Source organism: Actinosynnema sp. NPDC091369, from assembly GCF_044757065.1.
Classification (GTDB): domain Bacteria; phylum Actinomycetota; class Actinomycetes; order Mycobacteriales; family Pseudonocardiaceae; genus Actinosynnema.
Genome location: NZ_JBIVUG010000003.1, coordinates 731208 through 843837 on the forward strand (window position 1 = coordinate 731208; position 112630 = coordinate 843837).

109 protein-coding genes, 1 tRNA gene and 2 riboswitches (2 of these 112 only partly in view) are annotated in these 112630 nt (G+C 71.8%); of the genes, 71 read left to right on the forward strand and 39 right to left on the reverse strand.

Annotation, left to right across the window (positions count from 1 at the left end; genetic code table 11):
• The 4 genes from ACIQMJ_RS16070 to ACIQMJ_RS16085 all read left to right on the forward strand — a co-directional run.
• Positions 1-420 carry the 3' portion of a histidinol-phosphate transaminase gene (locus tag ACIQMJ_RS16070; RefSeq protein WP_499761720.1) on the forward strand. It extends 684 nt beyond the left edge of the window, so only the last 420 of its 1104 coding nucleotides appear in the window; its start codon lies off the left edge, out of view; its stop codon occupies positions 418-420.
• Positions 417-1016 carry an imidazoleglycerol-phosphate dehydratase HisB gene (gene hisB, locus ACIQMJ_RS16075; RefSeq protein WP_499761721.1) on the forward strand — a complete coding sequence of 200 codons (600 nt, stop codon included), beginning with the start codon at positions 417-419 and terminating at the stop codon, positions 1014-1016. Before ACIQMJ_RS16070 ends, hisB begins: the two co-directional genes overlap by 4 nt.
• On the forward strand, positions 1017-1172 hold the full coding sequence (locus tag ACIQMJ_RS16080; RefSeq protein ID WP_499761722.1) for a CG2302 family histidine operon protein: 156 nt from the start codon (positions 1017-1019) through the stop codon (positions 1170-1172). It abuts the gene before it with no gap.
• 209 nt (positions 1173-1381) lie between these two features.
• Positions 1382-1972: a TetR/AcrR family transcriptional regulator gene (locus ACIQMJ_RS16085; protein WP_499761723.1), complete on the forward strand. Its 591-nt coding sequence runs from the start codon at positions 1382-1384 to the stop codon at positions 1970-1972.
• On the opposite strand, the gene ACIQMJ_RS16090 is transcribed toward ACIQMJ_RS16085, so the two are convergent.
• A complete protein-coding gene (locus tag ACIQMJ_RS16090; protein WP_499761836.1) occupies positions 1944-2459 on the reverse strand; it encodes an RNA 2'-phosphotransferase in 516 nt (171 codons plus the stop codon). The two genes, ACIQMJ_RS16085 and ACIQMJ_RS16090, sit on opposite strands and share 29 nt — an antisense overlap.
• Positions 2460-2518: 59 nt before the next feature.
• The gene (soxR, locus tag ACIQMJ_RS16095) at positions 2519-2980 is read right to left on the reverse strand and encodes a redox-sensitive transcriptional activator SoxR (RefSeq protein ID WP_499761724.1); all 462 of its coding nucleotides are present in this window, start codon (positions 2978-2980) and stop codon (positions 2519-2521) included.
• 53 nt (positions 2981-3033) lie between these two features.
• Between soxR and ACIQMJ_RS16100 the strand changes: the two genes are divergently transcribed.
• The 5 genes from ACIQMJ_RS16100 to priA are packed head-to-tail and all read left to right on the forward strand — an operon-like array spanning position 3034 to position 6522.
• Positions 3034-3729 (forward strand): thiamine pyrophosphate-binding protein, encoded by a 696-nt coding sequence (locus ACIQMJ_RS16100; protein WP_499761725.1) that lies wholly within the window; start codon positions 3034-3036, stop codon positions 3727-3729.
• The gene (locus ACIQMJ_RS16105) at positions 3726-4625 is read left to right on the forward strand and encodes a transketolase family protein (protein ID WP_499761726.1); all 900 of its coding nucleotides are present in this window, start codon (positions 3726-3728) and stop codon (positions 4623-4625) included. Before ACIQMJ_RS16100 ends, ACIQMJ_RS16105 begins: the two co-directional genes overlap by 4 nt.
• A gap of 9 nt (positions 4626-4634) precedes the next feature.
• On the forward strand, positions 4635-5105 hold the full coding sequence (locus tag ACIQMJ_RS16110; protein WP_499761727.1) for a hypothetical protein: 471 nt from the start codon (positions 4635-4637) through the stop codon (positions 5103-5105).
• A gap of 37 nt (positions 5106-5142) precedes the next feature.
• Positions 5143-5778 carry an imidazole glycerol phosphate synthase subunit HisH gene (gene hisH, locus ACIQMJ_RS16115; protein ID WP_499761728.1) on the forward strand — a complete coding sequence of 212 codons (636 nt, stop codon included), beginning with the start codon at positions 5143-5145 and terminating at the stop codon, positions 5776-5778.
• Between the two features lie 9 nt (positions 5779-5787).
• Positions 5788-6522, forward strand: a complete 735-nt coding sequence (priA, locus tag ACIQMJ_RS16120) for a bifunctional 1-(5-phosphoribosyl)-5-((5-phosphoribosylamino)methylideneamino)imidazole-4-carboxamide isomerase/phosphoribosylanthranilate isomerase PriA (RefSeq protein ID WP_499761729.1) — start codon at positions 5788-5790, stop codon at positions 6520-6522.
• Here the strand turns inward: priA and ACIQMJ_RS16125 are convergent.
• The 3 genes from ACIQMJ_RS16125 to ACIQMJ_RS16135 form a co-directional block, all read right to left on the reverse strand.
• Positions 6485-7210, reverse strand: coding sequence for a Clp protease N-terminal domain-containing protein (locus ACIQMJ_RS16125; RefSeq protein ID WP_499761730.1), 726 nt, complete (start codon positions 7208-7210; stop codon positions 6485-6487). The two genes, priA and ACIQMJ_RS16125, sit on opposite strands and share 38 nt — an antisense overlap.
• A 49-nt stretch (positions 7211-7259) precedes the next feature.
• Entirely contained in the window at positions 7260-7625 is a 366-nt protein-coding gene (locus ACIQMJ_RS16130; RefSeq protein WP_499761731.1) for a PPOX class F420-dependent oxidoreductase, read from the reverse strand.
• Between the two features lie 79 nt (positions 7626-7704).
• Positions 7705-7908 carry a cold-shock protein gene (locus ACIQMJ_RS16135; protein ID WP_033437808.1) on the reverse strand — a complete coding sequence of 68 codons (204 nt, stop codon included), beginning with the start codon at positions 7906-7908 and terminating at the stop codon, positions 7705-7707.
• A gap of 331 nt (positions 7909-8239) precedes the next feature.
• Between ACIQMJ_RS16135 and hisF the strand changes: the two genes are divergently transcribed.
• From hisF to hisI, 3 genes are read left to right on the forward strand one after another with little or no spacing between them, the layout of a single operon-like run.
• Positions 8240-9013, forward strand: a complete 774-nt coding sequence (gene hisF, locus ACIQMJ_RS16140; RefSeq protein WP_499761732.1) for an imidazole glycerol phosphate synthase subunit HisF — start codon at positions 8240-8242, stop codon at positions 9011-9013.
• Positions 9013-9390: a hypothetical protein gene (locus tag ACIQMJ_RS16145; RefSeq protein ID WP_499761733.1), complete on the forward strand. Its 378-nt coding sequence runs from the start codon at positions 9013-9015 to the stop codon at positions 9388-9390. Before hisF ends, ACIQMJ_RS16145 begins: the two co-directional genes overlap by 1 nt.
• Positions 9387-9755, forward strand: coding sequence for a phosphoribosyl-AMP cyclohydrolase (gene hisI, locus ACIQMJ_RS16150; protein WP_499761734.1), 369 nt, complete (start codon positions 9387-9389; stop codon positions 9753-9755). The genes ACIQMJ_RS16145 and hisI overlap by 4 nt, the downstream gene beginning before the upstream one ends.
• Before the next feature lie 4 nt (positions 9756-9759).
• Here the strand turns inward: hisI and ACIQMJ_RS16155 are convergent, their stop codons facing one another.
• Complete coding sequence (locus ACIQMJ_RS16155) at positions 9760-10374, reverse strand: TetR/AcrR family transcriptional regulator (protein ID WP_499761735.1); 615 nt, start codon at positions 10372-10374, stop codon at positions 9760-9762.
• Positions 10375-10469: 95 nt separating this feature from the next.
• Between ACIQMJ_RS16155 and ACIQMJ_RS16160 the strand changes: the two genes are divergently transcribed.
• The 8 genes from ACIQMJ_RS16160 to ACIQMJ_RS16195 all read left to right on the forward strand — a co-directional run bounded on the left by ACIQMJ_RS16160 (position 10470) and on the right by ACIQMJ_RS16195 (position 17957).
• A complete protein-coding gene (locus tag ACIQMJ_RS16160; RefSeq protein ID WP_499761736.1) occupies positions 10470-12011 on the forward strand; it encodes an anthranilate synthase component I in 1542 nt (513 codons plus the stop codon).
• A complete protein-coding gene (locus tag ACIQMJ_RS16165; RefSeq protein ID WP_499761737.1) occupies positions 12004-12483 on the forward strand; it encodes a Trp biosynthesis-associated membrane protein in 480 nt (159 codons plus the stop codon). Before ACIQMJ_RS16160 ends, ACIQMJ_RS16165 begins: the two co-directional genes overlap by 8 nt.
• A 209-nt stretch (positions 12484-12692) precedes the next feature.
• Positions 12693-13502, forward strand: a complete 810-nt coding sequence (gene trpC / locus ACIQMJ_RS16170) for an indole-3-glycerol phosphate synthase TrpC (protein ID WP_499761738.1) — start codon at positions 12693-12695, stop codon at positions 13500-13502.
• An 18-nt stretch (positions 13503-13520) separates the two neighbouring features.
• Entirely contained in the window at positions 13521-14744 is a 1224-nt protein-coding gene (gene trpB, locus ACIQMJ_RS16175) for a tryptophan synthase subunit beta (RefSeq protein WP_499761739.1), read from the forward strand.
• Positions 14741-15526 carry a tryptophan synthase subunit alpha gene (gene trpA, locus ACIQMJ_RS16180; RefSeq protein WP_499761740.1) on the forward strand — a complete coding sequence of 262 codons (786 nt, stop codon included), beginning with the start codon at positions 14741-14743 and terminating at the stop codon, positions 15524-15526. Before trpB ends, trpA begins: the two co-directional genes overlap by 4 nt.
• A gap of 150 nt (positions 15527-15676) precedes the next feature.
• Positions 15677-16252 carry a Uma2 family endonuclease gene (locus ACIQMJ_RS16185; RefSeq protein ID WP_499761741.1) on the forward strand — a complete coding sequence of 192 codons (576 nt, stop codon included), beginning with the start codon at positions 15677-15679 and terminating at the stop codon, positions 16250-16252.
• A gap of 35 nt (positions 16253-16287) precedes the next feature.
• Positions 16288-17286, forward strand: coding sequence for a prolipoprotein diacylglyceryl transferase (gene lgt / locus ACIQMJ_RS16190; RefSeq protein ID WP_499761742.1), 999 nt, complete (start codon positions 16288-16290; stop codon positions 17284-17286).
• A gap of 5 nt (positions 17287-17291) precedes the next feature.
• Entirely contained in the window at positions 17292-17957 is a 666-nt protein-coding gene (locus tag ACIQMJ_RS16195) for a response regulator transcription factor (protein WP_499761743.1), read from the forward strand.
• 7 nt (positions 17958-17964) lie between these two features.
• Here ACIQMJ_RS16195 and ACIQMJ_RS16200 read toward each other — a convergent pair whose 3' ends face one another.
• Complete coding sequence (locus ACIQMJ_RS16200; RefSeq protein ID WP_499761744.1) at positions 17965-18495, reverse strand: AMIN-like domain-containing (lipo)protein; 531 nt, start codon at positions 18493-18495, stop codon at positions 17965-17967.
• 76 nt (positions 18496-18571) lie between these two features.
• Here ACIQMJ_RS16200 and ACIQMJ_RS16205 point away from each other — a divergent pair, with 76 nt between their 5' ends.
• Positions 18572-19927: a sensor histidine kinase gene (locus ACIQMJ_RS16205; protein WP_499761745.1), complete on the forward strand. Its 1356-nt coding sequence runs from the start codon at positions 18572-18574 to the stop codon at positions 19925-19927.
• 406 nt (positions 19928-20333) lie between these two features.
• Here the strand turns inward: ACIQMJ_RS16205 and ACIQMJ_RS16210 are convergent, their stop codons facing one another.
• Positions 20334-21281 carry a TAXI family TRAP transporter solute-binding subunit gene (locus tag ACIQMJ_RS16210; RefSeq protein ID WP_499761746.1) on the reverse strand — a complete coding sequence of 316 codons (948 nt, stop codon included), beginning with the start codon at positions 21279-21281 and terminating at the stop codon, positions 20334-20336.
• Between the two features lie 142 nt (positions 21282-21423).
• Here ACIQMJ_RS16210 and dctA point away from each other — a divergent pair, with 142 nt between their 5' ends.
• The 5 genes from dctA (at position 21424) to ACIQMJ_RS16235 (ending at position 30838) form a co-directional block, all read left to right on the forward strand.
• Entirely contained in the window at positions 21424-22794 is a 1371-nt protein-coding gene (gene dctA / locus ACIQMJ_RS16215; RefSeq protein ID WP_499761747.1) for a C4-dicarboxylate transporter DctA, read from the forward strand.
• Positions 22795-23155: 361 nt separating this feature from the next.
• Positions 23156-27694 (forward strand): glutamate synthase large subunit, encoded by a 4539-nt coding sequence (gene gltB / locus ACIQMJ_RS16220; RefSeq protein WP_499761748.1) that lies wholly within the window; start codon positions 23156-23158, stop codon positions 27692-27694.
• A complete protein-coding gene (locus ACIQMJ_RS16225) occupies positions 27687-29192 on the forward strand; it encodes a glutamate synthase subunit beta (RefSeq protein ID WP_499761749.1) in 1506 nt (501 codons plus the stop codon). Before gltB ends, ACIQMJ_RS16225 begins: the two co-directional genes overlap by 8 nt.
• Before the next feature lie 269 nt (positions 29193-29461).
• Positions 29462-30391 (forward strand): trypsin-like serine peptidase, encoded by a 930-nt coding sequence (locus tag ACIQMJ_RS16230; protein ID WP_499761750.1) that lies wholly within the window; start codon positions 29462-29464, stop codon positions 30389-30391.
• Positions 30392-30472: 81 nt separating this feature from the next.
• Entirely contained in the window at positions 30473-30838 is a 366-nt protein-coding gene (locus ACIQMJ_RS16235) for a carboxypeptidase-like regulatory domain-containing protein (RefSeq protein WP_499761751.1), read from the forward strand.
• Between the two features lie 45 nt (positions 30839-30883).
• Here ACIQMJ_RS16235 and ACIQMJ_RS16240 read toward each other — a convergent pair whose 3' ends face one another.
• Positions 30884-32845: a helicase-associated domain-containing protein gene (locus tag ACIQMJ_RS16240; RefSeq protein WP_499761752.1), complete on the reverse strand. Its 1962-nt coding sequence runs from the start codon at positions 32843-32845 to the stop codon at positions 30884-30886.
• Positions 32846-32938: 93 nt separating this feature from the next.
• Between ACIQMJ_RS16240 and ACIQMJ_RS16245 the strand changes: the two genes are divergently transcribed.
• Positions 32939-33595, forward strand: a complete 657-nt coding sequence (locus ACIQMJ_RS16245; protein WP_499761753.1) for a DUF2461 domain-containing protein — start codon at positions 32939-32941, stop codon at positions 33593-33595.
• Positions 33596-33617: 22 nt separating this feature from the next.
• Here the strand turns inward: ACIQMJ_RS16245 and ACIQMJ_RS16250 are convergent, their stop codons facing one another.
• A complete protein-coding gene (locus ACIQMJ_RS16250) occupies positions 33618-33965 on the reverse strand; it encodes a VanZ family protein (RefSeq protein ID WP_499761754.1) in 348 nt (115 codons plus the stop codon).
• Positions 33966-34047: 82 nt separating this feature from the next.
• On the opposite strand from ACIQMJ_RS16250, the gene pyk reads away from it, so the two are divergent.
• The 3 genes from pyk to ACIQMJ_RS16265 are packed head-to-tail and all read left to right on the forward strand — an operon-like array spanning position 34048 to position 37016.
• On the forward strand, positions 34048-35472 hold the full coding sequence (gene pyk / locus ACIQMJ_RS16255; protein WP_499761755.1) for a pyruvate kinase: 1425 nt from the start codon (positions 34048-34050) through the stop codon (positions 35470-35472).
• 8 nt (positions 35473-35480) lie between these two features.
• Entirely contained in the window at positions 35481-36404 is a 924-nt protein-coding gene (gene tesB / locus ACIQMJ_RS16260) for an acyl-CoA thioesterase II (RefSeq protein ID WP_499761756.1), read from the forward strand.
• A 51-nt stretch (positions 36405-36455) separates the two neighbouring features.
• A complete protein-coding gene (locus ACIQMJ_RS16265; protein WP_499761757.1) occupies positions 36456-37016 on the forward strand; it encodes a Uma2 family endonuclease in 561 nt (186 codons plus the stop codon).
• Here the strand turns inward: ACIQMJ_RS16265 and ACIQMJ_RS16270 are convergent.
• Positions 37006-38391 (reverse strand): pyridoxal phosphate-dependent decarboxylase family protein, encoded by a 1386-nt coding sequence (locus ACIQMJ_RS16270; protein WP_499761758.1) that lies wholly within the window; start codon positions 38389-38391, stop codon positions 37006-37008. The two genes, ACIQMJ_RS16265 and ACIQMJ_RS16270, sit on opposite strands and share 11 nt — an antisense overlap.
• Before the next feature lie 10 nt (positions 38392-38401).
• The gene (locus tag ACIQMJ_RS16275) at positions 38402-38908 is read right to left on the reverse strand and encodes an Lrp/AsnC family transcriptional regulator (protein ID WP_499761759.1); all 507 of its coding nucleotides are present in this window, start codon (positions 38906-38908) and stop codon (positions 38402-38404) included.
• 41 nt (positions 38909-38949) lie between these two features.
• Between ACIQMJ_RS16275 and ACIQMJ_RS16280 the strand changes: the two genes are divergently transcribed.
• The gene (locus ACIQMJ_RS16280; RefSeq protein ID WP_499761760.1) at positions 38950-39570 is read left to right on the forward strand and encodes a LysE family translocator; all 621 of its coding nucleotides are present in this window, start codon (positions 38950-38952) and stop codon (positions 39568-39570) included.
• A 68-nt stretch (positions 39571-39638) separates the two neighbouring features.
• Complete coding sequence (locus tag ACIQMJ_RS16285) at positions 39639-41411, forward strand: sigma-70 family RNA polymerase sigma factor (protein WP_499761761.1); 1773 nt, start codon at positions 39639-39641, stop codon at positions 41409-41411.
• Between the two features lie 86 nt (positions 41412-41497).
• On the opposite strand, the gene ACIQMJ_RS16290 is transcribed toward ACIQMJ_RS16285, so the two are convergent.
• The 3 genes from ACIQMJ_RS16290 to ACIQMJ_RS16300 form a co-directional block, all read right to left on the reverse strand.
• A complete protein-coding gene (locus ACIQMJ_RS16290) occupies positions 41498-42883 on the reverse strand; it encodes a hypothetical protein (protein ID WP_499761762.1) in 1386 nt (461 codons plus the stop codon).
• Between the two features lie 90 nt (positions 42884-42973).
• Positions 42974-44851, reverse strand: a complete 1878-nt coding sequence (locus ACIQMJ_RS16295) for a ricin-type beta-trefoil lectin domain protein (protein WP_499761763.1) — start codon at positions 44849-44851, stop codon at positions 42974-42976.
• A 165-nt stretch (positions 44852-45016) separates the two neighbouring features.
• On the reverse strand, positions 45017-46024 hold the full coding sequence (locus ACIQMJ_RS16300) for a LacI family DNA-binding transcriptional regulator (protein WP_499761764.1): 1008 nt from the start codon (positions 46022-46024) through the stop codon (positions 45017-45019).
• Positions 46025-46147: 123 nt separating this feature from the next.
• On the opposite strand from ACIQMJ_RS16300, the gene gnd reads away from it, so the two are divergent.
• The 3 genes from gnd (at position 46148) to ACIQMJ_RS16315 (ending at position 50747) form a co-directional block, all read left to right on the forward strand.
• On the forward strand, positions 46148-47587 hold the full coding sequence (gene gnd, locus ACIQMJ_RS16305; protein WP_499761765.1) for an NADP-dependent phosphogluconate dehydrogenase: 1440 nt from the start codon (positions 46148-46150) through the stop codon (positions 47585-47587).
• A 24-nt stretch (positions 47588-47611) separates the two neighbouring features.
• Entirely contained in the window at positions 47612-48229 is a 618-nt protein-coding gene (locus ACIQMJ_RS16310; RefSeq protein WP_499761766.1) for a rhomboid-like protein, read from the forward strand.
• 313 nt (positions 48230-48542) lie between these two features.
• A complete protein-coding gene (locus ACIQMJ_RS16315; protein ID WP_499761767.1) occupies positions 48543-50747 on the forward strand; it encodes a SulP family inorganic anion transporter in 2205 nt (734 codons plus the stop codon).
• Positions 50748-51083: 336 nt separating this feature from the next.
• Here ACIQMJ_RS16315 and ACIQMJ_RS16320 read toward each other — a convergent pair whose 3' ends face one another.
• Positions 51084-51407, reverse strand: a complete 324-nt coding sequence (locus tag ACIQMJ_RS16320; protein WP_499761768.1) for a hypothetical protein — start codon at positions 51405-51407, stop codon at positions 51084-51086.
• 169 nt (positions 51408-51576) lie between these two features.
• On the opposite strand from ACIQMJ_RS16320, the gene ACIQMJ_RS16325 reads away from it, so the two are divergent.
• The 9 genes from ACIQMJ_RS16325 to ACIQMJ_RS16365 all read left to right on the forward strand — a co-directional run bounded on the left by ACIQMJ_RS16325 (position 51577) and on the right by ACIQMJ_RS16365 (position 66130).
• On the forward strand, positions 51577-52425 hold the full coding sequence (locus tag ACIQMJ_RS16325; protein WP_499761769.1) for a helix-turn-helix domain-containing protein: 849 nt from the start codon (positions 51577-51579) through the stop codon (positions 52423-52425).
• Between the two features lie 17 nt (positions 52426-52442).
• A complete protein-coding gene (locus ACIQMJ_RS16330; RefSeq protein WP_499761770.1) occupies positions 52443-52634 on the forward strand; it encodes a DUF397 domain-containing protein in 192 nt (63 codons plus the stop codon).
• A gap of 183 nt (positions 52635-52817) precedes the next feature.
• A complete protein-coding gene (locus tag ACIQMJ_RS16335; protein WP_499761771.1) occupies positions 52818-53468 on the forward strand; it encodes a DedA family protein in 651 nt (216 codons plus the stop codon).
• Positions 53469-53838: 370 nt separating this feature from the next.
• Positions 53839-56694: an AfsR/SARP family transcriptional regulator gene (locus tag ACIQMJ_RS16340; RefSeq protein WP_499761772.1), complete on the forward strand. Its 2856-nt coding sequence runs from the start codon at positions 53839-53841 to the stop codon at positions 56692-56694.
• Between the two features lie 107 nt (positions 56695-56801).
• The gene (locus ACIQMJ_RS16345) at positions 56802-59162 is read left to right on the forward strand and encodes a chitinase C-terminal domain-containing protein (RefSeq protein WP_499761773.1); all 2361 of its coding nucleotides are present in this window, start codon (positions 56802-56804) and stop codon (positions 59160-59162) included.
• 185 nt (positions 59163-59347) lie between these two features.
• Positions 59348-59536 carry a hypothetical protein gene (locus ACIQMJ_RS16350; RefSeq protein ID WP_499761774.1) on the forward strand — a complete coding sequence of 63 codons (189 nt, stop codon included), beginning with the start codon at positions 59348-59350 and terminating at the stop codon, positions 59534-59536.
• An 11-nt stretch (positions 59537-59547) separates the two neighbouring features.
• Positions 59548-62541, forward strand: coding sequence for a helix-turn-helix transcriptional regulator (locus tag ACIQMJ_RS16355; protein ID WP_499761775.1), 2994 nt, complete (start codon positions 59548-59550; stop codon positions 62539-62541).
• A gap of 312 nt (positions 62542-62853) precedes the next feature.
• Positions 62854-63606 (forward strand): ABC transporter ATP-binding protein, encoded by a 753-nt coding sequence (locus ACIQMJ_RS16360; RefSeq protein WP_141981607.1) that lies wholly within the window; start codon positions 62854-62856, stop codon positions 63604-63606.
• Between the two features lie 4 nt (positions 63607-63610).
• A complete protein-coding gene (locus ACIQMJ_RS16365; protein ID WP_499761776.1) occupies positions 63611-66130 on the forward strand; it encodes an ABC transporter permease in 2520 nt (839 codons plus the stop codon).
• Between the two features lie 51 nt (positions 66131-66181).
• On the opposite strand, the gene ACIQMJ_RS16370 is transcribed toward ACIQMJ_RS16365, so the two are convergent.
• Positions 66182-66433: a hypothetical protein gene (locus ACIQMJ_RS16370; protein WP_499761777.1), complete on the reverse strand. Its 252-nt coding sequence runs from the start codon at positions 66431-66433 to the stop codon at positions 66182-66184.
• Between the two features lie 313 nt (positions 66434-66746).
• On the opposite strand from ACIQMJ_RS16370, the gene ACIQMJ_RS16375 reads away from it, so the two are divergent.
• From ACIQMJ_RS16375 to ACIQMJ_RS16390, 4 genes are all read left to right on the forward strand, one after another.
• On the forward strand, positions 66747-68030 hold the full coding sequence (locus tag ACIQMJ_RS16375; RefSeq protein WP_499761778.1) for an extracellular solute-binding protein: 1284 nt from the start codon (positions 66747-66749) through the stop codon (positions 68028-68030).
• 65 nt (positions 68031-68095) lie between these two features.
• Entirely contained in the window at positions 68096-69010 is a 915-nt protein-coding gene (locus ACIQMJ_RS16380; protein WP_499761837.1) for a carbohydrate ABC transporter permease, read from the forward strand.
• A 5-nt stretch (positions 69011-69015) separates the two neighbouring features.
• Positions 69016-69849 carry a carbohydrate ABC transporter permease gene (locus ACIQMJ_RS16385; protein WP_499761779.1) on the forward strand — a complete coding sequence of 278 codons (834 nt, stop codon included), beginning with the start codon at positions 69016-69018 and terminating at the stop codon, positions 69847-69849.
• Between the two features lie 8 nt (positions 69850-69857).
• Positions 69858-71279: a GH1 family beta-glucosidase gene (locus ACIQMJ_RS16390; protein ID WP_499761780.1), complete on the forward strand. Its 1422-nt coding sequence runs from the start codon at positions 69858-69860 to the stop codon at positions 71277-71279.
• Between the two features lie 109 nt (positions 71280-71388).
• Here the strand turns inward: ACIQMJ_RS16390 and ACIQMJ_RS16395 are convergent, their stop codons facing one another.
• From ACIQMJ_RS16395 to ACIQMJ_RS16415, 5 genes are all read right to left on the reverse strand, one after another.
• The gene (locus tag ACIQMJ_RS16395) at positions 71389-72375 is read right to left on the reverse strand and encodes a LacI family DNA-binding transcriptional regulator (protein ID WP_499761781.1); all 987 of its coding nucleotides are present in this window, start codon (positions 72373-72375) and stop codon (positions 71389-71391) included.
• A gap of 82 nt (positions 72376-72457) precedes the next feature.
• Positions 72458-73552 carry a GNAT family N-acetyltransferase gene (locus tag ACIQMJ_RS16400; protein ID WP_499761782.1) on the reverse strand — a complete coding sequence of 365 codons (1095 nt, stop codon included), beginning with the start codon at positions 73550-73552 and terminating at the stop codon, positions 72458-72460.
• 108 nt (positions 73553-73660) lie between these two features.
• The gene (locus ACIQMJ_RS16405) at positions 73661-74041 is read right to left on the reverse strand and encodes a hypothetical protein (protein WP_499761783.1); all 381 of its coding nucleotides are present in this window, start codon (positions 74039-74041) and stop codon (positions 73661-73663) included.
• Positions 74042-74114: 73 nt separating this feature from the next.
• A complete protein-coding gene (locus ACIQMJ_RS16410; protein ID WP_499761784.1) occupies positions 74115-75215 on the reverse strand; it encodes a winged helix DNA-binding domain-containing protein in 1101 nt (366 codons plus the stop codon).
• Positions 75212-75607 carry a hypothetical protein gene (locus ACIQMJ_RS16415; protein ID WP_499761785.1) on the reverse strand — a complete coding sequence of 132 codons (396 nt, stop codon included), beginning with the start codon at positions 75605-75607 and terminating at the stop codon, positions 75212-75214. Before ACIQMJ_RS16415 ends, ACIQMJ_RS16410 begins: the two co-directional genes overlap by 4 nt.
• Before the next feature lie 121 nt (positions 75608-75728).
• Here ACIQMJ_RS16415 and ACIQMJ_RS16420 point away from each other — a divergent pair, with 121 nt between their 5' ends.
• Together ACIQMJ_RS16420 and ACIQMJ_RS16425 are read left to right on the forward strand one after the other, a co-directional pair.
• Positions 75729-76280 (forward strand): DM13 domain-containing protein, encoded by a 552-nt coding sequence (locus tag ACIQMJ_RS16420; RefSeq protein WP_499761786.1) that lies wholly within the window; start codon positions 75729-75731, stop codon positions 76278-76280.
• A 249-nt stretch (positions 76281-76529) separates the two neighbouring features.
• Positions 76530-77522 carry an AraC family transcriptional regulator gene (locus ACIQMJ_RS16425; protein WP_499761787.1) on the forward strand — a complete coding sequence of 331 codons (993 nt, stop codon included), beginning with the start codon at positions 76530-76532 and terminating at the stop codon, positions 77520-77522.
• Positions 77523-77649: 127 nt separating this feature from the next.
• Here the strand turns inward: ACIQMJ_RS16425 and ACIQMJ_RS16430 are convergent, their stop codons facing one another.
• Genes ACIQMJ_RS16430 through ACIQMJ_RS16440 form a run of 3 tightly spaced genes read right to left on the reverse strand, consistent with a single transcriptional unit; the run spans position 77650 to position 81424 of the window.
• Positions 77650-79713, reverse strand: a complete 2064-nt coding sequence (locus ACIQMJ_RS16430) for a 3-hydroxyacyl-CoA dehydrogenase NAD-binding domain-containing protein (protein WP_499761788.1) — start codon at positions 79711-79713, stop codon at positions 77650-77652.
• Positions 79713-80915: an acetyl-CoA C-acetyltransferase gene (locus ACIQMJ_RS16435; protein ID WP_499761789.1), complete on the reverse strand. Its 1203-nt coding sequence runs from the start codon at positions 80913-80915 to the stop codon at positions 79713-79715. Before ACIQMJ_RS16435 ends, ACIQMJ_RS16430 begins: the two co-directional genes overlap by 1 nt.
• Positions 80916-80971: 56 nt before the next feature.
• Positions 80972-81424: a GNAT family N-acetyltransferase gene (locus ACIQMJ_RS16440; RefSeq protein ID WP_499761790.1), complete on the reverse strand. Its 453-nt coding sequence runs from the start codon at positions 81422-81424 to the stop codon at positions 80972-80974.
• A gap of 127 nt (positions 81425-81551) precedes the next feature.
• On the opposite strand from ACIQMJ_RS16440, the gene ACIQMJ_RS16445 reads away from it, so the two are divergent.
• The 9 genes from ACIQMJ_RS16445 to ACIQMJ_RS16485 all read left to right on the forward strand — a co-directional run bounded on the left by ACIQMJ_RS16445 (position 81552) and on the right by ACIQMJ_RS16485 (position 89349).
• Positions 81552-82676 carry an acyl-CoA dehydrogenase family protein gene (locus tag ACIQMJ_RS16445; RefSeq protein ID WP_499761791.1) on the forward strand — a complete coding sequence of 375 codons (1125 nt, stop codon included), beginning with the start codon at positions 81552-81554 and terminating at the stop codon, positions 82674-82676.
• On the forward strand, positions 82676-83815 hold the full coding sequence (locus ACIQMJ_RS16450; protein WP_499761792.1) for a CaiB/BaiF CoA transferase family protein: 1140 nt from the start codon (positions 82676-82678) through the stop codon (positions 83813-83815). Before ACIQMJ_RS16445 ends, ACIQMJ_RS16450 begins: the two co-directional genes overlap by 1 nt.
• A 415-nt stretch (positions 83816-84230) precedes the next feature.
• Positions 84231-84392: a hypothetical protein gene (locus ACIQMJ_RS16455; RefSeq protein ID WP_499761793.1), complete on the forward strand. Its 162-nt coding sequence runs from the start codon at positions 84231-84233 to the stop codon at positions 84390-84392.
• Positions 84393-84593: 201 nt separating this feature from the next.
• Entirely contained in the window at positions 84594-85082 is a 489-nt protein-coding gene (locus ACIQMJ_RS16460) for a helix-turn-helix transcriptional regulator (protein ID WP_499761794.1), read from the forward strand.
• A gap of 111 nt (positions 85083-85193) precedes the next feature.
• A complete protein-coding gene (locus tag ACIQMJ_RS16465) occupies positions 85194-85592 on the forward strand; it encodes a hypothetical protein (protein WP_499761795.1) in 399 nt (132 codons plus the stop codon).
• A 15-nt stretch (positions 85593-85607) separates the two neighbouring features.
• Positions 85608-85910 carry a DUF3817 domain-containing protein gene (locus ACIQMJ_RS16470; protein ID WP_387495133.1) on the forward strand — a complete coding sequence of 101 codons (303 nt, stop codon included), beginning with the start codon at positions 85608-85610 and terminating at the stop codon, positions 85908-85910.
• 63 nt (positions 85911-85973) lie between these two features.
• Positions 85974-86061: riboswitch (glycine riboswitch) on the forward strand.
• Between the two features lies 1 nt (position 86062).
• Positions 86063-86157, forward strand: a riboswitch (glycine riboswitch).
• A 128-nt stretch (positions 86158-86285) separates the two neighbouring features.
• Positions 86286-87386 carry a glycine cleavage system aminomethyltransferase GcvT gene (gcvT, locus tag ACIQMJ_RS16475; protein WP_499761796.1) on the forward strand — a complete coding sequence of 367 codons (1101 nt, stop codon included), beginning with the start codon at positions 86286-86288 and terminating at the stop codon, positions 87384-87386.
• A 14-nt stretch (positions 87387-87400) separates the two neighbouring features.
• A complete protein-coding gene (glyA, locus tag ACIQMJ_RS16480; protein ID WP_499761797.1) occupies positions 87401-88666 on the forward strand; it encodes a serine hydroxymethyltransferase in 1266 nt (421 codons plus the stop codon).
• 77 nt (positions 88667-88743) lie between these two features.
• On the forward strand, positions 88744-89349 hold the full coding sequence (locus ACIQMJ_RS16485) for a malonic semialdehyde reductase (RefSeq protein WP_499761798.1): 606 nt from the start codon (positions 88744-88746) through the stop codon (positions 89347-89349).
• An 81-nt stretch (positions 89350-89430) separates the two neighbouring features.
• Here the strand turns inward: ACIQMJ_RS16485 and ACIQMJ_RS16490 are convergent, their stop codons facing one another.
• Together ACIQMJ_RS16490 and ACIQMJ_RS16495 are read right to left on the reverse strand one after the other, a co-directional pair.
• Complete coding sequence (locus ACIQMJ_RS16490) at positions 89431-90081, reverse strand: COG4315 family predicted lipoprotein (protein WP_499761799.1); 651 nt, start codon at positions 90079-90081, stop codon at positions 89431-89433.
• Between the two features lie 92 nt (positions 90082-90173).
• Positions 90174-91613: an RICIN domain-containing protein gene (locus tag ACIQMJ_RS16495; protein ID WP_499761800.1), complete on the reverse strand. Its 1440-nt coding sequence runs from the start codon at positions 91611-91613 to the stop codon at positions 90174-90176.
• A gap of 200 nt (positions 91614-91813) precedes the next feature.
• Between ACIQMJ_RS16495 and ACIQMJ_RS16500 the strand changes: the two genes are divergently transcribed.
• Entirely contained in the window at positions 91814-93874 is a 2061-nt protein-coding gene (locus ACIQMJ_RS16500) for a S9 family peptidase (protein ID WP_499761801.1), read from the forward strand.
• Positions 93875-93928: 54 nt separating this feature from the next.
• Here ACIQMJ_RS16500 and ACIQMJ_RS16505 read toward each other — a convergent pair whose 3' ends face one another.
• From ACIQMJ_RS16505 to ACIQMJ_RS16520, 4 genes are all read right to left on the reverse strand, one after another.
• A complete protein-coding gene (locus ACIQMJ_RS16505; RefSeq protein ID WP_499761802.1) occupies positions 93929-94771 on the reverse strand; it encodes a spermidine synthase in 843 nt (280 codons plus the stop codon).
• On the reverse strand, positions 94768-95181 hold the full coding sequence (gene speD / locus ACIQMJ_RS16510; RefSeq protein WP_233813098.1) for an adenosylmethionine decarboxylase: 414 nt from the start codon (positions 95179-95181) through the stop codon (positions 94768-94770). Before speD ends, ACIQMJ_RS16505 begins: the two co-directional genes overlap by 4 nt.
• A 56-nt stretch (positions 95182-95237) precedes the next feature.
• Entirely contained in the window at positions 95238-96407 is a 1170-nt protein-coding gene (locus ACIQMJ_RS16515; RefSeq protein ID WP_499761803.1) for a type III PLP-dependent enzyme, read from the reverse strand.
• Between the two features lie 95 nt (positions 96408-96502).
• Entirely contained in the window at positions 96503-97720 is a 1218-nt protein-coding gene (locus ACIQMJ_RS16520) for a metallophosphoesterase (protein WP_499761804.1), read from the reverse strand.
• Between the two features lie 114 nt (positions 97721-97834).
• Between ACIQMJ_RS16520 and ACIQMJ_RS16525 the strand changes: the two genes are divergently transcribed.
• The 3 genes from ACIQMJ_RS16525 to pabB all read left to right on the forward strand — a co-directional run bounded on the left by ACIQMJ_RS16525 (position 97835) and on the right by pabB (position 101475).
• Positions 97835-98338 carry a SigE family RNA polymerase sigma factor gene (locus ACIQMJ_RS16525; protein WP_499761805.1) on the forward strand — a complete coding sequence of 168 codons (504 nt, stop codon included), beginning with the start codon at positions 97835-97837 and terminating at the stop codon, positions 98336-98338.
• Positions 98335-99285, forward strand: coding sequence for a hypothetical protein (locus ACIQMJ_RS16530; protein WP_499761806.1), 951 nt, complete (start codon positions 98335-98337; stop codon positions 99283-99285). The genes ACIQMJ_RS16525 and ACIQMJ_RS16530 overlap by 4 nt, the downstream gene beginning before the upstream one ends.
• 168 nt (positions 99286-99453) lie before the next feature.
• Positions 99454-101475: an aminodeoxychorismate synthase component I gene (gene pabB / locus ACIQMJ_RS16535; protein ID WP_499761807.1), complete on the forward strand. Its 2022-nt coding sequence runs from the start codon at positions 99454-99456 to the stop codon at positions 101473-101475.
• A gap of 62 nt (positions 101476-101537) precedes the next feature.
• On the opposite strand, the gene ACIQMJ_RS16540 is transcribed toward pabB, so the two are convergent.
• Positions 101538-101879 (reverse strand): histone-like nucleoid-structuring protein Lsr2, encoded by a 342-nt coding sequence (locus ACIQMJ_RS16540; RefSeq protein WP_015104119.1) that lies wholly within the window; start codon positions 101877-101879, stop codon positions 101538-101540.
• A 274-nt stretch (positions 101880-102153) separates the two neighbouring features.
• Here ACIQMJ_RS16540 and ACIQMJ_RS16545 point away from each other — a divergent pair, with 274 nt between their 5' ends.
• The 3 genes from ACIQMJ_RS16545 (at position 102154) to ACIQMJ_RS16555 (ending at position 103920) form a co-directional block, all read left to right on the forward strand.
• Complete coding sequence (locus tag ACIQMJ_RS16545) at positions 102154-102435, forward strand: metal-sensitive transcriptional regulator (protein WP_053722042.1); 282 nt, start codon at positions 102154-102156, stop codon at positions 102433-102435.
• Between the two features lie 68 nt (positions 102436-102503).
• Positions 102504-102577: transfer RNA gene (locus ACIQMJ_RS16550), tRNA-Leu, on the forward strand.
• A gap of 86 nt (positions 102578-102663) precedes the next feature.
• Positions 102664-103920 carry a site-specific integrase gene (locus tag ACIQMJ_RS16555; protein ID WP_499761808.1) on the forward strand — a complete coding sequence of 419 codons (1257 nt, stop codon included), beginning with the start codon at positions 102664-102666 and terminating at the stop codon, positions 103918-103920.
• A gap of 2 nt (positions 103921-103922) precedes the next feature.
• Here ACIQMJ_RS16555 and ACIQMJ_RS16560 read toward each other — a convergent pair whose 3' ends face one another.
• Complete coding sequence (locus ACIQMJ_RS16560) at positions 103923-105077, reverse strand: NsdA family TPR-like regulatory protein (protein ID WP_499761809.1); 1155 nt, start codon at positions 105075-105077, stop codon at positions 103923-103925.
• Between the two features lie 135 nt (positions 105078-105212).
• Between ACIQMJ_RS16560 and ACIQMJ_RS16565 the strand changes: the two genes are divergently transcribed.
• From ACIQMJ_RS16565 to ACIQMJ_RS16575, 3 genes are read left to right on the forward strand one after another with little or no spacing between them, the layout of a single operon-like run.
• Positions 105213-105431 carry a hypothetical protein gene (locus ACIQMJ_RS16565; RefSeq protein ID WP_499761810.1) on the forward strand — a complete coding sequence of 73 codons (219 nt, stop codon included), beginning with the start codon at positions 105213-105215 and terminating at the stop codon, positions 105429-105431.
• Positions 105409-105726, forward strand: coding sequence for a hypothetical protein (locus ACIQMJ_RS16570; RefSeq protein WP_499761811.1), 318 nt, complete (start codon positions 105409-105411; stop codon positions 105724-105726). The genes ACIQMJ_RS16565 and ACIQMJ_RS16570 overlap by 23 nt, the downstream gene beginning before the upstream one ends.
• A gap of 50 nt (positions 105727-105776) precedes the next feature.
• Positions 105777-106274: a hypothetical protein gene (locus ACIQMJ_RS16575; protein ID WP_499761812.1), complete on the forward strand. Its 498-nt coding sequence runs from the start codon at positions 105777-105779 to the stop codon at positions 106272-106274.
• 243 nt (positions 106275-106517) lie between these two features.
• Here ACIQMJ_RS16575 and ACIQMJ_RS16580 read toward each other — a convergent pair whose 3' ends face one another.
• From ACIQMJ_RS16580 to ACIQMJ_RS16600, 5 genes are read right to left on the reverse strand one after another with little or no spacing between them, the layout of a single operon-like run.
• Complete coding sequence (locus ACIQMJ_RS16580; RefSeq protein ID WP_499761813.1) at positions 106518-108635, reverse strand: cell division protein FtsK; 2118 nt, start codon at positions 108633-108635, stop codon at positions 106518-106520.
• Positions 108625-109404 (reverse strand): hypothetical protein, encoded by a 780-nt coding sequence (locus ACIQMJ_RS16585; protein ID WP_499761838.1) that lies wholly within the window; start codon positions 109402-109404, stop codon positions 108625-108627. Before ACIQMJ_RS16585 ends, ACIQMJ_RS16580 begins: the two co-directional genes overlap by 11 nt.
• Before the next feature lie 14 nt (positions 109405-109418).
• Positions 109419-109748 (reverse strand): hypothetical protein, encoded by a 330-nt coding sequence (locus ACIQMJ_RS16590; protein ID WP_499761814.1) that lies wholly within the window; start codon positions 109746-109748, stop codon positions 109419-109421.
• A complete protein-coding gene (locus tag ACIQMJ_RS16595; RefSeq protein WP_499761815.1) occupies positions 109745-110089 on the reverse strand; it encodes a WhiB family transcriptional regulator in 345 nt (114 codons plus the stop codon). The genes ACIQMJ_RS16590 and ACIQMJ_RS16595 overlap by 4 nt, the downstream gene beginning before the upstream one ends.
• A complete protein-coding gene (locus ACIQMJ_RS16600) occupies positions 110086-110349 on the reverse strand; it encodes a helix-turn-helix domain-containing protein (RefSeq protein ID WP_499761816.1) in 264 nt (87 codons plus the stop codon). Before ACIQMJ_RS16600 ends, ACIQMJ_RS16595 begins: the two co-directional genes overlap by 4 nt.
• A 169-nt stretch (positions 110350-110518) precedes the next feature.
• On the opposite strand from ACIQMJ_RS16600, the gene ACIQMJ_RS16605 reads away from it, so the two are divergent.
• Together ACIQMJ_RS16605 and ACIQMJ_RS16610 are read left to right on the forward strand one after the other, a co-directional pair.
• Positions 110519-110893: a helix-turn-helix domain-containing protein gene (locus ACIQMJ_RS16605; RefSeq protein WP_499761817.1), complete on the forward strand. Its 375-nt coding sequence runs from the start codon at positions 110519-110521 to the stop codon at positions 110891-110893.
• Positions 110894-111196: 303 nt separating this feature from the next.
• Positions 111197-112201 (forward strand): NsdA family TPR-like regulatory protein, encoded by a 1005-nt coding sequence (locus ACIQMJ_RS16610; RefSeq protein WP_499761818.1) that lies wholly within the window; start codon positions 111197-111199, stop codon positions 112199-112201.
• On the opposite strand, the gene ACIQMJ_RS16615 is transcribed toward ACIQMJ_RS16610, so the two are convergent.
• Positions 112184-112630: the 3' portion of an NUDIX hydrolase gene (locus ACIQMJ_RS16615; RefSeq protein ID WP_499761819.1), read on the reverse strand. Its footprint extends 126 nt past the window's final position; 447 of the gene's 573 nt are visible here — the last part of the coding sequence; its start codon lies off the right edge, out of view; its stop codon occupies positions 112184-112186. The two genes, ACIQMJ_RS16610 and ACIQMJ_RS16615, sit on opposite strands and share 18 nt — an antisense overlap.

Consider the following 112630-nt stretch of genomic DNA (forward strand, 5'->3'; position numbering starts at 1 on the left):
ACCATGAGCAAGGCGTTCGCGTTCGCGGGCGGTCGGCTGGGCTACCTCGCCGCCGCGCCCGCCGTGGTGGACGCGTTGCAGCTCGTGCGGCTGCCGTACCACCTGTCGGCGTTGACGCAGGCGGCGGCGCGGGCGTCGCTGCGGCACGCGGCGGAGACGCTCGGGTCGGTGGCGAAGCTGGCGGCCGAGCGGGACCGGGTGGTGGACTCGCTCGCGGGCCTGGGCTTCTCGGTGGTGCCGAGCGACGCGAACTTCGTGCTGTTCGGGTGGTTCGAGGACGCGCACGCCACGTGGCGGTCGTATTTGGAACGCGGTGTGCTGATCAGGGACGTCGGCATCGCCGGACATCTGCGGGTGACGGTCGGTACTCCGGAGGAGAACGACGCGTTCCTCGCGGCGAGCAAGGAGGTTGGCCGGTGAGCCGGGTCGGCAAGGTGGAGCGGACCACCAGGGAGTCGTCGGTGTACGTCGAGGTCGACCTCGACGGCACCGGGCAGGTCGAGATCGCGACGGGGGTGCCGTTCTACGACCACATGCTGACCGCGCTGGGCGTGCACGGGTCGTTCGACCTGGTCGTCCGGGCGACCGGTGACGTGGAGATCGACGCGCACCACACCGTGGAGGACGTGGCGATCGTGCTCGGGCAGGCGCTGCGGGAGGCGTTGGGGGACAAGGCGGGCATCCGCCGGTTCGGCGACGCGTGGATCCCGATGGACGAGACGCTGGCGCACGCCGCGGTGGACGTGTCGGGGCGGCCGTACTGCGTGCACGTGGGCGAGCCGGAGCAGTTCAACACCTTCACGATCGGCGGCAACTACCCGTTCGTGCTGAACCGGCACGTGTTCGACTCGCTGGCGTTCCACGCGGGCATCGCGCTGCACGTGCGGGTGGAGTACGGGCGCGACCCGCACCACATCACCGAGGCGCAGTTCAAGGCGATCGCCCGGGCGCTGCGCGCGGCCGTCGAGCCGGACCCGCGCGTAGGTGGCGTGCCGTCGACCAAGGGCGTCCTGTAGATGCCCAAGGAGTACGTGGTCATCGGCTTGATCGCGCTGGCCGGTTTCCTCGGTGGCGGCGTCTACAGCACGTGGAAGACGGCCCGGGGCCTGGCGATCGTCCTGCTGGTCCTGACCGTCGTCGCCGTGGGCGCCGCCCTCGCCTGGCTGCTCTGAGCGTTCACCTCGCCTGCCCCGAACGTAGGACACGCGCGTTCCGAACGTAGGACTCTCGCGCGAGTCCTACGTTCGGCACGCGTGAGTCGAACGCTCAGGTCCCGCGTGTCGAACGCTCAGGTCCCGCGTGTCGAACGCTCAGGTCCCGTGAGTTCGACGTTCGGGGCGGTGTGCGCGGGCGGTTTGGCGCTCTGCGTATGGTTGGTCACATGTCGTCACCGGCTCAGGCCGCCACCATCGTCGGTCGCCGTCGGGAACGGGCCGACGCCGCCCGCAACCGGGCCCGGGTGCTCGCCGCCGCGGAAGGGGTGTTCGCCGCGGCCGGTGGGGCGGTCGGCGTGACGATGGAGGACATCGCCCGGGCCGCGGGCGTGGGTCGGGCGACGCTGTACCGGCGCTACCCGGACACGACGTCGATCGCGCAGGCCCTGCTGGACGAGCACGAGGCCGACATCCAGGACCGCATCCTCACCGGTCCGCCGCCGCTGGGTCCGGGCGCGCCGCCGGACGAGCGGCTGGCCGCGTTCTACCGGACCATGGTCGGCCTGCTGGAACGGCACCTGCACCTGGTGCTCGGCGCCGAGACGGGCCGGGCGCGGTTCCGGGCGGGCGCCTACGGCTTCTGGCGGCGTCACGTCGCCGCGCTGGTGGACGGCGCGCCCACCGCCGTCGTGGACGCCCTGATGGCGCCGCTGGCACCCGAGGTCTACCAGTACCAAAGACAGGTGCGCGGCCTCGGCCCGGACGAGGTCGTCGCGGGCCTCGACTGGCTCACGAGACGTGTTCTCGCAGGTAGCTAGCGGGCACGGCGGGCACCAGCCACACGCCGTTGGCGCTGACCCGGAACTCGTGGCCGTCGGCGACCATCGCCGCGGCGTCGACGACCAGCACCACCGGTTTGCCCCGGCGCGACCCGACCCGCACGGCCGTCTCGACGGTCGCGGACAGGTGCACGTCGTGCCGCGCCATCGGCCGCAGCCCGTCGCGGAAGATGTCGGGCAGGAACCGGCCCACCGTCCCGTGGTACAGCTCGGCCGGCGGCTCGGCCACCGGCAGCTCCAACGACACCTCGACGGTGTGCCCCTGGTTGGCGCGGATGCGCCCGTCCTCGATCGCGAACCGCTGCTTGTCGTTGTCCGCCACGACCTCCAGCACCTGCGCCTTGCTCACGCCCAGGGCCCGGACGAACTCGTCGAGGTCCACCCAGCCCGCGGGGTCCAGGGTCAGGCCGAGCCGTTGCGGCTCGTGGCGGAGCGTCTTCGCCATCCGCTTCGACAAGCGGACCATCTGCTTCTTCTCTTGCACGACCTCCAGTGCACCACGGGCCACAACCGCATTTCAGGATCTCAGGTGCCGCCCTCCAGCGCGGGCTTGAGCTTGGGCGCGCCCGGTCCGTCGGCGGCCTGCTCGTCGTCGAAGTTGTGCAGGGTGCAGCTGCGCAGCGACAGGCACCCGCACCCGATGCACGACGTCAGCCGGTCGCGCAGCCGCCGCAGCGCGTCGATCCGGGCGTCCAGCTCCAGCTGCCAGCTCGCCGACAGCCTGCTCCAGTCGGACTTGGTCGGCGTGCGGTTGTCCGGCAGGGTCGCCAGCGCGGCGTGCACGTCCTCCAGCGACAGCCCCACCCGCTGCGCGGTGCGGATGAACGCCAGCCGCCGCAGCACGTGCCGCGGGTACCGGCGCTGGTTGCCCGCGGTGCGCTCGGACGTGATCAGCCCGCGTTCCTCGTAGAACCTCAGCGCGGTGTGCGGCACCCCGCTGCGCTCGGCGACCTGGCCGATGGTCAACATGTCCGGCAACTTGCTCACGATCCGATGGTAGTGCTTGACCTCGACTTAAGTCGAAGTTGTTTCGTGGGGTCATGGCAGTCGAGGAGAAGTCGGGCTTCGCGGAGATCCCCGCGCTGTTCCGGCGGATGACAGGGGACGAGAAGCACGAGTGGGCGGCGGCGTCCACGCTGGACGTGCTGTGGGTGCTCTACGACCGGGTGCTGGACGTCTCGCCGGACCGGGTGGACGACCCGGACCGCGACCGGTTCCTGCTGTCCAAGGGGCACGGCCCGATGGCGTACTACGCCGTGCTGGCCGCGAAGGGCTACCTCGATCCATCCACTTTGGACAACTGGACGGCGTGGGACTCGCCGCTGGGTCAGCACCCGGACCGCGTGCTGGTCAACGGGGTGGAGATCAGCAGCGGCTCGCTGGGCCACGGCCTGCCGATCGCCGTCGGCACCGCGCTCGGTCTGCGCCTCCAGGGCCGGACCGCGCGGACGTTCGTGCTGGTCGGCGACGCGGAGCTGGACGAGGGCAGCAACCACGAGGCCATCGCGCTGGCCGGACGGCTCGGCCTGGACCGGTTGGTGGCGGTGGTCGTGGACAACGCCTCCGGCACGCACGGCTGGCCCGGCGGGGTGGCGAAGCGGTTCGAGGTCGAGGGCTGGCAGTCCTCCACAGTGGACGGACGGGACCACGAGGCGCTGCACGCCGCTTTCACGCAGGAGCACCCCGGCCGGCCGTTGGTCGTGGTGGCGGAGATCGGTGAGGGGGAGCGACGATGACGTCGATGCGGCAGGTCTTCGTGGACACCGTCGAGGACGTGATGCGGCACGACCCGCGGGTCGCGGTCGTGCTGGCGGAGATCTCGCGGGATGCGTTCGCACCGCACGAGCGGGTGATCAACGTCGGCATCCGCGAGCAGGCCATGGTCGGCGTGGGCGCGGGGCTCGCGCTGAGCGGGCTGCGGCCCGTCGTGCACACCTACGCGCCGTTCCTGGTCGAGCGGCCGTTCGAGCAGGTCAAGCTGGACTTCGGGCACCAGGACCTGGGCGGCGTGCTGGTCAGCATCGGCGGCTCGTACGACGACCCGGTGTGGGGCCGCACGCACCAGGCGCCCGGCGACGTGGCGCTGTTCGACACGCTGCCGGGGTGGACGGTCCGCGTGCCGGGCCACCCGGAGGAGGTGGGGCCGATCGTGCGGGACGCGCTGGCGCGGGAGGACCGGCTCTACATCCGGCTCTCGCTGCGGCAGAACGCCGCGCCGCACCCGGTGGTCGAGGGGTTCACCGAGGTGCGGCGCGGCACGCGGGGCGTGGTGGTGGCCGTCGGGCCGATGCTCGACACCGTGCTGGCGGCCACCGGGGACGCCGACGTGACCGTGCTCTACGCGACCACCGTGCGGCCGTTCGACGCGGCCGGGCTGCGGGCCGCGGTGGACCGCGCCGAGCGGGCCGACGTGCTGCTGGTCGAGCCGTACCTGGAGGGCACGTCGGCGCACCTGGCGGCCGAGGCGCTGGCGGACGTGCCGCACCGGCTGCGGTCGCTGGGCGTGCGGCGGGACGCCGAGCTGCGGGCCTACGGCACGGCCGAGGACCACGATTCGGCGCACGACCTGGACGTGCTCGGCGTCGCCGCGGCCGTGCGTCGGATGTTCGGGCACCCGGTCGCTGCGGCATGATCTCCGCCTGTGAGCGTGCCGAGAACCCTGATCTGGACACCCGCGCCGACCGCGGAGCTGCAGCTGAACCTGCACCGCGCCGCCGCGGGCCCCGCGGCACTCGTCCCGGTGGCCTCCGGGACGGTGCTGCTGCCGCGCAGGCAGATCGGGTTCCCGGCGGCGTGCCGGCTGGCCGAGCAGGTGCGGGAGACCGGCGCGGCGGCGCTGCTGCTGCGCTGGTCACCCACCGCCGAGGTGTGGACCGACGGTGAGCGGGCCGGGTCGACGGGATCGGCGCGCCGGCTGGTCGGCCTGCTGCGCTGGTGGCGCCTGGACGCCCGGCCGCGACCCGTCGAGCTGCCCGCGGACGTCGCCGAGGTCCGGTCCCTGGTGGACGAAGGTCGTGCCGACACGTGGGTGACGGCCCTGCCGGACCGCGCCGGCCTGCCGATCAACACGGTTCTCCCGGTGGTTCCGGTCACCCAGGGCGGACTCGCCTGATCCGTGGGCGGGCCGGCCGGGCTAGTAGGCTGGAACCGTGCCCAAGGTCGTCGTGCTGGACTACGGATTCGGCAACATCCGCTCCGCCGAGCGCGCGCTCCAGCGCGTCGGCGCCGACGTGGAGGTGACCGCCGACCACCAGGCCGCGCTCGACGCCGACGGCCTCGTGGTGCCCGGTGTCGGCGCGTTCGCCGCGTGCATGGCCGGGCTGGACGCGATCAAGGGCGGCCGGCTCATCGGCCGGCGGCTCGCCGGCGGCCGTCCCGTGCTGGGCATCTGCGTCGGCATGCAGATCCTGTTCGAGCGGGGCATCGAGCACGGCGTCCTCACCGAGGGCTGCGGCGAGTGGCCGGGCGCGGTGGAGCGGCTGGAGGCCCCCGTCGTGCCGCACATGGGCTGGAACACCGTCCGCGCGCCCGAGGACACCCGGTTGTTCGCGGGCCTCGACGCGGACACCCGGTACTACTTCGTGCACTCCTACGGCGTGCGCAAGTGGGAGCTGCCCGAGTCCGATTCGCTCCGCGCACCGCTGGTGACGTGGTCCGAGCACGGCGGCGACGAGTTCGTCGCGGCGGTGGAGAACGGGCCGCTGTGGGCGACCCAGTTCCACCCGGAGAAGTCCGGCGACGCGGGCGCGCACCTGCTGGAGAACTGGCTCAAGAGCGTCAACTAGGCTGAACGCGTGACTTTCACGCTGCTCCCGGCCGTTGACGTGGCCGATGGCCTGGCCGTTCGGCTCGTGCAGGGCGAGGCCGGCACCGAGACCAACTACGGCGACCCGCTGGAGGCCGCGCTCGCGTGGCAGCGCGACGGCGCGGAGTGGGTGCACCTGGTCGACCTCGACGCCGCCTTCGGCCGCGGCAGCAACCGCGAGCTGCTGGCCCGCGTGGTCGGCGAGCTGGACGTCCAGGTGGAGCTGTCCGGCGGCATCCGCGACGACGCGTCGCTGGCCGCGGCGCTGGCGACCGGCTGCGCGCGGGTGAACCTGGGCACAGCCGCGCTGGAGGACCCGCAGTGGTGCGCGAAGGTCGTGGCCGAGCACGGCGAGAAGGTCGCGGTCGGCTTGGACGTGCGGATCACCGAGCAGGGTCACCGGGTGGCCGCGCGCGGCTGGACGAAGGACGGCGGCGACCTGTGGGAGGTGCTGGAGCGGCTGGACCGCGACGGCTGCGCCCGCTACGTGGTCACCGACGTGGGCAAGGACGGCACGCTCCAGGGCCCGAACGTGGACCTGCTGCGCGAGGTGTGCGCGCGGACCGACGCGCCGGTGATCGCCTCGGGCGGTGTGTCCAGCGTGGACGACCTGGTGGCGCTGGCGGCGCTGTCCCGCGACGGCGTCGAAGGCGCGATCGTGGGCAAGGCGCTCTACGCGGGCGCGTTCACGCTCCCCGAGGCGCTGGCCGCGGTCCGCGGCTGATCGCGTCCTCGATCTCCCGGACGACGTAGGACTGCGCCGCTTCCAGGGTCACGCCCGTGCGGTCGAGGGCCCTGGCGGCGGCGCCTTCGCCCTCGGCCAGCAGGCCGAGCAGCAGGTGCTCGGTGCCGACGAACGTGTGCCCGTGGCGCAGTGACGCCCGCACGGCCAGCTCCAGGGCCTTCTTGCAGTGGGCGGTGAACGGCTGCGGGTCGGGCCGCTGCCGGACCGCGCCGTCCAGCTCGTTCAGCACGGCCATGCGCGTGGTGCCCTCGGCCGCTTCCAGCGCGGCGATCGTCTTGGCGGCCAGGCCGCCGGACTCGTCCAGCAGGCCGAGCAGCAGGTGCTCGGTGCCGATGTGCTCGCTGAACCGGGCGTGGTGGCGGGCCAGCACGACGACCCGCCGCGCCCGGTCGGTGTAGCGGTCGAAGCTCGGCTTCAGGTCCGGCGACTCGCGGGGCACGAACCGCTTCTGCGCGGCCTGCTTGGTGACGCCGATGCTCTCGCCGATCTCGGTCCAGCTCGCGCCGGCGCGCCGCGCCTCGTCCACGAAGTGGCCGATGAGGTGGTCGCCCAGCTCGTCGAGCTGGCCGCTCAGCTCCACGGCGGCGGTCAGCCTGCCCAGCACGTCCGGGTGCTCGGAGGCGACGGTGACGATGAGGTCCGTGAGCTGGACGGGCGGCGCTACCACCCGTCAACTGTAGGTTGACGCTGGTGATCGGGTCAACCTCGGGTTGACGCTAGGCGGGCTTGATCTCGATGCCGATCGTGCCCTCACGGCCGCGGCGCACCCGGCTGCCGAGCAGCGTGAGCCTGCCCAGCACGCCGTACTTCTTCGCGATGAGGGACCGCACCCGGTCGCTGCCCGCCTGGTCGAGCAGCCGCGCGGTGGCCGGGACCTGCTCGCCGGTGGGCTTGCCGCGCACGTCGCACGGCCCGATCCGGACGTCGCCGCTGCGGCGGATGCGCTTGACCTTGCCCGCGTCGGCGGCCGACCACGCGTAGAGCGTGCCGTGCTCGCCCGCGACCCACACGGGTGTCGGCACGGCGGTGCCGTCCTTGCGGAAGGTGGTCAACAGCAGGTACTTGCCGGCAGCGAGGTCCATGTCGGGCAACGTTAGCCGCCGGGATGCGGAAGAGCCCCGCTCCCTCGGGGGGAACGGGGCTCTTCCGGTCACGCTCAGGTCAGATGACCGTCACGTTCGTCGCCTGGGGGCCCTTGGCGCCCTGGCCGACGTCGAAGCTCACCCGCTGGTTCTCTTCCAGGCTGCGGTAGCCGCCGCTCTGGATCTCCGAGTAGTGCACGAACACGTCCGCGCCGCCATCCTCGGGGGAGATGAAGCCGAAGCCCTTCTCCGAGTTGAACCACTTCACGGTGCCCTGCGCCATCTTTGTACTCCTCATACAGCTACCAACGGGGCGAACGCACCCGCTGGGGCCGGTCCAAACGCTGACCCTGAGGAATCACACGCTCAAACAATGTTTCGCGAGCGTGGATGACACGAACACAAAACTTGCGACCTCCACAAGTGAACCACACTTTCGCCGCCACGTCGCCCACTCATCGCCACGAATCCCACGTTCAGGTGTCATGAGGCCCACGTTTCAGCACCGGCGTGTCCTCCGTCCGGGTCGCCCGTGTCGTGCGTCCGGAACACGCGGGTTGAGCGCTCGGGCACCGGAAGCCGGCCGCTCAGGGCGTCCACGTAGGCTTTTGGCCATGTCAGTCGCGGTGCGCGTGATCCCCTGCCTGGACGTCGACCGGGGCAGGGTCGTGAAGGGTGTGAACTTCACCAACCTCGTCGACGCGGGCGACCCGGTCGAGCTGGCGCGGGCCTACGACGCGGAGGGCGCGGACGAGCTGACGTTCCTGGACGTGACGGCGTCGTCCAGCGACCGCGAGACCACGTTCGACGTGGTCCGCCGCACGGCCGAGCAGGTGTTCATCCCGCTGACCGTGGGCGGCGGCGTGCGCAGCGCGGAGGACGTGGACAAGCTGCTGCGCGCGGGCGCGGACAAGGTGAGCGTGAACACGGCCGCGATCGCCCGTCCGGAGCTGCTGGGCGAGCTGTCCCGCCGGTTCGGCGCCCAGTGCATCGTGCTGTCGGTGGACGCGCGGCGCGTGCCCGGGGGCGAGCGGCCGACCTCCTCGGGGTTCGAGGTCACCACGCACGGCGGGCGCAAGGGCACCGGCATCGACGCGGTCGAGTGGGCCGCGCGCGGCCAGGAGCTGGGCGTCGGCGAGATTCTGCTGAACTCGATGGACGCCGACGGCACCAAGGCCGGGTTCGACCTGGAGCTGATCCGACTCACCCGGAAGGTGGTCGACGTGCCGCTGATCGCCAGCGGCGGCGCGGGCGCGGTCGAGCACTTCCCGCCCGCGGTGGCCGAGGGCGCGGACGCCGTCCTCGCGGCCAGCGTCTTCCACTTCGGCACGCTGCGCATCGGCGACGTGAAGCGGAGCCTGCGCGACGCGGGCGTGGAGGTGCGCTGATGCTCACCCCGCGCAACGCGCCCACCGAGGCGTTCCTGGCGATCCTGATCGGCGCGGCGGGCGGCCTGGCGTTCGTGTTCATGGGGCTGGTCCAGTGGCAGGTCGAGGACGACCCGACGTGGATCAAGTTCCCGGTGATCGTCGCGGTGCTCGAGCTGCTCGCGGTCGGCGGCCTGGTGGCGGGCCTGCGCCCGGCCCGGCTGACCGCCGCGTTCCTGTTCGGCCTGGTGGCGCTCATCCACCTGCTCGCCGTCCTCAACCAAGGCCCGGTGTGGATCCGCGTGCTGTCGGGCGTGCTGTCCGCCGCGCACGTCTTCGCCGTGGTGATGCTCAACACCAAGCCCGCCCGGATCCACTTCCTCGGAGGACAGCGTTGACCAGCGCGCTCGACCCGTCCATCGCCTCACGGCTCAAGCGCACCGCCGACGGCCTGGTCTGCGCGGTGGCGCAGCGGCGCGGCACCGGCGAGGTGCTGATGGTGGCGTGGATGGACGATGAGGCCCTGCACCGCACGCTCACCACCCGCCGCGCGACGTACTACTCGCGCAGCCGGCAGCAGCTGTGGGTGAAGGGCGAGACGTCCGGGCACACGCAGTACGTGCACGAGGTGCGGCTGGACTGCGACGGCGACACCGTGCTGCTGGTCGTGGACCAGGTCGGCGCGGCCTGCCACACCGGTGACGCGACCTGCTTCGACGCCGCGGTGCTGCTGGGACCCGCCGAACCCGGGCACGCCGGCTGAGGGCTCAGCCCAGGTCGCCGGTCAGGTAGCGCTGGAGGTTGGGCGCGATGGCCTTGACCATCGTCTCGACGTCGGCCGAGGCCAGCGGCTCGAACCGGAGCACGTACCGCACCATGCCCATGCCGAAGATCTGGCTGGCCACCAGCGTCGCGCGCAGCTCGGCGTCCGGCACGGCCAGGTGCGCGACGACCCTCTTGAGCAGCGTGCCGACGAAGAAGGCGCGCAGCACCTCGGCGACCTGGTCGTGCGCCGTCACGCTGCGCACCATCGCGGCGAACTGGCCGCCGCCGATGGGGTCCCAGATGCCGATGAAGTTGCGCACGATGCGTTCGCCGATCCCCTCGTCGGGGCCGTCGAGGATGCGGTCGACCAGCGCGTTGACGTCCACCGGCACCTGGAGCACGGCCTTGGCGAACAGGGCTTCCTTGCCTCCGAACCAGTGGTTGACCATGGCCGCGTCGACCCCGGCGCGGGCCGCGATGGACCGGACGGTGGCGCCTTCGTAGCCGCGTTCGACGAAGATCTCGCGGGCGGCGGCCAGCAGCGCGGCCTTGGTGTCCTCGCCGCCCGCCCGGCGACCGCGGCGCTTGGGTTCGGTTTGGTTCGAGCCGGTGTTCACGCCATCATCATGCGATAACGCCCCCCTTTTTTCAACGCACGTTGAAATAGGGACCGGCCGAACACCCGTATATGTCGAACCGGCACAATGTCGCCATGGTGAGCGTCATCGGTGCAGGTGCGGGTCTGGGCGAGGTCAGCCCGACGCGCGAGGAGTTCCGCGAGCTCGCCGCCCAGCGGCGGGTCATCCCGGTGGTGCGGCGGCTGCTGGCGGACGCGGAGACGCCCGTCGGGCTGTACCGCAAGCTCGCGGCGGACCGGCCGGGCACGTTCCTGTTCGAGTCGGCCGAGAACGGCCGCTCCTGGTCGCGCTGGTCGTTCGTCGGGGCGCGCAGCGCGGGCGCGCTGACCGCGACCGGCGGCGAGGCGTTCTGGCTCGGACCGCACCCCGTCGGCCTGCCCGAGGGCGGCGACCCGCTGGTGGCGCTGCGCGAGACGATCGAGGTGCTGCGCACCGACCCGCTGCCCGGCCTGCCGCCGCTGACCGGCGGGATGGTCGGCTACATCGGCTACGACGCCGTGCGGCGGCTGGAGCGGCTGCCGTCGCTGGCCGAGGACGACCTGGAGGTGCCGGAGCTGGTGATGCTGCTGGCCACCGACCTGGCCGCGCTGGACCACCACGAGGGCACCGTTACGCTCATCGCCAACGCCATCAACTGGGACGACTCGCCGGAACGGGTGGACGCGGCCTACGACGACGCGGTGGCCCGGCTCGACGCGATGACCCAGGACCTCCAGAGCCCCGCGCCGCCCACCGTCGCGGTGTTCGCCCGGCCCAAGCCGGAGTTCGTGCGCCGCCGCTCGCAGCAGGAGCACTACGCGGTCGTGGAGAAGGCCAAGGAGGCCATCCGCGCCGGTGAGGCGTTCCAGGTCGTGCTGTCGCAGCGGTTCGAGATGCGCACCACCGCCGACCCGCTCGACATCTACCGCGTGCTGCGCACGTCGAACCCGAGCCCGTACATGTACCTGCTGCGGCTGGACGACTTCGACATCGTCGGGTGCAGCCCGGAGTCGTTGGTGACCGTGCGCGACGGCAAGGCCACCACTCACCCGATCGCGGGCACCCGGTGGAGGGGCGTCGACGACGAGGAAGACGCCCTGCTGGAGAAGGACCTGCTGGCCGACCACAAGGAGCGCGCCGAGCACCTGATGCTGGTCGACCTGGGCCGCAACGACCTGGGCCGGGTGTGCAAGCCGGGTTCGGTGACCGTGGTCGACTTCTTCAAGGTCGAGCGGTACAGCCACGTCATGCACATCGTGTCCACGGTCAGCGGCGAGCTCGCCGAGGGGCGGACGGCGTTCGACGCGGTCGCGGCGTGCTTCCCGGCGGGCACCCTGTCCGGCGCGCCCAAGCCGCGCGCGATGGAGCTGATCGAGGAGCTGGAGCCGACCCGGCGCGGCCTGTACGGCGGCGTCGTCGGCTACCTGGACTTCGCGGGTGACGCGGACACCGCGATCGCCATCCGCACCGCCCTGGTGCGCGACGGCGTGGCGTACGTGCAGGCGGGCGGCGGCATCGTGGCCGACTCCGACCCGGTGGCCGAGGACAACGAGTGCCTGAACAAGGCAGGCGCGGTGCTGTCGGCGATCGCGACCGCGCAGACCATGGCGCCGGCGGTGGACCCGGCCCGTGTCTGAGCAGCCGTCCGCGAGGCGTCCACTGTGGATCGTGGTGGCGCTGCTGCTGCTCGCCGCGGTGGCGCTGTGGGGCGCGTCGGCCATGTCCTGGGACGCTTCGGCGGACCGAAGGGGTGGTGACGTCGCGCCCGCGCTGACCCCGTTGGCGCTGCTGTGCCTGGCCGCGATCGCCGCCGTGGTGGCGTTGAGCGGCTGGGTGCGGCGCGTGCTGGGCGTCGTCGTGCTGCTCGCCGGCGCGGCGGCGGCGTTCCAAGGGGTGGACGTCGACGGGCCGGTGACCGCCCGCGGCCTCGTGCTGCTGGGCGCGGCGCCGGCGGTCGCGGCGGGCGTGCTGCTGGTCGTGCGCGGATCGGCCATGCCCCGCTTGGGAGGCGGCTACCAGACGCCCGGCGCGGCCAAGCGCACCGCCGATCCCGAGCGCGAGCTGTGGAACGCCCTGGAACGCGGCGATGATCCCACGGAACGGGACTGACGACCGGCTGACGTCCCGCTGACGCGCCGGCGGCGCACGTTTGCGCACGTCGGCTCGCGAGGACCCTGGTCAACTGCGGGAACGGGCCCACCCGGTGGCCGGACGGGGTTCGCGGCGGGGTTAGCATCCTCGTGGCGGGAAGGGGAGCATGACGTGCGGGAGCTTGCGACTGAACCGGAAGGTCTGACGGAGTCGAGCGAGGTGCTCGGATGACCGTGCTGGAGTCGATCATCGAAGGCGTCCGCGAGGATCTCGCCGCGCGCGAGGCGGCACTGCCGTTCGACGTGCTCAGGGAGAAGGCGGCGAAGGTGCCGCCGCCGCAGGACGTGATGTCGATCCTGCGCGGGCCGGGCGTCGGCGTCATCGCCGAGGTGAAGCGGCGCAGCCCGTCCAAGGGGCAGCTGGCCGACATCCCGGAGCCCGCCGACCTCGCCAAGCAGTACGAGCTGGGCGGCGCGCGGGCGATCAGCGTGCTGACCGAGCAGCGCCGCTTCGGCGGGTCGCTGGAGGACTTCGACGCGGTGCGCGCGGCGGTGGGCGTGCCCCTGCTGCGCAAGGACTTCATCGTCAGCCCCTACCAGGTGCACGAGGCGCGCCTGCACGGCGCGGACCTGGTGCTGCTGATCGTGGCGGCGCTGGAGCAGAACGCGCTGGTCTCCCTGCTCGACCGCGTGGAGTCGCTGGGCATGACGGCCCTGGTCGAGGTCCACACGGCCGAGGAGGCCGATCGCGCGCTGGAGGCGGGCGCGAGCGTCATCGGCGTGAACGCGCGCAACCTGCACACCCTGGAAGTGGACAAGGACGTGTTCGGGCGGATCGCGCCCGGCCTGCCCTTCGACACCATCAAGATCGCCGAGTCCGGTGTCACCGGACCGGGTGACCTGATGGCGTACGCGGGCGCGGGCGCCGACGCGGTGCTGGTCGGCGAGAGCCTGGTGACGAGCGGCGACCCCAAGGTCGCGGTGAACAAGCTGGTGACGGCCGGGTCGCACCCGGCGTGCCCCCGGCCCAGTCGGTAAGACCCCGAAGGAGAGCGCATGGCGCGCGGCCAGTTGGCTCCGACACCCCACGACCCGGACGAGCGGGGCCACTTCGGGCCGTGGGGCGGCCGGTTCATGCCGGAAGCGCTCATCGCCGCAGTGGACGAGCTCGCCGCGTTCTACGAGAAGGCGCGGGTCGACCCCGAGTTCCTGGACGAGTTCGCGCGCCTGCTGCGCGACTTCGCCGGGCGGCCGTCGCTGCTCACGGAGGCGCCGAAGTTCGCCGCCCACGCGGGCGGCGCGCGGATCTTCCTCAAGCGCGAGGACCTCAACCACACCGGCTCGCACAAGATCAACAACGTGCTGGGCCAGGCGCTGCTGACCAAGCGCATGGGCAAGAAGCGGGTCATCGCCGAGACCGGCGCGGGCCAGCACGGCGTGGCCACGGCCACCGCCTGCGCCCTGATGGGCCTGGACTGCGTCGTCTACATGGGCGAGGTCGACACCGAGCGGCAGGCGCTCAACGTGGCCCGGATGCGGCTGCTCGGCGCGCGGGTCATCCCGGTCAAGACCGGCTCGCGCACGCTGAAGGACGCCATCAACGAGGCGCTGCGCGACTGGGTCGCCAACGTCGACGACACGCACTACCTGCTCGGCACCGCCGCCGGGCCGCACCCGTTCCCGGTGCTCGTGCGCGACTTCCACCGGATCATCGGCATCGAGGCGCGCGAGCAGATCCTGGAGAAGGCGGGCCGGCTGCCGGACGTGGTGGCCGCGTGCGTCGGCGGCGGGTCGAACGCCATCGGCATCTTCCACGGCTTCATCGACGACCCGTCCGTGCGACTGGTCGGCCTGGAACCCGGCGGCGACGGCATCGACACCGACCGGCACGGCGCGACGCTGACCGCCGGCACGCCCGGCTCGCTGCACGGCGCCATGTCCTACGTGCTCCAGGACGAAGACGGGCAGATCGCCGAGGCGCACTCCATCTCGGCCGGCCTGGACTACCCCGGCGTCGGCCCCGAGCACGCGTTCCTCAAGGACAGCGGCCGCGCCGAGTACCGGCCCGTGACCGACGCCCAGGCGATGGAGGCGTTCGCGCTGCTGTCGCGCGAGGAGGGCATCATCCCGGCGGTCGAGTCGGCGCACGCCCTGGCCGGCGCGCTCGTGCTCGGCCGCGAGCTGGGCCCGGAGGGGTTGATCCTGGTGAACCTGTCCGGGCGCGGCGACAAGGACATGGACACCGCGATCAAGTGGTTCGGGCTGGGGGTGGAGTCGTGAGCAGGCTTGATCCGGTTTTCTCGGCTTGTCGGGCGGAGTCGCGGGCGGCCCTGATCGGGTACCTGCCCGCCGGGTACCCCACGGTCGAGGGGTCGAAGGACGTGCTGCGGACGATGGTGTCGTCCGGGTGCGACCTCGTCGAGGTCGGCCTGCCGTTCTCCGACCCGGTGATGGACGGCGTGACGATCCAGCGCGCGGCCGAGCAGGCGCTGCGCGGCGGGTTCCGGGTGCGCGACCTGTTCGGCGTGGTCGAGTCGGTGGCGGCGGCCGGTGGGCGCGCGGTCGTGATGACGTACTGGAACCCGGTGCTGGCCTACGGGGTGGACCGGTTCGCGCGCGACCTGGCGGCGGCCGGCGGGCTGGGCGTCATCACGCCCGACCTCGTGCCGGACGAGGGCGCCGAGTGGATCGAGGCCACGGAGGCCCACGACCTGGATCGGATCTTCCTGGTCGCGCCGTCGTCCACGGAGGAGCGGATCTCGTTGACCGCCCGGTCGTCGCGCGGGTTCCTGTACGCGACCTCGGTGATGGGCGTGACGGGTGCCCGCGATGTGGTGTCGTCCGCGGCTCCGGCGCTGGTCAAGCGGGTGCGCGAGCACACCGACATGCCGATCGGGGTCGGGTTGGGCGTGCGCAACGGCGCTCAGGCGGCGGAACTCGCGGCGTTCGCGGACGGTGTCATCGTGGGCTCGGCGTTCGTGTCCGCGGTGCAGGACGACACCGTGGCGGCGCTGACCGAGGAGTTGGCCAGTGGGGTGCGCCAAGCGGCAGCGGCCGTGTAGCACGCACGTTCGAGTGAACTAGTCCGTTCGGCGGCTCCCGAGGCTCGAAACTGTCGGTGGTCGTGGGCATCCTGGGCTCGTGATCAAGCCCACCCACGACCCGACGTGCGACACTGGCGTGCGTCGGGCTGCCCCCGGAGGTGATGTCGCATGGCTCTGCCGGCGGACTACGAACACGACGTCGGTCATCCTGCCCCCTGGTTCCGCCACGAAGGGCCCTGGACCCTCGACGACGTCCTCGCGCTACCCGAGGACCTGTCGCAGCGGGTCGAGCTGGTGGACGGGGCGCTGATCGTGAGCCCCCTCGGGAACCTCCTGCACCAGAGCCTCGTCGGCGACGTGTACTTCGGCTTGCGGACGGCCTGCCCACCCGACTACCAGGTGCTGCCCGGCTTCAACCTCGGCCTGTCTCCCACCCGGATGCTCATCCCCGACTTCGGCGTCGTCGTGCGCGGACGTACCGGCCTGGTGCTGCCCGTCGAGGACCTGGTCCTGGCCGGCGAGGTCCTGTCACCGAGCACGCGACAGCAGGACCTGACGCTCAAGCGAGACCTGTACGCGGTGGGCCGAGTGCCGTTCTACCTGCTCGTCGACCCCGCGGGGCGCGAGCCCGTGGCGACCATGTTCGAACTGGAGGCCGGGAAGTACGTGGAGACGGCGCGCAGCGAGGGCGGGTACCTGAAGCTCGAACGACCCTTCCCGGTAACAATCGAGCTGTCGCCGTAGGACGAACGGCCGCACCCACTACGGTGGTGGCCGTGGTGACGACTTACCTCGCGACGATCCCCAGCCCCGACCAGGGCGTGTGGCAACTGGGACCGATCCCGATCCGCGCCTACGCGCTGTGCATCATCCTCGGCATCATCCTGGCCATCTGGTGGGGTGAGCGCCGCTGGGTGGCGCGCGGTGGGCTGAAGGGCGAGGTCACCGACATCGCCGTGTTCGCGGTCCCGTTCGGCCTGATCGGCGGGCGGCTGTACCACGTGGCGACGGACCACGACAAGTACTTCGGCGAGGGTCGCAACCCGCTCGAAGCCCTGGCCATCTGGAACGGCGGCCTCGGCATCTGGGGCGCCATCGCGCTGGGTGGCGTCGGCGCGTGGATCGCGTGCCGCCGCAAGGGCATCCCGCTGCCCGCGATGGCGGACGCGCTCGCGCCCGGCATCGTCACCGCGCAGGCCGTCGGCCGCCTCGGCAACTACTTCAACCAGGAGCTCTACGGCGGTCCCACCACGCTGCCGTGGGGCCTGGAGATCTACGAGCGCGTCGACCCCGACACCGGCTTCAAGGACGAGCTCGCCGGCGTGGCGCTGGACCACACGCCGATCGAGATCGTGCACCCGACGTTCCTCTACGAACTGCTGTGGAACCTCGGCGTGGCGCTGCTCATCGTGTGGGCCGACCGGAAGTTCCGGCTGGGCCACGGCCGGGTGTTCGCGCTGTACGTCGCGGGCTACACGGCCGGCCGGTTCTGGATCGAGCTGATGCGCACCGACCCGGCCACCCAGGTGTTCGGGCTGCGGATCAACGTCATCACCTCCGTCGTGGTGTTCCTCGGCGCCGTCGTCTACTTCCTGCTCGCCGCGAAGAAGGGCGAGCGTGAGGTCATCGTGCGCGAGGACCCGTCCGCCGCCGAACCGGCCGAGTCGCCGTACGCGAGCGGCGACGAACCGGCGACCGACGCCGAAGGGACGACCGTCCCCGACACGAAGGCCACGCCCGAGAAGCCCGCGGACACCGGCGACAAGCCGGACCAGTAGCCGCCATGCGCATCCTCGTCGTCGAAGATGACGACCGGGTGGCGCGTGGCCTGCTCACCGCGCTCCGGCACGCCGGCTACGAGGTCCACCGCGTGGCCACCGCCGCCGCCGCGCTGACCGCACCACCGGCGGACGTCGTACTGCTCGACCTGGGGCTGCCCGACGGCGACGGCCTCGACGTGCTGCGCGAACTCCGCCGCCGCACCGGCACCGCGATCATCACCGTCACCGCCCGCGGCGAGGAGCGGGAACGGGTGCTCGGCCTGCGCCTCGGCGCGGACGACTACGTGGTGAAGCCGTTCGGCACCGCCGAGCTGCTGGCCCGCATCGAAGCCGTGCTGCGTCGCACCCGCGCGGCCCGTGCCGCCGAACGCGAGCACGAGATCACGCTCGGCCCGCTCACCCTCGACCCGGCGGGCCGGGAAGCCCGGCTGCACGGCGAACCGGTGCCGCTGACCCGCAAGGAGTTCGACCTGCTCGCCCTGCTGGTCGGCCGCGCGGGCACGGTCGTCAGCCGCGACCTCATCGTCGACCAGGTGTGGCAGGCGCACTGGGAAGCGCCGTCACGCACCCTGGACACCCACATCGCCGCCCTGCGCGGCAAGCTCGGCGACGCGCTGCGCATCGAGACGATCCGGGGTGTGGGCTACCGGGTGGCAGCCCACACCTGACCGGCGGTCACCACACGTGGGCGACGTCCACCACGACCCGGTTGCTCAGCGTGAACACCCGGAACGGCAGCAGGGCGCGCACGCCCAGCCCGACCGTCGTCTGGCCCTCGAACGACCCGGCCCACGCGACCTGACGGAACGTCTGGTAGCCCGTGACGTCGACCAGCTCCGACCCGTTCGGGTAGGTGTAGGTCGGGTTGCCGTCCTGGTCGTAGGCCGGCGAGTTGACCGTGATCTGCAACTTGCCGCCGCCGCGCAACGGCACCGGCTTGCCCGACCCCTCGTGCGTCACCTCGGACACGTACTGCACGGTGTAGCCGTCGTTCGTGCCCGCGAAGTCGAACACCAGCCGGTCGTAGCACTCCTGCTGACCCGCGCGGATGTTCGTCAGCAGCCCGGTCGTGGTCTGGGACGCGTACTTGGCGCCCGACCCCCAGTCCACCGGCGCGCACGCGACCGGCGCGGCCGACGCCCCCACCGGCGCCACCACGGCGAAGGCGGTCACCGCCGCGAGTAACACCGCAACCTTGCGTAGCATGCTCATTCCCCCTTCCGCGGGCCGGAACAGCCCGCAGTCGACATGACGCACGTCACCCCCTGGAGGTTGCCTCCGCGTGCTGCGCCGCCTGCTGGTCCTCGTCGTCCCGCTGCTGGTCGCCCTGGTCGCGGCCCTCGGCGTGCCGCTGGCGTTCGCGGTCGTGCAGCGGGAGAGCCAGGAGACCTACCTCGACCGGTTGGGTGACGCGAGCCGGTTCGCGTCACTGGCGGAGAACGCGCTGGCGTCGGGCCGGCTGACCGCGCTGCGCGAGGAGCTGGTCCGCTATGACCAGCTCTACGGCATCTCGGCGGCGCTGGTCGGCACGGACGGCACGGTGCTGGAGTCGTCGCGCAGCCCGTTCCCGCTGACGGACCGGAACGTCGAGGTGGGTCTGGAGGCGGCGTTCGGCGGCTACCGCGGTGACACCGACCAGTCGGTGTGGCCGTGGGAGCAGGTCGACCTCGTCGTGGTCGAACCGGTGGGCCGGGACAGCGAGGTGGTGGCGGCCGTCGTGACCATCTCCCCGACCGACGGCCTCAGGTCCGCGGTCCTGCGCCAGTGGGGCGTCCTGGCGTTGATCGGCATGATCCCGATGCTGGGCGTGGTCGCGGTGGCGTGGCCGATGTCGCGCTGGGTGCTGCGCCCGGTCCGCAAGCTGGACGAGGCCACCGCCGCCGTCGCGGGAGGGCAGCTCGACGCGCGTGCCGACGAGCTGGGCGGGCCTCCGGAGCTGCGCCGCCTGGCCGCGAGCTTCAACGCGATGGTCGACGTCGTCGGCCGCGCCCTGCGCCGCCAACGCGCGTTCGTGTCCGACGCCTCCCACCAGCTCCGCAACCCGCTGGCCAGCCTCCGCCTCGCGGTCGACAACCTGGCACCCCACGTCACCGACGACGAGGGCCGGGAGGCGCAACGCATCGCCGTGGACGAGGCCGAGGAGATGGGGCGCGTCCTGGACACCCTCCTGGCCGCCACGCGCCTCGACAGCGCCTCCGCCGCCGAACCGGTCGACGTGGACGGCCTGCTCGCCACCCACGTCCCCGGCTGGCGGGCGCTGGCGGGGGACATGCGGCTGGAGATCGCCGTCCCGCCGGGCCTGCGAGCCCTCGAACCACCCGGCGGTCTGGGCAGCGTGCTGGACGAGCTGGTCGGCAACGCCATCCGCCTCTCCGGCGGCACCGCGGTGAAGGTCTGGGGCAGGACCACGGACGGCGGCGTGGAGCTCCACGTGACCGACGACGGCACGGGCCTGTCACCCGACGAACGCGCCGCCGCCCTGAGCCGCTTCTGGCGCGCACCGCGCCACCAGAACATCGCGGGCACCGGCCTGGGACTCGCCATCTGCGCCGAGCTGATCGCCTCGGCCGGCGGCGACCTCACCCTGCGCCCGGTCGAGCCGCACGGCCTGGACGCGGTCATCCACCTCGGCACCTGAACACCCGACACGCCGACACCCGGATACCCGACACCCGGACAAACACCCAACACGCCGGCACGGGGCTGCCTCGGCGCGGACGCGGCGCAGGCGCGGGGCATCGGTGCGCGCGGGTGTGGGGGGCGTGAGTGCGCGGGTGTGGGCGCGGGGGTGCGGGCGGGGGCGTGGTGTTGGGCGGCTTGGGTGGTGCTCGTCCGGCCCGCTGCTAGCCGGCTGCGCTCTGTGCGCCCTGTGCTCGCTGCTGCACGGTGCCCACTGGGGCGGGTGCCCTGGGGGGCGTGCCGTGCGCCGTGGGGTGCCGCCTCCTTCCATCCCGGCAACGTCAATGGTGTGCCGGAAGTTTCTCCACTCACGCGGCTTCGCCCTATTGGGTGATCGGCGAGGAGGGTGGGCATCCCGGTGCCGGCTAGCGCTTGGTCGAGCGGAACCAGCGGGCGGCGCCGTGGTGCAGGGGGATCTGGCCCGTGGCGATGCCCGTGCGCACGTTGATCCGACTCGCCTCGGGGTGGCCGGCGGCGATGCGGGCCGACTGCGTGAACACCGTCCGCGTCACCACCTCGACCACGTCCGGGTCCAGTGACGTCCTGGCCAGCAGCAGGTTCGGCACGGCGAACGTGTGGCACGGCCCCAGGTTGCCGTAGGTGGTGGCGGGGATGGTGGCCGGGACGTACGGGCCCGGGTAGGTCTCGGCGAGTTGTTCGGCCTCGGCGGGCAGGTCCAGCAGCCTCAGCGGGAACTCGTGGAGGTGGTCGGCGATGGCCGGGGTCGGGATGCCGGTCAGGGACAGGAACGCGTCCAGCGAACCGGCGATCAGCTCCTCGGCCGCGTCGGCGTGGGTCATGCGGCGCGCGTCCACCTCCACGCCCAGCAACGACAGCAGGCGGGTCGCGGTGAACTCGGTGCCCGACTCCGACGGGCCGAACGACACCGGTCGGCCGGCCAGGTCGGCCAACGTCCGCACCGGCGAGTCCACGGGCACGGCGACCTGCATGAAGCTGTCGTAGAGCCGGCCCACCGCGCTGATGCCGCCCGGGTCCTCGGCGCTGAGCAGCGCCGCGCCGTCCACCAGGGGGTCCAAAGAGGACAGGCCCAGGTGCACCTCGCCCGCGCGCAGCCGCCGAACGTTCTCCACCGACGCGCCGGTCTGGCGCTCCACCACCCGGGTCGCGGGCAGCTCGTCCGCCAGCGCCGCCGCCAGCGCCCCGCCGATCTCGCGGAACACCGCGCCGTCCGGGCCGGTCGCCAGGACCAGTTCCGGCGGTGCGGGCGGTGGGGTGGACGTGCAGCCGGCGACGCAGGCGGGCACGGCCGCCGTGACGGCGGCGCGCAGCACCGAACGCCGGGACACCCGCACGACCAGCAGACTAACCCCGCCGGCGGGGGTGAACGGGGTGTTACGTCAGAGGGATCTGAAGTTTCCGGCGGACTCCTTGTCGTGGTCGCTCGCTGTGCTCAGGATCACCAACCAACTCCCATCGGTCCCCCTTGGAGGAGACGTGGTCAGCGCGCAAACACGTGAGCGCAAACCGATCTACAAGCACCTCTACTTCTGGGTGCTGGTGTCGATCGTGCTGGGCGTGATCGTCGGCTACGCCTTCCCGGCGCAGGCGTCGGGCATGAAGTGGCTGGCCGACTTCTTCATCGCCCTGGTGAAGGTGGTCATCGCGCCGACGATCTTCTGCACCGTCGTGGTGGGCATCGCGGGCCTGGGCAACCTGGCCAAGGCGGGCGGCCTGGCGCTGCGGACCATCCTGTACTTCACCGCGATGACGACGGTGGCGCTGGCGATCGGCCTCATCGTGGTGAACCTGGTCCAGCCGGGTCACCACGGCGCGTCCGTCCCGATCAGCGACGGCGCGGCGGACAAGACGCTGGCCGAGGCCAAGAGCGCCGAGACCGGCGTCACGGGCTTCATCCTCGGCCTGGTGCCGAAGTCGTTCCTCGGCGCGTTCACCGACGGCCAGCTGATCCAGGTGCTGGTGGTCGCGATCCTGGTCGCGGTGGCCGTGGCGGGCATGGGCAAGCGCGGCGAGAAGGTGGTGTCCGCGCTGGACACCACGGCCAAGGTGATGTTCGGCGTCATCAAGATCGTCATGTACGCGGCGCCGATCGGCGCGTTCGGCGGCATCGCCTACACGATCGGCAAGTTCGGCGGCTCGATCCTGGGCAAGCTGGCGTGGCTGATGGGCTCGTTCTACGCCACGTGCCTGCTGTTCGTCGTCGTGGTGCTGGGCGGCGTCTCGCTCTACGCCGGGTTCTCGATCTTCAAGTTCCTCCGGTACATCAAGGACGAGCTGCTGATCGTGCTCGGCACGTCGTCGTCGGAGACGGTGCTGCCGCGGATGCTGGTGAAGCTGGAGGCGGCGGGCGCGGACAAGTCGGTGGTGGGCCTGACCATCCCGACCGGTTACTCGTTCAACCTCGACGGCACGTGCATCTACCTGACCATGGGCGCGATCTTCATCGCCCAGGCGACCGGCACGGACGTGGGGCTGGGCACGCAGATCGGGCTGCTGCTGTTCATGCTGCTGGCCAGCAAGGGCGCGGCGGGCGTGACGGGCGCGGGCCTGGTCACGCTGGCGGCGTCGCTGAGCGCGTTCGAGGGCAACAGCGCGATCCCGGCGGTCGGCATCGCCCTCATCGTGGGCATCGACCGGTTCATGTCCGAGGCGCGGGCCATCACCAACGTCATCGGCAACGGCGTCGGCACCCTCGTGGTGGCACGGTGGCAGGGCCAGTTGGACCGCGACCGGTTGCGCGAGGTGATGGACAACCCGTCGTCGGTCGACGTGGACGACCTCCTCGAGCGCCAGCACAGTGACGAGAAGGCCACGGAGCGTGACGCCGTGGCGGCCGGTACCCGTTGAGGCGACGCCGTGAGCCCCTGTGCCGTCGCCCACCGGCGGCGCGCACGGGGGCTCACCTGCGGGTTCGGTCGGACCGGCGGCGCGGCCCGGCGTGTCGGCTGGCTCTCACCGGCGCGCGCGACGGGCATCGCTCCGTTATGCTTAACAACGCGTAACAAGCCGGCCGAGGTATCGCTCGGACCGGTCGAATCGTTACCAGTCGCCGACGAAGATCACCCGAAGGATGGTGTGGATCCGTTTCGCGACTGTTAAAGTCTCGTCAACACGCGGGCCATCGTCGTCCCGTGCCCAGCACCCGGATTCCAGGACCTGGACACGAGGACTCGTTCTTTCACCAAGGACGACGAAGGAGGTCTGCGCAGTGATCTTCTCCGCCATCCCGTCCCCGCAGGGGCTCTACGACCCCACCGCGGAACGTGACGCTTGCGGTGTGGCGATGGTCGCCGACATCAAGGGCCGGCGCTCGCACGACATCGTCGTCGACGCGCTCACCGCGCTGGCCAACCTGGAGCACCGCGGCGCCGCGGGCGCCGAGCCGACCAGCGGTGACGGCGCCGGGATCCTGCTGCAACTGCCGGACGCGTTCCTGCGCGAGGTGCTGGACTTCCAGCTCCCCGAGGCGGGCGCGTACGCGGCGGGCATCGCCTTCCTGCCGGCCGACGAGGAGCAGCGCGCCAAGGCCGTGGCGCTCGCCGAGCGGATCGCCGCCGAGGAGGGCCTGGAGGTCCTGGGCTGGCGCGACGTGCCCACGGCGGCCGACCACGCCGGGGTCGGCCCGACCGCCCGGTCGGTGATGCCGCACTTCGCCATGCTGCTGGTCCGCAGCGAGACCGGCCGGCGCGACGTCGAGCTGGACCGCCTCACGTTCGCCCTGCGCAAGCGGGTCGAGCACGAGAGCGCGGCGGCCGACGTCGGCACGTACTTCCCCTCGCTGTCGTCGCGGACGATCGTCTACAAGGGCATGCTGACCACGGGCCAGCTGCCCGCGTTCTTCCCCGACCTGCGCGACGAGCGGCTGGCCAGCGCGATCGCCCTGGTCCACTCCCGCTTCTCCACCAACACGTTCCCGTCGTGGCCGCTGGCGCACCCGTTCCGGTACGTCGCCCACAACGGTGAGATCAACACGGTCCGGGGCAACCGGAACCGGATGCGGGCCCGCGAGGCGCTGCTGGCCTCCGACCTGATCCCGGGCGACCTGAGCAGGCTGTTCCCGATCTGCCACCCGGAGGGCTCGGACTCGGCGAGCTTCGACGAGGTGCTGGAGCTGCTGCACCTGGGCGGCCGGAGCCTGCCGCACGCGGTGCTGATGATGATCCCGGAGGCGTGGGAGAACCACACCTCGATGGACCCGAAGCGGCGCGCGTTCTACGAGTTCCACGCGAGCCTGATGGAGCCGTGGGACGGCCCGGCGTGCGTCACGTTCACCGACGGCTCGCTGGTCGGCGCGGTGCTCGACCGCAACGGCCTGCGCCCGGCCCGCTGGTGGCAGACCGCCGACGGCCGCGTGGTGCTGGCCTCGGAGACCGGTGTGCTCGACGTGCCGGCGGACCAGGTCGTGGCCAAGGGCCGGTTGCAGCCCGGGAAGATGTTCCTGGTCGACACGGTCGAGGGTCGCCTGGTCGAGGACGACGAGGTGAAGTCGAAGCTGGCCGACGAGCTGCCCTACGACGAGTGGCTGCACGCGGGCCTGCTGGAGCTGGCCGACCTGGCCGACCGCGAGCACGTGGTGCAGAGCCACGAGTCCGTGGTGCGCCGCCAGCTCACGTTCGGCTACACCGAGGAGGAGCTGCGCGTCCTGCTCGCCCCGATGTCGACCAACGGCGCGGAGCCGCTGGGCTCGATGGGCACGGACACGCCGGTGGCGGCGCTCTCGCAGCGCTCCCGGCTGCTCTACGACTACTTCGTGCAGAACTTCGCCCAGGTCACGAACCCGCCGCTGGACGCGATCCGCGAGGAGATCGTCACCAGCGTGTCCCGGGTGATGGGCCCGGAGCAGAACCTGCTGGAGCCGGGCCCGGTCAGCTGCCGGCACATCAAGCTGACCTACCCGGTGATCGACAACGACGAGCTGGCCAAGCTCATCCACATCAACGACGACGGCGACCTGCCCGGCTTCGCCTGCACCGTCCTGTCCGGACTGTACGAGGTGGACGGTGGCGGCGCGGCGCTGGCCGCGGCGATCGAGCGGGTGCGCCGGGAGGCGTCCGAGGCGATCGCGAACGGCGCCCGCACGCTCGTGCTGTCCGACCGGGACTCCGACCACCGGATGGCGCCGATCCCGTCGCTGCTGCTGGTCTCCGCGGTGCACCACCACCTGGTGCGCACCAAGGAGCGGCTGCGCGTGGCGCTGGTCGTGGAGACCGGTGACGCCCGCGAGGTGCACCACATCGCCGCGCTGCTGAGCTACGGCGCCGCCGCGGTGAACCCGTACCTGGCGTTCGAGACGATCGAAGACATGATCAGCACCGGCGCGGTGACCGGCATCGAGCCGCGCAAGGCCGTGCGGAACTACGTGACCGCGCTGGTCAAGGGCACGCTGAAGATCATGTCGAAGATGGGCATCTCGACCGTCGGCGCGTACACGGCGGCGCAGGTGTTCGAGGCCGTCGGCCTGTCGAAGGACCTGCTGGACGAGTACTTCACCGGCACGGTGTCCAAGCTGGGCGGCGCGGACCTGGACGTGCTGGCCGAGGAGGTCGCGCTGCGCCACCGCCGCGCGCACCCGGACAACCCGAGCGACCGGGCGCACCGCCGGCTCGAGGTGGGCGGCGAGTACGCCTACCGCCGCGAGGGCGAGCTGCACCTGTTCACGCCGGAGACCGTGTTCCTGCTCCAGCACGCCACCAAGACCGGCAAGCAGGACGTGTACCGGCGCTACACCGAAGAGGTGGAGCGGCTGGCCCGGCAGGGCGGCACGCTGCGCGGCCTGTTCTCGTTCGACGCCGAGGGCCGCACGCCGATCCCGATCGACGAGGTCGAGCCGGTCTCCTCGATCGTCAAGCGGTTCAACACCGGCGCGATGTCGTACGGGTCGATCTCGGCGGAGGCGCACGAGACGCTGGCCATCGCGATGAACCGGCTCGGCGGCCGGTCCAACAGCGGCGAGGGCGGCGAGGACCCGGAGCGCCTGTACGACCCGGAGCGGCGCAGCGCGGTCAAGCAGGTCGCGTCCGGCCGGTTCGGCGTCACGTCCGAGTACCTGGTCAACGCCAGCGACATCCAGATCAAGATGGCGCAGGGCGCGAAGCCCGGCGAGGGCGGCCAGCTGCCCGGCTACAAGGTGTACCCGTGGATCGCGCGGACCCGGCACTCCACGCCGGGCGTGGGCCTGATCTCCCCGCCGCCGCACCACGACATCTACTCGATCGAGGACCTGGCGCAGCTGATCCACGACCTGAAGAACGCCAACGAGCAGGCCCGCGTGCACGTGAAGCTGGTCAGCGAGGTCGGCGTCGGCACGGTCGCGGCGGGTGTGGCGAAGGCGCACGCGGACGTGGTGCTGATCTCCGGCCACGACGGCGGCACCGGCGCGTCGCCGCTGAACTCGCTCAAGCACGCGGGCACGCCGTGGGAGATCGGCCTGGCCGAGACCCAGCAGACGTTGCTGCTCAACGGTTTGCGCGACCGGATCACCGTGCAGGTCGACGGCGCGATGCGCACCGGCCGCGACGTGGTGGTGGCCGCGCTGCTGGGCGCCGAGGAGTTCGGCTTCGCGACCGCGCCGCTGATCGTCGAGGGCTGCGTGATGATGCGCGTCTGCCACCTCGACACCTGCCCGGTCGGCATCGCCACGCAGAACCCGGAGCTGCGCAAGCGGTTCACCGGCCAGGTCGACCACGTGATCAACTTCTTCCACTTCGTGGCCCAGGAAGTCCGGGAACTGCTGGCGTCGCTGGGCTTCCGCACGATCGACGAGGCCGTGGGCCACGCCGAGCTGCTCAAGACCGACGAGGCGATCGAGCACTGGAAGGCGGCCGGGCTGGACCTGTCGCCGGTGTTCGAGGTGCCGGAGACGCCGTACCGCACGGCCAAGCGCAAGGTCCGCGAGCAGGACCACGGCCTGGCGCAGGCGCTGGACCGCACGCTGCTCCAGCTCGCCGACGCGGCGCTCAACGACGCCCGCCCGGTGCGGCTGGAACTCCCGCTGCGCAACGTCAACCGCACCGTCGGCACGCTGCTCGGCGCGGAGGTCACCCGCCGGTTCGGCGGCGACGGGCTGCCCGACGACACGATCCACGTGACGTTCACCGGCTCGGCGGGCCAGTCGCTGGGCGCGTTCATCCCGCGCGGCGTCACGCTGGAGATGATCGGCGACGCCAACGACTACGTCGGCAAGGGCCTGTCCGGCGGCCGGATCATCGTCCGACCGCACCCGGACGCGCCGTTCGCGGCCGAGCGGCAGGTCATCGCGGGCAACGTGATCGGCTACGGCGCCACGTCCGGCGAGATCTTCCTGCGCGGACGGGTCGGCGAGCGGTTCTGCGTGCGCAACTCGGGCGCGCTGGCCGTCGCCGAGGGCGTGGGCGACCACGCGTTCGAGTACATGACCGGCGGCCGGGCCGTGGTGCTCGGGCCGACCGGCCGCAACCTGGCGGCGGGCATGTCCGGCGGCATCGCCTACGTGCTCGAACTCGACCCGGCCGCGGTCAACACCGCGATGGTCGAGCTCCAGCGGCCCGGCGCGGAGGACCTGCGCTGGCTGCGCGAGGTGGTGGAACGCCACCACCAGCTCACCGGTTCGGCGGTGGCCGCGTCGCTGCTCGGCGACTGGCCCCGGCGTTCCGCGTCGTTCACCAAGGTCATGCCCGGTGACTACCAGCGCGTGCTCGAAGCGATGAGGCTCGCCCGCGCGGAAGGCAGGGACGTCGACCAGGCGATCATGGAGGCTTCCCGTGGCTGACCCGTACGGTTTCCTCAAGCACTCCCGCTCCGAGCCGAAGAAGCGGCCCGCCGCCGAGCGGCTCGGCGACTGGAACGAGGTGTACCTCGACGTCCCCGCCGAGCAGCGGGACGCGGAGGTGCGCACCCAGGCGACGCGGTGCATGGACTGCGGCATCCCGTTCTGCCACTCGGGGGCGGCCGGGTGCCCGCTGGGCAACCTGATCCCCGAGTGGAACGACCTGGTGCGCCGGGGCGACTGGGAGTCCGCGGCGGACCGGCTGCACGCGACGAACAACTTCCCCGAGTTCACCGGCCGGCTGTGCCCCGCGCCGTGCGAGGCGGCGTGCGTGCTGTCGATCAGCCACGACGCGGGCGGCCCGGTCGCGATCAAGCGGGTCGAGCAGGCCATCGCCGACGTGTCGTGGGACCAGGGACTGGTCAAGCCCACGCAGTCGCAGGTGTCGTCGGGCCGCAAGGTCGCGGTCGTCGGGTCCGGCCCGGCCGGGCTCGCGGCTGCCCAGCAGCTGACCCGGGCGGGCCACGAGGTCACCGTGTTCGAGCGGGACGACCGGCTGGGCGGGCTGCTCCGCTACGGCATCCCCGAGTTCAAGATGGAGAAGAAGGTCCTCGACCGGCGGCTCGCGCAGCTGCGCAAGGAGGGCACGAAGTTCGTCACCGGCTGCGAGGTCGGCGTGGACCTGACCGTGGAGGAGCTGCGGGAGCGGTTCGACGCGGTGGTGCTCGCGGTCGGCGCGCTGCGCGGCCGTGACGACACGACCACGCCGGGCCGGGAGCTGCGGGGCATCCACCTGGCCATGGAGCACCTGGTGCCGGCCAACCGGGCGTGCGAGGGCGACGGCCCGGCCGCCATCGACGCGGCGGGCAGGCACGTCGTGATCATCGGCGGCGGCGACACCGGCGCGGACTGCTACGGCACGGCGTCCCGGCAGGGCGCGGCGTCGGTGCTGCAGCTCGACCAGTACCCGATGCCACCGTCCACCCGGGACGACGCGCGCTCGCCGTGGCCGACGTGGCCGTGGATCCTGCGCACCTACCCCGCGCACGAGGAGGCGGGGGAGCGGAAGTTCGCGGTCGCGGTGGAGAAGTTCATCGGCGACGACGACGGGCACGTGCGGCAGATCCAGCTGCGCAAGGTGCGGGTGGAGAAGGACGCCTCCGGGCGCCGCCAGGTCGTGCCGACCTCCGAGGAGGTCGAGGTGCTGCCGGCGGACCTGGTGCTGCTGGCCATCGGCTTCGAGGGCGTCGAGCACATGCCGCTGCTCGACCGGCTCGGCATCCGGCTGACCTCGCGCGGCACGATCTCGTGCGGCTCGGACTGGCAGACCCAGGCGCCCGGCGTGTTCGTCTGCGGTGACGCGCACCGCGGCGCGTCGCTGGTGGTGTGGGCCATCGCCGAGGGCCGTTCGGTGGCCAACGCGGTGGACCGCTTCCTGACCGGCTCGTCCGACCTGCCGTCCCCGGTGATCCCCAACATGCTGCCACTCGCCGTGGTGTAGACCCCGCTGTTCGCTGGATGCCCGGCCGCCCCGACAACGACGTCGGGGCGGCCTTGTCCTTTTCCGGTGCGAACCGATTCCGCGTCACCCGGGCAGGTCAGGGCATCGGGCGGTGCGCGGTGGGCCGTTGCGCCCATATGAGCCGGCGGGTGGCGGAAGTTTTACCTTTTTCGTAATCGATCCGGATTCCCGACGACTCCTGCGGTGAGGACTTTCTCCGCACGAAGGGATTCCCGGTGACGGTTCACAACACTTCCAGACGAGTGGGAATGGTGTTCGCGAGCGCGCTGCTCGCCACCATCGGATTGGTGTCCACGGCGTCGGCGGGCACGCCGAAGGGCGTCGAGCTCGGCTCCGCCGACACCGAGGCGGGGGTGACGGCGGCCCGGCACAGCGGGCTGCGGGGCGTCTCCGCGTACGAGGGCACCGGCGTGCCCGCCGACGTGACCGCGTACGGCGCGCAGCGCGTGCCCGCCGGCCACCGCATCCGGGGCTACGCCACGCCCACCGGCGACGTCGGAGTCCAGTCGATCATCGGCGCGGACAACCGGGTGCGGGTCGACCCGACCACGGGCTTCCCGGCGAGCGCCACCGTGCTCATCACCCGCACCGTCAACGGCGTCGAGTCGCAGCACTGCACCGGTTGGATGTTCGGCGCGAGCCTCGTGCTGACCGCGGGCCACTGCGTCTACAACCAGACCAGCGGCTGGTACACCGGCCAGCTCAAGTTCTACCCCGGCGCGAACGGCACCACCTACCCGTACGGCTCCTGCACCGCGGCGACCCTGCGGTCCAACACCGGCTGGACGACCGACGGCAGCGCCGACGCCGACTACGGCGGCGCGACGCTGAACTGCTCGGTCGGCAACACCACCGGCTGGTACGGCGCGTACTGGACGACGGCGTCGCTCAACGGCACCTCCACCACGATCCAGGGCTACCCCGGCGACAAGGGCCAACAGCAGTGGACCCACACCGACCAGGTGCGGGAGAGCGCGTCGCTGCGGCTCTACTACGACAACGACACCGTGGGCGGCAACAGCGGCAGCTCCGTGCACACCGTGCGGGCGTCCGGCTCGTCGGGCTGCTCGGGCCGGTGCTCGCTCGCGTTCCACGCCTACGGCGTCGGCTCCAACGGCCACAACAGCGGGCCGCGCATCACCGAGAGCCGGTTCAACCTGGTCGTCGGCTGGCGCTGACCCGATCCGGTGAGCTTCGCCGGGTGCGGCAACCCCGAGCGCCGCCCGTTCCGTCCCAGCGGTGACCGAGAGGAGCGAATCGTGAGACGCGCACACCTCGCGCTGCTGATCGGCGTGCTGGCGCTCGGCGCGTGCGGCGGGGAGGCCCCGACGTCCGACGCCGACACCCCACCACCCACCACGGCGCGGGCCACCGTCACCGGCGTGGTCGCGGACTCCGCCGGTCGACCGGTCGCGGGCGCGCTCGTGCAGCCGAGATCGCTGGACAGCCCGCCCCACCCGGTGCCGGAACTGGCGGTGCTGTCCGACCCGGACGGCCGCTACGAGTGGCGCCTGACCCCGGGCCGCTACGAGTTCACCGCCACCAAGGACGACCGCGTCGGTCCCGCGTCCGACGTGACCACCGCAGCGGGCCGGACCGACCACCTCGACCTCCGCCTGCCCTGACGTGCCGCCGCCCCGCCCCGAGGACCCGGGTCGGGGCGTCCGCCGTCAGACGCCGGTCACCGCGCGCACCGAGCGGATGCGGCTCACCGGGAACTCGCGGTGCTCGCCGCGCGGCGCGCAGTTGGCCTTCAGGTTGCCCGCTGCGTGGTCCACGGGCGTGATGACGTGCTTCACCGTGGTCCGCGGGCCGTTGGCCACCGCGATCTCCACCGACGTGCGGCTGACCAGCGCCTCGGCCAGCAGCACGACCTCCGAGTCGCGCAGCACCAGCGACTGGTCCCGCAGCAGCCGCACCGCGCCCATCCGCTGCGACTCCGCCGGCGGCAGCACGAACTTCGGCCTCGGCCGCTCCCGCTCCACCAGCGCCGCCGCCAGCTTCGCCAGCTCCTGCTCGGTCAACGGCGCACGCCACCCGCCGGTCGCGCCGCGCACCGGCGGCGGCTCGACGCGACGCCGCGGCACCCGTTCCACCACCGCCGTGCCGTCCGCGGTCGACGTGGTGGGCGCGTAGCCGGCCGCCCGCAACAGCGCCAGCGTCTCCGCGGCGGGCTTGGTCGACGCCAGCACCGTCGGCCCCAGCGGCTGCAACCCCAACGGGGCCAGCGCCGGGTGCGCGGCGATCTCGCTCACCAGCGCCGGGTCCTCCGCCCGCACGCAGCTCGCCACCGGCGTCACGGTGATCCGGCCGTGCTGCCGCGCCACCTCCCGCACCAGGTGCGCCAACGTCGGCGGCACGCCGTGCTCGGCCACCGACGCCAGCCGCGCCAGCAACGCGTCCGGCTCGTGCCCCGCGTCCAACGCCCGCCGCACGCTGCCGCCGTTGAACCGCCAGCCGCCCGCCGTGCCGTCCGCGGCCAGGTCCAGCACCGCGCTCAGCTCCCGCGACGGCAGCCCGGCCACCACCGCGGTCAGGTCCGGCCGCAGGTGGGCCGTCGTCGCGGCGGGCGGCACGAACCGGCACGCCACCTCCGCCACCGCGCCCGCGAGCACCGCGCGGCCCAGCGCGGTCGCCGCGCCCAGCGCCACCAACCCCACCGACTCGGCCTCCACCAGCGCCGCCTCGGTGGCCGCGCGCCCGTGCGCGGCCGGCAGCGCCCACACCAGCTCGGCGACCACCTCGTGCCGGTGCTCGTACGCCTCGTCCTCGCCCAACCGCGCGTACCGCTCCAGCAGGCCGCGCCTGGTCCGGTCGCCCGAGTCGGCCGAGTCCGCCGAGGACACCTCCGCCGACGCCGGCCGCTGCCGGCCCGGCGTCCACGTCAGCCGCGGCCACACCTCCGCCAACGAGGCCAACCGGTGCGCGGGCGACTCGGCGTGCCACGCGTCGGACCGCACCGTCGGGACCAGCCTGCCGTCGTCCACCGCGAGCAACCGGGCCTCCACGGCCAACCCCACCCACAGCCGCGCGCGGCCCTCGTCCACCCGCAGCAGGGCGGCGAGCCGCCGCAGCTCCCGCAACCCCAGGACACCCCGGCACGCCACCAGCTCCACGTCGCACAGGTCGACCAGGCGCGTGACGCCGTCCACAGTGGACGTGGCGGGCGTGATCGCGGCCCGGTCGGCGAAACCCCGGTCCTGCGGCACGCGGCGGGGCGCGCGCGGCGCGGGCGTGATGCGGCGCGGCGGCTCGTCCTCCACCGGGCGCAACCCCGGCGAGCAGACCAGCCGACCCTCCGCCGGCCACACCAGCGCGCGGGCCCGCAGCTCGCCCAGCGCCCGCTTCAGCTCCGCCCGCGAGGCTTTCCCGTTGCACCGCAACCGTTCCGCCAACGCCTCCACACCGGCCTCGTCACCCAGCCGCAGCACGGTGTCCAGCACGTCCCGGCACCCCTGGTCGAGCCCGTCGACCGCGGCCCGCACCGACGCCGTCGTGGTCAGCTCGTCCGCCAGCGCCCGCAACGAGGAGGGTCGGCGGTCGGCGGCGTCCCTGCGCAGCGCCAGGATGTCCCGGATCCGGCCGGCGTCGAGCTCGCGCAGCCATCCGGCCAGCGCCGTTTTCCTACCCACCCGGCCGATTATGCACAGGACGTGACCGCGCGGTGATGCGTTGCGATAGAGCGTTCGAATGAGCCACGAATGGACGAACGTAAGCTGTGTGCCGTGGAATTCACCGGCTTCGGCGAACACGCCATCGACTTCTACGACGGGCTCGTCGCGGACAACTCCAAGGCGTACTGGGACGACAACAAGCACGTCTACCAGCGCGATGTGCGCGCGCCCATGGAGGCGTTGCTGGCCGCGCTGGATCCCGAGTTCGGGAGGGGAAAGGTCTTTCGGCCCTATCGCGACGTGCGGTTCAGCAAGGACAAGACGCCCTACAAAGACCACTGCGGCGGCGTGGTCGAACTCGGCCGCGGCGGCGGCGCGCACTACGTGCAGATCGGCACCGAGGGCCTGTTCGTGGCCGGCGGCTCGTTCGCCATGGCCTCCGACCAGCTCGCCCGCTACCGCGAGTCGGTCGCGGACGACGTGCGGGGTCGTGCGCTGGAGAAGCTGCTCGCGAAGCTCGCGAAGGCGGGCTGGGAGCTGCGCGGCGACAAGCTCAAGCGCGCGCCGCGCGGCCTGGACCCCGAGCACCCGCGGATCGAGCTGCTCAAGCACAAGCGCCTCTACGTGGCCAAGGTGTGGCCGCCCGACGACGTGCTGCACGAGCCGGGCTGCCTGGACCGGGTGCGCACGGCCTGGCGGCAGGTGACGCCGCTGGTCGACTGGTGCGCCGACCACATCGGCCTGACCGAGGTCGGCTTCCGCCGCTGACGCGTCCCGGGCGTGGCCCCGATCACCCGGAAGGGGTACGGCGCTCCCGGCGCGTCCAGTGCGCCACGACGTACCCGAACGCGATGCCGGCCACATCCACGAGGGCGTCCAGGACGTCGCCGCCGCGGTGCAGCGCGGTGATGAGCCACTGCAACACTTCCGAGACCGCGGCGTAACCCAGCAGGCCGAGGACCAGTGGTCCGGACGGCAGCCGCGCGTACCTCCCCGTGCCCATGAGCAGCGCGAACAGCACGAAGTGCACCACCTTGTCGGTGCCCGGCGGCGCGGTGGGCACACCTGAAGCCGGGGTGAACAGCACGATGACGCTGAGCAACACCGCGACCACGAACGGAAGGATTCTGGGGCCCACGGGGCAGATTCTGCCTGTTTCGCCGAGATTACTTCCCGGTACATCCTGATCGGTCCAGTGACAGGGACTACTCTGACTAGACGTGAGTCGACGCGCGAAGATCGTCTGTACGATGGGTCCTGCCACCGCGACCGAGGACAAGGTCAACGAGCTGGTGGCGGCCGGTATGGACGTTGCCCGGATGAACTTCAGCCACGGCAGCCATGCCGACCACAAGCAGGTCTACGACCTCGTCCGCAACGCGGCCGATGCGTCGGGCCGCGCGGTCGGCATCCTGGCCGACCTCCAGGGACCGAAGATCCGGCTCGGCCGGTTCGCCCACGGCCCCGTCGAGTGGCGCACCGGTGACGTCGTCCGGGTGACCGTCGAGGACGTCGAGGGCACCCACGACCGGGTCTCCACCACCTACAAGCAGCTGGCGCAGGACGCCAAGGCGGGCGACCGGCTGCTGGTGGACGACGGCAAGGTCGGCCTGACCGTCATCGAGGTCGACGGGCCGGACGTGGTCTGCGAGGTCACCGAGGGCGGCCCCGTCAGCAACAACAAGGGCCTCTCGCTGCCCGGCATGGACGTGTCCGTGCCCGCGCTGTCCGAGAAGGACATCGAGGACCTGGAGTTCGCCCTCAACCTGGGCGTGGACTTCATCGCCCTGTCGTTCGTGCGCTCGCCCGCCGACATCGACCTGGTCCACCAGGTCATGGACCGCGTGGGCCACGGCCGCAGGCCGGTGATCGCCAAGATCGAGAAGCCGGAGGCGGTCGACAACCTCGAGGCGATCGTGCTGGCCTTCGACGGCGTCATGGTCGCCCGCGGCGACCTGGGCGTCGAGCTGCCGCTGGAGTACGTGCCGCTGGTGCAGAAGCGGGCCATCCAGATCGCGCGCGAGAACGCCAAGCCGGTCATCGTGGCCACCCAGATGCTCGACTCGATGATCACCAACTCGCGGCCGACCCGCGCCGAGACCTCGGACGTCGCCAACGCGGTGCTCGACGGCGCGGACGCGCTGATGCTGTCCGGCGAGACCTCGGTCGGCCGGTACGCCATCGAGACGGTCAAGACGATGGCCCGCATCATCGAGCACGTGGAGACCGAGTCCACCGTGGTCCCGCCGCTGACCCACGTCCCGCGCACCAAGCGCGGCGTGATCTCGTACGCGGCGCGCGACATCGGCGAGCGGCTGAACGCGAAGGCGCTGGTCGCGTTCACCCAGTCCGGTGACACCGTGCGGCGGCTGGCCCGCCTGCACACGCCGCTGCCGCTGCTGGCGTTCACGCCGGAGCCCAGCGTGCGCAGTCAGCTTTCTCTCACCTGGGGCACCGAGACGTTCCTGGTGCCTAAGGTGGACTCGACGGACGAGATGGTCCGCCAGGTCGACCTGTCGATGATCGACATCGGCCGGTACCAGCCCGGCGACCTCGTCGTGGTGGTGGCGGGCTCCCCGCCCGGCACCATCGGCTCGACGAACCTCATCCGGGTGCACCGCCTGGGGGAGGACGACCACGCTTAGGAGATGACGTGACCGAGGCTGCCCGTGCCGCGGCGACCGCCGAGTTCTCGGACGTTCCCCTGGACGCCGACGGCGTGCCCCACGGGCAGCCCGTGCTCGACCGCCTCGTGGCGCTGCTCGACCTGGAGCGCATCGAGGAGAACATCTTCCGCGGCGTGTCACCCGCCGAGTCGCCCGTGCGGGTGTTCGGCGGGCAGGTCGCCGGCCAGGCGCTGGTGGCCGCCGGCCGCACCGTGCCGCCCGAGCGCCGGGTCCACTCGCTGCACTCGTACTTCATCCGCGGCGGCGACCCGAGCGTGCCGATCGTGTACGAGGTGGACCGCGTCCGGGATGGACGGTCCTTCACCACCCGGCGCGTGGTCGCCGTCCAGCACGGCAAGGCGATCTTCACCCTGTCGGCGTCGTTCCAGCTCGACGAGCCGGGCCTGGACCACCAGGAACCGATGCCGTCCGTGCCGTCGCCGGACTCGCTGCCGACCTACGCCGAGTCCGCGGCCGGGTACCGGGAGAAGGTGGGCATGGCCCGCCTGCCGCGGCCGATCGACATCCGGTACGTGACCGAGCCGCCGTGGCGCGCCCGCGAGGACGGGCCGGCCGAGGCGCGCAGCCAGGTGTGGATGAGGGCGGACGGCAAGCTGCCGGACGACGACCTGCTGCACGTGTGCGTGCTGGCCTACGCGTCGGACATGACGCTGCTCGACTCGGTGCTGGTCCGGCACGGCGTGTACTGGGGCACGGACAAGGTGCTGGGTGCGAGCCTGGACCACGCCATGTGGTTCCACCGCCGGTTCCGGGCGGACGAGTGGTTCCTCTACGACTGCGCCTCGCCGTCCGCCTCGGGCGCCCGGGGCCTGGCCACGGGCCGCTTCTACAGCCACGACGGCCACCTGGTCGCTACCGTGGTGCAGGAGGGTCTGCTGCGAGTTCTGTAGCCGACCAGCTACGCTGCGCAGTCAACGGGACGTCACGGGAAGTGGGTCGCGATGAGCACGATGCACTGGCCTGACCACTGGCTCACGCTGGAAGAGTGGGACGCCCTCCCCGAGGACGAGTTGCACCACGTCGAGCTGGTCGAGGGAGCTCTGCTCGTGTCGCCGAAGCCGGCACTCAAACACCAATTGGCAGCGAAGCGGTTGGGTACCTGGCTCGATGAGCAACTACCTCACGACGTGGTAGCGGTGCCCGAGATCGATGTTCTGATCAACCCGGTGCCTCCGATCACGATGCGTGCACCGGACATGGTCGTCGTCCCGACCGAACGCGCGCTGGAGTATCCGAAGCGCGTGGACCCCGACGATGTCCTCCTGGCCATCGAGATCGTGTCACCGGGGACGAGGCGCATGGACCGCATGCTCAAGCCCGCCGAGTACGCCGACGCGGGTATCCCGCACTACTGGCTGCTCGAACTCGACGAGCCGATCACGCTCGTGGCCTTCACCCTGGTTGACGGTGAGTACCGGCACGTCGCGGGCGGCACCGGGAAGGTCGAGGTCCCCGGTCCCTTCCCCGTCACCCTCGACCTCGACTCGCTGCTCAGCCGCTAAGGGCCAGGGCATCCCACAGCGCCCGCACGTGGTGCTCCTTGGTCGCCTCCGCGCCGATGGCCACGCGGATGGCGAAGCGGCCGTCGATCACGGTGTGGGTGATGAACGCGTCGCCGGTGGCGTTGACGCGGTCCAGGGCGGCACGGGTGGTGTCGTCGCCGGACCGGTGGGCGATGGTCAGCAGGGACAGGGAGCGGGGGACGACGATCTCCCAGTCGTCGGAGGCGTCGACCCACGACTCGAGCAGGGCGGCGAGTTCGACGTGGCCGCGCAGGTGGTCGCGGATGCCCTCCAGGCCGTACCAGCGCAGCACCGACCAGAGCTTGAGCGCGCGGAAGCGGCGGCCCAGGGGGATCTGCCAGTCGCGGTAGTCGGTGACGGCGCCCGAGTCGGTGGCCGTGTTGCGCAGGTACTCCGGCAGGATCGTGAGCGCGTCGACCAGCACGTCCGGGTGGGCGGTCCAGAACAGGGACAGGTCGAACGCGGTCAGCATCCACTTGTGGGCGTTCGCGGTGAACGAGTCGGCCCGGTCCACGCCGTCGAACAGGTCGCGGAACTCCGGGCACAGCGCCGCCGGGCCCGCCCACGCCGCGTCCACGTGCAGCCAGATGCCGTGCTCGGCGCACACGTCGGCGATCTCGCGCACCGGGTCCACCGCGCCCGTGCCCGTGGTGCCGACGGTGGCGCACACCAGCACCGGGCGGTGACCCGAGGCCACGTCGTCCCGGATGCGCGCGGCCAGATCGTCCGCCCGCATGGCCATCCGCGCGTCCACGTCGACCGACCGCACGGCCTGCTCGCCGAGCCCCGCCATCCGCGCGGCCCGTTCGAGCGACGAGTGGGTCTGCGACGACACGTACACCGTCTCGGTGCCGTCCACGCCCGACCGCCGCCACTTCCCGGCCGACGCGCGGTGCAGGGCGGCCAGCACGGCGACCAGCGCGGCGGACGAGGCGGTGTCCTGGATGACGCCACCGCCGACGAACGACGACGGCAGGCCCAGCGCGCCGACCAGCTCGTCCATCAGGTGCTGCTCGACCTCGGTCGCGGCGGGCGAGGTGGACCACAACATGCCCTGCACGCCCAGCCCGGACGACAGCAGGTCGCCCAGCACGGACGGCAGGGAGGCGTTCGCCGGGAAGTAGGCGAAGAAGCCGGGGTGCTGCCAGTGCGTCGTCCCCGGCAGCACGACCCGGTCGAGGTCGGCGAGCAGCCCCGCGAAGCCCTCGCCGCGCTCGGGCAGCCCCGCCAGCTGCTCCCGCACCCACCCGGGTCGGACCGGCGACCGGACCGGGAAGTCCTCGACGCGCGCGCGGTAGTCGGCGATCCAGTCGACCACCTCGTGGCCGATCCGGCGGAACTCCTCGGGGTCCATGGCCGGAAATCTATACGCGCCGCCTGCGGTGGGTGGGCCGCTGGTCGTCGGGCGGCGTCAGGGCCCGCGTCTCCACCCGCTCCAGCACCACCGAGCTGGTCAGGTTCCGCACCTCCGCCCGGGAGGCGATCTTGTCCATCAGGAACGCCTGGAGGTGCGTGCTGTCGGCCACCGCGATGTGCACCAGGAAGTCCGCCTGCCCGCTGACGTGGAACAGCGACCGCGTCTCCGGCTGCGCCATCACGAACCGCCGGAACGCCGCGACCACCGGCCGGGTGTGCGGCCGCACGTTGACCGACACCACGGCCTCCAGCGGCAGGCCGGTCGTCCGCGGGTCGACCACGGCGTGGAACCCGGTGATCACGCCCAGGTCCCGCAGCCGGCGCACGCGTTGCAGGCACGTGGACGGCGCGATGCCGACCTGCTCGGCCAGGCTCCGGTTCGGCAGCGTCGCGTCGTTCTGCAACGCCTCCAAGATCAGCCAGTCGACCGAATCCAGTTCGGCTGTCTCGCTCACAACCGAATACTGTAACCGTCAGGTGGAATACACCCGAACGCGTGACGCAGGATGCCGCCGTGCACATCGCCTGGACCTCCTTCCTGCTCGCCCTCGTGGTCATCACCGTCGTGCCCGGCCCGGACTTCGTGCTGGTCACCGGCAACGCGGTGCGCGGCGTGCGCTACGGCGCGCTGACGGCGGCGGGCGTGGTGACCGGGCTGCTGGTGCACGCCGTGCTGGCCACGGTGGGGCTGTCCGCGCTGGTCGCGGCGGCACCGGCGGCGCTGCTCGCGGTCAAGGCCGTGGGCGCGCTGTACCTGGTCCACCTGGGCGTCGCCACGCTGCGGGCGGCACGGCGCGGTGGGCCGATCCGGCGGGCGCCGAAGTCCGACCGGTCGCTGTTCCTGCGCGGCCTGCTGTGCGACCTGCTCAACCCGAAGGTGATGCTGACGTTCCTGAGCCTGGTGCCGCAGGCCATGGACCCGTCCGCGCCGCCGCTGCCGCAGGCCGCGCTGCTCTCGGCGGTGGCGGTGGGCGTGTTCGCGTGCTTCTGGGCCGCGGTGGTGCCGCTGGCCGGCCGGCTGGCGGCGCTGCTGGCGCGGCCGAAGGTGCGGCCGGTGTTCGAGCGGCTGTGCGGCGCGGCGCTGATCGGCATGGCGGCTTCGGTGCTCGCCGCCTGAATCTCGTTATCGTGGCGCGTCCGAGGAGTCTCCGGTGAGGTAAGCCAGACCCGGCGGAGAGGAACGGTATGCGCACACCAGGGGACGCCGCGGCGGTGACGGCCGCGGTGAGGGGCGAGCCCGGGGCGCTGGACGCGCTGGTCGCCGCCTACCTGCCGCTGGTCTACAACGTGGTGGGGCACGCGCTGGCGGGCCACCCGGACACCGACGACGTCGTGCAGGAGACCATGCTCCGGGCGTTGCACGGCCTGCCGAAGCTGCGCGAGCCCGAGGCGTTCCGGTCGTGGCTGCTGGCCATCGCGATGAACCAGGTGCGCGACCACCACCGGACCCGGCCGCCGCTCGCCGACGCCGAGCTGACCGACCTGCCCGATCCCGGCGCGGACTTCGCCGACCTGGCCGTCACCCGGCTCCAGCTCACCGGCCAGCGCCGGGAGGTGCTCGCGGCCACCCGGTGGATCGGGGACGACGAGCGCCAACTGCTGTCGCTGTGGTGGATGGAGCAGGTCGGCCGGATCACCCGCGCCGAGCTGGCCGAGGCGCTGGACCTCACGCCGCAGCACGCGGCCGTGCGGGTGCAGCGGATGAAGGCCCAGCTCGACGGGGCGCGGGTGGTCGTGCGGGTGCTCGCCCTGCCGCGCTGCGGCGGGCTGGCCGAGGTGATCTCCGACTGGGACGGGCGGCCGAGCGCGCTGTGGCGCAAGCGGATCGTGCGGCACGCGCGGGAGTGCGCCCGCTGCGCCCGCGGGTTCGACGACCTGGCCGCGGTGGACGGCCTGCTGGCCCGGATCCCGCTCGTGCCGCTGCCCGCGGGGTTCGACCTCGCCGCGCAGCCGGTCGTCGCGGTGGCGGGGAAGGGCTTGCGGGCGAGCGCCGCGACCAAGCCGTTGATCGCGGCGGCGGCCGTGGCGGCGGTGGCGGCCGCGGTCGTGCTGCTGCCCGGCGAGCGGACGCCGCCCACGCCGGTGGCCGCCCCGGTCGCCGTCACGACCACCCGGATGGCCTCGACCATCCCGTCCACGACTACCACGACCACCACCACGACCACGACGACCACCACCACGACGACGACCACGGCCGCACCGGCACCCGTCGTGCAGCCGGTCGCCCGGTCGGAGAAGAAGGGCGTCAGCACCTGGCACTTCGACGGCGTGACGGCGGCGTTGTCCGACGTCGGCGCGGGTTGGTTCTACAACTGGGCCCCGACCAGGGAGAACGTGCAGCCGCCCGCCGGCGTGGAGTACGTGCCGATGATCTGGGGCGCGAAGGCGGTGACGCCCGCGAACCTCCAGGCGGTCCGCGGCCAGGGCAGCACCCTGCTCGGCTTCAACGAACCGGACCTCGCCGAGCAGGCGAACATGACCGTGGAGCAGGCGCTGGACCTGTGGCCGCAGCTCCAGGCGACCGGGATGCGCCTGGGCAGCCCGGCCGTCGCGCACAGCGGCGACCAGCCGGGCGGCTGGCTCGACCGGTTCCTCACCGGGGCCCGGCAGCGCGGCCTGCGGGTCGACTTCATCGCGCTGCACTGGTACGGCTCGGACTTCGGCCCGGCCGCCGTCGGCCACCTGAAGAACTACCTGGACGCCGTGCACGCCCGCTACGGCCTGCCCATCTGGCTGACCGAGTACTCGCTGATGGACTTCTCCGGCGGCGGTGTGCGCTACCCGGACGCGCAGCAGTTGGCCGACTTCGCCGGTGCGTCGTCGCGGATGCTCGAAGACCTGCCCCACCTGGAGCGCTACGCGTGGTTCGCGCTCCCCGCCGACAAGCCGGGCACCGGGCTGTACCTGCCCGGAGGGACGCCGAACCGGGCAGGCGAGGCTTACCGCGCCACCGGTTAGGCGAGCGCCCGGAGCCGGTCGTGCGGCGACGGGCGCTCCGCGGTACCGGCCCGCCGCTGGTCGAGCAGCGGCGGGCCGGCACCACGTCAGGCGTCGGGCCGGTCGTCGAACAGCGGCTGCCACCGGCCGTCGAAGCCGCCGACGGCCGCCAGGTGCCAGCCCGGCGGCAGCCACGCGCCCACCTCGCGGCTCGCGCTGTCGTCGATCCCGCCCGAGTGCACGAAGTACTCGTGCTGCCGCCAGTACGCGCCGTGCGACGCCAGGTCGCCGCTGACCGCGCCGCGGCTGCGGCCCGAGCTGTCCAGGCCCGTGCCCGCGAACCCGCCGAAGTCGTCCGACCCGGACGGCGTGTCCTCGTCCAGCTCGGCCGAGTACGCGCCGAAGAACCACGCCTTCGACAGGTAGCCCTCGCGGCCGTCGGTGAGGTCGGAGGCGGCGTCGTCGCGGGACCGGGTGTAGAACCGCTGCACGCCCGTGCCGATGCCCAGCGCGGGCGTCTCGAACCGCACGTCCACCACGTCGGTGGCCAGCCAGTGCCGCTGCCACGCCGCCTGCGACCAGTGCGTGGGCACGATGTCGGCCAGGTCCTGCAACTCGTACGTCAGCCGCTTGACCCGCGGCCACGCCACCTTCGTGCCGTTGTCCACCCGGCTGGCCTGCGCGGACGCGTTGGCGAAGGTCAGCGGCACGGCGCCGAGGGCCGCCACCGCGCCCGCCGCGCCCTCGGGCGTGAACGCGTAGTGCACGTTGCGCCGGTCGTCGCTGCCGGAGATGCGGACCTCGGCGTTCGCGCCCGCCGCCATCCGACCCGAGACGTGGGCCCAGGTGTCGGTGACGAACCGCAGCTCGTGCGCGTGGGGTCCGGCGGCGGGCAGGTCGAAGTCGCTCTCGTCGGCCTGCCACAGCAGCAGGTGCTTGCCGGTCGACGTCTGGAGGAAGTTCACGTCCGGGTCGTAGGACCGCCGCATGACGTGGTCCTTGTGGTGCGTCACGGTGGCGTTGGCGAAAGACTCGCCTGCGCCGCCCGGCGTGCCGGTCACCCCGCGCACCACGATCTCCACCCGTTCCCAGTCGTGGATCTCGTCGCCGTCCTTGTCGGCCGCGTTGTAGACGTGGTAGAGCAGCACCAACGACTTGCTGCCGTTCTCGGTGAACTCCAGCAGCGCGGTGTAGAGCGTCGGCCGGATCCGCCACCGGTCGTAGCCCGCGGCGTTGGCGACGTACTGGGGGACGAGCTCCCAGTTCGCCCGGTTGGTGGCGTAGACGCCGTCCCGGTCGAAGTCGAAGTTCGCGAGCCAGTCGCGGCCCTGCTTGCCGTCGTTCTCGTCACCCCGCTTGAGGATGACGGGTGCGTAGTGGTTCAGGTACGCCTGGCGCTGCGCGGTGGTCAGCGCCCACGACGCCTGGGCCGCCGCCGGCGCGGTCAGGGACGCCGCGAACACGGCCGCGACGAGCACGAGCAATCGGGTCATTCCCCCGACTCTCGCCCCGTCGCGGCCGGCTGTCAGCGGGGTCCCGCCCCGCCGGAGCGGGACCCCGTAGCGCGGATCACCCGACAGCGGTCAGGCGATGGTCCACTTCTGGTTGGCCGCGCCCGTGCAGGTCCAGATCTGCAACCGGGTGCCGTCGGCGCTGTTGTTGCCGGTGACGTCCACGCACTTGCCGGTCGCCGGGTTCACCAGGTCGCGGCCCGAGGTGTAAGTCCACTGCTGGTTCGCGCCGCCCGCGCAGCTCCACAGCTGCAACTGGGCGCCGTCGGCCGTGCCGCGGTCCTTGATGTCCAGGCACTTGCCCAGCGCGCGCAGCGTGCCGTCACCGGGCCGCGACCACTGCTGCGCCGCCGTGCCGTTGCACGTGTACAGCTGCACGGCCGCGCCGTCCGCGCTGCTCGCACCGGCCACGTCGACGCACTTGCCGGCCAGGCCGGTGATCGCGCCACCGCCCGTGCCGCCGCCGTTGCCGGGCGTGCCCTGCCAGGTGAACGTCGCCGAGGTGCGGGCGGGCAGGGTGTAGGTGAACGACTGGTTGCCCCAGTTGACGCGGATCGACTGCGCCGACGTGCCGCCGTTGTGCGCGATCAGGGCCTTGGAGCCGTCCGGGTTGCGGTAGGCCACGTTCTGCACGGTGCCGTTCGCGGTCGAGTCGATCCGGTACGCGCCGGGCCTGACGAACTTCGTCAGGTGCCCGGTCGTGTAGTACTCGACGGTGTAGTCGACCTGGCCGGCCCGCGAACCGCCCTCCTGCACGGTGATCAGGCCGGTGCACGTGCCGCAGCCGCCGTTGTGCGGGCCCATGTTCTGGTTCAGCGCCAGGCTCCACTTCACCAGGCTGGAGCTGTAGTTGCGGGCGTAGTTGACGATGTCGGCCATGTCCTCGTTGTGCTGGTTCGAGATCCACGTGCCGCCGGAGTGCTCCGTGCTGAACTGCTTCACGTTCGGGTACTGGTTGCGCACCTGCGTGCCGACGGCCGGGTCGCCGAAGTAGCCGTGCCACGCGATGCCGCCGAACAGCGGGTCGTTGCGCACGCCCGCGTCGTTGAGGACGCCGGAGCCGAAGTTGGCGTAGTCGCCGTAGTTCCAGTCGTGCACCAGCACCTTGGTGTTGATGCCCGCCGCGCGGAACGCCGGGTAGAGGTTGTTCTTGGTGAACTCGACCAGGCCGGCCGGGTTCCAGCTCATGCCGGGGTAGTCCATCGCGGTCGGGTTGGACGCCTGGCAGCAGTTGGGCTCGTTCTGCACCGACACGTAGTCGACCGGGATGCCCGCGGCCTGGTAGCTCTGCACGTACTTCACGAAGTACTGCGCGTACATCGGCGCGTACTCCCACTTGAGCCAGCCCATCTGGTCCATGCGGCCGTTGTCCTTCATCCAGCCCGGCGCGCTCCACGGCACGCCCTTGACCCGCAGCTGCGGGTTGAGCTGCTTGGCCTGCTGCGTCAGCAGCCGCACGTTGGTGTCGTAGCCGTTCGCGCCCCAGTCGTTGAGGTCGCAGCACGTGTCGTCGAGCGAGACGTTGCCGGGCCGGGACAGGTCGGACGCGCCGATCGGGTTGCGCACGAACGACAGGCCGATGCCGTCGACCGGGTGGAACAGCTTGCGCATCACCGCGTCCCGCGTCGCGGCCGACACCGGACCGCCGCGCAGCAGGTAGGCGGTGGTGTCGGTGATCGACGCGCCGCCGCCCTCGAACTGCTGGTAGGTCGTGCCCTCGTTGACGGTGATGGTGTGGGTCGCGCTGCCGCCGTTGGCGCTGAACGCGATCGACGGCTGCTGCTGGAGGCCGCGGGTGACGACTCGGCCGCCGCTGTCGGAGGTGGTGGTCAGGTAGACGTTCACGGTCTCACCCGCGGCCGCGGCGGGTTGGGAAGCGGCGAGCGCGGCGGTGGCGGTGACCACGGCTATGCCGGCGCTGACGAAAGCCCGACGGTGGGAAGAGGGCACCCCGGACTCCTTTCACGACGTTGTGGGCAGGGGTCGGCAGTCTGAAACAACGTGGAACATTTGTGGAACTTGTCCGCACGTGAAGGAAACAATGGCGCCGAACCCGTGTCAAGGTCGTGCATTCAGACCGGTAAATACCGTGAAAAGACGGTGGAACGCGGGCCGTCAGCCGCGCGGCACGGGCCCCGTCGACGCCCGGACCACCAGTTCCGTGGCCAGCTCCACGTGCAGCGCCTCCAGCTCGTGCCGGTCCAGCAGCCGCATCAGCAGCGTCACGGCCATCCGGCCCATCTCCTGCAACGGCTGCCGCACGGTGGTCAGCTCCGGCGTGGTGGCGCGGCTGAGGTCGAGGTCGTCGAAACCCGCGATCGACACGTCACCCGGCACGTCCAGGCCCAGCTCCCGGGCCGCCCGCAACGCGCCGACCGCCATCTTGTCGTTGAACGCGGCCAGCGCCGTGGGCCGGTCCGCCAGGCCGAGCAGGTCGCGGGCGACCCGGTGGCCGTTCTCCTCGGTCGGCTCGTCCACGTGCCGCAGCAGCTCCGCCGACGGCAGCACGCCCACGTCGGACAGCGCCGCCGCGTACCCGGCGAGCCTGCCGTCGCCGGCCTGCCAGTCGGCGGGCCCGCCGATGATGCCGATCCGCCGGTGCCCCAGCTCCACCAGGTGCGCCATCAACCGCCGCGCGCCCGCGAAGTGCGCCGCCGACACCGACGCCACGTCCCGCGGCAGCTCGGTGCGCGGGTCCACCACCACGAACGGGAACCGGCGGTCGCGCAGCCGGACCAGCTCCTCGGCGGGCTCCGGTGGCAGGATCAGGATCGCGCCGCCCACGTCGGAGCGGGCCGCGAGACCCGGCAGCGCCGACTCCCGCTGCGCCGACACGCCCGCGCTGAGCAGGACCTGCCGCCCGTGCCGGGCCACCGTCTCGGCGACGCTGGACACGATCAACCCGAAGTAGTCGGTGAGCAGGTACGGGCAGCGCACGTAGACCGGGCCCGCCGGCTTCGCGCCCCGCGTGCGCGGCGCCTCACCGCCCAGCCCGGCCACGGCCTTGAGCACCAGCTCGCGGGTGTGCTCGGCGACGTTCGCCTGACCGTTGAGCACCCGGGACACCGTGGCGATGGAAAGCCCGGTCACCCGTGCCACGTCCCGCACCGTCGCCCTGGCCATGCGCGCCCCCGTTCCACCCGTTGTTTCAGGATGTTACAGGGTGTGTGGACGTAGTCCGGCCCACCTGGGGCCCAGGGGGCGCGCACACGTGCGCTCGCGCGCGGATTTCGGCAGGCTGTGCAGATGACCACCTCCGAGGCACCCGCGCGGATCGCCGTCACCGGGCTCGCCGTCATGGGCAGCAACCTGGCGCGCAACCTCGCCCGGCACGGCTACCGCGTCGCCGTGCACAACCGCAGCCACGCCCGCACCGAAGCGCTGATCGCCGACCACGGCCACGAGGGCGACTTCGTGCCCGCCGAGACGCTGGCAGAGCTCGTCGCGAGCCTCCAGACGCCCCGCCAGATCATCATCATGGTCAAGGCGGGCGCCCCCACCGACGCCGTCATCGACGAGCTGGTGCCGTTGCTGGAGCCCGGCGACATGGTGATCGACGGCGGCAACGCCCACTTCGCCGACACCCGCCGCCGCGAGGCCGCGCTGAAGGAGGCCGGGCTGCACTTCGTCGGCGCGGGCATCTCCGGCGGCGAGGAGGGCGCGCTCAACGGGCCGTCGATCATGCCGGGCGGCTCGAAGGAGTCCTACCGGCACCTCGGGCCGGTGCTGGAGGACATCGCGGCCAAGGTGGACGACGTGGCGTGCTGCGTGCACGTCGGACCCGACGGCGCCGGGCACTTCGTGAAGATGGTGCACAACGGCATCGAGTACGCCGACATGCAGCTCATCGCCGAGGCGTACGACCTGCTGCACCGGGTCGGCGGCATGGCGCCCGCCGAGGTCGCCGAGGTCTTCCGCGGCTGGAACACCGGCGACCTGGAGTCCTACCTGGTCGAGATCACCGCCGAGGTGCTCGGCCACGTCGACGCCGACACCGGCGCGGCGCTGGTGGACGTGATCGCGGACGAGGCCGAGCAGAAGGGCACCGGCCGCTGGACCGTGCAGGAGGCGCTGGAGCTGGGCGTGCCGGTGACCGGCATCGCCGAGGCGGTGTTCGCCCGGTCGCTGTCCGGGCGGGCGGGCCAGCGGCAGGCGGTGCGGGCGGCGTTCGGGCCCGCCGAGGTCGTCGGCGGCACGGCCGACTCGCTGGTCGAGGACGTGCGGCAGGCGCTGTACGCGTCGAAGGTCGTGGCGTACGCGCAGGGCTTCGACCAGATGCGCGCGGCGAGCGCCGAGTACGGCTGGGACCTCGACCTGGGCGCGATGGCCACGATCTGGCGCGGCGGCTGCATCATCCGGGCCCGGTTCCTCGACCGCATCCGCGAGGCTTACGACAAGGACCCGGAGCTGGCGTCGCTGCTCGTGGACGACTACTTCCGGGACGCGGTGCGCTCGGCCGAGGCGGCGTGGCGGCGGGTCGTGGTGAAGGCGGTGACCGCGGGCGTGCCCGCGCCCGGCTTCGTGTCCGCGCTGGCGTACTACGACGGGCTGCGGTCCGAGCGGCTGCCCGCCTCGCTCATCCAGGGCCTGCGCGACTTCTTCGGCGCGCACACCTACCGCCGCACCGACCGCGAGGGCAGCTTCCACACCCTCTGGTCGGGTGACAGGTCTCAAGTGGACGCCTGAGACCACCGGCCCGATCATGGCCGGGTGCGTGAGCATGCCCGGCGCCACCCCGTCACGGCCGGCTACCTGTCGGCCGTGGCGGGGCTCGCGCTGCTGATGCGGTTCGTGTTCGCCGACGGGATGTCCGCGCAGGTGCGGGCGTCGCTGAGCACGAACGCGGCCAACCTGGCCGACCACCCGGTGAACGCGGTGCTGGGCAGCGCGTTCGTGCTCGACCCCGTCGGCGACGGGCTGGTGGCCACCGCCCTCGCCGTGGTCGCCGTGCTGATCTGCCTCGGCGCGCTGGAACGCGAGGTGGGCCCGTGGCGGGCGGTCGCCGTGGTCCTCATCGGACACGTCGGCGCGGTCGTCGTCACGGCCCTCGTCATCTCTTCGGGTGCCTACCCGACCGACCTGACCGCCGTGGTCGACGTCGGTGTCGGCTACGTGGCGTTCGCCGCGGCCGGCGCCATCACCGTGCTGGGGCCGGTGGTGCTGCGCGTGCCGTGGCTGGCACTGCTCGTCGCGTACCCCCTGGTGGACGCCGAGTGGTTCGGCGCGCTGCCCGAGTTCGCCGCCGTCGGGCACGTGGTGGCCGTCCTCTTCGGACTGTGCGGCGGCGCGGTCGCGGTCGCCCGCGCCTACGCTGCCGTCGGGCGCTAGGTCCGTCACCAGGGGTGACGACCCCGGTCGTGATCAACACGACCGGGTGGAACGGCTGTCAGACCGCCCACCTCCTCCGCCATCATGGTCTGGACGCGACCTGTGCGACGCGGGCTGTGCCGACACCTTGTGCCGACACGGAGGTGCCACCGTGGCGAACCCTCACCACCGCGCCGGGGCCGAGTTCCGACTCGCCGCCTTCTGGCCGCGCCTGCTGCCGCCCTTAGCGCGTCCCTAGGCACTCCTCTCCGAACGACGACACCCCGCGCGCCGCGTGGGGCGATACCCCCTTGCCAGGAGGAAGGACCGCGGCATGAACCGCCCACGCCCCACCAAGTCCCACGCAGGCGAGCACACCACGGCAGGCCCCCCGGGCGGTCTGGGCACCGTGCTGCGGCACGACCTGCCCGCGTCCGTGGTGGTGTTCCTGGTCGCCGTGCCGCTCTCGCTCGGCGTCGCCGCCGCGACCGGCGCGCCCCTGATGGCCGGGCTGATCTCCGGCGTCGTCGGCGGCATCGTGGCCGGCTCCCTGTCCGGCTCGCCGTTGCAGATCAGCGGCGCCGCCACCGGCCTGGTGGTGATCACCGGCGGGCTCGTCGCCGAGTACGGCTGGCCCGCCACCGCGGCCATCACGCTCGCCGCGGGCGCCGTGCAACTGCTGTTCGGCCTGGCCAAGCTCGGCCGGATGGCGCTGTCCCTCTCACCCGCCGTGGTGCACGGCATGCTGGCGGGCATCGGCCTGAGCATCGCGGTCGGGCAGCTGGCCGTCGTCGTCGGCGGCACCGCGGCCACCTCCGTGCTGGACAACCTCGCCAAGGTGGCCACGACGGAGGTGCGGTGGTCGGCCGTCTTCGTCGGCGCGCTGGCGGTCGCCGCGCTGGTGCTGTGGCCGCTGGTGCCGCGCGCCTCCGTCGTGCCCGCGCCGCTGGTGGCCGTGCTGGTGGCGACGCTCGCGACGACCGGGTTCGACGTGGACCGGGTGCACCTGCCCGGCGAGCTGCTCAGCCAGGTCGTGCTGCCGGAACTGCCGTCCGGCGGCTTCGGCGGGATCGCGTTCGCGGTGCTCACCGTGGCCGTGGTGGCCAGCATGGAGTCGCTGCTGTCCGCGGTCGCGGTCGACAAGCTGCACACCGGGCCGCGCGCCGACCTCGACCGCGAGCTGATCGCGCAGGGCACCGCCAACGCCGTGTCGGGCGCGCTGGGCGGGCTGCCGATCGCGGGCGGCATCGCCCGCGGCTCGACCAACGTCGCCGCGGGCGCGCGCACCCGCGCGTCGACCGTGCTGCACGGCGTGTGGATCGCGTTGTTCGTGATCGCGCTGGGCTCGGTGCTGGAGCTGATCCCGCTGGCCGCGCTGGCCGGCGTGCTGCTGGTGGTGGGCGTGCGGCTGGTGAGCGTGCGCCGGATGCGCGCGCTGTGGCGGCACGGGGAGTTCTCCGCCTACGCGATCACCCTCGTGGGCGTGGTGGTGCTCGGTCTGGTGGAGGGCGTGCTGCTGGGCGTCGCGCTGGCGGCGCTGCGGTCGCTGCACCGGCTGACCCGCGCCTCGGTGCGCGTGGAGCAGGAGCCCGACGGCTGGCGCGTGGTGATCCGCGGCTCGCTGGTGTTCTTCGGCGCCGGGCGCCTGGTGCGCGGGCTGCGCGCCATCCCGTTGGGGCAGCGCGTCGTCCTGGAGCTGCACATCGACTTCCTCGACCACGGCGCGTACGAGGCGATCGACGACTGGCGCGTCGGCTACGAGCGGCTGGGCGGCCACGTCGAGGTGGACGAGGTCCACGACACCTGGTTCAGCAAGGCCACCAAGGGCATCCCCGCGCTGCGCAAGACACCGCTGTCGCCACTGCCGAGGTGGTTCGCGCCGTGGTCGCACTGGCAGCGCCACCGGCACGTCACCGTGCCCCGTCCGCGTGCGGACGTCGACCCGATGATCCGCGGCATGCGCGAGTTCGAGCGCACCACCGCGCCGCTGGTCCGCCCGTTCCTGGCGGAGCTGGCCGCGCGCGGCCAACGCCCGCGCCAGCTGTTCATCACGTGCGCCGACTCCCGCGTCGTGCCCAACCTGATCACCACGAGCGGTCCGGGCGACCTGTTCTGCGTGCGCAACATCGGCAACCTCGTGCCGCTGGACGGCGACGACTCGGTGGGCGCGGCGATCGAGTACGCGGTGGAGGTGCTCGCGGTCGACACGATCGCCGTGTGCGGCCACTCCGACTGCGGCGCGATGAAGGCGGTCGTGGAGGGCTCGACCCGGCCGGGCACCCACCTGCACACGTGGCTGAAGGCGGTCGAACCGAGCCTGATCCGCTTCCACGCGGGCGAGTCCGAGCTCCCCGTGGTCGAACGCCTGTCGGTCGCCAACGTCGCCCAGCAACTGGACAACCTGCTGGCCTACCGCAGCGTGCGCGAGGCCGTGGCCACCGGCTCCCTGCGCCTGGTCGGGATGTACTTCGACATCTCCACCGCCCGCGTCTACCTGGTCGACCCCGACCACGACGGCCTCCACCCGGTCCACGCCTGACCCACTTGCTCCCGCCCCGGCCTCATATCCGGCTGACCGCGAGGTCGCGTCGACCGTTCGCGTCCTCATTTCCGACGATCACGCTTTTCGATCGTCGGAAATCAGGGCGCGAACGGTCGACTTCCCGGCGACCTCGCCCGCCGTCTGCGGAGCAGCGGCCATGGAACACGGGGTGGTCGGCCCCCTCACCGGACCGACCACCCCGTGCCGAGCCTCGCCACCGAGCCGGTCCCGGTCGGGGGCTCGGGGTCGGTTCGCGTGGGGGCTCGGATGGGGTCGGGCGGCGCTGGTGGGGCTCGATTGCGGGGGAGGCGCGTCGCCCGACCGGGCTGGGTGCTAGCCGACGCTGCGCAGGTGCTTGCGGTGGTTGCCGGACGGCTCGTCGCCGCCGACGGTGAGGGCGAGCTGCGCGCCGAGGTACGCCCGGCACGGCGAGGGCGGGCGGCGGCTCCAGCGGCGGGTGCGGCAGGTGGGGCAGCGGCCGTGCTCGTCGGGCGTGTGCTCGTCGAGCAGGGCCTTGACCGCGGTCACCACCCTGGGCAGTTCGCAGCGGGCGAGTTCGACCGCCGTCTCGTCGTCGCCGGTCGAGGCGAGGCGGACCAGCGTGGCCAGGTGTTCTCGGAGGGACCGGTCGAGCTGGCTGAAGACGGTGGTGGACACCTTCAGCGCTCCTTCCCTGGGGGCGGTGTGCTCACCGCAGCCTGTTACCGCGTCCGGCCGTCTGCAAGTTGCAGTACACGAATGGATGACGTCACTTTGCTCCGTTGGCGCACGGCCACAGACTGGGCTGCGGCCCCCGGGTCGGGGCCGTCGACGAAAGGTGTTCCGCATGCCACGGGGCAGCAGCCCGACGCTGCGCAAGCGACGGCTGGTGAGCGAGCTGCGCCGGCTGCGCGAGGCGGCCGACCTCACCATCGAGGACGTCGCCGGGCGGCTGGAGTGCTCGGCGTCGAAGATCAGCCGCATCGAGACCGGCCGCGTCGGCGTCACCCCGCGCGACGTGCGCGACATGCTGTCGGCCTACGGCGCGGACCGGGCCACGCTGGACGAGCTGGTGCAGTTGGCGCGGGACGCGCGGCGGCGGGCGTGGTGGGACGAGTTCGGCGACATCGCGCCGGGCCGCTACGTCGGGTTCGAGGCCGACGCCGATCGGGTGCGCACCTACCAGGGCCTGATGGTGCCCGGCCTGCTCCAGTCCGAGGCTTACACCAGGGCGTTGATCCGGGCGGTGCTGCCGGACGCCGCGCCGGCCGAGGTGGACCGGCGGGTCGAGCTGCGCAAGGCGCGGCAGGCGCTGCTGGTGGAGGACGACCCGCTGTCGTTGCACGCGGTGGTGGACGAGGCAGCCTTGCGGAGGCTGGTGGGCGGCCGGGAGGTGATGGCCGAGCAGCTGACGCGACTGAACGAAGTCGGGGAATTGCCGAATATCACCCTCCAGGTCGTCCCATTCGAGGCGGGCGGTCACGCTGCGATGGACGGTCCGTTCGTCATCCTGTCGTTTCCCGAGCAGTCGGATCCGGCCGTGGTATACATCGAAAGCCCGAAGGGCGACGTTTATTGGGAACAGCCCTCGGACGTCGCCCGGTATTCCGACATGTTCGCTCGGCTCAGCGCCGACTCGCTCGACCCGGCCGCCTCGTCCGCGCTGATCGGGAGGGTGGCGCGGGAGCTCGCCTGAATCCGAGGTGAACTGCCATGCAACGCCAGTGGCGCAAGAGCACGCGGTCGTCCGCGGGTGGCCCGGAGTGCGTGGAAATCGCGCTCGACCCGAACGGGGTGGGCGTGCGCGATTCGAAGAACCGAACCGGCGGCGAGTTGGACTTCGGTTTCGCGCAGTGGTCGCGATTCGTGGACGCCGCGAAGGGCGGCACGGTCGACCGGCCCTGACCGCCGGTCCGTTCACCTCGGGGGCGTGCCTCAGGGCGCGCCCCTGACTTTCGACCGGGTACCCGTACGACCTTGGTCTGGTGGCCGGTCAGCCCCCGGTCCGATGCGCCCCCCGGCGTGGTTGCGGTGGACTCCCCTTAGCCTGCACTCCGGTGCTCGTCATGATCCACAGGGGGATGAACCATGGCCTTGCTGACCGACGCCCTGGAAGGGCTGGCCGGTCTGCCGCAGCCCGCCGTGCTCGCGGTGACGGGCGCGTTGACGTTGGCGGAGTGCACGCTGGGCGTGGGCTTCATCGCGCCGGGGGAGAGCGCGCTGCTGCTGGCCGCCACCACGGTCACCAGCGCGTCCCGGTTCCTGGTGATGTGGCTGGTGGTGTCGGTGTGCGCGGTGGCGGGCGACAGCATCGGCTACTTCCTCGGCCGCCGGTACGGCGACCGGCTGCGGGACAGCAAGGTGGTGCGCAAGCTCGGCCAGGAGCACTGGGACAAGGCGGGCGCGCTGCTGCGCAAGCGCGGCGCGTGGGCGGTGTTCTTCGCCCGGTTCATGCCGGTGGTGCGGACCCTGGTGCCCGCGTCGGCGGGCGCGTCGAAGCTGGAGTACCGCCGGTTCCTGCCGGCCTCGATCGCGGGCGCGGTGAGCTGGTCGGCGCTGCACATCGGCATCGGCTCGGCCGCGGGCGCGTCGGCGAAGTACATCGAGTCGGTGTTCAACGGCGCCATGTGGGGCCTGATGGGCGTCGCCGTCGTGGTCGGCGTCGTGATCACCCTGCGCCGCCGCCGCAAGTCCGCCAAGGCCGCGACCGAGCCGCGTGAGCTGGAAGAGGTCGCCTGACCCCGGACGTGGTCGAAGGGGCCGCGTCCGGGGGTTCGGTCCCGGTCGCGGCCCCTTCCACTGGGGGGAGGGCAATGGAGGTGGGCCGTCCCCTACCGGACGACCCGTCTCCGGGTGGAGAAGGGGACGAGGGCGGGCCGGCGTTCCGCCGCCGCGGGCTGGATGCCCCTTGCACGCCGGCCTGCCCTCGTCGTTCAGGGAGAGCAGCGGATGTTCCGCTGTCTGGTCCAACCTCGCTCACCGGGGTTCGCCCTGTGTGGTTGATCGGACACGCTTAGCGTAAGAATGCGGCTACAGGACGACTGGAGCCGGACTGAAGTGATCTCCTAGGCTCGGTCTGGGTCTCAACGTGTCGGCGAAGGATCGGTCGGTGGCAGACGGCGACGGCGAGCGCTTGCGGTTCGAGGTGCTCGGCCTGCTCCGGGCGGTGCGCGGTGGCGGGGAGGTCGACCTCGGCGCCGCCAAGCAGCGCGCCGTGCTGGCGGTGCTGCTGCTGGCCCGCAACACGCCGGTCAGTCGCGACCAGATCATCGAGGCGGTGTGGGGCGACAACACGCCCACCAGCGCGGTCAACCTCGTGCAGACCTACGTGGCCGGGCTGCGCCGCGCGCTGGAGCCCAGCCGGGCCCGCCGCGCGCCGGCCGAGCTGCTGACCTCCGTCGGCGACGGCTACCTGCTCCGCGTCGACCCGCAGCAGGTCGACCTGGACGAGTTCGAGCGGGGCGTGGCGGCGGCGGCCCGGTCGCGCGCGGCCGGTGACCTGATCGCGGCGGCCACCGCGCTGGACGAGGCGCTGGGCCTGTGGCGCGGCGAACCGCTGGGCGGGGTCGCGGGCCTGTTCGCCGAGGTCGAGCGCGGCCGGCTGGCGGAGCGCAGGCTCGCCGTGCTGGAGGAGCGGGCCGAACTGCTCCTGCTGATCGGCCGCGGCGCGGAGCTGGTGCCGTCGTTGACCACGCTGGTCGGCGAGCACCCGTTGCGGGAACGCGGGCACGGCCTGCTGATGCGCGCGTTGTGCCAGGCGGGGCGGCAGGCCGAGGCGCTGGCCGTCTACCGCGAGGCGCGCCGGGTGCTGGTGGAGGAGCTGGGCGTCGAGCCGGGGCCGGAGCTGCGCAAGCTCCAGCAGGCCGTGCTGGCGGGGGAGAACCCCGAGCCGGACCGCCCGACCCGGCCGATGGCGCTGCGCCCGGTGGGCGAGTCCGCGCCCGCCATCACACCCGCCCAGCTGCCGCGCGCCTCGGCGTCCCTGATCGGCCGCGACGACGAGCTCAAGCGCCTGGACGGCCTGCTGGCGTCCTACCCGGAGGGCGGGCTGGTCCTCGTCGTCACGGGCCCGGCGGGCGTCGGCAAGACCGCGCTCGCCCTGCACTGGGCGCAACGGGTGCGCGAGGACTTCCCGGACGGCCAGCTCTACGTCGACCTGCACGGCTACGACCCGAACCAGGAGCCGCTGGGCGCGGGCGAGGTGCTGAGCCGGTTCCTGCGCACGCTGGGCGTGCCGTCGCCGGACATCCCGGTGACGGTGGAGGAGCGGTCGGCGCTGTTCCGCACGCTCATCGCCGACCGGCGCATGGTGGTGATGCTGGACAACGCCCGCGGCTCGACCGAGCTGCTGCCGCTGCTGCCCGGACCGCCGTCGTGCGTGCTGGTGACGTCCCGCCGGCGGTTGGTCGGCCTGGTCGCGCACGCGGAGGCGCGGCTGGTCGAGCTGGACATGCTGGACCCGGACGCGTCGGTGGCCGTGGTCAGCCGGGTCGCGGGCCGGGACGCGACGGAGGCCGCGGCGCTGCGCCGGCTGGCGGTGCTGTGCGACGGGCTGCCGCTGGCGCTGCGCATCGCCGCCGCCCGGCTGGCGGTCGCGCCGTCGTTGCGGGTGGCCGAACTCGTCGCCGAGCTGGACGACGAGCACGGCCGGCTGGCCGCCCTGGGCCTTGAGGACGAGGACTCCACGGTGCGGGCGGCGCTGGACGCGTCCCGCCGGGCGCTGTCGCCGCTGCCCGCGCGGCTGCTGGCGCTGCTCGGCCTGCACCCCGGCCCGGACGTGACGGCGTTCGTGGCGGCCTCCATGGCGCAGGTGCGGGTGGGTGACGCGCAGCGCGCGCTGGACGCGTTGACGGCGGCGAACCTGCTGTCGGTCAACGAGCCCGGTCGGTACGGGGCGCACGACCTGGTGCGCGTCTACATGCGGACGCTGGCCGCCGAGCTGCCCGGGGCCGAGCGGCACGAGGCGACCGGCCGGATGCTCGACCACTACCTGCACTGCGCGGACCTGGCCGACGGCCGGCTGCCGGTGACGCGGGGCAGCAGCGTGCGGGTCGCGCCCGAGCACGTGCCCGCCGAGACTCCGAAGCTGACCACGTCGGCCGAGGCGATCGCCTGGCTGGACGCCGAGCAGGCCAACATCATCGCCGCCGCCGAGCTGGCCGCCGTGCCGGGCTCGGACCCGGGGTGGCTGGTGCACGCCTGGCAGCTGCCCTACACGCTGTCGCGGTTCCTGTGGCTGCGGGCGGACCGGACCACGTGGCTGAGCACGACGGAGGCCGCGCTGGAGGCCGCCACGAGGCTGGGCGACCCCGAGGCGCGGTTCGTGATGCTGTTCAACCTCGGCATCGCGCTGGCCCAGTTTCAGCGGATGGACGAGTCGCTGTCCCGCCACCGCGAGGCGCTGGAGGTGGCGCGGGCGTCCGGCGACGTGAACGCGCAGGCCAGAGCCCTGACCACGGTCGCGGACATGTTGCAGTTCCTGGGCCGGGTGGACGAGTCGGAAGCCTCGTACCGGGAGGCGCTGGAGGTCAGCCGGGCGGCCGGGTCGCGGTGGGCCGAGGCGAACGCCCACCACAACCTCGGGCTGCTGCACCTGGCGTCACGCCGCTACGACGAGGCCAAGACGTGGCTGCGGGCGGCGGTGACGATGTACCGGGAGGTCGGCGAGCAGTGCGGCGAGTCGACCTGCCACACCGACCTCGCGATGGTGCTGCTGGAGTCGGGGGAGGGCGGCGACGCGGTCACGTCGGCGCGCACGGCGTTGTCGGTGGCCTCGGCGGCGGCCAGCCCGTACCACCAGGCGATGGCGCACGACCGGCTGGCCACCGTGTTCGACCGGCAGGGCCTGCCCGGCGCGGTGGCGCACTGGCAGCGGGCGCTGGCGCTGTTCACCGAGCTGGGCGCGCCGGAGTCCGACCAGGTGCGGGAACGGCTGGCCCGCGCCCGCGCCACCACGACCGCCTGATCGCACCACCCCTGCATGGTCTGGACCTATTGACAGAGAGGTCTAGACCTATTTACGGTTCGGTGGCTGCGTCGTGGCCGCCGCCTCGTGCAGGAGGTGTGCTGGCCTTGTCCAGGAGAACCAGGTTGTCGCCGCTCGTGGCGTTGCTCGCCGCGGTGGCCGGACTCGTCGTCGCCGTCGTGTCCCCGTCGTCGCCCACCGCCGCCGCCGCGGGGGAGGAGTGCCGTCCCGACGGCCTCTACCAGACCCCCGGCGTCGCCGTCCCGTACTGCTCCGCCTACGACGCCGACGGCCGCGAGTCGTTGGGCCCCAACCACTCCCGCCGCGTCATCGGCTACTTCACCAGCTGGCGCACGGGCCGCAACGGCGCGCCCGCCTACCTGGCGTCCGACATCCCGTGGACCAAGGTCACCCACCTCAACTACGCGTTCGCGCACATCGACGCGCAGAACCGGGTGTCCGTGGGGCCCGACGGCCCGGACAACGCCTCCACCGGCATGACCTGGCCGGGCGTCGACCTCGACCCGTCGCTGCCGTACAAGGGCCACTTCAACCTGCTCTCCAAGTACAAGAAGCAGTACCCGAACGTGAAGACGCTGATCTCGGTCGGCGGCTGGGCGGAGACGGGCGGCTTCTTCAACGCCGACGGCACGCGCAACGCCTCCGGCGGCTTCTACAAGCTCGGCGCGCAGCCACAGGCCACTGTGGACGCCTTCGCCGACTCCGCCGTGGACTTCATCCGCAAGTACGGCTTCAACGGCGTGGACATCGACTACGAGTACGCCACGTCGAACAACCACGCGGGCAACCCGGACGACTTCTGGATCTCCAACGTCAACCGCGGCACGCTGTGGGCGGGCTACGAGAAGATCATGAAGACGTTGCGGGAGAAGCTGGACCGCGCCTCGGCGCAGGACGGCAGGCACTACCTGCTCACCGCCGCCGTGCCCGCCTCGGGCTGGCTCCTGCGCGGCCAGGAGGCTTACCAGGTCACCCGCTACCTCGACTACCTCAACGTGATGAGCTACGACCTGCACGGCTCGTGGAACCACTTCGTCGGCCCGAACGCCGCGCTCTACGACGACGGCAAGGACGGCGAGCTCGCCGCGGGCGGCGTCTACACCGCGCCGCAGTACGAGGGCATGGGCTACCTGAACACCGACTGGGCCTACCACTACTACCGGGGCGCGATGCAGGCCGGCCGGATCAACATCGGCGTCCCGTTCTACAGCCGCGGCTGGCAGGGCGTCACCGGCGGTACGAACGGGCTGTGGGGCCGGGCCGCGCTGCCGGACCAGACGAAGTGCCCGCCCGGCACCGGTTCCAGCGTCGGCTCGACCACCCCGTGCGGCAACGGCGCGGTCGGCATCGACAACCTGTGGCACGACTCCACCGCGGGCGGCGCGGAAGTGCCGTCGGGCGTGAACCCCATGTGGCACGCCAAGAACCTGGAGAACGAGATCACCCCGGACTACCTGGCCCAGCACGGCCTGGACCCGGCCAACGACCCGACCGACCGGATCTCCGGCTCCTACACCCGGTTCTACGACAGCACGCTCACCTCGCCGTGGCTGTGGAACGCCGACAAGAAGGTGTTCCTGTCCACCGAGGACGAGCAGTCGATCGCGGCCAAGGCCAAGTACGTGGCGGACAAGGGCATCGGCGGCATCATGATCTGGGAGCTGGCGGGCGACTACCGCTTCGACAGCGCCAAGGGCCAGTACACGGTCGGCGACACCCTGCTCAGCAAGATCAACGAGGGGTTGCGCGGCGCGGCGCCGTACGGCGCGCGGAAGGCCGCCGGGACCACGCCGAGCCAGGTGCTCGACGTGAGCGCCACCGTCTCCGGGTTCGCCCTCGGTGACAACAACTACCCGATCACGCCGAAGCTGAAGCTGACCAACAACTCGACCACCACCCTGCCGGGCGGCACGAAGATCGAGTTCGACTACGGCACCAGCGCGCCCGGCAGCATGGCCGACCAGTCCGGCTTCGGGCTCCGGGTCACCGCCAAGGGCCACTCCGGCGGCAACGTCGGCGGGCTCAAGGGCGACTTCCAGCACGTCGAGCTGACGCTGCCGACCTGGCAGTCGCTCGCGCCCGGCGCGTCGGTCGACGTCGCGCTGAGCTACCAGCTGCCCATCGCCTCGCCGTCGAACTTCAAGCTGACCTTCGGCGGCCAGTCCTACGCCATCGCCTCCGACCACCCGCGCGGCGGCGGTTCCGACCAGACCACGACCACGACGACCAGCACGACGACGACCACCACCACGACCACCACCACGACCACCACGACCACCGGCCAACCGAGCTGCACCGCGCCCGCGTGGGACCGGGCCAAGGTCTACAACGGCGGCAACGAGGTCTCCCACCGGGGCAAGCGCTGGCAGGCCAAGTGGTGGACGCAGGGCGACGAGCCGGGCACGACCGGCGAGTGGGGCGTCTGGCGCGACCTCGGCGCCTGCTGAGGGGCCCTCGACGTGCGCTGACCTGCGCCTGAGGCATCCCTTACCCGCCGTCTGCCACCCCTTACGGCGGCGGGTAAGGGCACCAGCGCCGCAACCCACGTGAACACCCGATGCCGGGCCACCCACCTCAGGACGACTGTTCGTGTCACCAGAGAGAAGCAGGACGACACGAGGAGCAAGTCATCATGGAGTGGACGCCCGAGTCCTTGAAGGCGGAGATCGACTACCGGCAGGCCGCGCTGCGCGCGGACGCGGCGCACTACCGCGTCGGCCGGCAGTCGCACGCGGCGAAGCGGTCGTGGTGGCGGCGGATCGGCCACCGCCCCGGCCCGGATCAGCCCGCCGGCGGAAATGACCACCGCGACGCCGCCTGAGGTGTGACAGCATGCCTGGTGTGGCACGCCTCGGTTCCGGAATCCCCTTGGTGGCGCGTAGCCGGGAGATGACCAGGCTGCGCGCCGCCCTGGACGACGCCGCGCGCGGCGAGGCAGGCGCGATCCTGCTGGCAGGCGACGCGGGCGTGGGCAAGACCCGGCTGGTGGACGAGCTGTCCGCCACGGCGGGTGACGCGCTCGTGCTCACCGGCCGCTGCCTGGACGTCGGCGAGACCGGTCTGCCGTACCTGCCCTTCACCGAGGCGTTGGGGCAGGTGCGGCAGGCCGGTCTGCTCGACGTCGCGGCCCGGCCCGCGCTGGGCCTGCTGCTGCCGGAGCTGGCGCTGCCGGCGGGCCACGACGGCAGCACGTCGGTGTCCGGCCTGCCGTCGCACCTGGTCGGCCGCCGCCCCGAGCAGGACATCGGCCAGTTGCAGCTGTTCGACGCGGTGCACGGCCTGCTCGGCGAGCTGGCCGAGCAGCGGCCCGTGCTGCTGGTGCTCGAAGACCTGCACTGGGCCGACGCCTCCACCCGCTACCTGCTGTCGTTCCTGCTCTCGCGGCTGCGCGCGCAGCGGCTGCTGGTGGTCGGCACCTACCGCTCCGACGACCTGCACCGCAGCCACCCGCTGCGCCCCCTGCTCAACGAGCTGGTGCGGCTGCCCGCCGTGCGCCGGCTCGACCTGACCCCGCTGAGCGCGATCGACGCGCGCTCGTTCGTCGCCGCGCTGGCCGACGACCTGTCCGACGAGCTCGTGCTGGAGGTCGCCGAGCGCTCCGACGGCAACCCGTTCTTCGCCGAGGAGCTGATCGCCGTCGCCGCCTGCGGTGACCGCGAGGTGCCGTGGACGCTCGCCGAGGTGCTGCTGGCCCGCATCGAACGCCTCTCCCCGGACACCCAGCGCGTGGTGCGGGTGGCGTCGGTCGGCGGCCGGTCCGTGCGCCACGACCTGCTGCGCGACGTGGCCGGCATGGACGACGTGGTGCTCGACACCGCGCTGCGCGAGGCCGTGCAGCACCACGTGCTGCTGGTCGACGGCGCGGAGGTCTACACGTTCCGGCACGCGTTGCTGCGCGAGACCGTCTACCACGACCTGCTGCCCGGTGAGCGCGTGCGGCTGCACTCCGCGTACGCGGACCGGCTGGCCTCGTCCGGCGACCGGGGCGCCGCCGCCGCGCTGGCCCACCACAGCCTGGAGTCCCACGACCTGGCCCGCGCGCTGCGCGCGTCGGTCGAAGCGGGGCAGGAGGCGCAGGCCGCGGGCGCGCCCGCCGAGTCGTTGCGGCACCTGGAGCAGGCGCTGAAGCTGTGGCACGCGGTGCCCGCCGACCAGCGTCCGCCGCGGTTGACCGAGTTGTCCCTGCTGCGCAGCGCGTCGTGGGCGGCGGGCACGGCGGGCCAGCCCGAGCGGGCCATCGCGTTCGCCCGCACCGGCACGACCGCGGTGGACGGGAGCGACCCCGAGGAGGCCGCCGAGATGTGGCGGCGCTTCGCGCAGGCGTTGCAGGTGATCGACGGCACCGACGACGAGAAGTACCACGCGGTGGAGGAGGCGTGGCGGCTGGTCCGGGACCGGCCCGCCAGCCCGGCCCGCGCGTGGGTGCTGGCGGTGTGGGCGGCGGCGCTGCGGCACGACCGCAAGTACGCCGAGGCGCGGGAGCGGGCCGAGCTGGCGGTCGCGGACGGCCGCGCGGTGTGCGCGGAGTCGGCCGTGGCGGACGCGCTGACCACGTTGGGCCTGCTCGACGAGCCCGACGGGCAGGTGTCGCGGGCCCGCGAGCACCTGACGGCCGCGGTGGCGTGCGCGATGGAGGCCGACGCGGTCAGCACCGAGCTGCGGGCCCGGTACTTCCTCGGCCTGCACCACTACGACCTCGGCGAGCTGGACGAGGCCGGGCGGGTGTTCGACGAAGGCGTGGCGCGGGCCAAGGCGACCGGGCTGACCTGGAGCTCGTTCGGCCTGGAGCTGCGCATCCTGCAGGTGCTGACCAAGTACTACCGCGGCGAGTGGGACGGCGCGGCGACCGCCGCCGAACCGCCCGGCCTGCGGGTGTCCAGCACGGTGTCGGCGCGCCTGGCCGCGGCGGGCACGCACGTGGCGGTCAGCCGCGGCGAGTTCGACCAGGCCGAGCGGATGATCCGGGAGCTGCGCGCGGACTGGCACCGCGACCTGCAGATCGCGTTGATCACCGGCGGCACGGGCGCGGAGCTGGCGCTGTGGCGCGGGCAGCCGGAGCTGGCCGTGGACCGGGTCGCGGACGCGATCAGCTGGTCGCGCAAGGAGGGCGAGTGGCTGCTGGCGGGCATCCGGCTGGCGGCCCTCGGCGTGGCCGGGCACGGGGAGATCGCGGCACGGGCGCGGCGGCGCAAGGACCGGGCGGCCGAGGAGGGTGCCGTGCGGGCGGGCCGGGAGCTGGCCGAGTACGCGCGCACCACGTCCGAGCTGGGCAACCCGCGTTCGGGCGTGCTGGGCCCGGAGGGGCGGGCGTGGCTGCTGCGGGTGGCTGCCGAGGAGTCCCGGTTGACCGGATCGGGTGATCCGGAGCTGTGGCGGGGCGTGGTCGACGCGTTCGGCTTCGGGTCGGTGTTCGAGCAGGCCGTGTGCCGGTGGCGGCTGGCCGAGGCGCTGCTGGGCGCGGACCGGCGCGAGGAGGCGGCGGCCGAGTTGCGGCTGGCCAGCGCGGTGGCCGACGAGCTGGGCGCGGCGCCGTTGCGGGAGGCGCTGGACCTGGTCGCCCGGCGGGCCCGGGTGGCGTTGCGCGACGTCGGGCCGCGCGACCGGGTGGACCCGTTCACGCCGCGGGAGCGGTCGGTGCTGGAGCTGGTCGCGCTGGGTCGGACGAACCGGCAGGTCGGCGAGGAGCTCTACATCTCGGAGAAGACGGTCAGCGTGCACCTGAGCCGGATCATGTCCAAGCTGGGCGCGAGCCGCCGGGCCGAAGCCGTGGCCAACGCCTTCGACCGGGGCCTGCTCGACCTGCCGACCCAACCCGACCCCGCGTGAGTCCTACCTCCAGCCCGCGTGAGTCCTACGTTCACACCGCGTGAGTCCTACGTTCAGGCACCCCGAGTTCAACGCTCAGGACGGCCCAGCCGTGTTCTGAGCGTTGAACTCGGGTGTTCCGAACGTAGGACTCTCGCGTTCCGAACGTAGGACTCTCGCGTTCTGGACGTAGGACTCGCGGGAGTCAGACCTCGGGACTAGGGCGTCTCATCCCGCCGGTTGACCACCGGTTCCGCCGCCGAGGTGACGCCTGCCGAGGCGCGTGCCCCATAGCTTTCTCGACGTCAACCAGACCCGAGGAATTGAGGGAGCATGTCCGCACTGGTGTCCGACGTCGGGACCCGCACCGCTGTAGCCGCCGCGAACCTGGTGAAGGTGTACGGCAAGGGCGACACCGCCGTGCGGGCGCTGGACGGGGTCAGCGTCGCGTTCGCGGCGGGCCGCTTCACCGCCATCATGGGCCCGTCCGGGTCCGGCAAGTCGACGATGATGCACTGTCTGGCCGGGCTCGACAACGTCGACGCCGGCAGCGTGCACATCGGCGGCACCGAGATCACCTCGCTGGGCGACAAGGAGCTGACCAGGCTGCGCCGCGACCGGGTCGGGTTCGTCTTCCAGGCGTTCAACCTGCTGCCCACGCTCACCGCCGAGGCCAACATCCTGCTCGGCCTGGAGCTGGCCGGCCGCAAGCCCGACCGCGAGTGGTTCGACACGATCGTGGACGTGCTGGGCCTGCGCGACCGGCTCAAGCACAAGCCGACCGAGCTGTCCGGCGGCCAGCAGCAGCGCGTGGCCTGCGCCCGCGCCCTGGTCGCCAGGCCGGACGTGGTGTTCGCCGACGAGCCGACCGGCAACCTGGACTCGCGGTCCGGCGCCGAGGTGCTGGACTTCCTGCGCATGTCCGTGCGCAAGCTCGGCCAGACCGTGATCATGGTGACCCACGACCCGGTCGCCGCGTCCTACGCCGACCGCGTCGTGCTGATGGCCGACGGCCACCTCGCCGGTGAGATCGAGAACCCGACCGCCGACTCCGTGCTGTCCGCGCTCAAGCACCTGGGGGCGTGACCTGATGCTGCGCACGATCATCGCGGGCCTGAGGGCCCGCACCGCGCGGCTCGTGCTGTCCTCGGTGGCGATCGCCCTCGGCGTCGCCTTCGTGACCGGCACCCTGGTGCTCGGCGACGCCATGAACGCGAGCCTGCGCGACGAGTTCGCCAAGAGCGCGCGCAACGTCGACGTCTCCGTCACCGTGTCCGGCGAACCGTCCTCGGCCGAGGAGGTCCGCGGCATCACCCCGGAGACGCTGGCCAAGATCCGCCAGGCGCCGGGCGTGGCGGGCGCGGACCCCCGTGACTCGAACACCGTGCCGCTGGTCGCGGCCAATGGCAAGGCGAAGCCCGCGTGGGCCGTGTCGCTGGCGAGCAACGAGGAGCTGCGCGAGTTCGACCTCGCGGACGGCCGCTACCCGACCGCGGACGACGAGATCGCCGTCGACCAGCGGACCGCCGCCACGGCCAAGCTGACGATCGGCCAGCCGGTCGTGCTGCTGGGCAAGGAGGACGTGCGGCACACGTACACGCTCGTCGGCACGTACCAGCAGGGCACGAACCAGCTCTCGCTGTCCGGTTACGACCACGTCGGGCTCACGCCGGAGGCGTTCCAGGCGCTCGAACCGGAACGGCCGCCGTACCAGGTGGTCGCCACCGCCGCGGCCGGCTTCACCCAGCAGCAGGTCGCCGACAACGTCCGCAAGGCCATCGGCGACCAGGGCTACCGGATCCAGACCGGCGACGAGCTGACGAAGGAGACCCTGGAACGGGTCGAGTCGCAGGCCGGCGAGTTCACCACGGTGCTGCTGGCGTTCGCGATCATCGCGCTCGTCGTCGCGGCCATGGTCATCTACAACACGTTCACCATCCTGGTCGCCCAGCGCACCCGCGAGCTGGCGCTGATGCGCTGCGTGGGCGCGAGCCGCAGCCAGGTGTTCCGGGGCGTGCTGGCCGAGGCGCTGGTGATGGGCCTGACCGCGTCGGTGATCGGCCTGTTCGGCGGCATCGGCGTGTCGGCCCTGCTGCAACGCGTGATCTTCTCGTTCGACGGCGGTGCGGGGACCGTGCAGCTGCCGGTGACGGTGACGACGGTGCTCGCCGCGTTCGCCGTCGGCACGCTGATCACGGTGCTCGCCGCGGTGCTGCCCGCCCGCAAGGCCACCCGGGTCGCGCCGGTGGCCGCGCTGCGCAGCCAGCCCGACAGCGGCGAGGAGGTCGCCCGCACCGGGGTGCTGCGCGTGCTGACCGCCGTGCTGTTCGCGGTGGTCGGGATCGGCGGTGTCGTGTTCGGGATGAACCTGCAGGACGAGGACGCCGCGATGTTCGTCAGCGGCGCGGGCACGATGGCGCTGCTGGCCGCGGTGCTCGTGCTGGGTCCGCTGCTGGTCGGCCCGGTCAACCGGGTGCTCGGCGCGGTGCCGCGGGCGTTGCTCGGCGTGCCCGCCAAGCTCGCCTCCGCCAACGCGGGCCGCAACCCCAAGCGCACCGCCGCGACCACCGCGGCGCTGATCATCGGCGTGACGATCGTGTCGCTGGTGACCGTGGTCGCCAACAGCGCCAAGGAGACCGCCAACGCCGAGATCGACGAGCGGATGCCCGCCGACTACACGGTGACCTCCGCCGTCTACGACCGGCCGCTGCCCAAGGAGCTGGCCGACGAGCTGGCCGCCGTGCCGGAGGTGGCGCGGGTCGCGCCGACCACGGTGATCTACGGCGAGCGCGGCTACTTCACCGGCGTGCCGCGGGACGCTATCGGCACGCTGTTCCGGCCCACGGTCACCAGCGGGTCGATCGCCGACCTGGGCGAGGGCACCATCGCGGTGAACGCCGACTACGCCAAGCGCGAGGGCGTGTCGGTCGGTTCGACGGTGACGCTCAAGGAGGGCGGGTCGAACGAGTCGCAGCAGCTCAAGGTGGTCGCCGTGGTCGAGGGGCAGCGGCTGTCCGACGGCATCATGACCGGGGAGACGGCGCAGCGGTTCCCCCGGGCCGCCGAGGGGTACGAGAGCATCCTGGTCAAGCTGAAGGACGGCGTGACCAACGGGCGCGCGGCGGTGGAGAAGGTGACCGACCCGTCGCCGTTGGCGCTGGTCGACAGCGCGGCGGAGACCAAGGAGCAGTTGAACAAGCAGCTCAACCAGGTGCTCGGGTTCATCTGGGCGCTGATCGGGTTGGCCGTGGTGATCGCGCTGTTCGGCATCGCCAACACGTTGACGCTGTCGGTGCTGGAGCGGACGCGCGAGTCGGCGCTGCTGCGGGCGCTGGGGCTGACCAGGGGGCAGCTGCGGCTGATGCTGGTGGTCGAGTCGGTGCTGATGGCGTTGATGGGGGCGGCGATCGGGCTGCTGCTCGGCATCGGGTTCGGTTGGGTGATCACGGGGGCGTTGTCGAACGACACGATCTCGGTGGACCTGGTGGTGCCGTTCGGGCAGATCGGGGTGATGCTCGTGGGTGCCGTGGTGGCCGCCGTGGTGGCCGCGGCACTGCCCGCCCGGCGCGCCGCTCGGACCTCGGTCGTCGCGGGGATGGCCGAGGCGTGAGGAACCCGGTGGCCCGGCTCTTCTTCGGGGGAGGAGCCGGGCCACCGGGTTTCACGCCCTGAGGGACAGCAGGCGCGCGGCTTGGAGATCGGCCGCGCCCCTCGGATCGCGCGGCAGGCCGTCGGTCGGCACCGACCACAGCGCGCGCAACGCGGATTCCAGGGCGTCCAGTGGGTCGTCGCTCAACGCGCCGTGCAGGGCGGTCAGCACGAGCCATTCGCGGCCGTGTTCGCCCCTCGCCCACGACGAGTACCGCTTGACCAGCTCGTTCCCGGTGACGACCAGGTCGTGCGCGCGGACCACCGGCTCAACCCAGCGGTGCGACGCGGGTCACAAGATTTCTTGCGAGCGCGCGTCACGTACAGCGGTGGATCGCCTCTAACAGGGTGCGGGGTGGCCCGAGCGAGGGCCGGGCCACCCGGCTTCGAACGTCTCACTCATCGTTATCTCCTCATCACGGTCGGCGCACGAGAGCGCTTCAGTTTGTTGCGGAACGGTGTCGACCGGTCCTTCCCGGGTTGACAGCGGGGACCGGGACTCACGAGTGTGAGAGCGCTCTCATGAGAGCGCTCTCACGGTGTCGGGTCGTACCCGGCGAGTGCGTCGAGGAGGACGGATGAGCAGGACTCTGGCCGGTCGGGCGACGTCGATCACCGCGGTGGCACTGGCGGCCACGCTGGTGGCGGCCTGTGGTGGCGGTGGAGGTGACGCGGGTGACGGCAAGATCAAGCTGTCGATCGGGATCTTCTCCGACTTCGGCTACACCAACCTGATCAAGGAGTACCAGGCGGCGCACCCGAACATCGAGGTCGAGCAGCGCACGGTCAAGATGGAGCAGCACCACACCCAGCTCGCCACGCAGCTCGCGGGCGGCCGGGGCGCGGCGGACATCGTGGCCATCGAGGAAGGCAACATCACGCAGTTCCGCCAGTCCAAGGACAAGTTCGTGAACCTCGCGGACCACGGCGCCAAGGACCTGGAGGGCCAGTGGGCGGCCTGGAAGTGGAACCAGGGCACCACCGACGGCGGGAACTTCGTGCTCGGCCTCGGCACCGACATGGGCAGCCTCGCGCTGTGCTACCGGCGTGACCTGTTCGAGGCCGCCGGCCTGCCCACCGACCGGGAGGCCGTCGGCAAGCTGTGGCCGACGTGGGAGGAGTACCTGGAGGTCGCGGACACCTTCAGCCGGAAGACGCCGGACGTGAAGTTCGTCGACACGGCCCAGAACGTCTACAAGGCGATCCTCGACCAGACCGAGGAGGGCTACTTCGCCAAGGCCGACGACTCGTTCATCGGCGACAAGAACGACAAGGTGAAGCAGGCGTTCACGCTCGCCGCGAGCCTGGCCGAGAAGAAGCAGACCGGCGCGCTGGCCCCGTTCAGCCAGGACTGGAACGTCGCGCTCAAGCAGGCGTCCTTCGCCACCACCACGTGCCCGGCCTGGGCGCTCGCGCTGATCAAGGCCGGCGCCGGTGACGAGGCGGCGGGCAAGTGGGACGTGGCCGCCGCGCCCGGTGGCGGCGGCAACTGGGGCGGCTCGTTCCTGGCCGTGCCCAAGCAGACCAAGCACCCCGAGGAAGCCTACGAGCTGGCCAAGTGGCTGACCGCGCCCGAGCAGCAGAAGCGGATCTTCAAGGAGACCGGCAACCTGCCCAGCGAGCCCGCCGCGTACAAGGACCCCGAGGTCACCGCGACGACCAACGAGTACTTCAACGCCGCGCCCGTCGGCCAGATCTTCGGCAACTCCGCCGAGAGCCTCAAGCCCACCTACCGCGGCACCAAGGACTCCAAGGTGACCCCGGTCTTCAACAACGCCCTGTCGCGCGTGGAGACCGGCAAGCAGTCCACCGCGGAGGCGTTCGACCAGGCCGTCCGGGAAGCGCGGGACGCCGCCAAGTGACGGTCGCACCGGAACGGGCGACGGCGGGGCGGGGCACGACGCCCGTCCCGCCGTCGGCGCAGCGCCTGTCGTGGCGGGACAAGCTCGGCCGGCTCGACACGAAGTACACGCCGTACGTCATCATCGCGCCGTTCTTCGTGGTGTTCGGCGTCTTCGGCCTCTACCCGCTGCTCTACACCGCCTGGGTGTCGCTGCACGACTGGCAGCTCATCGACGGCGACCAGGGCTTCACCGGCCTGGCCAACTACACCGCGCTGCTGTCGGACGGCAACTTCTGGAACGCGCTGGGCAACACCGTCAGCCTGTTCCTGCTCTCCACGATCCCGCAGCTGTTCGCCGCGCTCGGCCTGGCCACCCTGCTGGACCGCGGCCTGCGCGGCCGGGCGTTCTGGCGGGCGGGCGTGCTGCTGCCCAACGTCATCTCGGTGGCGGCGGTGGCGCTGGTGTTCGCGCAGCTGTTCGGCCGCGACTTCGGCATCGTCAACGCCCTGCTCGGCTTCGTCGGGATCGACCCGGTGGACTGGCGGGCCGAGACGTGGGCGTCGCACCTGGCCATCAGCTTGATGGTGATGTGGCGCTGGACGGGCTACAACGCGCTGATCTACCTGGCCGCGATGCAGTCGGTGCCCAAGGACATGTACGAGTCGGCGATGCTGGACGGCGCGTCGCGCTGGCGGGTGTTCTGGTCGATCACCGTGCCGAGCATCCGGCCGACGATCCTGTTCACCGTCATCGTGTCGACCATCGGCGGCATGCAGCTGTTCGTGGAACCGCAGCTGTTCGACCCGGGCGGCACGGCCACCGGCACCGGTGGCGACGACCGGCAGTTCCAGACCCTGGTGATGTACCTGTACGAGAAGGGCTTCCGGTTGTTCGACGCGGGCTACTCCTCGGCCATCGCGTGGGTGCTGTTCCTGGTGATCCTGGTGGTCGCGGTCGTGAACTTCGCGGTGGCGCGGCGCATCGCGTCGAAGGGGTGAGGCCGGTGGGCACGAAACGTCTCACTCGCTCGGGGCCGGTCGCGTACGCGCTGCTGGTGGTGGTCCTGCTCGCCTCGGTGTTCCCGCTGTACTACTCGTTCCTCATCGCCAGCAAGGACAACTCCGCGCTGGGCGACGCGGTGCCGTCGCTGGTGCCGGGCGGGAACCTGTTCGACAACCTGACCAGGGTGTTCGACACCGTCGACTTCTGGCTCGCCATGCAGAACTCGCTGGTGGTCGCGGGCACGGTGGCGATCAGCAACGTCGTGCTGGGCACGCTGGCCGGGTTCGCGTTCGCCCGGCTCCGGTTCCGGGGCGGCAACGCGCTGTTCCTCGTCGTCGTCGGAACCTCGATGGTGCCCACGCAGCTCGGTGTGATCCCGCTCTACATGCTGATGTCGGACCTGGACTGGTACGGCACGCTCCAGGCGGTGATCGTGCCGGCGCTGATCGGCGCGTTCTCGGTGTTCTGGATGCGCCAGGCGTGCGAGGAGTCGGTGCCGTACGAGCTGGTCGAGGCGGCGCGGGTGGACGGCTGCTCGGTGCTCAAGACGTTCTGGCACGTGGCGTTCCCGGCGGTGCGGCCGCAGGCGGCGGTGATGGGCATGTTCACCTTCATGACCGCCTGGAACGACTTCTTCTGGCCGCTGATCGTGCTGGACCCCAACGACAGCCCCACGGTGCAGGTGGCATTGTCGACGTTGGCCAGCGGCTACTACACGGACTACTCGCTCATGCTCTCCGGCGCGTCGCTCGCGGTGCTGCCGGTGGTCGCGATCTTCATCCTGCTGGCGCGGCAGATCGTCGGCGGGATCATGCAGGGCGCTGTGAAGGGGTGAACTCGCAGATGACGACAACCGACCCGGACACCGAGGTCGGACAGGACCTGTTGCGCTTCCCACCGGACTTCCTGTGGGGTGCGGCGACGGCGTCCTTCCAGATCGAGGGTGCGACCGGGGTGGACGGGCGCGGTCCGTCCATTTGGGACACTTTCGCGACGCGCCCGGGCGCGGTGCTCGGCGGTGACACCGGCGAGCCGGCGTGCGACCACTACCACCGCTACGCCTCCGACGTGGAGCTGATGGCGGAGCTGGGGCTGGGCGCGTACCGGTTCTCGGTGGCGTGGCCGCGCGTCCAGCCGCTCGGCGCGGGCCGCGTGGAGCCCAGGGGGCTGGCGTTCTACGACCGGCTGGTGGACGAGGTGCTGGGCAAGGGCATCCAGCCGGTCGCCACGCTGTACCACTGGGACCTGCCGCAGGCGCTGGAGGACCACGGCGGGTGGCGCAACCGCGACACCGCCCACCGGTTCGCCGAGTACGCGGCGCTGGTGCACGAGCGGCTGGCCGACCGCGTCACGGCGTGGACCACGTTGAACGAGCCGTGGTGCTCGGCGTTCCTCGGCTACGCCAACGGCGTCCACGCGCCGGGCGTGGTGGACCCGAAGGCGTCGCTGGAGGCCGCGCACCACCTCCTGCTCGGGCACGGCCTGGCGACGCAGGCCATGCGCGCGCAGGCGCCCGCCGACCACCGGTTCTCCATCGTGCTCAACTTCTGCGCGCTCGTGGCGGACGACGACGAGGCGTCCCGCGAGGCGGCGCGCAAGGTCGACGGCCTGCAGAACCGGCTGTTCCTCGACCCGCTGGCCGGCCGCGGCTACCCGCGCGACGTCGTCGAGGACACCGCGTGGCTGGGCGACTGGACGGCCGTCGTGCGCGACGGCGACCTGGACGTGATCGCCACGCCGATCGACTGGATGGGCGTGAACTACTACAGCCCGACCAGGGTCGCCGCCGCGGCCGACCCGCTGGTGGTGACCGGCGGGCCGTTCCCGGGCCTGCGCGGCGTGGAGTTCCTGCCGCCGCGCGGCGAGGTGACCGGGATGGGCTGGGAGGTCGACGCGAGCGGGCTCACCGGGCTGCTGCGCCGCCTCCAGCGCGACGTCGGCGTGCCGCTGGTGGTCACCGAGAACGGCTCGGCGTTCCCGGACGTGGTCGAGGACGGCCAGGTGGTGGACGAGGCCCGGACCCGGTACCTGGTCGACCACCTGCGCGCGGTGCACGCGGCCATCGCGGCGGGCGTGGACCTGCGCGGGTACTTCGCGTGGTCGCTGCTGGACAACTTCGAGTGGGCCGAGGGGTACAGCCAGCGGTTCGGCATCGTGCACGTCGACTACGACACCCAGGTGCGCACGGTGAAGCGGAGCGGTCGGACGCTGGCCCGGGTGATCGGCGCCAACGCCGTCCCGGCCACCGGCTACGACGTGGCGTGACCCGTCGACCGCGACCCGTCGGTCGGGGGCCGCATGTCGCCGCGGCGGCCCCCGCCCGACGCCACCACGTCGTGCCGACCCCCGCCGGACGGGGCCGTCCTGAGGAGGATTAGGCGGACTCCCGGCGGACCAGCACCGTCGGCAGCACCTCGCGGCGCGCGCGGATCTTCTCGCCGCGCAGCAGCCGCAGCAGGTGCGTCACCATGTGGCGGACCTGGGCGCTGGTGTCCTGCCGCACGCTGGTCAGCGCGGGTTTGGTGTGCGGCGCGATCATCGGGTGGTCGTCGAACCCGACGATGGCCACGTCGTCCGGCACCCGCTTGCCCGCCTCGCGCAACGCGTCCAGCGCGCCTTCCGCCATGTAGTCGGACGCCACGAACGCCGCGTCCAGGTCCGGCACGCGGGCCAGCAGCGCCTCCATCGCCCGTCGGCCGCCCTCGCGGGAGAAGCCGCCGTCCGCGGTCATCAGCGCCGTCGTCTCGTCGTCCGCGCCGACCGCTGTGCGCCACCCGTTGAGCCGGTCCATCGCCGAGTGCTCGTCCAGCGGGCCGGTGATCGACACGATCTTCTTGCGCCCCAACGAGATCAGGTGCTCGGTGGCCAGCAGCCCGCCGCCCTCGTTGTCGTGGTCGACGGTGTGCAGCCCGCGCAGCGACCCCCACGGTCGACCGGCGTGCACCACCGGCAGCGGCAGCTTGCGCGCCACGGACAGCAGCTGGTCACCCTTGTGCGGCGCGAACAACAACGCGCCGTCCACGTGCCCGCCCGCCAGGAACCGCTCGGCCCGCGCCTGGTCCTGCGTCGAGTGCACCAGCATCAGCACCATCTGCACGTCCGCGTCGGCCAGCGACCGCGCCGCCGACCGGATCAGCCAGGCGAAGTGCGGGTCGTCGAAGATCTTCGGCTCGGGTTCGGAGAACACCACCGCCACCGCGCCGGAACGCCGGGTCACCAGCGCCCGCGCGGCCTGGTTCGGCTGGTAGCCCAGCTCCAGCACCGCCGCCGTCACCGCCTCGTGCGCCTCCGGGCTCACCCGGGGCGACGCGTTGAGCACCCGCGACGCCGTCGCGCGGGAGACGCCGGCTTTCGCTGCCACGTCCTCCAGCGTGGGCCTCGTGCCTGAGTGAGATTGAACGGACACGAGCACCACTCCTCGACGATCGGCCTGCGAACCCAGCTTAGCCGGACGCGACCTGCCGGGAAGCGCTCTCAAGACGACCCGGACCGGTGACGCGCGGACCGCCTGTGGCGATCGACACGCGCAGCAGCCCGTCCTCCCTGCGCACCGACGTCGGCAGTCCGGCGCGGGCCGCGGTGCGGACCAGGCCGGTCTCGGCGGGCAGGCACCAGCCGACCAGCTCGCGGCGACCGGCCGCCCGGGCCGCGCCGGCCAGCGCGCCGAGCAGCGCGGTGCCCACGCCACGACCCTGCCACTCGTCCTCCACCAGCAACGACACCTCGGCGGCGTCCGGTGTGGACATCGGGATGAGCTGGCCGAGGGCGACCACGCGGTCCGCGCACTGCGCCACCACGGTGCTGCCGCGCGGCGGGCTGAGCAGCCGGTGCAGCCACCGCCGCGGCACGGTCCGCACGCCCGCGTGGTAGCGGTGGAACAGGGTGCCCATCGAGCAGCGGGAGTGCAGCCCGGCGACCGCCTCCTCGTCACCGGCGTGACCGGGTCGCAGCACCAGCGCCATGCCGTCGTCGGTGAGCAGCGCGGTCGGCTGGGGCGCGGCCACGCCCCGGGCCGCCAGCAGGTCGATCAACGCCTGCCCGCGGGCGCGCTCCACCTGCGTGAACGACGACCACCCGCGCCGCACCGCGTAGGACTGCGCCGCCTCCGACGTCGCGGGCGAGGTCGCCTGGAACGAGACCTCGCGGTCGGTGGCGGGGGTGGGGGTGGGGGTGATGACGACGGAGTCCGCGCCCATGACGACGCGCAGGGCCTCGGCGATGGCGTTGGGGTCGTGCAGCGCGAGGGCGGCGGCGCGCAGGGCCGCGGTCGGGGCGTCGACCAGGTCGTGCAGGTCGGCGGCCGTGATGCCGACGCACCGGCCGCCCTCGGCGCGCACCGCGGCCACCAGGTCGGCGGGCAGCAGGCCGGGCCCGGCTTGGACCACGAGCTCGTCCAGGACGCCGCCGGGCACCGGGATCACCGACAGGGCCAGCACGTTGCAGTCCCGGTCGGCCAGCCGGATGGTCACCCGGGCCAGGGCTCCGGGGCTGTCGTCCAGCTCCACGCGCAGCCGCCAGGTCTTCGGTGTGGTGTCCATGCGCCCAGGCTGCTGGCCCCACGTTGCCGCGCGGGGACGCGGGCGTTTCGACGACGTGAGGGATCGCCCGCCCGCGCCCGGTTCCGCCCGTGCTCGGTCCCGCCGCGCTCAGTCCCGGCAGTGCGGCGGCGGCAGCGGGTTGAGCGGGCTGCACGGCCACTCGGTGTTCTTCACCGTCGTGGTGGTGGTCGTCGTCGCGGGAGCCTCCTCGGAGGTCTCCGGCGGTGGCGGCGGTGCGGCCGGTGGCGTCGTCGTCGTGGTGGCGCGGACGGTGGTGGTCGAGCTCGGCGCCGCCGATATGGCGTCCGTGGTGACGGAACTGGGCGCCGAGGTCGAGCTGCTGGTCGACGGCCGACCGGTGATCCACGTCGAGGCCGGGGTGTCGGCCTGCTGCTCGTCGTTCACCCCGTCGATGTACACCCCGATGAGGACACCGACCAGCGCCGACGCCGCGACGGCCAAGCCGCACGTGGCCCACAGCACCCGCACAGCAAGCCTCCTAACAGAACGCACTTGTGGCGCAACGGTGAGCGGCTGAACAGTACCGCCCGTCGAGGCGGACTCACCCGACCCAGTGCACCTCGGTCGGGCCCGGAATCCGGTCCACCTCGCTGAGCACGGCTTTCCGTGCCGCAGCGGACAACGAGCGGAACGGCTCCACGGTGACGCACACCCGCCCGCCCTTCCGCTCCTGCGACCACGTCCCGGCCAGCATCCCGTTCACCATGAGTACCGGGGATAGCCATCCCTGCGGTCGGTACACCTTGTCGGGTGACCCACCGTCGAGGAGGTGGGTGGCGTGGCGTGTTGCCGCGACGACGTACTGGTCGAACGCGGGCAGCAGCCGCACGGTCCGCACCGGCTCGGCCTCGCGCAAGCTCCCGACGTCCTCGGCGCGCGCCCAGTGGGCCACGCCCTCGACGTCCAGCGGCGCGATCCGCTCGCCCAGCGCCTTGAACACCCGCCCGCCGTCCGCCGGGCTCACGCCCCACCATCGCGCGAAGTCCTCCCTGGTGGCGGGCCCCTGCTGGGCCAGGAACCGCAGCGCGACCTCCTCGACCGCACCCTCCCGCACCGCCGGTTCGACACCCAGCCACGTGCGGGGATGGGTGAACCGGACGAACTGCCCCTCGCCGGGCCCGAACACCAGCGCGCCCCGGAACGACGCGGGCTTGAGGTACGCGCCCCAGCTCTCCCGCAGCTTCTCCCCGATGTGCGCGGACGTGCGCGCCGCGACCTCGTCGGCCAGCTCGGCGCGGGTCAGCACGCGGTCGCGCAGCGCCTCGTCGACCGCGTCCACCAGCGCGGTCAGCTCGTCGGCCGTGACGTGGAAGTTCCGCAGCCAGACCGGCTTGAGGTAGTGCTTGTAGGTGGCGAACCCGGACTGCCACAGGGGGTACTCGGCGGCCGGCAGCAGGTGCAGCGTGCCGCGCATCGACCACGTCTTGACCAGCGTGCGGTCGGTCCACAGGGCCCGTTCGACGGCGTCGTCCGCGAGCCCGTCAACGCGGGCGCGCAACGTCGCCTCGGCCGACGACATGAGCTGCGCGTGCAGCCCGCACAGCCGCGACACCACCTCCGACGCCTCGGCGGCCGGTCGCCGCTCGTCGAGGAAGTGCCGGCGGGTGCGCCAGGCCGCCACCTGCCGCCAGGTCACGCTCACCGGTGCTCCTCCCGGGCCCGCACGGCCGAGAGCCTGCGTTCCAGCACCGCCGTGCCGAGCACGCGGGCCAGCACGAGACCGGCGCCCGACAGGCCGGCCACGAGGACCGCGCCGGTCATGTGCCAGGTGGGCGCGTCACCCGTGCAGGTGAACACGTCCGTGAACTTGTCCGAGGAGCAGGTCACGAACGGCACGGAGGCCAGCCCGATGCTGGCCGCGGCGACCCCGCCGAGCAGCGCGGACCCGAAAGTCCGCATCAGCGGGAACGCGGCGTTGGCCGCGCCGACGGCCGCGATGGCGAACAGCAGCGGCACCGGGTGCGGGAACGGCCCGAACGCGGCGCAGCCCACCATCAGCGCGCACACGATCGCCAACCCGGCCCGTTCACCCACGTGGCGACCCTAACAACGCCGGCCCGGCAGACGTCAGAACTTCGTAAGCGGGTTTTGCCCGCGTCCCGGCGTCCGATTCGCCAGAGTTGTCCGTGAACGGGACTACGGCGGAAGGCGTGGGATGTCGAAGCGGGCAGTGGTGATCGGGGTGGCCGGCGTGCTGGTGGTCGCCCTGGTGGTGGGTTTGTACCTGTTCCAGCCGTGGCGGCTGGTGACCGACCGGACCGCGGACGAGGCGCTGCTGGTGCCCGCCGCGACCACGACGGCGGCGGCGACCACGACGACCGGGGCGGCCTCGACCACGACGACCACCCCGCCGCCGCCGGCGGGGCCGGTCGCGCTGGCCGGCGGGCCGTTCCGGTCGCTGGAGCACGCGACGACCGGGAGCGCGACGCTGGTGCGGTTGCCCGGCGGCGGGCACGCCGTGCAGTTCGAGGCGCTGGACACCAGCGACGGGCCGGACCTCTACGTCTACCTGTCGGACAAGCCGTCGGACTCGGCCGAGACCGCGTTCGGCTCCGGTTTCACGAACCTCGGTCCGCTGAAGGCCAATCGCGGCAATCAGGTGTACGAGGTGCCCGCGGGCACCGACCTCGCGACCGTGCGCAGCGTCGTGATCTGGTGCAAGAGGTTTTCCGCCGGTTTCGCGGTAGCGCCGCTGGAACAGGGCTGACACATACGTGAAACAAATGCGTGGCGGGCGAGCCATTGGTAGCCTTTTCGCCGTATTGACGTATCTGGTCTAGACCACCTAGAGTGGTGGGCACCACAACGTCCCTCGTTGGTGGGCGGGCGGATGCCCCATCGACGAGGAGCCGGCTCACTGGGGTGGGCCAACCGTTGGCGGCGGCGCGGCGCTTTCTCTCCCCGTTCCGCGCCGCCGCTCACGGCCTGTGCCCGACCGTGATGCACACTGTGAGTGATGCTCACCAGGACCATCGCCATCCACTACGTCAACGCCGCGCTGCGCGGCGCGGTGCGGCGCGGTCACGACGTCACCGACCTGCTCGCCACCGCGGGCATCGCCGAGGCCCTGCTCGCCGACGAGCGCGCCCGCGTGACGCCCGCCCAGTACACGAAGCTGGTCCAGGCCCTGTGGGACGCGCTGGACGACGAGTTCATGGGCCTGGGGCCGCGGCCGAGCAAGCGCGGGACGTTCCCGACCATGTGCCTGCTCGCCGTGCACTGCGCGTCACTGGAGGACGCCCTGCGGCGGGGTCTGGCGTTCTACGACCTGTTCGACGCGCGGCCGGTGATGACGTTGGGCGAGCACGACGGCGTGGCCGCGTTCACCCTGTCCACCGCGGGCGTGGACGACCCGGACCGGTTCCTGGTCGAGTCGCTGCTGGTGCTGTGGCACCGGTTCTCGTCGTGGCTGATCGGGCGGCGCATCCCGTTGCGCGGGGTCGACCTTGACTATCCCGAGCCGCCGCACGGCGCGGAATACCACCTGATCTTCGGCGCGCCGCTGCGGTTTTCCGCACCCACCACGACGTTGACTTTCGACGCGCGTTTCCTGCGCATGCCCGTGGTGCAGGACGAAGCCGCATTGAGGCGGTTCCTGCGCAATTCGCCCGCCGAGTTGCTGTCCCGCCGCGATTACGGCGCGGACGCGTCGAGCCAGGTGCGGCGGATGCTCGGCGGCGGCGTGGTCGGCCTGGAGAACGTGGCCGCGCGGCTGGGGGTGAGCGCGCCGACGTTGCGGCGCAAGCTGGCCGCCGAGGGCACGTCGTTCCGCGAGGTGCGCGAGCAGTTGTTGCGCGACCAGGCCGTGGCGAGCCTGGTGCGCGGGGGTGAGTCAGTGGAGGAGCTGGCGCTGCGGCTGGGCTTCTCCGAGGCGAGCGCGTTCCACCGGGCGTTCAAGCGGTGGACGGGCACCAGCCCCGGCACCTACCGCGGCGGTCCGGCCGGCTGACCACACCGAGAGTCCTGCGTCCGCGCCGCGAGAGTCCTACGTTCGGCACACCTGAGTTCAACACTGAGCGTTGAACTCACGGGTCGTGAACGTAGGACTCTCGCGGGCCGGGTGTAGGACTCTCGGGTTAGAAGGGGGTGTTGCGGGCGGCGCGGTCGCGCAGCGACGCCGGCGGGCGGAACCGCTCGCCGTAGGTGTCGGCCAGGTAGTCGGCCCGCTCCACGAACTCGCCGAGGCCGTAGGAGTTGACGAACTGCACCGTGCCGCCGCTCCACGGGGCGAAGCCGAAGCCGAACACGCTGCCCACGTTCGCGTCGCCGGTCGACGTCAGCACGCCCTCGTCCAGGCACCGCAGCGTCTCCAGCGACTGGATGAACAGCAGCCGGTCCTCGACGTCCTGCTCCGTCACGCCCGCGTCGGCCCGCGCGTACCGGGACAGGCCCGGCCACAGGAACTTCCGGCCGCCCTCCGGGTACTCGTAGAACCCGGCGCCGCCGGACTTGCCGGTGCGGCCCTCGGCGACCAGCTCCTCCAGCACCCGGAACGCCGGGTGGTCGCCCAGCGCGCCCGCCGCGGTCGGGTCGTCGGCCAGCGTCTGGTCGCGGATCTTCAGCTGCAACGTCAGCGTCACCTCGTCCGACACCGCCAGCGGGCCCACGGCCATCCCGGCGCGCTTCGCCACGTTCTCGATCAACGCGGGCGACACGCCCTCCGCCACCATCGACACGGCCTCGGTGACGTAGGTGCCGAACGTCCGCGAGGTGTAGAAGCCGCGGCTGTCGTTCACCACGATCGGCGTCTTGCCGATCTGCAGCACGTAGTCGAACGCCCGCGCCAGCGTCTCGTCCGACGTCTTCTCGCCGCGGATGATCTCCACCAGCCGCATCTTCGGCACCGGCGAGAAGAAGTGCAGGCCGATGAACCGCGACGGGTCGCCGACCGCCGAGGCCAGGCCGGTGATCGGCAACGTCGAGGTGTTCGACGCGATCACCGCGTCCGGCAGCGCGGCGGACTCCGCGGCCGGCAGCACCTCGTTCTTCAACTCCCGGTTCTCGAACACCGCCTCGATCACCAGGTCGCACCCGGCCAGGTCGGCGTCGGAGTCGGTCGGCGTGATGCCCGGCGTGTCACCGGCTCCGCGCCGCGCCGCCTCCAGCGTCACGTCCTTCAGCACGACTTCGATCCCGGCCTTGGCGCTGACCTCGGCGATGCCCGCGCCCATCATGCCCGCGCCGAGCACGCCGACCTTGGCCACCTTCGACCGCTCGACCCCGGCCGGCCGCGATCCGCCCGCGTTGATCCCGTTGAGCTGGAACCAGAATGTGTTGATCATGTTCTTCGAGACCTGGCCGGCGGCCAGCTCGACGAAGTACCGCGCCTCGACCTCGAGCGCGGTGTCGAAGTCCACCAGCGCGCCCTCGACCGCGGCGGCGAGGATCTTCTCCGGCGCCGGGTACACGCCGTGCGTCTTCTTCCGCAGCACGGCGGGCGCGGCGGCCAGCAGCCCGTACAGGTTCGGGTCGCCCACCCGCACGTCCGGCACCGCGTACCCCGGCTTGTCCCACGGCTGCTGCGGCGCGGGGTTGTCCTTGATCCACGCCCGCGCCTTGGCGATCAGCTCCTCGCGGGAGGACGCCAGCTCGTGCACGATCCCGGCCTGCAACGCCCGCGCGGGCCGCAGCTGCTTGCCCTCCATCAGCAGGGGCAGCGCCGGCTGCACGCCCAGCAGGCGCACCATGCGCGTGACGCCGCCACCGCCGGGCAGCAGGCCCAGTGTCGCCTCGGGCAGCCCGAGCCGGATCGTGTCGTCGTCCAGGACCACCCGGTGGTGGCACGCCAGCGCGATCTCCAGGCCGCCGCCCAGCGCGCTGCCGTTGATCGCGGCGACGACCGGCTTGCCCAGCAGCTCCAGCCGCCGCAGCTGGCCCTTGATCTCCTCCAGGAACCCGAGCGCCTCGGTGGCGTTCTCCGGGGTGATCCGGATGAGCACGTTGAGGTCGCCACCGGCGAAGAAGGTCTTCTTGGCCGACGTCAGCACCACGCCGGTGATCTCGTCGCGGGACGCCTCCAGCCGCGCGACCGCGTCGCCCATGTCCGCGTGGTACTCGGCGTTCATCACGTTCGCCGAGCCGGACATGTCCATCGTGAGGGTGACGATCCCGTCGTCGTCCCGCTCGAAGTGGATAGCCATCAGACCCTCTCGATGATCGTCGCGATGCCCATGCCGCCGCCCACGCACAGCGTGGCCAGACCGCGCCGCAGGTCCCGGCGCTCCAGCTCGTCGAGCAGGGTGCCGAGGATCATGCAGCCGGTCGCGCCGAGCGGGTGGCCCAGCGCGATCGCGCCGCCGTTGACGTTGACCTTGTCGTCGGGCAGGTCCAGCTCGCGCTGGAACTTCAGCACCACCGAGGAGAACGCCTCGTTGATCTCGAACAGGTCGATGTCCTCGACGGTCAGCCGGGCCCGGTCCAGCGCCTTGCGCGCGGCCGGGGCGGGACCGGTGAGCATGATCGTGGGCTCGGTGCCGACGACCGCGGTCGCGACGATCCGGGCGCGGGGCGTCAGGCCCAGCTCGCGGCCGATGCGCCCGGTGCCGATCAGCATGGCCGCCGCGCCGTCCACGATCTGCGACGAGTTGCCCGGCGTGTGCACGTGGTCGATGCGCTCCACGGTCGGGTAGCGGTCGATGGCCACGGCGTCGAAGCCCAGGTCGCCGTGGAAGGCGAAGCTCGGCTTGAGCTTGGCCAGCGCCTCCATCGTGGTCTCCGGGCGGATCGCCTCGTCGTGGTCGAGCACGACCGAGCCGTTGCGGTCGACCACGGCCACCAGCGACCGGTCGAAGTAGCCCTTGTCCCGCGCCAGGGTGGCCCGCTGCTGCGAGCGCAGCGCGTAGGCGTCCACGTCCTCGCGGCTGAACCCCTCCAGCGTGGCGATGAGGTCCGCGCTCACGCCCTGCGGCACGAAGTTGGTCGCCATGTTGGTCTCCGGGTCGGCCATCCACGCGCCGCCGTCCGAGCCCATCGGCACCCGCGACATCGACTCGACGCCACCGGCCACCACCAGGTCTTCGAACCCGGACGCGACCTTCGCCGCGGCCAGGTTCACCGACTCCAGGCCCGACGCGCAGAACCGGTTGAGCTGCACGCCCGCCGGCCGCAGGTCCCACCCGGCCGCCAGCACCGCCGTGCGGGCGATGTCCGCGCCCTGCTCGCCGACCGGCGACACGACGCCGAACACCACGTCGTCCACCGCGGAGGTGTCGAGGTCGTTGCGCCGCGCCAGCGCCGCGAGCACCCCGGAGGCGAGGGTGATCGGCTTGACGCTGTGCAGCGAACCGCGCTTTCCCCTGCCACGCGGTGTGCGCACCGCGTCGAAGATCAAGGCTTCGCTCATGTACTCAACGGTAACCACCGGCGGGTGGCCTGCCCATGACCGAGCGAGGTGACTTATTAGCTCACCGGGTCCAGCGGGTGGTCCATGATCTCGCCCTCGCCCGCGAACCCGAGCCGCTCGTACAGCCGCCGGGCCGTCACATTGCCCTCGAACACCCGCAGCTGCACCCGCGCCCACCCGTTCTCGCGCGCCCAGTCCAGCACGTCCCGGACCAGCGCCTCGCCGACACCGCGCCGCCGGAACCCCGGCTTGACCCACATGGAGTACAGGTACACCACGTCCGGGTGGATCTCGTGCGGCACACCGGCCACCAGCCCCACCGGCTCCGGGTCCTCCGCCACCACCTTCACCCCGTGCTCGGGCGACAACAGCTCCCGCCACCGCGCCTCGTCGTACTCGCGCTCCAACGCCAACGTGGAGCCGAACTCGTCCGGGTCGCTGTCCAGCGCGGTCAGCCGGGTGTCGCGCCAGGTCACCCAGTCGTCGGGCCTGAGCCGCCGCAGTCGCATGGGCCCATTGTCCCGAAAACATGACCGATCCGCTCACGATCACCCGTCACCCTGGCGCGCTGCGGTCATGGCGGTGCGGGCCCGCCGGTGGCAACGTCGAGCCATGCCAACTCGCCGTTCCGCATGGATGACCGAGGACCTGGACCAGTTGCGCAAGCTGGCCCGGACGTTCTTCGACCGGGAGGTGGTCCCGCACCAGGAGCGCTGGGCCGCCCAGAAGCAGGTGGACCGGGACTTCTGGAACAAGGCCGGTGAACTGGGCCTGCTCTGCCTGTCCATCCCCGAGCAGTACGGCGGTGGCGGCGGGACGTTCGCGCACGAGGCCGTGCTGCTGGAGGAGCAGGCGCGCTGCGGCGACAGCGCGTGGGGCAACAGCGTGCACAGCGGGATCGTCGCCCACTACATCAACGCCTACGGCACCGAGGAGCAGAAGCAGCGGTGGCTGCCGAAGATGGCCTCGGGCGAGTACGTCGGCGCGATCGCCATGTCCGAGCCGGGCGGCGGCTCGGACCTGCAGAACATCAAGACGCGCGCGCTGCGGCGCGGTGACGAGTACGTGCTGTCCGGCTCCAAGACGTTCATCACCAACGGCGCGCAGGCCGACCTGGTGGTCGTGGTCGCCAAGACCGACCCCGGCCAGGGCGCGACGGGCATCTCCCTGCTCGTCGTGGAGACCGCGCAGGCCCGGGGCTTCCGCCGCGGCCGGGTGCTGGACAAGCTCGGCATGCACGGCCAGGACACCGCCGAGCTGTTCTTCGACGACGTGCGCGTGCCCGCGGCGAACCTGCTGGGCACCAGCGAGGGCCAGGGCTTCATCCAGCTGATGCAGCAGCTGCCGCAGGAGCGGCTGATCATCGCGGTGGCCTCGGTGGCGGGCATCGAGGCGGCGGTGGACCTCACGCTGGCCTACGTCAAGGACCGCACGGCGTTCGGCCGCGAGCTGATCAAGTTCCAGAACACCCGGTTCAAGCTCGCCGAGTGCGCCACCGAGGCCCGCGTGACCAGGGCCTTCGTGGACGAGTGCGTGCAGGAGCACCTGGCGGGCCGCCTCGACGTGCCCACCGCGGCGATGGCCAAGTGGTGGGCCACCGAGCGGCTGTGCCAGGTCGTGGACGAGTGCGTGCAGCTGTTCGGCGGCTACGGCTACATGACCGAGTACCCGATCGCGCGCGCGTGGGCGGACGCGCGCGTGCAGAAGATCTACGGCGGGACGAACGAGATCATGAAGGAAATCATCGCGAGGTCCCTCTAGTGGCGGGGCCGCTGGAGGGGCTGAAGGTCGTCGAGCTGGCGGGCCTCGCGCCCGCCCCGTTCGGCTGCATGGTGCTGGCCGACCTCGGCGCGTCGGTGGTCCGGGTGGATCGCGTGGGCGGTGCGCCCGGTTCGACCGGCTCCGGGGTGCCCCTGCTGGGCCGGGGACGGCGGTCGATCGGCGTGGACATCCGCCGGCCCGAGGGCGCCGAGCTGGTGCTGCGGCTGGTCGAGGGGGCCGACGTGCTGGTCGAGGGCTTCCGGCCGGGGGTGACCGAGCGGCTGGGCATCGGCCCGGCCCAGTGCCTGGCCCGCAACCCGAGGCTGGTCTACGGGCGGATGACCGGGTGGGGCCAGGACGGCCCGCTGGCCGACCGCGCCGGGCACGACATCAACTACATCGCGGTGGCGGGCGCGCTGGAGCCGATCGGCCGGGCGGGCGCGCCGCCGACCGTGCCGCTCAACATCGTGGGCGACTTCGGCGGCGGCGGGCTGCTGCTGGCGATGGGCGTGCTGGCGGCGCTGTACGAGCGGGAGCGGTCCGGGCGCGGGCAGGTGGTGGACGCGGCGATGGTGGACGGCGCGGCGCTGCTGACCACGTTCCTGCACGGGATGTCGTCGGCCGGCGCGTGGCCCGGCGGTCGCGGGGAGAACCTGCTGGACGGCGGCGCGCCGTTCTACGACGTCTACGAGGCGGCCGACGGCCGGTTCGTCAGCATCGGCGCGCTGGAGGAGAAGTTCTACGCCGAGCTGCTGGTGGTGCTCGGGCTGGCCGACGCGGACCTGCCCGCCCGACACGACCCGGCGAACTGGCCGGAGCTGCGGGCCCGGATCGCGGCGGCCGTCGCCACCCGGACGAGGGACGAGTGGGCGGCGCTGGCGGCGGGCACTGACGCGTGCCTCGCGCCCGTGCTGGCCCCCGGTGAAGCGCCCGGGTACGGGCACAACGCCGAGCGGGGGACGTTCGTGCAGGTGGACGGGGTGGCGCAGCCCGCGCCCGCGCCCCGGTTCGGGCGGACGCCCGCGGCCACTCCGGCGCCGCCGCCCGCGGTGGGCGAGCACACGGCCGACGTGCTGGGCGAGCTGGGGCTGGACGAGGACGAGCTGGCCGGGCTGCGGCGGGCCGGGGTGATCGCCTGACCCGGGCCCGATCGGCCGCCGGGGCGACCCGGAAAAGGGCGCGGGAAATCACCTGAAGGGGGACCGGAATTGAGTGGCAGCCGCCATCGACCTTTGTCACGCTCGGTGCGTGCCTCGGCGCAATCAGGTGATGGGCGGTGAAGGGAAGACGATGTGTCGCTACCTCGGTGTCCGTGCCAGGGGGGTGGGCGAGTGCCCGTACCTTGGTGATCGGCGGGACCGCAGGTCCCCTTGATCGTCCGTTCGGGTGACGATCAGGCTGTTCCAGGCGTGGTTGCGTGGCGATCGCACGACCGGTCGAGGGATGGCGGCGGGTTCGATCGTCATCATCCGGGTGAATGGGGGACCATGGCCGTTGACACGACCGGGGCGGCGCTCGGCCGCCCCACCCGGTGACACGGACGGAGACCGATCAGTGAACGTCAAGAAGGTGGTGACGCTGGCGGCGGTCGCGCTGGTGCTGTTCCTCCTGATCACCCGGCCGAACGAGTCCGCCGAAGCGGTGCGGACCGCGCTCGGGTGGCTCCAGTCCGGGGCGGAGTCGATCATCACCTTCGTGCGCAGCCTCTTCGCCTGACCCGCTCGCCGCGTCCCCTCGAACTCCGCTCAATGCGGTCACGATCGGTGACTATGCGCCCTCGTCGTTGCACCGTACGGGTGGAATGAGGGCTATAACGCCCTGGTAACAGGGTTTTAGACAAACCGGGGTCTAGCGGTTGTCGGTACCCGCTAATACGGTGCGTCGCATTGGCTGATCTTCGACCGATGAGGAGGCAGAATGGTCGAGGACTCCGGAGTCGACGAGCTGTTGCGGCAGTGGGCGGCTGAGCGCTCGGACGACGCCGAGCTGCAGGAGGTGAACCGGATCAAGGACGCGTGGCTCGCGGAAGCCCCGCCGTCCGCGCCGGGGATCCCGGTGCAGCGGGCGAATGGCGGTCCCCGCGGCCTGGTGAAGGTCGAGTCCGCGGATCCGGCGTACGTGGCGGCGATGCGGAAGCGGGCGCCCGAGGTGCCCGACGCCCTGCTCGCGGCCGCCGCCAGCTACTGGCAGCTGGTGGGTGACCTCTCCGAGGCGGAGCAGTGGTGGGACGCGGGCATCAGCCCGCTGGACCAGCGCGCTCTGGACTACCGGGCGGCCGGGCTCACGCCCTCCGACCTCGGTCGTCGCCTCGGCCCGATGACGGTGCTCCAGCACCTGCGTCGGGGTAGCGCGGCGGCCTGGTGCGTGGCCAGGTTGCAGAGGCAACGCCGGGACGGCGTGGCCTAGGTCCGACGAGTCGGGGCGGGCTCCTCCAGCGATGGGGAGCCCTCACCTTGAGGGGCGGGCTCCTGCGCGGGGAGCCCCAGCCCTGTGCGACGCACGAAGTACTCTTGAGGCGTGCGCGGCCTCATCACCCCCCGACGGCTCGCGATCGCGGCCGTCTGCCTGGTGTCGCTGGTCGTGTGCTGCGGCCTGGCGTACTGGCAGTGGGAGCGGTTCTCCGAGGCCGGTGGCACCTTCCAGAACCTCGGGTACGTCTTCCAGTGGCCGCTGTTCGGCCTCTTCCCCGCGTTCATGGTCTGGCGCATCCGCAGGCTGGACGCCCGCCGCAAGGCCGAGGCCGCCGCCGCGGCGACCGGGGCCGCCGACGAGGCCGCGCCGGAGCCGGTGGCCGTGCCGTCGCGGCCGGTCGTTACCGTTGAGCCCGTCAGAGCACCCGCGCACGACGACGAGGACGACGAGCTGGCGGCCTACAACCGCATGCTCGCCGAACTGCACGCGCGGGACCAGCGGTGAGGCGAAGGTAGGGCGATGAGCGGCGCGTTGACCAGGTTCCGGTTCATGGCTTACGTGGTCGGTGTCGGCCTGCTGCTGCTCGTGGTCGCCATGATCGCCAAGTACGCGGGCGGCACCGAGGGCATGATGCAGGTCGTCGGCCCGGTGCACGGCTTCCTGTACGCGGTGTACCTGGTGCTCACCGTCGACCTCGCGCTCAAGGCCCGGTGGTCGATCAAGGGCACGGTGCTGGTGCTGCTCGCGGGCACGATCCCGTTCGTGTCGTTCTACGCCGAGCGCAGGGTGGTCGAGAGCGTCCGGGCCGAGAAGAGCCTGTGACCGGGGTTGACCCCGCCCGCCGGCCACCCCTAGCGTCTGGCGGTACCAACTGAACACGGCCGTCGATGTCGAGCGGGAGAGTCCCCGACCGGGGCGCCGAAGGAGCAACTCCTCCCCGGAATCTCTCAGGCACAGGTACCGCCCGACGAAGGCAACTCTGGAAAGCAGGCGCACCCGGTGCGCCTCGCCCACGGTGCAAGCCGCCCTCACCCGGTGGCGAAGCTCTCAGGCTCATGGCAGAGGGGGAGGCTCACTCGACGAGGAGTCTCCGATGGGCCGTGTCATCCTTTCGCTCGTGAATCTCTCGGACGTGCCCGCCCGCCGACCCGACCGGTCGGCGCCTCGGCATGTCCGCACCCAGGGAGGACCCGCCTGATGGAAAGCCGCCGCACGCCCCTGCACGCCGAGCACGAGGCGCTGGGCGCCATGTTCACCGACTTCGCGGGCTGGCGGATGCCGCTGCGCTACGACAGCGAGCTGGCCGAGCACCACGCGGTGCGCACGTCGGCGGGCCTGTTCGACCTGACCCACATGGGTGAGATCGTGCTCACCGGCCCGGAGGCCGGCGCCGCGCTGGACCACGCCCTGGTCGGCCACGCGTCCGCGATCGGCGTCGGCCGCGCCCGCTACACGATGGTCTGCGAGGCCGACGGCGGCGTGATCGACGACCTGATCGTCTACCGCACGGGTGACGAGGAGTACCTCGTCGTCGCGAACGCCTCGAACGCCGCCGTCGTGCACGAGGCGCTGGTCGAGCGGGCCAAGGGCTTCGACACCACCGTCGAGGACCGGTCCACCGACTACGCGCTGCTCGCCGTGCAGGGTCCGAAGGCCACCGCGATCCTGGCCGGCCTCACGCCCACCGACCTGGGCGCGGTGAAGTACTACGCCTCGTACCCGACCGAGGTCGCGGGCAAGCCGGTGCTGCTCGCCCGCACCGGCTACACCGGCGAGGACGGCTTCGAGCTGTTCGTCGCGCCGGACGACGCCGCGCACGTGTGGCAGGCGCTGCTGGAGGCGGGCGCGCCGCACGACCTCAAGCCCGCGGGCCTGGGCTGCCGCGACACGCTGCGGCTGGAGGCGGGCATGCCCCTGTACGGCAACGAGCTCGGCCGCGACCGCACGCCGTTCCACGCGAACCTCGGCCGGGTGGTGAAGCTGGACAAGCCGGGCGACTTCGTCGGCCGCGACGCCCTGGCCGCCGTCGCCGAGCAGGGCGTGGAGCAGGTCCTGGTCGGCCTCAAGACCGCCTCGCGCCGCGCCCCCCGGCACGGCTACCCGGTGCTGGACGCCTCGGGCGCCCCCATCGGCGAGGTGACCAGCGGCGCGCTGTCGCCGACCCTCGGGTACTCGGTGGCCATGGCCTACGTCACGGTCGGCCACACCGAGCCCGGCACGCAGCTGTCCGTCGACGTCCGGGGCAGGCACGAGCCGGTCGAAGTCGTCGCACTGCCCTTCTACAAGCGCACCTCGTAAGGGAGACCCCACACATGTCCGAGCACTTCAACACCTCCCTCGCGGAGTTCGACCCGGAGGTCGCGGACGCCGTCGCCGCCGAGCTGCACCGGCAGCAGAGCACGCTGGAGATGATCGCCTCGGAGAACTTCACGCCGGTGTCGGTGCTCCAGGCGCAGGGCTCGGTGCTGACGAACAAGTACGCCGAGGGCTACCCGGGCCGCCGCTACTACGGCGGCTGCGAGAACGTCGACGTGATCGAGCGGCTGGCGATCGAGCGGGTGAAGGCGCTGTTCGGCGCGGGTTTCGCGAACGTGCAGCCGCACTCGGGCGCGCAGGCCAACGCGTGCGCGATGTTCGCCCTGCTCCAGCCCGGCGACACGATCCTGGGCCTGGACCTCGCGCACGGCGGCCACCTGACCCACGGCATGCGGATCAACTTCTCCGGCAAGCTCTACAACGTGGTGCCCTACCACGTGTCGGCGGAGGACGGCCGGGTCGACATGGCCGAGGTGGAGCGGCTCGCGACCGAGCACCGGCCGAAGCTGATCGTGGCCGGCTGGTCGGCGTACCCGCGGCAGCTCGACTTCGCCGAGTTCCGCCGGATCGCCGACTCGGTGGACGCGTACCTGATGGTGGACATGGCGCACTTCGCCGGTCTCGTGGCGGCGGGCCTGCACCCGAGCCCGGTGCCGCACGCGCACGTCGTGACGACGACCACGCACAAGACGCTCGGCGGCCCGCGCGGCGGCGTGATCCTGACCAACGAGGCCGACCTGGCCAAGAAGATCAACTCGGCGGTGTTCCCGGGTCAGCAGGGCGGCCCGCTGGAGCACGTGATCGCGGGCAAGGCGGTGGCGTTCAAGCACGCCGCGTCGCCCGAGTTCGCCGACCGGCAGCGGCGCACGGTCGAGGGCGCGAAGATCCTCGCCGACCGGCTGTCGCAGCCCGACGCCGCCGCGGCGGGTGTGAAGGTGCTCACCGGCGGCACGGACGTGCACCTGGTGCTGGTGGACCTCGTGGCGTCCGAACTGGACGGCAAGCAGGCCGAGGACCGGCTGCACGAGGTCGGCATCACGGTCAACCGCAACGCGGTGCCGAACGACCCGCGTCCGCCGATGGTGACCTCGGGCCTGCGCGTGGGCACGCCGGCGCTGGCCACCCGCGGTTTCGGCGCGGCGGACTTCACCGAGGTGGCGGACATCATCGCCGCGGCGTTGCAGCCCTCGCCCGACCTCGCGGAGCTGCGAGCCCGGGTCGAGGTGCTGGCGGCCAAGCACCCGCTGTACCCCACCCTGTGAACCAGGTTACGAAATAGCTCGCGCTTGCTGGAGGTTGTCCCGTACGCGACCCGTACGGGACAACCGAAAGAGGCACGATGACCGCCACCCTCGACGCGCTGGCTCTGCCGCGCGAAGCGCAGGACCTGCTGTTCCGCGAGGCGCGCACGGCGAACGCGTTCACCGACGAGCCGGTGACCGACGACCAGCTCCGCGCCGTGTACGACCTCGTGAAGTGGGGTCCGACCGCGATGAACAGCCAGCCGCTGCGCGTGCTGTTCGTCCGCGGCGAGGAGGCCAAGGCCCGCCTGGCGCCCCACATGGCCGAGGGCAACCGCGCCAAGACGCTGGCCGCGCCGGTGACCGCGATCCTGGCCGCCGACACCGACTTCCACGAGCACTTCGCCACCACGTTCCCGCACTTCCCGGGCGCGAAGGCGGCGTTCGCGGACGACGCCCGGCGCGCCGAGGCGGCGAAGACGAACGCGCTGCTCCAGGTCGGCTACTTCATCGTCGGCGTCCGCGCGGCCGGTCTCGCCGCCGGCCCGATGAGCGGCTTCGACCCCGAGGGCGTCCGCGGCGAGTTCTTCGCCGACACCAACCAGCTGCCGCTGGTGGTCGTCAACATCGGTCACCCGGACCACTCCGGCACCCACCCGCGCAACGCGCGCCTGGACTACGCCGACGCGGTCCGCACCATCTGACGCCCTTCGCGACGCCCGCTGCGCGACGCCCGAATCCCCCGGCCAACCCCAGGCCGGGGGATCGGGGCGTTCCACAGTGGACTACGCGGCGGGCGGCGTCACCCCCGGCGGCAGGCACTCGATGTTGCGCTTGCCGTCGGGCCGCACCACGAACCACGTGCCGCCGACGCCCTGGCCCTTCCACTGGCCCGGCGCCTCGTCCTTGGCGTAGGTGTAGAGCGGCCAGCCGTCCAGCGTGACCTGCTCGGTGCCGTCGGCCCGCTTCACCGTGGACACCAGCGCCGGGTCGACGCCCTGCAACTGCGGCTTGCCGTTGGACAGCACGGGCGGCCACGTCACGGCGCACTGACCCTCGCAGTTGGACTTCGCCGGGTCCGGTGCGTCCTTGTCGAACCGGTACAGCGTGCGGCCGTCGCCGTCCTGCACGACCTCGCCCATCTTGGGCACGCTCTTGCCCACCAGCGTCACCTGCGGCCCGGACGGCGCGGGCGCGGCCTGGCCCTCCGGGGCGTCGGCCGCGGGCTGCTCGACGGGTGCCGCTTCCTCGCTGGTCGGAGGGGCAAGGGGCTCCTGGACGTCGCCGTAGTCGCCCTGGGCCGCGGCGGCGACCTGCTCGGTCTGCGCGACCGTCCTGCCCTGCAGGCCGGTGGCGTTGGAAGTCCACACGACCAGCGCGAGCACGGCCGCCATGCCGCCCGCGACGGCGATGGCGATGCGGTTTCGTCGGATCACACTCACTCCTCCTTGGTCCGTCAATCGCTCCACCGACGACTACGGCCCTCCCGCCGCCGCGGTTCAGCCGGCGCCGAAGACAGGGGTCGGACCTACCCCAGCCGCCACTGCTGCGACCGGCTCCCGTCGCACCGCCGCGTCACCACCGCGCCGTCCACCGCGGCCAGGCACTCGCTGACGTTCCCGGCGGCGTGCACCCGGACCCAGTCCTCGGCGGCCGGCGACTCGAGGACCCACGTGCCCGGCGTGCCGGAGATCGTCACGCGGCAGCCGTGCGCGGACTCGCCGACCGCGACGACCGACACGGCGGGAGCCGCGGACGCCGCCCGGTGCGCCGCGCCGTCCCCGTCGGTCAGGTGCAGGCCGGTGGCGTTGTCGCGCACCGGGCCGCGCCACGGCTCGCGGCACGACCGGCGGCCCGGCATCGCGTACGGCCGGATCGACCAGGCGACCTCGTCCTGCCCGAACGGGCGGCAGTCGCGCCGGAACACCTGGATGTGCACGTCCGGCCGACCGCCCTGGTGGGCGAGGCAGCCGCCCGTGCCCCGGTTCTCGACCACCACCGCGTCCGGCGCCCGGCCGCGGATGCGCCGCACCCGCCACCGCTGGCGGTCGTCACCCGGGCGGCAGGCGCGGAAGTGCTGGTCGGTCTCCGGCTCGTCGTCGGCCGCCAGGCACAGGTCCGCCCGCACGCTGCTGCGGATCGCCCAGTCGCCCCCTCCCGCGGGCGCCGGCACCACGTGGTGGCCGGGGTTGTGCGAGTCGGCGCAGTCCCATTGGTAGATGTCCCCGCCGTCGGACTCCGAATCGTCCGGCTGGGTGTAGACGCCGTTGCGGGCGAGACATTTCCCGGTCTTCAGGTTGACCACGTGAGCGAGAAATTCCCGCTCACCCGGAAATGCTTCGCCCACGTGGTCGACCGCGCCGCCGCGAGTGCCGGGGTGGTCCGCCGCGGTCGCCATCGACAACGCGATCACCGAGACGAGGACCAGCGCCGCCCGCCCCCACCGGATCGCGTCACCGGGCCGGGCCGGCGGGTAGGGGTGGTCCGGCCGGGCGATCCACGCGGTGGCGGTGGTGCCCTTCACCGCCACGTCGACCCGCCGGAACGTGCGCGGGTCGAGCACCCGGCTGTGCCACGCCACCTCGTCGTAGCACCACGACGACAGCACGAGCGCCGGCACACCGGGCGACCCCGCCGGCGCGCTCTTGAGCTGCGGCGCTTCGACCAGGCGGAACGCCAGGTTGATCGACGCGGACGTGAAGCCCTGCCGGTCGGGGTGGACCTCGCCCGCGTGCACCGCCATGCGCACCCGCACCCGTTCGCCCTCCCGTCGCACGGCGGAGTCGTGCTCCGCCAGCGCCTCGGCCAACGCGCCCGGCAGCCGTTCCACCACCAGGGTCTTCGGCACGTCCGGCGGCACCAGGAGGAAGACGCCGTCGCCGCGGTCCTCCCGGTGGCAGGCGTCCCACGGGATGCCGGAATCGTCGAAAGCCCGGCGCAACGACCGGTAGAGAACGTTCCGGACCACGAGTTGATCCGCATTCGTGCGGCTTCCGTGGGTGAACTTCTCCACGTCGACGACGATTATGGTCCGGTGCGCCGCCCGTCCATTCTCCGACTCCACGACGTCACCATAAAGCCGCACCGGAAAAGCCGCCGGTCGATCTGCGCCCGCCGTTCCCTTTCACCCGCGCCCGTGGAGCCGCACCGGGGACATAGGGTGTCCGGGTGGGCAACGAGATCTCCTTCCCGCGCCAACACGCGCGCACCCAGCGGTTCACCCTCGGCGCACCCCGGACGTTCACCGCCGCGCCGGACGGCACGAAGGTGTACTTCCTCCGCACCGCCACGGCCACGAGCCGGGCGAACGGCCTGTGGGCGTTCGACACCGCGACCCGCGCCGAGACGCTGCTGGCCGACCCCGGCGTGCTGCTGACCGACCCCGAGGACCTGTCCCCGCAGGAGCGGGCCCGCCGCGAGCGCACCCGCGAGTCGGCCGCCGGCATCGTCGGCTACGCCACCGACAGCGCCGTGCGGCAGGCCGTGTTCGCGTTGTCCGGCAGGCTGTTCGTGGTCGAGCTCGCCACCGCCGCCGTGCGGGAACTGCCGGTCGCCGGCGCGGCCATCGACCCGCGCCTGGACCCGACCGGGCGCAAGGTCGGCTACGTGGCCGACGGCGCGCTGCACGTCGTGGACCTGGGGACCGGCGCGGACCGGGTGGTCGCCGAGCCGGACGGCCCGGACGTCACGTGGGGCCTGGCGGAGTTCATCGCGGCCGAGGAGATGGGCCGCTACCGCGGCTACTGGTTCTCCCCGGACGGCGAGCGGGTGCTGGCGGCCCGGGTGGACACCGCGCCCGTGCCGCGCTGGCACATCGCCGACCCGGCGAACCCGGACCGGCCCGCCGCCGAGATCGCCTACCCCGCCGCGGGCGAGGCCAACGCGGTGGTGGAGCTGGCGATCCTCGGCCCCGGACGCACCGACGTGACGTGGGACCGCGAAGCCTTCCCGTACGTCACCACGGTCTCGTGGACCTCGTACGGCAAGCCGCTGGTGCAGGTCCAGTCGCGCGACCAGCGCCGCGTGCTGGTCCTGGCGGTCGACCCGACGACCGGCGCCACCGAGGTCGTCGCCGACGACACCGACCCGCACTGGCTGGAGGTCGTGCCGGGCGCGCCGCGCTGGACCCCGGCCGGCGAGCTGCTGCGCGTGCTGCCGATCGGTGACGCGAACCGGCTCGTCGTCGGCGACCGGCCGTGGACGCCGGACGGCTTCCAGGTGCGCGCGGTGCTCGACGTCGCCCGGGACGGCGTGCTGGTCACCGCGTCCGTGGACGACCCGACCCAGACGCACGTGTTCCTGGTCGACGGCGACGACATCACTCGACTGTCCACTGAGGACGGTGTGCACGGCGCGACCCGGGCGGGTGGCGTGCTGGTGCTGTCCCGGTCGTCGCTGGACCACTTCGGGCCGAAGGTCACCGTCTCCACCGGAGGCGAGATCGGCTCGTTCGCCGAGACGCCCGTGCTGGCGCCGGACGTGCGGCTGCTCACCGTCGGCGAGCGCGACCTGCGCGCGGCGCTGCTGTTCCCGCGCGGCCACGTGCCGGGCACCAGGCTGCCGGTCCTGCTCGACCCGTACGGCGGCCCGCACGCGCAGCGCGTGGTGTCGGCGCGCAACGCCTACCTGGCCTCGCAGTGGCTGGCGGACCAGGGTTTCGCGGTCCTCGTCGTGGACGGGCGCGGCACGCCCGGTCGCGGTCCGGCGTGGGAGCGGGAGATCGTGTTCGACTTCGCGGGCGCCACCCTCGAGGACCAGGTGGACGCCCTGCACGCGGTCGCGGCGGGCGAACCGGACCTCGACCTGACCCGGGTCGGCATCCGCGGCTGGTCCTACGGCGGCTACCTGGCGGCGCTGGCCGTGCTGCGCCGCCCGGACGTGTTCCACGCGGGCATCGCGGGCGCGCCGGTCACCGACTGGCGGCTCTACGACACCCACTACACCGAGCGCTACCTGGGCCACCCGGCCGAGAAGCCCGAGGTGTACGAGGCCAACTCGCTCATCGCCGACGCGCCGAAGCTGGAGCGCCCGCTGATGATCGTGCACGGCCTGGCGGACGACAACGTGGTGGCCGCGCACACCCTGCGCCTGTCGTCGGCGCTGCTCGCCGCCGGCCGGCCGCACACCGTGCTGCCGCTGTCCGGCGTGACCCACATGACCCCGCAGGAGCAGGTGGCGGAGAACTTGCTCCTGCTCCAGGTCGACTTCCTGCGCCGCGCGCTGGCCTGAGACGCGGAACGGGGCCGTCCCCCGCGAGGAGGACGGCCCCGTTCGAGCCTGGCGTCAGGCCAACGAGTGGCGCACCAGGTACGGCGGGATCGAGTTGCCGACCAGGGCCAGGTCGTCGATCGTCTCCGGCTGGTAGCCGCACTCGGGCAGCCGCTCGACCATCAGCGCGGTCGGGTCGGCCACCTCGTCGGCGCGCCCGAACAGGTACGCCCACTCGTGCTCGTCCGAGCCGTAGTACGCGACCGTGTCGAACACCTCGTTGAACCGCTGCCACATGCGGGTCAGCGTGGTGTTGCGCCACATCGTCTGGCAGCCCGCCTGGGACACCACGACGCCGCCCGGCGTGAGCAGCGCCTTGCACATGGCCAGGAACTCGGCGCCGTACAAGCGGTTGTGCTGCGCCTCTTCCTCGCGCTCGTCCGGCAGGTCCACCAGGACGATGTCGTAGCGCTCCGACGTCGTCCGGATGTACTCGTAGCCGTCGATGTAGCGCACGTGGACCGGGCCTTCGCCCTTCTCCGCCAGCGCGAGCTCGTCGAGCGTGTAGCCGTAGGGCAGGTGCTCGGCGCACAGCCGCACGGCCTGCGAGTCGATGTCGATGTGGTCGACCACCGAAGCGCCGGCCGCCACCGCCATCTGGCACACCACGCCCTCCGACGACCCGATGACCAGCACCCGGTCGACCCGGTCGGCCAGCAGCAGCGCCGGGACCATCAGCGCCTCGTGGTAGGTGAGCTGGCTGAACTCGGTGCTCTGCCGGTCGTCGTCGCAGAACAGCGACAACCCCTGGGCGGTGCGGGCGATCACCAGGTGCTGGAACTCGGTCCTGGTGTCGACCACGACCTCCTCGACGTCCCAGTGCCTGGTCATGCCGGCCGCGAGCGGTTCGCGGATCAAGACGCCTTCTCCTCACCGACGAGCGCGGGGACCCGGTGGCCCCGGCTGATCATGTCCGTCCGTGCCGACACCGCACCCAGGGCCTCGGCCAACAACTGCACCGCGAGCGCGGGCTTGGCACGCGTGCCGCACGTGAACACGTCCACGAACACGGCACCGACTTCCGGGTACGTGTGGATGGACGCGTGCGACTCCGACAACAGGGCCAGCACGGTGACCCCTTGCGGCTCGAACTGCTTGGAGACCACCTCCAACACCGTGGCATCAGCCTGGGTGAGCGCCTCGCCGAGCGCGTGTCGCAGGAACTGCTCGTCGTCGAGCAGTTCCGGGCTCACGCCTTCGAGCTCGGCGAGCACGTGCTGTCCTGCGAACAAGCCGACCGGCTCGGATTCGCACGGGAGTTCGGACATCAATCACTCCAAACATCTTCAGGAGGGGGCACAGCAGCGGACAGGCGGGAGCGCGCTCATCGCACGCAGTGGGTGGCCAGCGGCGGGAAGCCGTTGAACGCCACCGACGAGTAGCTGGCCGTGTAGGCGCCCGCGCCGAGCAGGTCGACGTGGTCGCCCGCGCGCAGGTCCAGCGGCAGCTCGTAGCACGTGTTCTGGTACAGCACGTCGTCCGCGTCGCACGTCGGACCGGCCAGCACGACCGGGCCGACCGGGCCACCGTCCTTGCTGGTGACCAGCGGGTACGCGATGGCCTCGCCCTCGGTCTCCGCGAGGCCGCCGTAGCGGCCGATGTCGAGGAAGACCCAGCGGCGTTCGTCCGAATAGGACTTCCGGGACACCAGCACCACTTCGGAGCGGATCAGGCCCGACTCGGCCACGATAGCGCGTCCGGGCTCGATCATCACCTCGGGCGCGAAGTCGCCGAAGTGGCGGGCGATGGACGCGGTGATGGCCGCGCCGTACTCCGCCAGCGGCGGCGGCTGCTCCAGGTAGCCCGCGGGCAGGCCGCCGCCCAGGTTGACCGTGGTCGGCGCGAGCCCCTCGGCGCGCAGCTTGCCGATGATGTCGGCGGCGTCGGCGATGGCGCCGTCCCAGCCGTTCGGGTCGAGCTGCTGCGAACCGGCGTGGAACGCCACGCCCAGCGGAACGAGGCCGAGCTCGGCGGCCAGCCGCAGGAGATCCGTCGCCATCTCGGGCGAGCAGCCGAACTTCTTCCCGAACGGGTAGGTGGAACCCTTGCTGTTGACCAGGATCCGCAGCAGCACCGACGCGCCGGGCGCGTGCTCGGCCAGCGTGCGCACGTCCTGTTCGCTGTCGGACACGAAGAGTCGCACACCGCGCCCGTGGGCGTAGGCGATGTCCCGCGCCTTCTTGATCGGGTTGCTGTAGGAGATGGCCTCCGGCGCCGCGCCGCGGGCCAGGCACAGGTCGATCTCGGCCGGGCTGGCGACGTCGAAGCTCGACCCCTCGGCGGCCAGCAGCTCGACCACGTCGGGCGTCGGGTTCGCCTTGACCGCGTAGAAGATCCCCACCCGGGGCAGCGCCGCGCCGATCGCCGCGAACCGGTCGCGCACCGTCGGCAGGTCGATGACCAGGCAGGGCGTGTCCGGTCGGTCGTGGTCCAGGAAACGACGAATACGAGCCATTGCCTCGTTGAGCCGGTCGTCGGCAAAGCTCGTCGTCATCTCGCTAGGGGTCCCCCTCCGCAACCATGAGCAGGCATGGTCAGACCGTGTTCGGGCACGGCCGTCCACTCTAGGTGGTGAAGGCGAAAAATGCGCTATCGGCCGGCGAACTTGTGACGCAGCTCCACGACGGTGATGTCCGGCGCCGCGCCGACGCGCACCGGCGGGCCCCAGAACCCGGCGCCGTTGCTGGTGTAGACCTGCGTGCCGTCGACGGTCTCCAGCCCGCTGCGCACCGGCTGTTGCAAGCCCACGGCGAGGTGGAACGGGAACATCTGGCCGCCGTGCGTGTGCCCGGACAGCTGCAGGTCCACGCCGTGCTTGGCGGCCTCGCGCACCTGCACCGGCTGGTGCGCCATCAGCACCACCGGCGTGGACGTGTCGCGGCCGTCCAGCGCGCGGGCGAAGTCCGGACCGTCCTGGAAGGCCGCGCCGGTGACGTCGTTGACGCCCGCGAGGTCGAACGACGCGCCGGCCCGCTCGATCCGCAGCCGCTCGTTGCGCAGCGGGTTGACCCCGAGCCGCTCCAGCTCCGCCAGCCACGGCTCGACGCCGGAGTAGTACTCGTGGTTGCCGGTGACGAAGAAGCTGCCGTGCGTGCTCACGAGGTCGCGCAGCGGAGCCGCCGCCTCGCCCAGCTCGTCCACCGTGCCGTCCACCAGGTCGCCGACGACCGCGACCAGGTCCACCCGCTGCTCGTTGATCATCCGCACGATCCGCTCGGTGTGCCCGCGGCCGAGCAGCGGCCCGAGGTGGATGTCGCTCACCACCGCGATCCGGTAGCCGGACAGCCGCTGGTCGAGCTTGCCCAGCGTCACCGGCACCCGCTTGACGACCGGGTCGCCCAGCGCCTGCGTGGTGCCGAAGCCGACGACGCCCGCCGTGGCCACCCCGCCCGCGACGGCGAGCGACCGCGCGATGAACAGCCGTCGACCCGGGTCGGCGGGCTGCCCGCCGAGCGTGGCCGCGGGGGTCTCGACCGGCGCGTCGGGCGCGCCGACGGCGACCGGGGCCTCGTGCGCGCGCGCCGCGCGGTTCAGCACCAGCCGCGGGATCTCCAGCACGCCCAGGATCAACGAGAAGTAGAACGCGCCCGCCAGCCAGATGAACCCCGGCCACGCCACGACCGCCCCGAACGACCCGCCGAGCCTGCTCACCGCCAGCGCCGACATCACCAGCAGGTAGAGGAAGACCACAACGCCGGTGCCGATCCGGCGGCCGCGCCCCGGCCGGGTCGTGGCCCGCACGGCCCGCTTCCAGATGTAGTAGTGGGCCGCGCCCATCACGACCGCGAACAGCACGAAGAAGAACAACGCGGGGCCTCCCAGGGGTGATGAACCCAGTCTCCACGAAACTCGGCGCGGGCATGCAACCCCCCGGGGCCCTGTGGGCGTGATTACCTCGTACCGCAGCACGGGGGAGGACAGATGAGTGATCGGGACGCCGCGTTCGCGGAGTACTTCGCGGCGCGTTCCGAGGCCATGCGCGGCACGGCGTACCTGCTGTGCGGCGACTGGCACCGTGCCGAGGACCTGGTTCAAGCGACGTTCGCGAAGCTCTACGTGGCGTGGCGGCGGATCAACCGGCACGAGGCACTCGACGCCTACACCCGCCAGACGCTGGTCCGGACGTTCGTGTCGGACCTGCGCCGGGGCTGGTTCCGCAAGGAACGGGTGAGCGAGACCACCGCCGACGTGGCGGACGTCTCGCGCGGCTCGGCGGAGGACCGGCTGGTGCTGCTCGCGGCGCTGGCGAAGGTGCCCCCGAGGCAACGGGCCGTGCTCGTGCTCCGGTACTGGGAAGACCTGTCGGTCGAGGAGACCGCCAGGGCGTTGAGCTGTTCCGAAGGAACGGTGAAGAGCCAGGCCGCGCGGGGGCTGCAGACGCTGCGCGGCCTGATCACCCCTCAGCAGGGAGAAAAGGTGCGATGAACGAGCACGAGCTGAAGAGCGCGTTGCAGGATGTGATGGTGGCGAGCAGCCCGCCGCCACCCATGAGCCCCGAGGCTGCGCTGGAGCACGGCCGCCGCGCGCAGCGCCGCAGGCAGACCGCGGTGGGGGGCGGTCTCGCCAGTCTCGCCGTGGTGGCCGTCGCGGTGGGCGCGGTGCTGGTGCCGAACCTGACCGGTGGCGGCTCCGACCTGCAGGTGGCGGGAGGGCAGTCGGCGTCCGCCCCGTTCGTCACGCCCACGGACGGGCCGCCGTCGCAGTCGCGGTGGGTGACCGTGACGCCGCCGCCCAGCGGACCGCCGTCCAGCGGACCACCGCCGTCCAGGACGAGCACCCAGTGGCCGAACGGGCAGAGCGACCGGACCGCGACCAGCGGGCCGCGCGCCGACAAGGGCGCCAAGCTGCTCAACGACCTGGCCTCGTCGCTGCCGCCCGGCGTGAAGGCCGAGGACCGGCAGCGGATCGGGTTCGCCGACTACGGGCCCATGACCTGGCGGCAGGCGCAGTTCGCCGAGTACGCCGGCGAGCTGGAGGTCTGGGACTACGAGGCGCGCACACCGGTCGTCATCACCGGTGAGGCGGGCGTCGGCGAGCTGTTCATCCAGGTCGAGACCAAGGGCAACACGCGGCTCGGCGACCTCGTCGGGTGCGCGGCGGCGACCAAGTACGCCTACCCGGTCTCCGGCGGCACGTGCGCGCTGGTCGACGTCGGCGGCAAGCAGGTCGCCCTCGTCACCGGGGCGACCCCGGACGCCGATGGCAACACGATGGACTCGGCGGCGTTCTACCGGCATCCGGACGGCACGCTGGTGACCGTGGCGTACTCGAGCGAGTACCTGGAGTCGGGCCACCCGGCGCTGTCGCGGCCGGCGTTGACCGGCGAGCAGCTCGCGGCGATCGCCGCGGACCCGAAGTTCCACCTGGACTGAAGCCACCGCCGGGGACGGGGAGGCCGGGCGCGAGTGCGCCCGGCCTCTTCGGTGTGCGCCCGGCTCCGTGTGCCTGCCGTGTGCGCCCAGGTGTGCCTGTGCGTGCCCTTCGTCGCGCGTCCGAGGGTCCTCCGTTCGGGTGTTCGTGCAGGTACCGTGCTGTTTGCCATGCGGACACTGCTCATCGACAACTACGACTCGTTCACCTTCAACCTGTTCCAGTACCTGGCCGAGGTGAACGGGCGCGAACCGGTCGTCATCACCCACGACGACCCGCGGTTCCGGCTGTCCGACCTGCGGCGCTTCGACAACGTGGTGATCTCGCCCGGCCCCGGCCGGCCGCAGCGCGAGGCCGACTTCGGCCTGTGCCGCGCGGTGATCGAGCACGCCGAGATCCCCCTCCTGGGCGTCTGCCTGGGCCACCAGGGGCTGTGCCTGGCGCACGGCGCGTCCGTGGGCTTGGTCACGCCCCGGCACGGCGTGGTGGACGACGTGCGGCACACCGGGGTGGACGTGTTCGCCGGTCTGCCGTCCCCGCTGCCCGTCGTGCGGTACCACTCGCTGGCCGTGTCCGACCTGCCACCGTCGCTGGAGCCGATCGCCTGGGCGGCGTCCGACGGCGTGCTGATGGGCGTGCGGCACCGGTCGCGGCCCGCGTGGGGCGTGCAGTTCCACCCCGAGTCGGTGTGCACGTCGCACGGCCACCAGCTGCTGGCGAACTTCCGCGACCTGACCGGGGCGTCGACCGCCCCGCCCGTCCTCCCTCCGTCGGCGCCGGTGCCCGCGTCCGTGCCCGCTCGTGAGGTGCTGGTGCGGCGGGTGGACGCGCACCCGCCGCCGGAGGAGGTGTTCGCGGCCCTGCACGGGGCGTCCGAGGACGCGTTCTGGCTGGACAGCAGCATCGAGGGCGAGCGTGGCCGGTTCTCCGTGATGGGTGACGCGTCCGGCCCGCTGGCGCGCGTGGCGACGTACGACGTGTGGACCGGCGAGGTGACGGTGGACGGGGTGGCGCACCACGGGCCGTTCTTCGACTGGCTGGAGGCCGACCTGGCGGCGTGGCGCGTGACGCCGCCGGACGTGCCGTTCGAGTTCGCCCTCGGCTGGGTGGGCTACCTCGGCTACGAGCTGAAGGCCGAATGCGGCGGCGCGGCGGCGCACCGTTCGGAGCAACCCGACGCGGCATTCGTGTTCGCCGACCGGGCGCTGGTTTTCGACCACGTTTCGCGGTGCGTGTACCTGTTGGCGTTGTCCGACGAGGACGGCTGGTTGGGCCGAACGGCCGATTTCCTGCGTCATTTCGCCGCCGGTCCGACCGCGCCCCCCGGCCGGGCCCGAGTCGACTCCGTGCAGGCGCGGCACAGCCGTTCGCACTACTTGAAGCTGGTCGCGGCTTGCCAGGAGGCCATCACGGCGGGCGAGAGCTACGAGGTGTGCTTGACGAACACGGTGACGTGGCGCGGCGAGCTGGACCCGTGGGACGCCTACCGGTTCCTGCGCGCGGAAAGCCCCGCGCCGTTCGGGGCGTTGCTCCGTTTCGGTGCGCTCTCCGTGCTCAGCACTTCACCCGAGCGGTTCATCCGGGTCGACCGACAGGGTGTCGTCGAATCCGAGCCAATCAAGGGCACGCGTGCCCGCGGGGCGACCCCCGCCGAGGACGAGGGTTTGCGCAGGGCCTTGGCTGCCAGCGCGAAGGACCGCGCGGAGAACCTCATGATCGTGGACTTGGTCCGCAATGATCTGGGCCATTGCGCGGAAGTCGGCAGCGTGCGGGTGCCCAGGATCTTCGAGGTGGAGAGCTACGCGACAGTGCACCAGCTGGTGAGCACCGTTCGGGCCCGACTGCGTTCCGGTAGTTCCGCCGTGCGGGTGGTTAGGGCGGCGTTCCCGGGCGGGTCCATGACAGGCGCGCCCAAGATCCGGACAATGCAGATCATCGACGGGCTGGAAGCCGGGCCCAGGGGTGTGTACTCCGGGGCGCTCGGTTACTTCTCACTCTCCGGAACGGCCGACTTCAGCATCGTCATCAGGACGCTGGTGGTGGACCGGGACAAGGTGAGTTTCGGGGTCGGCGGCGCGGTCATCGCGCTGTCCGACCCCGTGGAGGAATTCGAGGAGACCGCGGTCAAGGCGACCGCGCTGCTCCGGCTGGCAGGCGTCGGCTTCCCGGGCCGCGCTCCCGCGCCCGAGTAGCCGCTGACCTGCTGTTCTCCCCTGCGGCAGAGGTGGCCTGCCGCAGGGGAAAACGAGGCGAGTCAGGACGCGTGGGCTTCCTGGAACTGCACGACCAGGCCCTGGGGAATGCGGCCCCGGTCGGAGATCTGGTGGCCCTGTGCGCGCGCCCAGTCCCGAATCGCCTGGGCCTGCGCCTTGTCACCAGCCTTTACCGTGCTCTTGCCGGTGCCCTTGCGCTGCTTGCGGCCGCCCGCGCGGCGCGCCTTGGCGACGAAGTCGGCCAGGGACTCGCGGAGCTTGTCCGCATTGTCCTTCGAGAGGTCGATGGAGTACTCCACACCGTCCAGCGCGAAGGTCACGGTCTCGGCGGCTTCGCTGCCGTCGAGGTCGTCGATGAGTTGGACGACGGTCTGCTGTGCCACTGTTCCTCCGTGTGTGCTCGCATAGCGCGTGCTGCCCTCGACTTGTTCTGCGCCACACGCTTAGGTCGCCACCATAGTGCACGAGAGGAATATCGCCTAACCTTTCGCGGTGAAAATGTGACTGATGCCCCCGGACGGGTCATTTCGCGACACAAACCGCACCGAGCCGAAATGTGCGGCCCCGTCCGCCGTCACCCCGTGGTGCCCGTCACACCCGGTCGAGTGGCCTATCCTGGACCCGGATACCCGCCCAGGGTAGGGAAGGTCGGGAGCGATGCTCGGTTACACGGCGGACAAGGACGCGTACCTCAAGCGATTGCGCCGCATCGAGGGCCAGGTCCGCGGCCTCCAGCGGATGGTCGAGAACGACGAGTACTGCATCGACGTGCTGACCCAGATCTCCGCCGCCACGAAGGCGTTGCAGGCGGTGTCCCTGGGTCTGCTGGACGAGCACCTGAAGCACTGCGTGGCGCAGGCCGTGGCCGAGGGTGGCGAGGTGGCGGAGGAGAAGATCGCCGAAGCCTCCGCCGCCATCACCCGCCTGGTCCGCTCCTGACGCCACCCCGCCCGGCCGCCACCCCGGACGGCGGCCGGGCGACCTGATCGAGTACAGTGCTCCCGCCGGCCCCCGTAGCCCAATCGGCAGAGGCAGCGGACTCAAAATCCGTCCAGTGTGCGTTCGAGTCGCACCGGGGGCACAAGGTCTGACCAGGCCGAACAACTGAAGATCACGCAGAGTTGATGATCTCTGTCCATGACGGTGTCCTTGAGTACACTGAGTGACATGGGCAGAGTCAGTGCTGCGCGCCGCCCGAAGGGCAACATCCGGGAGCGCGGGAACTCTCTTCAGGTCCGGTACTTCGCCGGACGAGACCCGGTCACGGGCAAGGACGTCTACCTCACCGCCACGGTCCCCGGCCGCGATGACGCGGCGTACCGCAAGGCTGAGGACAAGCTCGCCGAGTTCCGCACCCAGGTGAACAAGCAGCGCTCTGCCGAGTCGAGCGTCTCGCTGTCCTATGCGCTGGACGAGTGGATGCGGACCAGCGAGATCGAAGACAGCACGCGCAAGACTTACGTCGGGTACATCGAGCGCACCATCAAGCCGGCGGTCGGTGGTCTCCCGGTGAAGAAGATCACTCCGCGCATCCTGGAGAGCTTCTACACGGAACTTCGCCGCTGCCGGGTGCGCTGTGACGGCAAGCCGCACGTCGAAAAGCACGTCACCGACGAGCCGCACGACTGCGTGGAGAAGAAGTGCAAGTCTCATGTTTGCAAGGGGATGGCTGCCTCGACGGTCCGTCAGATTCACTCGATCCTCAGCGGCACACTGGATGCCGCCGCGCGGTGGGAGTGGATTGACGCCAGTCCGGCGCAGCTCGCCCGACGCCCGAAGCAGAAGCCGCCACAGCCGGACCCGCCCACTCCTGCCGAAGCCGCTCGCTTGGCCGAAGAGGCGTTCCGGATGGATGACGACTGGGGCACTTTGGTGTGGCTGGTCATGACAACAGGGATGCGTCGCGGCGAGCTGTGCGGCCTGCGGTTCAACCGAGTGGACCTCGACGCGGAGCTGATCGACCTGCGTCGTAACTGGGTTGGTGGCAAGGAGAAGGACACCAAGACACACCAGAACCGCCGGATCGCGCTGGACTCCGAAACGGTCGCGCTGCTCCGCGAGCATCGTGAGCGCGTGGCTGAACGGGTGCGTTCGGTCGGTGGCGAGTTCACCGAAGACCTGTTCGTGTTCAGCGGTACCCGGTCGCTCGACCACAGGCAGCCGTACTCGCCGAACGCCGTGACGCAGCGATACAAGGACATGGCAACCAGGCTGGGGATCGACACACACCTGCACGCACTACGGCACTACTCGGCCACGGAGTTGTTGACTGCCGGCGTGGACCTCCGCACGGTCGCCGGACGTCTCGGGCACGGTGGGGGAGGCGCGACCACATTGCGCGTCTACGCCGCGTGGGTCGCAGCGTCGGACCGCAAGGCAGCCGAAATCCTCGGGTCACGGATGCCGAAGCGGGCGCGCAAGTGATCTCAGCCGGTTAGAGCTTCCAGCCTCCTGCGCTGCCGCACTGAACCGACCTGCGCGGCCAGTAGCCGCGCTCGTTCCGCATGAGCCGACGCGTCGCGCCTTTCACCGTGCACGAACAGCACCTGCACCAAGTCTACTCGTAGGGCCGTTTCCGCCCGTGCGAAGTCAGGGTGCAGCCGGTCGAGCGCGCTCGACAGCACGTCCACTGCCTCAGGTTCGCCGAGTCGGGCGAGCGCACTACCTCGCCACCTGGAGAGGTGCGTTCCGTCGAACACGAGGTATGGCGCTTCCGTGTCGGCGGAATCGGCAGGCATGATCCACTCAGCGTGGTCAAAGGTGCGAAGGCTGCCATCACGGTCGCCGGCCGCAGCCAACGCTTCGCCGTGACCCGCCAGCAGCCACGAGGTGAGCAGCCCCGGCGCGCGGTGTTCCGCAACAGCGCACGCGTACCGCGTCAACTCCACCGCGGATTCCGTCTCGCCGATATCGAGCAGTACGACGGCCTGTCCTGCGCAGGCGTAAGCCTCCAACGCGCTTGATTCCGCGACGCGTGCCGCGCTCCGGGCCTGGTCGTAGTGCTCCCAGGATTCCCGGAGCAAGCCTTGGTCGAGTGATTGCCAGCCCGCGAGCGTGGACGCGTCCACCAAGACCCGGGCGAGCGCCGTTCTCGACTGTGGGTCGAGGACGTTTCCGAGCAAGTTCCACATCTGGCTGATCTGTGCCCGCAGCTCGCCGAGCAGCGCCGACGCGCCCAGCCGTCGATCAATGACCCGCGTGAGGTCGAGCTTCTGCTGAAGCAGTGACACGGTCGCCCGATCGACGGCACGACCGGACCTGATCCGTGCCCGTAGCTCCAGCGCCTCACTTGACCACGCCTGCGCTTCGGATGAGGCGGGCGCGACCGGCTTCAGCAGCCGGTCGATCGGCACGCCGAGCATTTCCTCAAGCAGTCGTTTCGTGCCTGCCCTGACCGGTCCGAGAGGTCGGCCGTCGGTGCGTCGACCGGTTGCCAGCCGGTTGACGTGGCGGGCGCTGAGCGTCGCGTCGATGCCGTGTTCGTGAGCGAACAGGTTGGCCTGTTCGCTGAACTGCTCGGGCGTCAGCCCGCGCTTGTGAAGCAGTTCGCCCAGCAGCGTGCTTCGGTGCCCTGACTCCATCGGATGATCTCCATGTCACCAATGTCAGCGCTGACGACTATACGACCCCATAGGTCCGCGTAGGTCGCTGGCAGGTTATTTACCGCGACTGGACCACTCGGAAAGCTGAAGTCAGCGAATCGTCGAAGGTTGGTGATGATCGTGGCGTGGAGTGAGTTGGCCAGTGATCTCGGCGGGGTCGGGCTGTTCCTGGTGTGGCTCGTGATCCCTCTGCTCTACCTCGTCGTCATCGGTCGGCGGTACGTCCGGCAATGCCAGGAGAGCGCTCAAGCGGCGGTGTGGGCGCGCGACGAGGTGCGCCAGATCCGCGAGGAACAGAGGGAAGGTGACCATGAGCCTGACGCTGGTGGATGACGAGGACAGCGAGAAGACCGTCTCGCTGTTCGATGACCCAGAGATCGTCGGCGCGGTTCAGGAACTGGTGGACGATCAGGCTCCGCGTGTGTTCGCGGTGGTTCAGGAGACGTTCGGGCCGCCGGAGGACTTGCAGATCGTGGCGTGGGGCATGACCACCAGGACGGGCGTTGAGGTGATCGACGTCCACGGCGGGATGCGCATGGGTCTGAGGTCGGCGGAGAACGTGCTGATCTTCTACCGGGCCCGTGGGCGTGCGATCCCCCGGATCTTCTGGGTCGGGGGCAAGGGGTGAGCGGTAGCGGACGAGAGATCGCGCTGGAGTGCGTGGCGCGCGGGTGGCCGGTGGTTCCGGGCGCGTTGTGGATCGATGACACGTACGTCGATCCGGTGACGAACACCGACTGTGAGGCCCTTGCCCTCGCGTCTCCGGTCATGGCGACGTTGGACCCTGCGGAGGTTCGGCGGTTGTGGCCGGTGTTGGAGGAGGGTGTCACGCGGTCGGTGTTGGTGGTGCTCGGATCGCTGTTGGCTGCGGTGGTGGTGGAGCCTGAGCCGGCGCGGCGGGTGGTGGCGTCGGCGGCGTTCCGGGCGTCGCCGACGCCGGTGGTGATGCTCCCGGTTCCGACGCTCGGACTGATGATCGAGTCGGCGGCGTTCGTGGTGTCGTCGGCGGAGGGGTTGGACGAGAAGTTGGTCTTCCCTTCGGGCGCGATGCTGCCGCTGCCGCCCGCCGTGGTCGAAGGACACCGGACGCAGTGGTTGGTGTCGCCTGCCGAGTGTGACGGGCTGATGAGCGGGCCGGAGTTGGCGGGCCTGTTGGAGACCTCCAACCGTCGTTGACCGCGCACCGCCGGTTGGGCATGGGGTGCCGGACGCCTCCCCCGGCACCTGTGGGACGGGACGGCCGTGTGCGAACCATCCATCCGGATGGCACCGCACACGGCCGTTTCGTGTCGTATGGGACGGGTTTCCCTGTCCCGTCCCACCTGTCACAAGGGCGTGTTTGCGCTGGTGAGAGGCGCTATGTGAGGTGTCACAGCCGATGGGACGGGTTCACCGGCGTGGGACGGGGTCCGGGACGGGTCAGCGGTCATCCTCGACCACCTCCCCGTCCACGATCGCACCCTCTTGAACGGCGGCGACTGCCGCGCGGATGTCGGCGACGAGGTAGCCGCGCACCTGCCGCACGCCGTCGTCGGTGGTGATCCGGTCGCGGGTCGGACGGCATCCGAACTCACCCATGCGCAGACCGAACGCGGTCGGCTCGAGGTCCAACGCGGCCACCAGTTCCGCTGTGGGGACGAACTCGCGTCCACCCGGTTGCAGATCGTCGCCGAGGTAGTCCACAACGGACGCCAGAGGTTCCGGCACCTCCGGTTCCTTGGTGCGTTCGGCGACCGTGCCAACCGCCTTGGCCACTGCCGCGTGATCGAGCATTGGGCGGTTGTCCTGTCCGGCCGCGTGGCCGGACAGGGTGCCCTCTGACTCCCTGAGCGCGCGTCCACGGGCGCAGATCGTGCGCCAGTCCTCGTTGGGCATGTAGTAGGTGCGGACGATGGTGGCGAGCACATCCGCCCCTGCTGTGGTCTCCCCATCCGGCCGGAGGATTCCCACGCCCTTGTGGGTGGCGAGTAGGCGGCTGCTATCGTAGCCGCGTGTGTTCATCTGCTCGCCCAGCACGATGTTGCTGTCACGCCAGTCCATGACCCGCAGCGCGAACCGCGAGCCCAGCACGGCCCGCAGGTTGCTGGGGATGGTCTTGCTGTCCGGCCGTTGGGTGGCCAGCACGAGCACGATTCCGGCCGCCGGTCCCTTGCGTGCGAGCCACGTCAGCAGCTCGCCGACGTACTCCCCTGCGGTCAGCTTCTTGTCCTGCACCTCCAAGGGTGTTCGGTCCTCCAGCGGGATCTGCACCTCGTCAACGAAGATCGCGGTCACCGGCATGTTCAGACTCGGGTCACGGGACATGGCCGGTGTGATCTTCGATTCCGGGCAGACCTCGTCGTCAAGGTCCTGCATCCGTCGGTAGCGGCCTTGCACCTCGGCGACGAGTTCCACGAGCCAGTCCACGAGCGCCAGGACGTGGGCCGGTTCGTCGCCTGCCATGAACCGGTGTGCGACCTGTGCCGCCGCGTACCAGTCCTTCCCGGCCTTGAAATCGGCCACGTAGAGCCGGGTGTGCGGGTCCAGGATCAAGCCCGCGGCTGCCAGCCGCGCCGCGAAAGTCTTGCCCTGCCTCGGGATCGCACCCACGAGCAACGACGTCCACACCAACGGCAGGTCCACCCGCCGCTGCCGTGCGTCACGGCCGAACGGCACCGGCCGCCACGCGTCCCACCGCTCGACGTTGAGCAACGGCGTCCGCAGTGGAGGTGAGCCGTAGGGGTCCTCGTCGGCGACCCACAGGGCGACCCTGCCCGCGTGGCCGCCGTTGCCGCGTACCCGCTCCACGATGAGCTGTACCTCGTCCACCGCGAGGGCCGATGCCAACGCCTCCCGGTTCTTCACCACGTCGGCCGCCTTGCGCGTCGCGGGCAGGTCGACCGTGACCGCCCACCCGTCACCCTGCCTGGTGGCCCGTTCGACCAGCCGCAAGCTCTCGTCCTTGCCGATGAGCTTCGCGTCCCGGAACGCGTCCACCAGCACCTGCGGATCCATCGTCCACGTCAGCGTCCGTGGACCCGCCAGCACCGGTTTGCGGCCCGGCGAGCCGTCCTTGCGCCGACCAAGTACCGCCAAGGCGACCGCGACCACCCCGCCGCCGGTCCACAGCACCCGGTGCCCGTAGACGAGATCGAGCACCGCGACCGCCACACCGGTGGTCGCGAGGGTGGCGCCGGTGACCTTCCACCGGAACAACCCCAGTGCCCGGATGTCGGTGAACTTGTCCGCCAACTTCTCCGACTGCTCCGCAGCGGCCCGGTAGTCGGCGACCCGCACCCACGACCGCCACCACCGCAACGCCACCACCAGCCCACGCACGACCGCGCCGACGAACCGGAACGGCGACCGCAGCACCGCCACCACGAGATCCTTGACGCCCTGCACCACGAGCCGCCGCGACTTCAAGGCACTCGGTACGCGCGGCGAACGCAGCCACCAGTCCGTCAGCCGCCGTGCCCACGACCCCCGCCGCAGCGGTGGCCCGTCGTTCACGAACTCGCCTTCCAAAACCGCGCTCACGACCTCCCTACCGTTCATGACCCGCTCCGCCCACTTCACGGACGAGCGTGGCGGCGAGCCGTGGTGACAGCCCGCGCGAGCACCCGGTCACCTCACGCACCCACGACGGCGTCACCGTGGTCCCTGGCGTCCACGCAGCCCGTGCTGCCGCCAGGTACTCCCCGAACGTGGTCCGGCTCCCAGTCCTCGTTCGCGGCCGTGGTTCATGAACGCTCGCCGGAGCACGCCGGTCGGCTTCCGTGAACGCTGCCGACACCGCTTCGGTCAGCTTGTCCCGCAGGTCGGTGACCGCCTCCGCCGCGACGAACACCACCAGCGGCGGGACCGAGTGCAGCACGATCCCCGACAACGACCCGGCCGCGTACGAGGCCCAGGTGTTCATGACGTAGGTGGCCGCGAGCGTGAACCACTTCGCCCGCCGCACCCACGGCCCCGTCCGCACCCGATACCGCGCCGTCACCTGCTCCGCCCGCAGGATCGCCAGCAGCACGAGCGACACCGTGGGATCGAGCAGCCAGGCGGCCAACCATGGCAGCGACCACACCGGCGCGTCACCGGCCGCGAAGTGCTGGACGTTGGTCATGGTGAAGCCGAGACCGAGCACGATCCCCGCCCAGCACAACCGGTCGACCTGCGCCCGCACCCGCTCCACCCGCAACGCGACCACGTCCGGCCGCGCCTGGTGCGCCCGCAGCTCCGCCGCCTCGGCAGCCTCCCGCGCGAGCCTGGCCGCCGTGTTCTCGTCCGGCGCGGCGGGTGGCCGCCCGAAGGCGACCACCCTTCCCACACCCTTCGGTGTGCTCACCGCCGATCACCCCTGCGACGCGGCCCGTCCACCGCGGTCACCGTCAACGCCCTGGTGAGCGTGTAAGCCGAGAACAACGCAGGCAGACCCAGCACCACCCACAACAGCGTGGAGTCCCGCCCATGGGTGATCACCAACCACTGCACACCCACAATGACGCCGGCCGTCACGAGCACCCGACCCGTGAGCGACAGCAACCGCGCCCCGGCCCGTGCCGTGTCCGCCGCAGCCTTCGCCTTGCGCGAACCGGCCCGCCACACCATCACCAACGCCAACAGCACACCGACACCGGCAAGCACCTGCGTAACAGTCAGGTTGATCGTCATGACGACGGCCCACCCATCCGGCTACGCCGAGCCAGCCACACCGGGTACAGGGCTCGCCGGTCCTCCTCGGACAGGCCACCCCACACGCCCACCGTCTCGGCACCGGCCGTGCGCAACTCCAGTTCCAAGCACGAGCGCTGCACGGGGCACTCGGCGCACAACCGGGCCGCCAACTCCCGGTCGGTCGACTCCTCCTCATCCCACTCGGACGCCTCGTCAGTCGGCACCAACCACAGGCACCGGCCATCCAGCGTGACGATCTCCCACAGCACCTCGTCCGGCACCGCCGCGAACCGGTCAAGATCCGCAGCGATCACTTCGTAGTAGTCGCCAGAGCTCACCAGGCACCTCCGGTGAGTCGAGCGATCTCACGGGCGGTCCGTCGCTCGGCAGCCATCCCGGCCACGTCGACCACGCCGCCGGAGTCGACGGCCCGCCGAACCATCTCCTCGACAGCCCGCGCTGGAACGACGTACCGAGTCCTCACCCGGACAGCCGGGAAGGCGTCTTCCCGGATGGCCCGGTAGAGGGTGGACGGATCGATGCGCATGAGGCGGGCAGCCTCAGGCACGGTGTAGAAGGTGGGCGAGTCAGCGCCCACACCAGTGGTCGTACTCAATGCTCACGCCTCCGAAAGACTGATTTCACCGCTCGAAGCGCTGACATAAGCCGTGATTATTGGCCAATAGCCGCTGATGTCAGTGAACGCTCCTAAATCCGCCTCAGTCGCGCGCTAACGTCGGCGCTGAGGGCGGAGCACGGAGGCGTACGTGAAAGAGGATTGGTCGGCAGTCGCGGAGGCAGTCAACGCCCGCGCGACGGAGCTGGCACTGAAGCAGCGGGAACTCGCCGAGAAGTCGGGCGTATCGCTCGCGATCGTGCGTGAGATCCAGCAAGGCCGAATCCAACGCCGACGCAACCCGCGCACCCTCGAAGCGCTGTCGATCGCGCTCGACTGGCACCCACAGCACCTGACCGCGGTTCTGAACGGCCAAAACCCGCCGGAAGCAGACGCGACCGCGGCACAGGTCGACAACCCGGTGATCCCGCTGCTGAACACCATCATCCGGGAGATTCGCGGACTGCGCGCCCAACTCGGGACGCTCACCAATCGACTTGACGACGAGTCGCGAAGAAAAGACTGACTCGCGGTGGTCGTTCGACGGTTCCTGCGTCGCTGTCATGGTAACAGCAGACCGCCGAACAGGGGGTAGAGATAATTGTCAGCGGCTAACGCCCCACGTGTTAGGTGGAGTTAAGTTCGCAGGTCACGGCCTCAGGGGACGGGGGAGAACGTGGCAGGACAACGCCGAGCCGACCGACCGATCACACGGCTCCAAGCCATCCGGCGCGAGTCGGGACGCACCCAAGCACAGGTCGTACGCTACTTCCTCGAACGAGGTAGGACACTAGGCATACCCGTAGCCAGCGAGTCAGCCTTATCCGTCATGCTCTCCCGCTGGGAGAACGGCCGCGTAGAAGTCACCGACCCTGGCTACCAACGACTCTTCCGCGAGTTCTACGGCCGAACCAACGAAGAACTGGGCTTCCCGCCCGAGCATCTGAACGAATCCGCCGAAGAACTCCGCGACCGCCTGGTCATCGCACGCAACATCGACCGCGAAACACTCGACCTGTTCCAACGCCAAGTCAACGACCTGCGCAACTCCGATGCACGCTTCGGAGCCGTCGTCGTCCTCGACCAACTGAACAACCTCGTCCGCCAAATGGAAAGCGTCAAAACGTTCAGCGTGAGCACCCACCTTCGCGAACGCCTGGCAGCCATCCTCACCGACGCCCGCACCCTCGCCGGCTGGACAGCACTCGACCGAGGCTCACAACTACAAGCGTGGCAGTACCACGAGGACGCCAAGGTATCCGCCCGCGAAGCCGACTCACCGCACCTCTTGGCGCACGCCACAGCACAGCAAGCCGTGATCCTCCTGGACATCGGCGAACCGGCCGCAGCAGTCGAGCTGCTGGAGCACGCGCGCCACGTAGCCGACAACCGCGCCCCGTCCCTCCTCCGAAGCTGGCTCGCCGCAGCACACGGAGAAGGACTCGCAGCGGCCGGACACCACGACGAGTCCCTACGCGCATTCGATGAGTCGCAAGCACTTCTGCCCACCAACCCGATCGACCCCGAGCTGCCTCACCTCATGCTCAACGACGGACACCTAGCCAGATGGCGCGGCAGCGCACTCGTGCGCCTCGCCGACCACAACGCCGTCACCAACCTCGAAGCGGCAGTGCGGGAACTGGAGACGTCCCCACACTCCGCCATCCGCGCCCAACTGCACATGTACGCCGACCTAGCCTTCGCCTACGCCACCGCAGCCGACAGCAAGGGAGCACTGAACTACGCGGCCAAAGCCCGCCAACTAGCCTCCCGCATCGGCTCCGACCGCCAACGCCAGCGCCTAGCCAAACTACAACTACCCGAGATCGGCTGACCCGGCATTGCGTGAAGCCAAGTAAAACAACAGCGGCACAATCGCCCCCGACCCAAGCACCTCACCACGCTTGATCAGCTCCAACATCCGATCAATCGGAATCCACTCGATCCGCGCGGCTTCCTCAGCGTCAGTCGGCTCGCCCACCTTCTCGGCATTCCGCCAGATGTAGGCGTTCACTGGAGCATCCACCATGCCGGGCAACGGTTGGAATGTAGCGATGTGCTCCGGCTCGCCGATCGGCCGCCAACCAGTCTCTTCGACGGCTTCCCTCGCCGCCGTAGTAGCCGGATCTTCACCTTCCTCAACCAGTCCACCAATGAGTTCATAACCCCACTGATCAACAGCAAACCGGTACCGCCAAAGCGTCAAAACCTCCTCATTTTGATTCAACAGCAATGCAACTGCGACGTGGTGCAATTTGACCAC

Excerpts from the sequence above, each read along its gene's own strand:
- ACIQMJ_RS16460 (WP_499761794.1), top strand. The coding sequence starts at position 84,594 with ATGGTCGAGGACTCCGGAGTCGACGAGCTGTTGCGGCAGTGGGCGGCT.
- ACIQMJ_RS16580 (WP_499761813.1), bottom strand. The coding sequence starts at position 108,635 with ATGAACGGTAGGGAGGTCGTGAGCGCGGTTTTGGAAGGCGAGTTCGTG.
- ACIQMJ_RS16315 (WP_499761767.1), top strand. The coding sequence starts at position 48,543 with ATGAACCGCCCACGCCCCACCAAGTCCCACGCAGGCGAGCACACCACG.
- ACIQMJ_RS16590 (WP_499761814.1), bottom strand. The coding sequence starts at position 109,748 with ATGACGATCAACCTGACTGTTACGCAGGTGCTTGCCGGTGTCGGTGTG.
- ACIQMJ_RS16445 (WP_499761791.1), top strand. The coding sequence starts at position 81,552 with ATGACCGAGGACCTGGACCAGTTGCGCAAGCTGGCCCGGACGTTCTTC.
- ACIQMJ_RS16270 (WP_499761758.1), bottom strand. The coding sequence starts at position 38,391 with ATGGACCCCGAGGAGTTCCGCCGGATCGGCCACGAGGTGGTCGACTGG.
- ACIQMJ_RS16390 (WP_499761780.1), top strand. The coding sequence starts at position 69,858 with ATGACGACAACCGACCCGGACACCGAGGTCGGACAGGACCTGTTGCGC.
- pabB (WP_499761807.1), top strand. The coding sequence starts at position 99,454 with ATGCGGACACTGCTCATCGACAACTACGACTCGTTCACCTTCAACCTG.
- trpC (WP_499761738.1), top strand. The coding sequence starts at position 12,693 with ATGACCGTGCTGGAGTCGATCATCGAAGGCGTCCGCGAGGATCTCGCC.
- ACIQMJ_RS16400 (WP_499761782.1), bottom strand. The coding sequence starts at position 73,552 with ATGGACACCACACCGAAGACCTGGCGGCTGCGCGTGGAGCTGGACGAC.
- ACIQMJ_RS16350 (WP_499761774.1), top strand. The coding sequence starts at position 59,348 with ATGGAGTGGACGCCCGAGTCCTTGAAGGCGGAGATCGACTACCGGCAG.
- ACIQMJ_RS16610 (WP_499761818.1), top strand. The coding sequence starts at position 111,197 with ATGCTCTCCCGCTGGGAGAACGGCCGCGTAGAAGTCACCGACCCTGGC.
- ACIQMJ_RS16545 (WP_053722042.1), top strand. The coding sequence starts at position 102,154 with ATGCTCGGTTACACGGCGGACAAGGACGCGTACCTCAAGCGATTGCGC.
- ACIQMJ_RS16105 (WP_499761726.1), top strand. The coding sequence starts at position 3,726 with ATGACGTCGATGCGGCAGGTCTTCGTGGACACCGTCGAGGACGTGATG.
- ACIQMJ_RS16100 (WP_499761725.1), top strand. The coding sequence starts at position 3,034 with ATGGCAGTCGAGGAGAAGTCGGGCTTCGCGGAGATCCCCGCGCTGTTC.
- ACIQMJ_RS16570 (WP_499761811.1), top strand. The coding sequence starts at position 105,409 with ATGAGCCTGACGCTGGTGGATGACGAGGACAGCGAGAAGACCGTCTCG.
- ACIQMJ_RS16565 (WP_499761810.1), top strand. The coding sequence starts at position 105,213 with ATGATCGTGGCGTGGAGTGAGTTGGCCAGTGATCTCGGCGGGGTCGGG.
- hisF (WP_499761732.1), top strand. The coding sequence starts at position 8,240 with ATGTCAGTCGCGGTGCGCGTGATCCCCTGCCTGGACGTCGACCGGGGC.
- ACIQMJ_RS16435 (WP_499761789.1), bottom strand. The coding sequence starts at position 80,915 with ATGAGCGAAGCCTTGATCTTCGACGCGGTGCGCACACCGCGTGGCAGG.
- ACIQMJ_RS16145 (WP_499761733.1), top strand. The coding sequence starts at position 9,013 with ATGCTCACCCCGCGCAACGCGCCCACCGAGGCGTTCCTGGCGATCCTG.
- ACIQMJ_RS16470 (WP_387495133.1), top strand. The coding sequence starts at position 85,608 with ATGAGCGGCGCGTTGACCAGGTTCCGGTTCATGGCTTACGTGGTCGGT.
- ACIQMJ_RS16185 (WP_499761741.1), top strand. The coding sequence starts at position 15,677 with ATGGCTCTGCCGGCGGACTACGAACACGACGTCGGTCATCCTGCCCCC.
- ACIQMJ_RS16300 (WP_499761764.1), bottom strand. The coding sequence starts at position 46,024 with ATGGCCAGGGCGACGGTGCGGGACGTGGCACGGGTGACCGGGCTTTCC.
- ACIQMJ_RS16375 (WP_499761778.1), top strand. The coding sequence starts at position 66,747 with ATGAGCAGGACTCTGGCCGGTCGGGCGACGTCGATCACCGCGGTGGCA.
- ACIQMJ_RS16090 (WP_499761836.1), bottom strand. The coding sequence starts at position 2,459 with ATGGTCCGCTTGTCGAAGCGGATGGCGAAGACGCTCCGCCACGAGCCG.
- glyA (WP_499761797.1), top strand. The coding sequence starts at position 87,401 with ATGTCCGAGCACTTCAACACCTCCCTCGCGGAGTTCGACCCGGAGGTC.
- ACIQMJ_RS16525 (WP_499761805.1), top strand. The coding sequence starts at position 97,835 with ATGAGTGATCGGGACGCCGCGTTCGCGGAGTACTTCGCGGCGCGTTCC.
- ACIQMJ_RS16265 (WP_499761757.1), top strand. The coding sequence starts at position 36,456 with ATGAGCACGATGCACTGGCCTGACCACTGGCTCACGCTGGAAGAGTGG.
- ACIQMJ_RS16485 (WP_499761798.1), top strand. The coding sequence starts at position 88,744 with ATGACCGCCACCCTCGACGCGCTGGCTCTGCCGCGCGAAGCGCAGGAC.
- ACIQMJ_RS16200 (WP_499761744.1), bottom strand. The coding sequence starts at position 18,495 with ATGCTACGCAAGGTTGCGGTGTTACTCGCGGCGGTGACCGCCTTCGCC.
- ACIQMJ_RS16420 (WP_499761786.1), top strand. The coding sequence starts at position 75,729 with ATGTCGAAGCGGGCAGTGGTGATCGGGGTGGCCGGCGTGCTGGTGGTC.
- ACIQMJ_RS16285 (WP_499761761.1), top strand. The coding sequence starts at position 39,639 with ATGCGCACACCAGGGGACGCCGCGGCGGTGACGGCCGCGGTGAGGGGC.
- ACIQMJ_RS16080 (WP_499761722.1), top strand. The coding sequence starts at position 1,017 with ATGCCCAAGGAGTACGTGGTCATCGGCTTGATCGCGCTGGCCGGTTTC.
- ACIQMJ_RS16360 (WP_141981607.1), top strand. The coding sequence starts at position 62,854 with ATGTCCGCACTGGTGTCCGACGTCGGGACCCGCACCGCTGTAGCCGCC.
- ACIQMJ_RS16440 (WP_499761790.1), bottom strand. The coding sequence starts at position 81,424 with ATGCGACTGCGGCGGCTCAGGCCCGACGACTGGGTGACCTGGCGCGAC.
- ACIQMJ_RS16430 (WP_499761788.1), bottom strand. The coding sequence starts at position 79,713 with ATGGCTATCCACTTCGAGCGGGACGACGACGGGATCGTCACCCTCACG.
- ACIQMJ_RS16530 (WP_499761806.1), top strand. The coding sequence starts at position 98,335 with ATGAACGAGCACGAGCTGAAGAGCGCGTTGCAGGATGTGATGGTGGCG.
- speD (WP_233813098.1), bottom strand. The coding sequence starts at position 95,181 with ATGTCCGAACTCCCGTGCGAATCCGAGCCGGTCGGCTTGTTCGCAGGA.
- ACIQMJ_RS16325 (WP_499761769.1), top strand. The coding sequence starts at position 51,577 with ATGCCACGGGGCAGCAGCCCGACGCTGCGCAAGCGACGGCTGGTGAGC.
- ACIQMJ_RS16085 (WP_499761723.1), top strand. The coding sequence starts at position 1,382 with ATGTCGTCACCGGCTCAGGCCGCCACCATCGTCGGTCGCCGTCGGGAA.
- ACIQMJ_RS16365 (WP_499761776.1), top strand. The coding sequence starts at position 63,611 with ATGCTGCGCACGATCATCGCGGGCCTGAGGGCCCGCACCGCGCGGCTC.
- ACIQMJ_RS16135 (WP_033437808.1), bottom strand. The coding sequence starts at position 7,908 with ATGGCGCAGGGCACCGTGAAGTGGTTCAACTCGGAGAAGGGCTTCGGC.
- gcvT (WP_499761796.1), top strand. The coding sequence starts at position 86,286 with ATGGAAAGCCGCCGCACGCCCCTGCACGCCGAGCACGAGGCGCTGGGC.
- ACIQMJ_RS16230 (WP_499761750.1), top strand. The coding sequence starts at position 29,462 with ATGGTGTTCGCGAGCGCGCTGCTCGCCACCATCGGATTGGTGTCCACG.
- ACIQMJ_RS16515 (WP_499761803.1), bottom strand. The coding sequence starts at position 96,407 with ATGACGACGAGCTTTGCCGACGACCGGCTCAACGAGGCAATGGCTCGT.
- ACIQMJ_RS16355 (WP_499761775.1), top strand. The coding sequence starts at position 59,548 with ATGCCTGGTGTGGCACGCCTCGGTTCCGGAATCCCCTTGGTGGCGCGT.
- ACIQMJ_RS16130 (WP_499761731.1), bottom strand. The coding sequence starts at position 7,625 with ATGGACCTCGCTGCCGGCAAGTACCTGCTGTTGACCACCTTCCGCAAG.
- trpB (WP_499761739.1), top strand. The coding sequence starts at position 13,521 with ATGGCGCGCGGCCAGTTGGCTCCGACACCCCACGACCCGGACGAGCGG.
- ACIQMJ_RS16335 (WP_499761771.1), top strand. The coding sequence starts at position 52,818 with ATGGCCTTGCTGACCGACGCCCTGGAAGGGCTGGCCGGTCTGCCGCAG.
- ACIQMJ_RS16555 (WP_499761808.1), top strand. The coding sequence starts at position 102,664 with ATGGGCAGAGTCAGTGCTGCGCGCCGCCCGAAGGGCAACATCCGGGAG.
- ACIQMJ_RS16290 (WP_499761762.1), bottom strand. The coding sequence starts at position 42,883 with ATGACCCGATTGCTCGTGCTCGTCGCGGCCGTGTTCGCGGCGTCCCTG.
- ACIQMJ_RS16330 (WP_499761770.1), top strand. The coding sequence starts at position 52,443 with ATGCAACGCCAGTGGCGCAAGAGCACGCGGTCGTCCGCGGGTGGCCCG.
- ACIQMJ_RS16425 (WP_499761787.1), top strand. The coding sequence starts at position 76,530 with ATGCTCACCAGGACCATCGCCATCCACTACGTCAACGCCGCGCTGCGC.
- ACIQMJ_RS16560 (WP_499761809.1), bottom strand. The coding sequence starts at position 105,077 with ATGGAGTCAGGGCACCGAAGCACGCTGCTGGGCGAACTGCTTCACAAG.
- gnd (WP_499761765.1), top strand. The coding sequence starts at position 46,148 with ATGACCACCTCCGAGGCACCCGCGCGGATCGCCGTCACCGGGCTCGCC.
- ACIQMJ_RS16160 (WP_499761736.1), top strand. The coding sequence starts at position 10,470 with ATGGTGAGCGTCATCGGTGCAGGTGCGGGTCTGGGCGAGGTCAGCCCG.
- ACIQMJ_RS16195 (WP_499761743.1), top strand. The coding sequence starts at position 17,292 with ATGCGCATCCTCGTCGTCGAAGATGACGACCGGGTGGCGCGTGGCCTG.